Below are 115,343 nucleotides of genomic sequence, written 5' to 3' on the forward strand. Positions count from 1 at the left end.
ACGGTGTGCTCCTGGCCGGACGGGGGCAGGAAGAGCGACAGGCTCTGGTCGAAGCCGCCCGAGCGGAAGTCCGCGAGGGACTCACCGCCGAACGTGACCCGCAGGAACGAGTGGCCGAGGCGGCGCGTGCGGAGCACGTCGAGCGCGAAGAACCGGAAGTGCGCGACGGCCGGGACGTCGGACGCGGTGACGGTCATGCGGAGAGTCCCCCCTGGGATTCAGCCGGAAGGAAAGGCGGTCAGCTGACCTTCTTGGCGTTCTGGACGGCCTTCGCGAGCTCCTCGAGGATCGTGGCGCACTTGTCGTACGAGTAGATCGGCTCGGTGACGCGCGGGGTGATCTGGCCGGCCTTGACCGCCGGGAGCTCGGCCCAGGTGGCCTTCGCCTTCAGCTCCTCCGGCTGCAGGGTGCCGGTGCGGTTGTCGAGCAGGACGACGTCGGCCTTGTACTTGCCGGCGTTCTCCCAGCTGAGGCTCTCGAAGAAGCCGCCCTCGTCCAGCTTCTCCGGCGTGACGAACTCGACGCCGAGCTGCTTGAAGTACTTCAGGTCGGCCGAGGTGTCCGGGGTGGAGACGTAGAACAGGTCGGCGGAGCCGGAGCCGACGAGGACCTTGACGCCCGGGTTGGCCTTGGTGGCCGCGCGGACCTTCCCGGCGGCCGACTCGAAGCGGGCCTTGGCGTCGACGGTGTTCTTGGCGTTCATGTCGGCGCCGAGGGACTTGGCGAGCTCCGCGGTGCGCTCCAGCGCCTTGTCCAGGGTGGCGTCGCCGCCCACGGAGATGGCGGCGGCCGGGGCCAGCTGCGTGATCTTGTCCTTGGAGGCCTCGGGCACGTACCAGAGGGTGCCGTCCCAGGTGTTGGTGACGAGCAGGTCGGGCTGGAGGGCCGCGTACTTCTCGACGTTGAACTCGTCGTAGACGTTGCCGATGATCTCGACCTTGGAGATGTCCATCGAGCCGGCCTGGACGTCGGGCTTGCCGTCGGCGGTCTTGGTCGGGCCGAACACGCCCTTGACCGGGATGCCGTAGTCGTACAGCGCGGCGGCGGTGCCGGTGAAGGCGACGATGTTCTTCGGCTTCGCCTTGGTGCTGACGTCCTTGCCGAGGTCGTCCTTGAAGGTCCAGGGGCCCGACGCCGCGGCGCCCTTGTCCGCTCCGCCGTCGCCCTTCGCCGAATCGGTGCCGCCGCACGCGGCCAGTGCCGCGACGAGGCCGAGGGCGCCGCCGGCCGCGATGAATCCGCGACGGGTGAAGGAGGAGGTTCGGGACTTGGGCATGTCGATGTCCGATTTCGTGCGTGCCGGGCGGCCACTGAGCCGTTCGGAGGGAAGGTTAGCCTAACCTTGGCCGAAAACGGTAAGGGGGCCCTAAGTTTTCTTAGGACCCCCGGCACACGAGCGGACTGCGACTAGGCGGAGAAGCCCAGTTCACGGGCGATGAGCATGCGCTGGACCTCGCTGGTGCCCTCGCCGATCTCCAGGATCTTCGAATCCCGCCACATGCGCGCCACCGGGTACTCGTTCATGAACCCGTAGCCGCCGTGGATCTGGGTGGCCTCACGGGCGTTGTCCACGGCGACCGTGGAGGAGTACAGCTTCGCGATCGCCGCCTCCTTCTTGAACGACTCCCCGCGGACCAGCCGGGAAGCGGCGTCGCGCCATCCGATGCGGGCCATGTGCGCGCGCATCTCCATGTCGGCGAGCTTGAACTGGATGGCCTGGTTGTCGCCGATGGCCTTGCCGAAGGCGTGCCGCTCCTTCGCGTACTTCACCGACTCGTCCACACAGCCCTGGGCCAGGCCCGTCGCGAGCGCGGAGATGGCGATCCGGCCCTCGTCGAGGATCCGCAGGAACTGCGCGTAGCCGCGGCCTTCTTCGCCGACCAGGTTGGCGAGGGGGACCCGTACGCCGTCGAAGGACAGCTCGCGGGTGTCCGAGGAGTTCCAGCCCACCTTGGAGTACGGGGCGGCGACCGTGAAACCGGGCGTGCCGGACGGGACGATGATCGAGGAGATCTCCGGGCGGCCGTCCGCCTTGCGGCCCGTCACGGCCGTGACCGTGACCAGACCGGTGATGTCCGTACCGGAGTTGGTGATGAAGCACTTCGAGCCGTTGATGACCCACTCGTCGCCGTCGCGGACGGCGGTGGTGCGGGTGCCGCCGGCGTCGCTGCCGGCGCCCGGCTCGGTCAGACCGAAGGCGCCCAGGATCTCGCCGGAGCACATCTTCGGCAGCCACTCCCGCTTCTGCTCCTCGGTACCGAAGAGGTAGAGGGGCATGGCGCCCAGGGAGACCCCGGCCTCCAGGGTGATGGCGACCGAGGAGTCGACGCGGGCCAGCTCCTCCAGGGCGATGCCGAGGGCGAGGTAGTCGCCGCCCATGCCGCCGTACTCCTCCGGGAAGGGCAGGCCGAACAGGCCCATGCGGCCCATCTCGGCGACGATCTCGTACGGGAACTCGTGCCGCTCGTACAGGTCGCCGATCTTGGGCGCGACGACGTCGTGCGCGAACGCCTCGACGGTACGGCGGAGTTCCTCGTGCTCGGGGGTGAGCCGGTGGTCGAGGGACATGTCTTCGTTACTCCTTGTGGGAGAGGGCGCGGACGGTACGTGAGGGGCTGGGTCGCCCCAGCTGTTCGGCCATCCACACGCTCGTGGCGGTGAGGGCGGCCAGATCGACCCCGGTCTCGATGCCGAGGCCGTCGAGCATCCACACCAGGTCCTCGGTGGCGAGGTTGCCGGTGGCGCTCTTCGCGTACGGGCATCCGCCGAGGCCGCCTGCGGAGGCGTCGACGGTGGTCACGCCGTGCTGGAGCGCGGCGAGGGTGTTGGACAGGGCCTGGCCGTAGGTGTCGTGGAAGTGCACGCCGATCCGGTCGGTGCCGACGCCCGCCTCGCCCAGGCCGCTCAGCAGCTCCTGGACGTGGCCGGGGGTGGCGACGCCGATGGTGTCGCCGAGGCTCAGCTCGTCGCAGCCGAGGTCGAACAGGGCCTTGGCGACGCGGACCACCTGGTGGACCGGTACGGGGCCCTCCCAGGGGTCGCCGAAGCACATCGAGAGGTAGCCGCGGACGTGGGCCTTTTCCTGCTTGGCGCGGGCCACGACGGGCTCGAACATGGCGAGGGACTCGGCGACGGTGCGGTTGAGGTTGCGGGAGGCGAAGGTCTCGGTGGCCGAGCCGAAGACGGCGATGCGGGTGGCCCCGAGGGCGAGCGCGCGGTCCAGGCCGCGCTCGTTGGGCACGAGCACGGGCAGCGCCGCGTCGACGTCGGCGAGCAGCGGGAAGAGCTGCTCGGCGTCGGCGAGCTGCGGAACCCACTTCGGGTGGACGAAGCTGGTGGCCTCGATGGTGGTGAGGCCGGCGGCGGCCAGCCGGTGGATGAACTCGGCCTTGACGGAGGTGGGGACGGCCGTCTTCTCGTTCTGCAGCCCGTCGCGGGCGCCGACCTCGTGGATCCGGACCCGGGCCGGCAGGCCGGGGGCCGGGACGGTCATGGGCAGGCCGTTCATGCGGTCGCCTCCTCTTCCGTTTCCGGGGTGACGACGGCCAGGACCTGGTCCATGGCGACGGTCGCGCCGGGGGTGACGTCGAGTTCGGTGACGGTCCCGGCGTGCGGGGCGGAGATGACGTGCTCCATCTTCATCGCCTCGACGACCAGGAGGCTCTGGCCGGCGGCCACCTTGTCCCCGACGGCCACCTTGACGACGGTGACGGTGCCGGGCATGGGGGCGGCGAGGGTGTCGGCGCCTCCCCTCGAGGCCCCGCTCAGGGATGCGGCCACCGGGTCGTGGCTCTGGACGTGCCAGCTGTCCGCGTCGCGCCCGAGCCAGACCCCGTCCGGGGAGGCGGCGTAGGCGAAGCGGTGGGTGACGCCGTCGAGTTCGACCGTGACGTGGTCGGTGGTGCGGGCCACGATCCGGCCGCGGGCCGGTGCGCTGGGGCTCTGCCCCAGACCCCGCGCCTCAAACGCCGGCGAGGCTGAATTGGCGTCGGCGGGGTCGGAGATGAGCAGCTCGGAGTCCGCGCCAAGGGAGCGAGTGCGGACCGCCACCGGGTCCTGGCCGGGGAGACGGAAGTGGTGGACCGTCCATGCCGGCGTTCCGCCCAGGCGCCAGCCGTTGGGGGCGTCGAAGGGGTCGGCCCACCCTTCCAGCCCCACCGGCGTTTTGCGGGGGACCGACAGCAGTGCAGCGGTCGCGTACACCTCGTCCGGGACCCCCTCCGGGAGGAGAGACGGGAGGTCGCGCTCGACCAGGCCCGTGTCCAGGTCGCCCGAGACCACGTCCGGGTGGGCCAGCAGGCGACGCAGGAAACCGGCGTTGGTCTGGACGCCCAGGATCACCGTGTCCGCGAGGGCACTCCGCAGTACCCGCAGGGCCGCCGCGCGGTCGGGACCGTACGCGATGACCTTCGACAGCATCGGGTCGTACGTGGAGCCCACCGGGACGCCCGCCGTCAGGCCGGAGTCCGTGCGGACCGGACCGCCCGACGGCTCGGACAGGGCGAGGACCGTGCCACCGGAGGGCAGGAACCCCCGCGCCGGGTCCTCCGCGCAGACGCGGGCCTCGATCGCGTGGCCCGTCAGCCGGACCTCCGACTGGTCGAAGCCCAGCCGCTCGCCGGCCGCCACCCGGAGCTGGAGCTCCACCAGGTCCAGCCCGGTGATCAGCTCCGTCACCGGGTGCTCGACCTGGAGACGGGTGTTCATCTCCATGAAGTAGTACGAGGAGGGGTCCCTGCCGGGGACGATGAACTCCACCGTGCCCGCGCCGACGTACCCGCACGAGCGGGCCGCCTCCACCGCCGCCGCGCCCATCGCGGCGCGGGTCTTCTCGTCCAGCAGGACCGACGGCGCCTCCTCGATCACCTTCTGGTGGCGCCGCTGGAGCGAGCACTCGCGCTCGCCCAGGTGGACCACGTTCCCGTGGGAGTCGGCGAGGACCTGGATCTCGATGTGCCGGGGCCGGTCGATCCACCGCTCGACCAGGAGCGTGTCGTCGCCGAAGGAGGAGCGGGCCTCGCGGCGGGCCGCCGCGATCTCCTCGGCCAGTACGGCCGGGTCGCGCACCAGCCGCATGCCCTTGCCGCCGCCGCCCGCCGAGGGCTTGAGCAGGACCGGCATGCCGATCTCCTCGGCGGCCGCGACCAGTTCGGCGTCCGACAGTCCGCTTCCGGAGGAGCCGGGGACCACGGGCACGCCCGCCGCCTTCACCGTCTCCTTGGCCCGGATCTTGTCGCCCATCAGGGAGATGGCCGAGGCCGGGGGGCCGATGAAGGCGAGACCGGCTTCCGCGCACGCCGCCGCGAAGGCCGCGTTCTCCGCGAGGAAGCCGTAGCCCGGGTGGACCGCCTCGGCGCCCGTCCGCCGCGCGGCATCCAGCAGCCGCTCCACCGACAGGTAGCTCTCGGCGGCCGCCGCCGGGCCGATCCGGACGGCCGTGTCGGCCTCCCGTACGTGGCGGGCGTCGGCGTCCGCGTCGCTGAAGACGGCCACCGACCGCACGCCGAGCTGCCGCAGCGTACGGATGACCCGGACCGCGATCTCGCCCCGGTTGGCGACCAGAACAGTGCTGAACATCAGTGAGGTCCTCACGTCACATACGGAAGATGCCGAAGCCGCGATCGCCCAGCGGGGCGTTCGCGCACGCGGTCAGGGCCAGTCCCAGCACCTGCCGGGTCTCCATCGGGTCGATGACCCCGTCGTCCCACAGCCGGGCCGTGGCGTAGTAGGCGTTGCCCTGTTCCTCGTACTGCGCACGGACCGGGGCCTTGAAGGCCTCCTCGTCCTCGGCCGGCCACTCCTGGCCCGCGCCCTCGATCTGGTCCCGCTTGACCGTGGCCAGCACCGAGGCCGCCTGCTCCCCGCCCATCACGGAGATCTTGGCGTTGGGCCACATCCACAGGAACCGCGGCGAGTACGCCCGCCCGCACATCGAGTAGTTGCCGGCCCCGTACGAGCCGCCGACGACCACCGTCAGCTTCGGCACCCGGGTGCAGGCCACCGCCGTCACCATCTTGGCGCCGTGCTTGGCGATGCCGCCCGCCTCGTAGTCGCGGCCGACCATGAACCCGGAGATGTTCTGGAGGAACAGCAGCGGGATGCCGCGCTGGTCGCACAGCTCGATGAAGTGGGCGCCCTTCTGGGCGGATTCGGAGAACAGGATGCCGTTGTTGGCGACGATCCCGACCGGGTGCCCGTGGATCCGGGCGAAGCCGGTGACCAGGGTCTGCCCGAACTCCGCCTTGAACTCCTGGAAGCGGGAGCCGTCCACGATCCGCGCGATGATCTCGCGGGCGTCGTAGGGGGTGCGGGAGTCGACCGGGACCGCGCCGTACAGCCCGTGCGGGTCCACCTTGGGCTCCTCGGGAGCCTCCACCGACCAGGGCAGGGCCCCGCGCTCCGGCAGGGTCGCCACGATGTTCCGTACGATCCGCAGCGCGTGCGCGTCGTCCTCGGCGAGGTGGTCGGTGACGCCGGAGATCCGGGAGTGGACCTCGCCGCCGCCCAGCTCCTCCGCCGTGACCACCTCACCGGTGGCGGCCTTCACCAGCGGCGGGCCGCCGAGGAAGATCGTGCCCTGGCCGCGGACGATGACGGCCTCGTCGCTCATGGCGGGGACGTACGCGCCGCCCGCCGTGCAGGAGCCGAGGACGGCGGCGATCTGCGGGATGCCGGCCCCCGACATGCGCGCCTGGTTGTAGAAGATGCGGCCGAAGTGGTCCCGGTCCGGGAAGACCTCGTCCTGCATGGGCAGGAAGGCGCCGCCCGAGTCGACCAGGTAGAGGCAGGGGAGACGATTCTCCAGTGCCACCTCCTGGGCGCGCAGGTGCTTCTTGACGGTCATCGGGTAGTAGGTGCCGCCCTTGACGGTGGCGTCGTTCGCGACGATCACGCACTCGCGGCCGCTGACCCGGCCGATGCCCGCGATGACCCCGGCGGCGGGGGCCGCGCCCCCGTACATGCCCTCGGCGGCCAGCGGAGCCAGCTCCAGGAACGGGGACCCGGGGTCCAGGAGGGCGTCCACGCGGTCGCGTGGGAGGAGCTTCCCGCGGGCGGTGTGGCGGGCGCGGGCCTTCTCGCCGCCGCCGAGCCGGGCCGCGTCGAGCCGGGCCCGCAGGCCCTCGGTGAGCTCGCGGTGGGCGGCCTCGTTGGTCCGCCAGGCCTCGGACGCCGGGTCCGCGGCGCTCGTCAGCACTGGTGCCTGCTGCATCGGTCGAGCTCCCTTGCTCGGTGCACGCTGTTAATGAGCGTTAACGCATGTACCGCCTAGGTTAACGACCGCTAACGGCCCTGTCTAGAATGGTTTCCCATGAGCACCAGTGCCGCCGCCCCGACCCGTCGCGAGCAGATCCTCAGCGAGGCCGCCCGCCTCTTCGCCGCGCGTGGATTCCACGGCGTCGGGGTCGATGAGATAGGGGCTGCGGTCGGCATCAGCGGCCCCGGTCTCTACCGGCACTTCGCGGGCAAGGACGCCATGCTCGCCGAGCTGCTGGTCGGCATCAGCGAACGGCTGCTGACCGGCGGCCGGCGCCGGGTGGAGGAGGCGGGGGGCGACTCCGCGCTGGTCCTGTCCTCCCTCATCGACGGACACATCGACTTCGCGCTCGACGACCGGGCGCTGATCACCCTGCACGACCGGGAGCTCGACCGGCTGCGGGACACCGACCGCAAGCTCGTACGGCAGCTGCAGCGGCAGTACGTGGAGCTGTGGGTGGCCGTCGTACGGGAACTGCACGCGGAGGTGGGCGAGACGGAGGTGCGGGTCTGCGTGCACGCGGTCTTCGGCCTGCTGAACTCCACCCCGCACCTGGCGGCCCTGGGGCGGGAGGCTACGGAGTCACTGCTCCGGCGGCTCGCGCACGGGGCGTTCGGGGCGCTGTCGGTGTGAACCGGCGCGTCCGCCGGTCGGGATGGACGCGGCGTCTGTGCTTCGGCGGCGGCAGAATGGGCCCCATGCCGAAGCCGATAGAGACGCCCGTACCCAGCCGCGCAGAACTCATCGACCATCTGGTCCGCACGCGCATCGCGGGGCAGGTCGCCACCCCGCGCGAGAACAACCTCTCCCATTACCGCAAGCTCGCCAACGGCGACCGGCACTACTGGCTCGGCCTGGAGCTGGGCGACCGCTGGACGGACGAGCAGGACGTGCTCGCCGTGATGGCGGAGCGCTGTGGGGTCGTGGACGATCCGGCGTACCGCTACGGCCAGGACACCATCGACCCGGAGCTGACGGTGGCCGGCCTGGACCGGCTGGCTGCGCGGCTGCGGAAGGCCGCGCTGGACCGGCAGAGCGTGCTGCTCGCCACCGGGCACCCGGGCGGACTGCTGGACGTCCACCGGGCCACGGCCGCGGCCCTGCGGGCGGCGGGCTGCGAGATCGTGGTGATCCCGGCCGGTCTGACGGCCGACGAGGGCTCGGTGTGGCAGTTCGCCGACGTCGCCGTGCTGGAGCGCGGAGCGACGCTGTGGCACACGCATTCTCCGGAGCCGATGGCCGCGATCCTGGACGGGCTCACGGCGGCGAACCGCCCGCAGCCGGACCTGGTCGTCGCCGACCACGGCTGGGCGGGCTGCGCGGCCCAGCGCGGCCTGGACGCGGTGGGGTACGCGGACTGCAACGACCCGGCGCTCTTCCTCGGCGAGGCCGAGGGCACCCTCGAGGTGGCCGTCCCGCTGGACGACCACGTCCGCGACCCGCGCCACTACGACGCGATGGTGGCGTACCTGCTGGACGGCGCGGGCCTGCTGGACTCGTAGGCCCTGTCCGGGCGTTGTCAGTGGCGGCGGCTACGTTCGCCACCATGCCGAAGACATCCAACCCGCTGTCCGCGTTGGCCGACGACCCGCAAGGCCTGTCCCTGGGGCTGGAGTTGCCGCCAGGAACGCTCCTCGGGACCGCGCGCAGGCCGCTGCTCTGGGTTTCCGACGGGCCCGTCGGCGCCGGTGCGCTGGCCTCGTACCGGAGCCGCCCGGGCCTGGCCGCCGCGGGCCTCCAGGCGGTGCTCTTCCAGGAGCGGCGCGGCCTGGAGGAGTGGTGGCTGACCAAGGGCCTGCGGCCGGAGCGGATGTCCGACCCGGACGACCACCATGTCGAGCCGGTCCTGCGCGAGTTCTGGAACGCTGTCATCCCCGACCCCGAGGAGGAGGGTGAGGACGGTGAGGAGCTCATCGCCCCCTTCGGCCGGGACTGGCCGGGGCTCGCGGAATCGGGAGCCGTGGGGGCCGCGGGGGAGGACCCCGAGACGGCGGCCTGCGCCCTCGCGGACGAGCTGATCGGGACCGGCTTCCTGCCGAGCCCGCGGCTCGCGCTGGTCCCCGCGGGCCGGGGAGCCGACGTACCCACGGCGATGGGCTGGTGCGGACCGGCCAACCACGAGAACGACACCGCCCTCATCAGCACGGTCCTGCGCTCCTGGGAGGACCGCTTCGGCGCCCGGGTCGTCGCCCTCGGCTTCGACGAACTCCACGTGTCGGTGGCGGCCCCGCCCCGTACGCTCGCCCACGCGCTCCCGGTCGCCGCGGAGCACTTCGCCTTTTCGCCCGACAACATCTGGCAGGGCTCGGGCAGCGTCCGCGCCTACGCGGACGAGGCGGTCACCGGGAGCGGCCACTGGGGGTTCTGGTGGGACTGAGGGTCAGTCAGGGGCCGGTCACGCGCGCGGAACGCGTACGACACCCTCCTGGATGACGGTCACGGCCAGCCGGCCGTCCTGGGTCCAGATGCGGGCCTGGCCCAGGCCCCGGCCGGCGGCCGCCGACGGGGACTCCTGGTCGTACAGCAGCCACTCGTCCGCGCGGAACGGCCGGTGGAACCACATCGCGTGGTCCAGCGAGGCGCCGACCACGTCGCCGACCGCCCACCCGCCGCGCCCGTGCGCGAGCAGCACCGAGTCCAGCAGGGTCATGTCGGAGACGTACGTGGCCAGGCAGGTGTGCAGCAGGGCGTCGTCGCTCTCCAGCTTGCCGTCCGTGCGGAACCACACCTGCGTACGCGGCTCCACCGGCTCGCCGATGCTGCCCCAGGGCGGGGTCGTGGCGTACCGCAGGTCCACCGCGCCGCGCGCCTCGATCAGCCGCTCCACCGTGCCCGGGTCGCGGAAGATCTCCCGGTACGCGGGCAGCGACTCGGCCGCGGTCGGCAGCGTCTCCGGGTCGGGCGCGGAGGGCATGGCGGCCTGGTGGTCGAGGCCCTCCTCGTGCGTCTGGAAGGACGCGGAGAGGTGGAAGATCGGCTGCCCGTGCTGGACGGCGACCACCCGGCGCGTGGTGAACGAGCGCCCGTCGCGGATCCGGTCCACCGAGTAGACGATGGGCGCGCCCGGGTCCCCGGCGCGCAGGAAGTACGAGTGCAGCGAGTGCGCGGTGCGGTCACCGGGCACGGTGCGGCCGGCCGCGACCAGTGCCTGGGCCGCGACCTGACCGCCGAAAACGCGCGGTACCAGCGCCGAACGGCTGGTGCCGCGGAAGATGTTCTCCTCGATCTGCTCGAGGTCGAGCAGATCGAGGAGCGTTGTCAGTGCCTCGTTCATGGGGGAAGGCTAAGCGCCCGGCTTCCTTACAGGCCCATGGACTTGGCGATGATGGACTTCATGACCTCGCTGGTGCCGCCGTAGATGCGGTTCACGCGGTTGTCGGCGTACAGGCGGGCGATCGGGTACTCGTTCATGTAGCCGTAACCGCCGTGCAGCTGCAGGCACTTGTCGATGACGCGGTGCGCGACCTCGGTGTTGAACAGCTTCGCGGAGGCGGCCTCGGCGGCCGTCAGCTCACCGGCGTCCAGGGCCTCCAGCGCGCGGTCGGCGACGGCCTCGGCGGCGTCCACCTCGGCCTGGCAGGCGGCCAGCTCGAACTTGGTGTTCTGGAAGTGCGCGACGGGCTTGCCGAAGACGGTGCGCTCCTGCACGTACTGCTGGGCGAACCGGATGGCGGCCTTGGCCTGCGCGTAGGCGCCGAAGGCGATGCCCCAGCGCTCGGAGGGCAGGTTGGCGCCGAGGTAGTAGAAGCCCTTGTTCTCCTCGCCGAGCAGGTCCTCGACCGGGACCTTCACGTCGACGAACGCCAGCTCGGCGGTGTCGGAGGTGCGCAGGCCGAGCTTGTCCAGCTTGCGGCCGATGGAGTAGCCCTCGGACTTGGTGTCCACGGCGAACAGGGAGATGCCGAAGCGGCGGTCGTCCTCGCGCGGGGCGGAGGTGCGGGCGCAGACGATCACACGGTCGGCGTGGACGCCACCAGTGATGAAGGTCTTGGCGCCGTTGAGGACGTAGTGGGAGCCGTCCTCGGAGAGCTTGGCGGTGGTCTTCATGCCCGCGACGTCGGAGCCGGTGCCCGGCTCGGTCATCGCCAGGGCCCACATCTCCTCACCGCTGACGAACTTCGGGAGGTAGCGCTTCTTCTGCTCGTCGGTGGAGAGCATCTTGATGTAGGGGAGGGCGAGCAGCACGTGCACGCCGGAACCGCCGAAGTTGACGCCCGCGCGCGAGGTCTCCTCGTAGAGGACGGCCTCGAACTTGTGGGTGTCCAGGCCCGCGCCGCCGAACTCCTCGGGGACGTTGATGCCAAAGATGCCCAGCTCGCCGAGCTTGTAGTAGAACTCGCGCGGTGCCTGGCCGGCGGCGAACCACTCGTCGTAGACGGGGACGACCTCGGCCTCGATGAAGGCGCGGATGGTCTCGCGGAACGCCTCGTGGTCCTCGTTGAATACGGTACGGCGCATCGCCGGACTCCCTTCGTCGCGGCGGTCCGCCGCTTATGCCTAAGCGCTTGCTCAGAATAAGTTACCGGCGAGTTGTCCCGCCTGTCCAGAGTGAGGGGGGACACCTGTGCGACGCGACCGGGCGCGGTCAGCCCGCCGACGGGCCGAGGTGGTCGGCCAGCGCCTCGTGGGTGAGGTCCACTCCGGCCCGCAGGACGGTGTCGCGGCGGCCGGGATGGGCGGCCCGGTGTGCCTCCGTCAGCTCCCGGGCCCGGCGCAGTCCGGCTGCGCAGTCCTCGCCGCGCAGGGCGGTGTCCAGGGCGCGGGCCGTCGTCTCGATCAGCGGGGCCATGGCGCGCACCGCCTCGTCGGGCCCGGCCGGGGCGGCCCCCTCGCGTTCCGGTCCGGCGGACCGGGTCTCCACCTCCCGCGAGAGCACCAGCAGGGCCGGAGCCGTCCGCGCGGCCAGCCGCAGGCGGGGTCGGAGGGTGTCCGCCGCCCCGGCCGCAGGCCGCCGTGGCGGCAGGGGCACCGTGCGGCCCGTCCTGCGCTCCAGCGTGACGGACAGCTCGTGCGGCCGGTGCCACAGGGCGAAGGGGTCGGCGGGGGCGGGGCCCGCCCGCCCGCCGGCCGCCGTGGCGGCGATCAGCTCCAGGCGGGCGCGGAGTCCCGAGCGGTACGCCTCCAGGCCGCCGGCCGCCTCCCGGTACGGATCCGGGGGCCACAGCAGCGGGCCGAGGAACATCACGACGGCGATGCCGATCGCGCTCTCCTCCAGCCGGGCCAGCGGGTAACCCGGCGTCGGCGTGGCGTAGATCATCAGAGCGGTGATCAGGACCTGCTGGTTCGGGGAGCCCTCGTGGCGCAGCAGGTACATCCCGGCGCAGCCGCACACCAGGACGACCAGGAACGACGCGGAGCCCGTCGGCAGCCAGTGCAGGACGACCGCGCTCAGCAGCACGCCCGCGATCACGCCCAGCAGCCGCTGAAGGGCCATCCGGGGAGCCGAGAACAGGTCCTCGCGCAGGACCAGGACGGCGGGCAGGGCCGCGGCCACCGGAGCCGTGCTCGTACCGAGCCACACGCACACGTACCAGGGGAGGGCCGCGCACACCACCAGCCGCGCGGCCGGCGCCAGGCGCTCGCCGCGTACGCGGTTCCATGTCGATGCGGACATCCCGGACATGCGGCACATCGTAGGCGCGCGGCTCGCACGGGCGGCTGACCGCGCGAGCGGCGCCGGGCCCCGGTCAGCCGCCCGGCCGGGGTTACGGAGCGGAAGGGCCCGCCGGGGGCCGTTCCCAGCGCAGGGCGAACCACAGCTCCATCCGGGTGTCCGGGTCGTCCAGGTCCCGCTCCAGCAGGTCCGCGCAGCGGGCCACGCGCTGGCGGACGGTGTTGCGGTGCACCCCCAGGGCGGCGGCGGTCCGGTCCCAGCTGCCGTGGTGCGCCAGCCAGCCGCGCAGGGTGTCCCGCAGGGCCGGGTTCAGCGGGGCGAGCAGGGCCTCGGCGTGCGCGCGGGCCTCGGCCGGGTCCAGCAGGGTGCCCAGGCCGCCCTCGGTGTGGCGGGCCAGCGCGGTACGGGCCGCCTCCGCCCGGTGCAGGGCCCGCCGGGCCTGTGCCCCGGCGGTGCGCAGCTCCGCGGGCGCCGCCGGTGCGCTCACCCCGAGGCGCCAGCCGGGCTGCGGGCCGGGCTCCCGCTCGGCGAGCAGGCGTACGTCGTCCCCGTGCGGGTCCAGCAGTACGGTGCCCAGCGCCGCCGCCAGGGCCCGCGGGTCGCCGGAGCCCCTGGCGTGTACGACGTGCCAGGGCCCGGGGGCCAGGGCCGCCGCGGGGTCGCCGTCGAGGAGGAGCCGGGTGAGGGCGGCCGCCGCGTCCCCCTCGGGCCGGGGCGCGGTGAGCAGGGTCAGGAGCACGGCGGCGATGGCCGTGATGGCGTGGTCGCCGGGGTGCGGTCGGGGCGGGCGACGCCGAGGACGGGCCCGTCGCCGAGGGAGTACGCGGCCAGGTTCCAGCCCGCCGCGGAATCGGTCGCGGTGGCCGCGCCGCCGGGCGGACCGACGCGGGCCAGCAGGGCGGCCAGGGCCTCGGCGGTCTGCGCCGGCAGGGGCCGCCGCCGTCCGCCCGGCCGGGACCAGGACGACGTGGCCGCCCAGGCTCGCCGCCAGGCGGGACAGGACCGCCGGGACCGGATCCGGCCGGGCCGCCGCCGCGGCGAGACCCTGCTGCGCCTCGGCGACCCGGCGCAGCTCCCGCGTCCGGGCCTCCGCCATCAGCCGCCACACCGCGCGGGCGACGGCCGTGAACGGGGTGTGCGGCGGAACCTCCAGCAGCGGCAGCCCGTGCCGGGCGCAGGCCTCGGCCAGGGCCGGCGGCACCTCCTCGTGGACCGGGGCCACGCCGAAGCCGAGGGCGGCGGCCCCGGCCGCGACCAGCCGGGCCGCGTACCCGTCGGGGTCCCCGGCGGGCCCGGCCCCGGCGGTGAGCAGCAGCTCCCCGCCCAGCAGGTACGGCGACGGGTCCGCCATCTCCGAGGCGTGCACCCCGTACACCCGCGCCTCGCCGGGACCCCCGAGGAGCCGGAGCCCCAGCTCCCGGTCGGCGGTCAGCGCGGTCAGCGGGACCGGCGGGGTCAGCGGGGCCTCCATGGATACTCCGTACATGTCGGTGCCGAACAGTGGATGAAACGTACACTTCGCGGCCCCGAGGCGTCCGCTTACGCTCGAAGGACCGCACCGCAGGACCACCAGAAGGGCACCCCCCATGAGCACGCAGCCGCGCGGCCCCGTCGACTCCTCCCGCATCCCGCGCTACGCGGGCCCCGCGACCTTCGCCCGGCTGCCGCGCCTCGACGAGGTCGGCTCCGCCGACGTCGCCGTCGTCGGCGTGCCCTTCGACTCCGGTGTCTCCTACCGCCCCGGCGCCCGCTTCGGCGGCAACGCGATCCGCGAGGCCTCGCGCCTGCTGCGCCCGTACAACCCGGCCCAGGACGCCTCCCCCTTCGCCCTCGCGCAGGTCGCGGACGCCGGCGACATCGCCGTGAACCCCTTCAACATCAACGAGGCCGTCGAGACGGTCGAGGCCGCGGCCGACGAGCTGCTCGGTGCCGGCTCCCGTCTGATGACCCTCGGCGGCGACCACACCATCGCCCTCCCGCTGCTCCGTTCCGTCGCCAAGAAGCACGGCCCGGTCGCGCTGCTCCACTTCGACGCGCACCTGGACACCTGGGACACCTACTTCGGCGCCGAGTACACCCACGGCACCCCGTTCCGCCGCGCCGTCGAGGAGGGCATCCTCGACACCGAGGCGCTCTCGCACGTCGGTACGCGCGGCCCGCTGTACGGCAAGCAGGACCTGGACGACGACGCCAAGATGGGCTTCGGCATCGTCACCTCCGCCGACGTCTACCGGCGCGGCGCCGACGAGGTGGCCGACCAGCTGCGCCAGCGCATCGGAGACCGTCCGCTGTACATCTCGATCGACATCGACGTGCTGGACCCGGCCCACGCGCCCGGCACCGGCACCCCGGAGGCGGGCGGCATGACCTCCCGCGAGCTGCTGGAGATCATCCGCGGACTGTCCTCCTGCAACCTCGTTTCCGCCGACGTGGTGGAGGTGGCCCCGGCGTACGATCACGCGGAGATCACCTCGGTCGCGGCCTCGCACACCGCGTACGAGCTCACCACGATCATGAGCCGCCAGATCGCTGCGGCGAAGGCGAACCCGAAGGGCGAGTAAGCGCACGTGACGCACGACCACGACCTGGTACTCCGTCCCACCGAAGCCCAGACGGCGGCCGCACTCGCGCCACCGCCGGGGCGGACGGGCGGGGACCTGGTCGTGGAGACGCTGCGGGGCCTCGGCGCGACCACGGTCTTCGGTCTGCCGGGGCAGCACGCGCTGGGCCTCTTCGACGCGGTCGGCCGCTCCGACCTGCGCCTGGTCACCCTGCGCGTGGAGAACAACGCGGGCTTCGCGGCGGACGCGTACGGCCGGATCACCGGAGAGGCCGTCCCCCTCCTCCTGTCCACCGGCCCGGGGGCCCTGACGTCCCTGCCCGCCCTCGCCGAGGCGGCCGCCGCGTCCGCCCCGGTGCTCGCGCTCTCCTCCCAGGTCCCCTCGGCGGGCCTGGGCGGCGGGCGCCGCGGCCACCTGCACGAGCTGCGCGACCAGTCCGCCTCCTTCCGTGACGTGGTGAAGTCCGTCCACACCGCCCGCACCCCCTCCCAGATCCCCTCCGTCATCGCCGAGGCCTGGGAGTCGGCCCTCACGGTCCCGCCCGGCCCGGTCTGGGTGGAGATCCCCGAGGACGTGCTCCGCGCCGAGACGCTCATCCCGCAGGTCACGGGCATGGACGCGACCCCGCACGAACTGGCTCCGCGCCCGGAGCTCACGGCGCTGGCCGCGCACTGGCTGCAGAACGCCTCCCGCCCGGTGATCATCGCGGGCGGCGGCGTCATCCGCTCCGACGCGGCGGGCAAGCTCAAGCAGCTGGCGGAACGCCTGAACACCCCCGTGGTCACCACCTTCGGCGGCAAGGGCGCCTTCCCGTGGACCCACCCGCTATCCCTCCAGTCCTGGCTGGAGGACCGCCACATGACCGACTTCCTGGAGGACGCGGACGTCCTGCTGGTGGTCGGCTCCGGCCTGGGCGAACTGTCGTCGAACTACCACACGTTCTTCCCCACCGGCCGGGTCGTGCAGATCGAGGCGGACCTCGGGAAGCTGGAGTCCAACCACCCGGCCCTGGGCATCCACGCGGACGCCCGCCTCGCCCTCCAGGCCCTGCTGGAGACGGTGACCGAGCGGGCGGACCCGTACGCTCCGGACCGCGTGAAGATGGTCCTCTCGGATATCGCGGATCGCCTGTCCACCCAGGACGTGGCCCTGGAGCAGGAGCTCCTGACCTCGATCCGGGCCGCTCTCCCGCCGCGCTCCCCGTCCTTCTGGGACATGACGATCCTGTCCTACTGGGCGTGGTCGGCCTTCGACGCCAAGCACCCCAACACCATGCACTCGGCCCAGGGCGCGGGCGGCCTCGGCTACGCCTTCCCGGCGGCCCTCGGCGCGGCCGTCGCGGAGCCGGGCACCCCCGTCCTCGCGGTCTCCGGCGACGGCGGCGCGATGTACTCCATCGCGGAGCTGGCCACGGCGCGCCAGCACGACCTGGACGTCACCTGGCTGATCGTGGACGACGGCGGCTACGGCATCCTGCGCGAGTACATGACGGAATCCTTCGGCCGCGCAACGGGAACGGACCTGACCCGCCCCGACTTCGCAGCCCTGGCGGCCGCCTTCGGTATCCCGGCGACCACCACCACCCCGGAAACCCTGACGGCGGACCTCAAGAAGGCCCTCACCACCCCCGGCCCCTCGGTCGTGGTCCTCCCGGCCACCCTCAAGATGTTCGCGCCGACCCACCTCTGAGCGGGAACGCCCCGACGGGTGAAGCCCGCTCGCACGGCCCGGACCCCAGTGCGATTGTTGCGGCGGGATGAAATCCGCCGGTCGGGGCGTTGGCGCTTCCGGCAGGACAGGACGAAACGGGGAGGCACCACGTGAAGGCGGCTGGGGAGAAACAGGGCTGGGGCAGGCGGCTGGCCGCCTACACGTGGCGCTACAAGGTCAACGTGCTGCTCGCGCTCGGGTCCTCGCTGGCCGGCATGGCCGTCATGGCGCTCGTGCCGCTGGTCACCAAGGTGATCCTCGACGACGTCATCGGGGACCGGTCCAAGCCCATGGGGCCCTGGGCGGGCATGCTCATAGCCGCCGCCGTCCTCGTCTACGGGCTCACCTACATACGCAGGTACTACGGCGGGCGGCTCGCCCTCGACGTCCAGCACGACCTGCGCACCGACATGTACGGCACCATCGCCCGCCTCGACGGGCGGCGGCAGGACGAGCTGTCCACCGGACAGGTCGTCGGGCGGGCCACCAGCGACCTCCAGCTGATCCAGGGCCTGCTCTTCATGCTCCCGATGACCATCGGGAACTTCCTCCTGTTCGGGATATCCCTCGGGATCATGCTGGCGCTCTCGCCGCTGCTGACCCTCGTCGCGCTGCTGATGGCCCCCGCCCTCTGGTTCATCGCCAAGCGCAGCCGCAAGAAGCTCTTCCCCGCCACCTGGTACGCCCAGGGTCAGGCCGCCGCCGTCGCGACCGTCGTCGACGGCGCCGTGACCGGCGTCCGCGTCGTCAAGGGCTTCGGCCAGGAGGAGCAGGAGACCTCCAAGCTGCGCACCGCCGGACGGCGGCTGTTCGCCGGCCGGATGCGGACCATCCGGCTGAACTCGCGCTACACCCCCGCCCTCCAGGCCGTACCCGCCCTCGGCCAGGTCGCCATGCTGGCGCTCGGCGGCTGGATGGCCACCCGCGGCCAGGTCACCCTCGGCACCTTCGTCGCCTTCTCCACCTACCTCGCCCAGCTCGTCGGCCCCGTCCGCATGCTCGCCATGGTGCTCACCGTCGGCCAGCAGGCCCGCGCCGGCGTCGAGCGGGTCTTCGAGCTGATCGACACCGAGCCCGTCATCCAGGAGGGCACGCACGAGCTGCCCGCCGACGCGCCCGCCACCATCGACTTCGACGACGTCCGCTTCGGGTACGACCCCGAGCGGCCCGTCCTCGACGGGTTCTCGCTGGCCGTCGCCGAGGGGGAGACCGTCGCCGTCGTCGGGGCCTCCGGCAGCGGGAAGTCCACCGTCTCGCTGCTCCTGCCTCGCTTCTACGACGCCGACGGCGGATCCGTACGGGTCGGCGGGCACGACGTGCGCGAGCTGACCTACGGGTCCCTGCGCGGCGCCATCGGACTGGTGCCGGAGGATTCGTTCCTCTTCTCCGACACCATCCGCGCGAACATCGCGTACGGGCACCCCGAGGCCACCGAAGAGCAGATCGAGGCCGCCTCCCGCGCCGCCCAGGCGGACGGGTTCATCCGGGAGCTGCCCGCCGGGTACGACACCAAGGTCGGCGAGCAGGGGCTCACCCTCTCCGGCGGCCAGCGCCAGCGCGTCGCGCTCGCCCGGGCCATCCTCACCGACCCCCGGCTGCTCCTCCTCGACGACGCCACCTCCGCCGTGGACGCCCGCGTCGAGCACGAGATCCACGAGGCGCTGCGCTCCGTCATGGCCGGCCGGACCACCCTGCTGATCGCCCACCGCCGCTCCACGCTCGCGCTGGCCGACCGGATCGCCGTACTCGACCGCGGGCAGCTCTCCGACATCGGCACCCACGAGGAGCTGGAGCGCCGCTCCGCCCTCTACCGCAGGCTGCTGACCGACCCCGACGAGCTCGGCGCCGGCTCGCCGCGGACCCGCTCCGCCCTGCCGATGGCCGAGTTCGAGCGGGACATCGAGCGGGACATCGAGCTCGAAGCCGAGATCGACTCCGAGCCCGTCAACGCCAAGCGCCGGGTCTCGGGCGGGATCACCCCCGAGCTCTGGAGGCGGCAGGAGGAGTCCGAGAACGCCGCCGCTTCCGCGGCCGTCCCGGGCATGCCGGCCACCCCCGAGCTGCTCGAGCAGGTCGCCGCCCTGCCGCCCGCCGACGACCGGCCCGACGTGGACGAGACCCGCGCCGCGGCCGCCGAGGAGAGCTACGGCCTGCGCCGCCTGCTCCGCGGGTTCTGGGCGCCGCTCGCCATCAGCCTCGCCCTCGTCGCCCTCGACGCGGGCTCCGGGCTGCTCCTGCCGATCCTGATCCGGAACGGCATCGACCAGGGCGTGGAGAAGGCCGCCCTGGGCGCGGTCTGGGCCGCCGCCGCCCTCGCCTTCGCGGTCGTCATCGGGCAGTGGGCCGCGCAGTTCGCCGAGACCCGGATGACGGGCCGCACCGGCGAACGCGTGCTGTACTCGCTCCGCGTCAAGATATTCGCCCAGCTCCAGCGCCTCGGCCTCGACTACTACGAGCGCGAACTGACCGGCAAGATCATGACCCGGATGACCACCGACGTGGACGCCCTGTCCAGCTTCCTGCAGACCGGTCTCGTCACCGCCGTCGTCTCCGTCTTCACCTTCTTCGGCATCCTGGTCGCCCTGCTCGCCCTCGACGTCGAGCTCGCCCTGATCGTCTTCGCCACGCTGCCCGTGCTGGTGCTCGGCACGATCGTGTTCCGCCGCAAGTCGGTCGTCGCGTACGAGCTCGCCCGCGACCGGGTCAGCCTGGTCAACGCCGACCTCCAGGAGTCCGTCGCCGGGCTCCGCATCGTCCAGGCCTTCCGCCGCGAGGGCTCCGGCGCCCGCCGCTTCGCGGAGCGCAGCGACTCGTACCGCGAGGCCCGGGTCCGCGGCCAGTGGCTGATATCCGTCTACTTCCCGTTCGTGCAGCTGCTGTCCTCGGGCGCCGCGGCCGCCGTGCTGATCGTCGGCGCCGGCCGGGTCGAGGCCGGCACGCTCACCACCGGTGCGCTGGTCGCGTACCTGCTCTACATCGACCTGTTCTTCGCCCCCGTCCAGCAGCTGTCCCAGGTCTTCGACGGCTACCAGCAGGCCACCGTCTCCCTCGGCCGCATCCAGGGGCTGCTGCGCGAGCCCACCACCACCCCGCACGCCGAAGAGCCCCGCGCGCTGCCCGAACTGCGCGGCGAGATCGCCTTCGAGGACGTCCGCTTCGGCTACGGCACCGCCGAGGAGCGGGGGGAGAAGGCAGACGCACTGGCCGGAATCAGCCTGCGCATACCCGCCGGGCAGACCGTCGCCTTCGTCGGCGAGACCGGAGCGGGCAAGTCCACGCTGGTCAAGATGGTGGCCCGGTTCTACGACCCGACCTCCGGCCGGATCACCGCCGACGGGGCCGACCTGCGGGAGCTCGACCTGACGGCGTACCGCCACCGGCTCGGCGTCGTCCCCCAGGAGCCCTACCTCTTCCCCGGTACGGTCCGCGACGCCATCGCCTACGGGCGGCCCGACGCGGAGGACGCCGAGGTGGAGGCCGCCGCCCGCGCGGTCGGCGCCCACGACATGATCGCCACGCTCGACGGCGGCTACCTGCACACCGTCGCCGAGCGCGGACGCAACCTCTCCGCCGGGCAGCGCCAGCTGATCGCACTGGCCCGGGCCGAACTCGTCGACCCGGACGTGCTGCTGCTCGACGAGGCCACCGCCGCCCTGGACCTGGCCACCGAGGCCCAGGTCAACCAGGCCACCGACCGGCTCGCCGGCAAGCGCACCACCCTGGTGGTGGCGCACCGGCTGACCACGGCCGCCCGCGCCGACCGGGTCGTGGTCATGGACCGCGGCCGGGTCGTCGAGGACGGCACCCACGCCGAACTCCTGGCGCGCGGCGGCCGGTACGCCGAGCTGTGGCGCACCTTCGTCGGGGAGGACGAGCGCGCCGTCGCCTGACCGCCGAGCGGGTCAGAGTTCGCCGAAGAACAGGTTGCCCGGGGCGTCCTCGTCGGTGCCGGTGTAGTAGTCGCGTACGGCGTCGAGGAGTTCGTCCACGGTCAGGGTGCCGTCCCCGTTGGCGTCGATCCGCCGGAACAGCGCCTCGGCGTCGGCGGGGCTCAGTTCCGTGTCGAAGGCCTCCTGGGCCTTGTGGAACTCCTCCGGGCTGATCCGCCCGTCGCCGTCGGTGTCGACCACCGTGAGGATCGCCTGCATCATCGGCCGGAATGAGCGGTCGTACGCGGCACCGCCCTGCCCGTACAGGCGGGTCATGCCCGCCTTGTACTCCTCGGGCGTGACCTTGCCGTCCCGGTCGATGTCGAGCTCGGTGAACAGGTCCTGCCAGAAGTTGACGATCCCCTTCATCACCGCGTCCGCCTTGGGCGAGTCGGAGGGCTCGGCCAAGGCCGTCAGCAGCCGGGACCCGAGCGCGATGATGTCGGTCGCGTCGATCTCACCGCTCCCGTCCGCGTCGAGGCGGTTGAAGGAGCGCTCCAGCTTGCGGTCGAGCAGGTCGTTCGTCACGTGAGTGCCTTTCGCGGCTACGGATGGCGGGGCGTGTGTCACCCAGCGTAATTGCCCGCCTGATCGTGAACTCCTGTTCTCCCGCCGGGGGGTTGCGGATGCACCCTTACGAGCGATGGGCGGCCCGTCGCAACCTTCGGGGGGATCCAGGCGTCGTACGTGCGTACGCATGTTGTACGTGCGACCGATCGGGGGCAGGGTGTTGCAGGGGTCGAGGGGGTGGCGGGGGAGCGGCCGGTGGGCCGCGCCCCTCGGGGTGTTCGCGGCCGCGCTGTGGCTCTGCGTCGGCGGGCTGTTCGCGGCTTCGCCCGCGCAGGCGGCGCAGGCGGCGCAGGTTGCCCAGGTGGAGTCGGCCGAACAGGCCGCCACCGGCGGCTGCACGGGCCGGCTGGCCACGACGCTGCCGTTCGCGGCGGGTGAGGTGCGCGTGTACAAGAGCCGCACCCAGGTGTGTGCGCTCACCGTGGCCCGGGTCCCCGGCGAGCGGCGGAAGATGGCGGTGAGCGTCCAGGGCCGCGGCGGGGCGCCGATCCGCGATATAGGGCGATTCACCCGTTACGCCGGTCCCGTCACCGTGGGGGCGATCGGCCGCTGCGTGTATGTAAAAGGGAGCGTAGGGGCCGAATCGGCCGAATCCGGCTGGATCCTGTGCTGACGGACCGGCCCAACTAGGTCTGTTCAGCAGCGTGTTCGCCCCGCTAGGTTCACCGCGACCGAAGTGAACTCAAGGGGAGGGTGAATGCGCAAGACGCTCGGATGGCTGCTGTCGCTCGTGGTGCTCATCGGCACCATGGGCGCGGCCGGCTTCACGGCACAAGCGGCCACCGCCGCGGGGCCCGCGGCCGCCACGGACATCAAGGACCAGATCCTCGGCATTCCCGGCATGAGCCTGATAGAGGAGAAGCCGTACCCCGGCTACCGCTTCTTCGTACTGAACTACGAGCAGCCGGTCGACCACCGGAAGCCGTGGAAGGGCACCTTCAAGCAGCGTCTGACCCTGCTGCACAAGGACGTCTCGCGGCCGACGGTGTTCTTCACGTCCGGCTACAACGTCAACACCAGCCCGCGCCGCAGTGAGCCGACGACCATCGTCGACGGCAACCAGGTGTCCCTGGAGTATCGATTCTTCACGCCCTCCCGGCCCGACCCGGCCAACTGGGCGAACCTGGACATCTGGCAGGCCGCCAGCGACCAGCACCGCATCTTCGGCGCCCTGAAGAAGATCTACACCAAGAACTGGCTGGCCACGGGCGGCAGCAAGGGCGGTATGACGGCGACGTACTACGAGCGCTTCTACCCGCGCGACATGGACGGTGTCGTCGCCTACGTCGCGCCCAACGACGTCGTCAACAACGAGGACTCGGCCTACGACCGGTTCTTCAGCAAGGTCGGCACCAAGGAGTGCCGCGACAAGCTGAACGCGGTGCAGCGCGAGGCGCTCGTACGCCGCGAGCCGCTGGAGGCCAAGTACGCGGCCGCCGCCGCCGAGAACGGCTGGACCTTCACCACCGTCGGGAACCTCGACAAGGCCTACGAGGCCGTCGTCCTCGACTACGTGTGGGCCTTCTGGCAGTACAGCCTGCTCGCCGACTGCGCCTCCATCCCGGCCGCCGCCACCGCGAGCGACCAGGAGATCTGGGACACGGTCGACGCGATCTCGGGCTTCTCCGCCTACGCCGACCAGGGCGTGGAGACGTACACGCCGTACTACTACCAGGCGGGCACGCAGCTCGGTTCGCCCGACATCAAGCAGCCCCACCTGGGCAACCTGAGCCGCTACGGCTACCAGCCGCCGCGCAACTTCGTGCCCCGCGACATCCCCATGACCTTCCAGCCGGGAGTCATGAAGGACGTCGACAACTGGGTGCGCAACAACGCGGACCAGATGCTGTTCGTGTACGGGCAGAACGACCCGTGGGGCGCCGAGCCGTTCCACCTCGGCTACGGGGTGCGCGACAGCTACGTGATGATCGCGCCGGGCGCCAACCACGGGGCCAACGTCGCCAAGCTGCTCGACGGCGAGAAGGCCCTCGCGACCGCGAAGATCCTCCAGTGGGCCGGGGTGTCCCCGGCCGCCGCGATCGCCGACGAGGCGAAGGCGGCGCCGCTGGCCGCGCCGGACGCGCAGCTCGACCAGCGCGACCTGGAGCGCGAGCCGCAGCTGCGGCCGTAGCCCCGTTCCCCGTCGGGCCGCGGGCAGACGTCTAGTACGTCAGCCCGTGGCCCAGCGGGTAGCGGCCCGGCACCGGAACCGGAAGGCGGCCGGCCGGCCGTACCGCACCGGTGAGCACCCGGGCGGCCGCCCGCATCTCCACATCCGTCCAGGAGTACGTGGCCACCTCCGCCGCACAGGCCGGCAGCCGGGCCGCGTCGTACGGATTGCGGATCGCCACCGCGATGACCGGCACTCCGGTGGCCAGCAGGCTCGCCACCAGGGTGCGCTGCGGGTCCTCCCCCTCGGGCACGTTGTACGTGCACACCAGCACCGCCGCGTGACCGGGCGCGGCGGCCGCCGCGCGGGCGGGCGGCACGGCCGTGGCCCGGCAGCCCAGGGAGGTCAGCTCCCGCGCCAGGACGGCCGTCGGGGGCCCCGTGGTGCCGCTGGGGGAGAGCGGGTCCGCTCCGGTGACCAGCAGCCGGGGGGCGGCCGACGCGTCCAGCGGCAGCAGCCCGGCGGGATTGGCCAGCACCGTCGTCGTGCCGGCCGCGATCGCGTCGGCGGCCGCGAGGTGCTCCGGGATGCCGACGGTCGTGTCCACCTCCCCGGCCGAGGTGCCCGCGTCGTCGAACAGGCCCCGGCGCGCCTTCAGTTCCAGGATCCGCAGCACCGACTCGTCGATCCGCTCCTCCGCCAGCTCGCCGCTCTCCACGGCCGCCAGCACGCTGCGGTACGCGAGACCCAGGTCCGGCGGGTTCAGCAGCTGGTCGCAGCCCGCCAGCAGAGCCAGGACCGGCACCCGGTCGTCCCCGTACTTCTGGCGGACCCCGGCCATGTCGAGCGCGTCGGTGACCACCACCCCGCGGAAGCCCAGGCGTTCGCGCAGGATGCCGGTCACGATCGGCCGGGACAGGGTCGCCGGATCCCCGGAGGGATCGAGCGCGGGAAAGACGATGTGCGCCGTCATGATCGCGTCCACGCCCGCCTGCACCGCGGCCCTGAACGGCGGCTCGTCCAGCTCCTCCCAGACGGCGCGGCTGTGCCGCATCACCGGCAGCCCGACGTGGCTGTCCGTCTCGGTGTCCCCGTGCCCCGGGAAATGCTTCGCGGTGGCCGCGACACCGGCCTCCTGATAGCCGCTGACCTGGGCGGCGACCAGCTCCGCCACGGCGCCGGGGTCGGCGCCGAAGGACCGTACGCCGATCACCGGATTGGCCGGGTTCACGTTGACGTCCGCCACCGGCGCGTAGTCCTGCCGGATGCCCATGGCCGCCAGCTCCGCCCCCGCGATGCGCGCCGCGAGGCGGGCGTCGTCGGCGGAGCCGGTCGCGCCGTGCTGAGCGCCGAGCGCCATCGCCCCCGGGAGCAGGGTCGCGGGCTTGCCGACGCGGGCGACGGCGCCGTGCTCCTGGTCGGTGGAGAGGAGCAGCGGGATCCGGGGTCCGGAGTCGAGGGCGGCCTGCTGGAGGCCGGCCGAGAGCGCGGCGATCTGGTGCGGGGTACGGGTGTTGTGGGCCCAGGCGAAGTAGATGATCCCGCCGAGGTGGTAGCGGGAGACCAGCTCGGCCGCGGTGCGCACGCCGAACAGCTCCAGGTTCTTCTCGGCGTCCGCGGGGTCGGGTTCGGTCGCCGCATGCCCGTACGCGCGGGAGACGAACAGCTGCCCGATCTTCTCGGCGAGGCTCATCCGGTCCAGCAGGCGGCGCGCCGACCGGCCGGGGGCGCGGCCGGGGTTGCGCGCGTCGTCAGGGGCGCGATCGGCGCCCACGGTGGAGGAGGCGGCCCCGGCGCCCGCGACGGCGACCATGGCGGCCGCGGCGAGCAGGGTCCGGCGGGAGGCGTGGTTCGGCACGCGCCGGACCCTACTGCGGGGCTACGCCCCATGAGTGACGGACACTCGGAGTTCCCCCGGATGACCCGTTACGCGGTCCAGTGCTCCTGGAGGGTCCGCACGGCCTCGGTGATGGCGGGGCGGCGGGCGGCCCCCGTCCGCCACAGCGCGTACAGCCGGCGTACGGGGCCCGGCTCCAGGGGCACGGCCACCGCGCCCGGCGGCAGCGCGCCGGTGCCCAGCCGGGGGACCACGGCCACTCCGAGCCCGGCCGCGACCAGGGCGACGATGGTGTGGTTCTCCTCCGCCACGTGCGCGATGTCGGGCTCGAAGCCGGCGGTGCGCATGGTCCGCACCAGCCAGTCGTGGCAGACCCGCCCCGGCGGCTGGCACACCCAGCGCTCGCCGCCGAGGTCCGCCCGCCGGATGACGTCCCGCGTGGTGAACGGATGCCCGGCCGGCACCACCAGATCGCAGAGGTCGTCCCCGATCACCGCCTGTTCGACCCCCTCGGGGGCCGGCAGCGGGGCGATGTCCCAGTCGTGGGCCACCGCCAGATCGGTGACGCCCCGGGCCACCAGGTCCACCGAGAGGTGCGGGTCCACCTCCGTGAGGCGTACGTCGAGCGCCGGATGGCGGCGGGCCAGATCGGCCAGCACCCCCGGCAGCAGCCCGCGCGCCGCCGAGGCGAACGCGGCCACCGTCAGCAGCCCGCTGGGCTGCCCGCGCCGCTCCTCCAGGGTGGTCTCGGCGCGCTCCACGATCGCCAGCAACTCCTGGGCCGTGTCGGCCAGATGCCGGGCCTCCTCGGTGAGTGCGACCCCGCGCCCGCGCCGCTCGAGCAGGGTGGTGCGGGTCTCCCGCTCCAGCTTGGAGATCTGCTGCGAGACCGCGGAGGGGGTGTAGCCGAGGGCGGCGGCCGCCCCCGCGACCGAGCCGTGGACGGAGACGGCGTGCAGGGCGCGCAACCGGGCGAGATCGAGCATGTCTCCATCGTGGCACCCGGGCCGATCGTAAGCAACGCTTCATCCATCCCGGAAGAGATCCGCGCTGGTGCTACACGGTCAGGGCGCCGATGCTCGGATCATGCGTCCCGTACACACCGCACTCGCCGTGCTCGTCGCCGCCGTCTGGGGCTTCAACTTCGTCGTCATCGAGATCGGACTCGACCACTTCCCGCCGCTGCTGCTGTCCGCCCTGCGCTTCCTCGTCGCCGCCCTGCCCGCCGTGTTCTTCGTCGGGCGCCCCAAGGTCGGCTGGAAGTGGATCCTCGGAGTCGGCCTGGCCCTCGGCATCGCCAAGTTCGGCCTGCTGTTCACCGGCATGGCCGCCGGGATGCCGGCCGGGCTGTCCTCCCTCGTGCTCCAGATCCAGGCCGTCTTCACCGCCGTCCTCGCCGCGGTCGTCCTGCGCGAACGGCCCGGCCGGGTACGGGTGCTGGGGATGGGCGTGGCGCTCGCCGGGATCGCGGTGGCCGCCGTGGACGGCGGAACGTCCGGGCCGGTGCTCGGCTTCACCCTGGTCGTCGCGGCCGCCGCCTGCTGGGGCGTCTCCAACGTGCTGACCCGCAAGGCCTCCCCGCCGGACGCGCTGAACTTCATGGTGTGGGTGTGCACGGTGCCGGTGCTGCCGCTGTTCGCGCTCTCGCTGCTGCTGGAGGGCCCCGAGCGGGACCTGGCCGCGCTGCGCGCCCTGGACTGGTCCGGGGCGGCCGTCATCGGCTACGTGGCCTGGGTGTCCACCGTCTTCGGTTTCGGGGCCTGGGGCTACCTGCTGCGCCGCTACCCGGCCTCCTCGGTGGCGCCGTTCTCCCTGCTGGTCCCGGTCTTCGGGATGTCCTCGGCGGCCCTGGTCCTCGGGGAGTCCGTCTCGGGACTGCGCTGGCTGGCGGCCGTGCTCCTGGTCGGCGGCGTGGGCCTCACCTCGCTGGCACCCGCGCGCGCCTCGAACCGTACGGGGGTCGGTTCGGGCGTCAGCGCGGGGAGCCCTCCTGCAGTGGCAGTCGCCAGTCCTGCCCCGTCAGGCTCGCTCCGTACGAGCGGTGCGGCCGCTCCGCGATCAGGGTGAACCCGGCGCGCAGGTACAGCTCGCGGGCGTCGGTCAGTACGTCGTTGGTCCACAGCACCAGCTCGCGGTAGCCGACCGAGCGGGCGAAGCCGACGACCGTGTCGACCAGCAGGCTGCCGATGCCGCGGCCGCGGCCCTCCGGGTCGACCAGGAGCAGCCGCAGCCGGGCGGTGCCGGGCGCGCCGTCCTCCCGAACGCACATCACCGAGCCGACGGGCCGGCCGTCCAGCTCGGCGATCCACACGCGTTCCAGGTAGGGGTCGTGGTCCTGGGCGAAGTCCGCGACGATCCGGGCGACCAGGCCCTCGAAGTCGGAGTTCCAGCCGTACTCGGAGGCGTACAGCGCGCCGTGGCGCTGCACGATCCACCCCAGGTCTCCCGGTTCCGGGTCCCGCAGCCGCACGCTTTCAGCCATGCGCCAACTCTAGGCGCCCCGGGTGAGCGCGAGCCCTCGAACGGGCTACTTCTTGCCGCCGCCGAGGATGCTGCCGAGCAGGTCCCCGAGGCCGCCGCCCTCTGCCGGTGTGGCGCCAGGTGTTGCGCCGGGTGCGGCGCCGGGTGCGCCGCCCGCCGTCGGGGCGCCCGCGCCCTTGCCGGCGGCCGCGCGCTTGGCGAACACGGCCAGCAGCACCGGGATCAGCAGCTCGATCACCCGGCTGATGGTGGGAGCGGGGATGCCCGTCTTCTTCGAGACGGCGTTGGCCACGGGCTTGCTCACCTTGGCGAGCACCCCGGCCATCATCCCGCCGCCGAGCATGCCGCCGAGGCCGCCGCCGAGCGTCGCGACGCCCTGCAGCGGCGGCTCGGCCACCTCCGCGACGGCCTGGCGGACCTCGTCGTCGTCATTGGCGTCGGCCTTCTCCTGGAGGGTGCCGGTCATCGCGCTCACCGTCTGCTCGACGGTGTCGCGGGCGCCGTCGGTGTCGGTGTCGAGCAGTCCGGCGATCTCGGTCAGCTTTTCGTCGCCGAGCTCGTCGAGCACGTCTTTCTGGAATGAGGATTCGCTCATGCCCGAAACGCTACTTCTGTGCCGATTTACAGGCACCTCGGGTGGGGCGTTGGGTAACGGAAACATAAAACTCCGCATCCGGGTGCAACCCTCCGCCGTGATTGGGGGTCGTACGGTGCGTCGGGACTTCCGGGAGGGGATCTGGGGGGATCGGGAAGTCCGACGAGGGAGGGGTAACCGTGAGGGGGTCCGGCCGCGAGGCCGGACCCCCTTCTGGTATCCCCGGGCGTTGTCCACAGGCCTGACGCGCTGTCGGCGCCGGACGGTAGCTTCGGGTCATGGCAACGAACGGGGCGCAGGCGGCGCAGGTCGTGCAACTGGCGGTGGTCGAGGGGGTGCTCGAGCGCATCACCTACGCCAACGAGGACACCGGGTACACGGTCGCCCGCGTCGACACCGGCCGCGGCAGCGGCGACCTCCTCACCGTCGTCGGCTCCCTGCTGGGCGCCCAGCCCGGCGAATCCCTGCGCATGGAGGGCCGCTGGGGCTCCCACCCGCAGTACGGCAGGCAGTTCACGGTGGAGAACTACAAGACCGTGCTGCCCGCGACCATCCAGGGCATCCGCCGCTACCTCGGCTCCGGTCTGATCAAGGGCATCGGCCCGAAGATCGCCGACCGGATCGTGGAGCACTTCGGCACCGACACCCTCGACGTGATCGAGGACGAACCCAAGCGGCTGATCGAGGTCCCCGGACTCGGCCCCAAGCGGACCAAGCTGATCGGCGCCGCCTGGGAGGAGCAGAAGGCCATCAAGGAGGTCATGGTCTTCCTCCAGGGAGTCGGTGTCTCCACCTCCATCGCGGTGCGCATCTACAAGAAGTACGCCGACGCCTCCATCTCGGTGGTGAAGAACCAGCCCTACCGGCTGGCCGCCGACGTGTGGGGCATCGGCTTCCTCACCGCCGACCGCATCGCCCAGGCCGTCGGCATCCCGCACGACAGCCCGGAGCGGGTCAAGGCAGGGCTCCAGTACGCCCTGTCGCAGTCCACCGACCAGGGGCACTGCTTCCTCCCCGAGGAGCGGCTCATCGCCGACGGGGTCAAGCTGCTCCAGGTGGACACCGGGCTGGTCATCGACTGCCTGGCCGAGCTCGCCGCCGACCCGGAGGGCGTCGTACGGGAGCCCGTGCCCGATCCGCAGGGCGGCCCGGACCCGCTGACCGCCGTGTACCTGGTGCCCTTCCACCGCGCCGAGCTGTCGCTGGTCGGGCAGGTACGCCGGCTGCTGCAGGCCGAGGAGGACCGGATGCCGGGATTCCGGGACGTGGACTGGGACAAGGCGCTGGGCTGGCTCGCCGGGCGGACCGGGGCCACCCTCGCCCCCGAGCAGCGCGACGCCGTCCGGCTCGCGCTGACCCGCAAGGTCGCCGTGATGACCGGCGGGCCCGGCTGCGGGAAGTCCTTCACCGTGCGCTCCATCGTCGAGCTGGCCCGGGCCAAGAAGGCCAAGGTGGTGCTCGCCGCCCCCACCGGCCGGGCGGCGAAGCGGCTGGCCGAGCTCACCGGGGCCGAGGCCTCCACGGTGCACCGGCTGCTGGAACTCAAACCCGGCGGGGACGCCGCGTACGACCGGGAACGGCCGCTGGACGCGGACCTGGTCGTGGTCGACGAGGCCTCGATGCTGGACCTGCTGCTGGCCAACAAGCTGGTCAAAGCGGTGGCACCAGGTGCACACCTGCTGCTGGTAGGGGACGTGGACCAGCTGCCCTCGGTCGGCGCCGGGGAGGTGCTGCGCGACCTGCTGGCCGAGGGCGGGCCGGTGCCCGCGGTCCGGCTGACCCGGATCTTCCGGCAGGCCCAGCAGTCGGGCGTGGTCACCAACGCCCACCGGATCAACACCGGTGTGCCGCCGATCACCGATGGGCTGCCGGACTTCTTCCTCTTCCCCGAGGAGGACACCGAGGAGGCCGGGCGGCTCGCCGTGGACGTGGCGGCCCGGCGGATTCCGGCCAGGTTCGGTCTCGATCCGCGCCGGGACATCCAGGTGCTCGCGCCCATGCACCGCGGCCCGGCCGGCGCCGGAAACCTCAACGGCCTGCTCCAGCAGGCCATTACGCCCGCCCGGCCGGACCTGCCCGAGAAGCGGTTCGGCGGCCGGGTCTTCCGGGTGGGCGACAAGGTCACCCAGATCCGGAACAACTACGAGAAGGGCGCCAACGGCGTCTTCAACGGCACGGTCGGCGTGGTCACCGGCCTCGACCTGGACGAACAGCGCCTGACGGTACGGACGGAGGAGGACGAGGAGATCGGCTACGAGTTCTCGGAGCTCGACGAGCTGGCCCACGCCTACGCCGTCACCATCCACCGCTCCCAGGGGAGTGAATATCCCGCCGTGGTGATCCCGGTCACCACCGGCGCTTGGATGATGCTCCAGCGAAATCTTCTCTACACGGCGGTGACGAGGGCGAAGAAACTGGTCGTCCTCGTCGGGTCCCGCAAGGCCCTCGGCCAGGCGGTGCGTACCGTTTCCGCAGGCAGGAGGTACACGGCGGTGGCGCCCAGGCTGTCCGGCCGGATACCGGTGGGAAACATCACCTAGATGATCGATCATTTGGGGTTCCACCACCGGTGCGGAGGGGGCAGGATGAGCAGCTTGGCGGCACTCAGTGCCGTCAAAAGCACCAAAGGCCGACCCCGAGTGCACTCTCCTGCGCCAAATGGGGGAAGGTAGAGGCAGTCAGGGCACCTCGAAGAAGAGGCACTACGTCGGTGAGGGATGACGTGAGCGACAACTCTGTAGTACTCCGGTACGCGGACGGTGAATACACCTACCCGGTGGTCGAGAGCACCGTCGGTGACCAGGGCTTCGACATCTCGAAGCTGAGGGCCCAGACCGGGCTCGTCACTCTGGACAGCGGCTACGGCAACACCGCGGCCTACAAGTCCGCGATTACCTACCTCGACGGTGAGCAGGGCATCCTGCGTTACCGCGGTTACCCGATCGAGCAGCTGGCCGAGCGTTCGACCTTCATCGAGGTCGCGTACCTGCTGATCAACGGTGAGCTGCCGACCGTCGACCAGCTCGCGTCGTTCCGCAACGAGATCACCCAGCACACGCTGCTGCACGAGGACGTGAAGCGCTTCTACGACGGCTTCCCGCGCGACGCGCACCCGATGGCGATGCTGTCCTCCGTGGTCAGTGCGCTGTCGACGTTCTACCAGGACAGCCACAACCCGTTCGACGAGACGCAGCGCAACCTCTCGACGATCCGGCTGCTGGCCAAGCTCCCGACGATCGCGGCCTACGCGTACAAGAAGTCGGTCGGCCACCCGGTGGTCTACCCGCGCAACGACCTCGGCTACGTCGAGAACTTCCTGCGCATGACCTTCTCCGTGCCGGCCCAGGAGTACGACCTGGACCCGGTCGTGGTCTCGGCGCTCGACAAGCTGCTGATCCTGCACGCGGACCACGAGCAGAACTGCTCGACCTCCACCGTGCGTCTGGTCGGCTCCTCGCAGGCGAACATGTTCGCCTCGATCTCCGCCGGCATCTCGGCCCTGTGGGGTCCGCTGCACGGTGGCGCCAACCAGTCGGTTCTGGAGATGCTCGAGGGCATCAAGAACGACGGCGGCGACGTCGACGCCTTCATCCGCAAGGTGAAGAACAAGGAAGACGGCGTCCGCCTCATGGGCTTCGGGCACCGCGTCTACAAGAGCTTCGACCCCCGGGCGAAGATCATCAAGGCGGCGGCGCACGATGTCCTCTCGGCGCTCGGCAAGAGCGACGAGCTGCTCGACATCGCGCTCAAGCTGGAAGAGCACGCGCTGGCCGACGAGTACTTCGTGTCGCGCAACCTCTACCCGAACGTGGACTTCTACACCGGTCTGATCTACCGGGCGATGGGCTTCCCGACCGAGATGTTCACCGTGCTCTTCGCGATCGGCCGGCTCCCCGGCTGGATCGCCCAGTGGCACGAGATGATCAAGGAGCCGGGATCCCGCATCGGCCGCCCGCGCCAGATCTACACGGGCGAGGTCCTGCGCGACTTCGTGCCCGTCGAGTCCCGCTGACCCGAGGCTCGCGCACAGACATACGAAAAGCGCCCCGCCGTCGATCCCCCCACGGGTCGACGGTCGGGGCGCTTTCCTTTCCCCGGTACGGATTCCCCCCACGGGACCCGAGCCGGGGCGTCGGTGTCTGCCGGGACCCGTTCGGATCGGGAGGGCCGCTCAAAGCCTCCCGCGGGCACGTGTCCCGGCCGGCCGGTGCCCGTGGACGTCCCCCAAGACCTCCGTGGAACGTCCCCCAAGACGTTCCTGGCACCGCCCCATTAGACCCGTGCCGACCCCGGATGGTTACGTTGGCATCACTGTGATCTGCGTCTCCTGTGAAGGAGATGTGTGAGGGATGCGAAGGCGATCCACTACCGGAAGGACCTCAACCGGAGGCTGTTGGTCACCACGAAGACCGATGAGAAGGCCATGGCCGCCCCCGCGATCATCGGGTTGAGCAGGCCGGCGGCCGCCAGCGGCAGGGCCGCCACGTTGTAGCCGAAGGCCCAGAACAGGTTGCCCTTGATCGTGGCCAGGGTTCGGCGGGACAGCCGGATCGCGTCCGCCGCCACCCGCAGGTCTCCCCGTACGAGGGTCAGGTCGCCCGCCTCGATGGCGGCGTCCGTGCCGGTGCCCATGGCCAGGCCCAGGTCGGCCTGGGCGAGCGCGGCCGCGTCGTTGACCCCGTCGCCGACCATCGCGACCGTACGGCCCTCGGCCTGGAGGCGGCGTACGACGTCCACCTTGTCCTGCGGGAGCACCTCGGCGATCACCTCGTCGATGCCGACCTCGCGGGCCACCGTCTCGGCGACGGCCTTGTTGTCCCCGGTCAGCAGGACCGGCGTGAGGCCCAGGGCCCGCAGCCGGGCGACCGCCTCGGCGCTGCTCTCCTTGACCGCGTCGGCCACGGTCAGCACCCCGCGCGCGGCGCCGTCCCAGGCCACGAGGACAGCGGTGCTGCCCGCGGCCTCGGCGGCCGACTTGGCCCGCGCGAGGGAGGCCGGCAAGGCGATCGACCAGTCGGCCAGCAGCTGTTCGCGGCCCACCAGGACGGCGTGTCCGTCGACCACGCCCTGGACGCCGAGCCCGGCGAGGCTCTCGAAGCCCTCCGGAACCGGCAGCTCGCCCACCCGTCCGGCGGCCCCCGTGGCGATGGCCCGGGCGATCGGGTGCTCGGAGGCGTGCTCCAGGGAGCCCGCGAGGCGCAGGAGTTCCTTCTCGTCGACCCCTTCGGCGGGATGTACCCCGGCCAGGGTCATCCGGCCGGTGGTGACGGTCCCGGTCTTGTCCAGGACGACGGTGTCCACGCGACGGGTGGACTCCAGCACCTCGGGCCCCTTGATCAGGATGCCGAGCTGCGCGCCCCGGCCGGTGCCGACCATCAGCGCGGTCGGGGTGGCCAGGCCCAGGGCGCACGGGCAGGCGATGATCAGGACGGCCACCGCGGCGGTGAAGGCGGCGGTGGGGTTGTCGGTGATCAGCAGCCAGGTGACCCAGGTGCCGAGCGCGAGCAGCAGGACCACGGGCACGAAGACCGCGGAGATCCGGTCGGCGAGGCGCTGGACCTCGGCCTTGCCGTTCTGCGCGTCCTCGACCATCCGGGCCATCCGGGCGAGCTGGGTGTCGGAGCCGATCCGGGTGGCCTCGACGACCAGCCGGCCGGACGCGTTGACGGTGGCGCCGGTGACGGAGTCGCCGACGGAGACCTCGACCGGGACGGACTCGCCGGTGAGCATGGAGGCGTCCACGGCGGAGCTGCCCTCGACGACCGTGCCGTCGGTGGCGATCTTCTCGCCGGGGCGGACGACGAACCGGTCGCCGACCGCGAGCGCGCTCACCGGGATGCGGATCTCCCGGCCCTCGCGCAGCAGGGCGACGTCCTTGGCGCCCAGTTCCAGCAGGGCCTTGAGGGCCGCGCCCGCCTTGCGCTTCGAGCGGGCCTCCAGGTAGCGGCCGAGCAGGATGAAGCTGACGACGCCGGCCGCGACCTCCAGGTAGATGGCGGAGGAGCCGTCCGTACGGGAGATCATGAAGTCGAATCCGTGCCGCATGCCGGGCATGCCCGCGTGGCCGAAGAACAGGGCCCACAGGGACCAGGCGAAGGCGGCGAGGGTGCCCACCGAGACCAGGGTGTCCATGGTGGCGGCGCCGTGCCGGGCGTTCGTCCAGGCGGCCCGGTGGAAGGGGAGGGCGCCCCAGACGACGACGGGCGCGGCGAGGGTCAGCGAGAGCCACTGCCAGTTGTCGAACTGGAGGGCCGGGACCATGGCGAGCAGGACGACGGGGAGGGCGAGGCCGGCGGACACGAGCAGCCGCTGGCGCAGCGCGGCGAGCGCGGGGTCCCGTACGTCCGCCGCGGTTTCCTGGGCCTGCTCCGCTCGCGGAGCGTCGAGATCCGGTTCCGGCTCCGGCGGCGGGGGTTCCTCGGCGGTGTACCCGGTCCTCACGACGGTCGCGATGAGATCGGCGACCTGTACGTCACCCGCGTACGAGACCTTCGCCTTCTCGGTGGCGTAGTTCACCGTGGCGGTGACCCCGTCCATCCGGTTCAGCTTCTTCTCGATGCGGGCCGCGCAGGAGGCGCAGGTCATCCCGCCGATCGAGAGTTCGACCGCCGTTATGGGTCCGTCGTGCACTGTGCTGGTCATCTTCCGGCTCCAGGGGGAGGGCCGGGGCGTATGGAACCAGTATGAGCTGGCCGGCGCGCCCCGGCGGGTACTGCCGAAGGGGAGGCTCGGATCGGCTCAGATCCGGCCGGCGAACTCGTAGCCCGCCTCGTCCACGGCGGCGCGTACGTCCTCGTCGGCCAGCAGGGCGGCCGAGGTCACGGTGACCTCGCCGGTCGCGGCGACGGCCTTGACCGAGCGGACGCCCGGCAGGGCGGAGAGCTCGGTGGTCACCGCGCCCTCGCAGTGCCCGCAGGTCATGCCGGTCACGCGGTAGACGGTGGTGGTCTGGGTGTCCGTCTCGGCGGTCATGTCGTTCTCCTCTTCAAGGGCGTGTGCGGTCGCCGGAAGACGGCGAGTCACTCCACCGTCCTCCCGACACTTCGAGACTATACCCCTAGGGGGTATCAATGCGAGTGTCTGCGCCCGCTCTTTGGACATGCCTGCCCGTACGGGGGAGGGGAGGGCCGGTGTGCGGAAGGTCGGGCCGGGGAGCGGGTCAGGGGGAGTGGGGCGTGGTGACCATCGGCTCCAGGTAGCGCAGCAGGACGGTCTTCAGCTCCGCGATGTACGCGGCGCGTTCCGTGCCCTCGTGGGCCAGGATCAGGTCCAGCGAGGCCTTGAAGATGCCCAGGATCATGTTCGAGGTGTGGGCGAGCTCGGCGGGCGTGGCCTCCGGGCAGAAGGTGTGCAGGACGCCCTCGACCCGAGTGGTGAGTCCGGAGTGCAGCTCCTCGTGTTCCCGGGTCATGGCGCCGGGGATGCCGGAGCCGTGCATGAGCGCCCAGAAGGCCGGGTTCTCGCAGTTGAAGGCGATGACCGGGTCCAGTACGGCATCCAGCAGCTCGGGCAGGGGCCGCTGGAGGTTCTCGGGCAGGAAGGCCTGTCCGTGCATCTCGTGGGCGCGCTGGAGCAGCTGGCCGCCGAGCTCGACCGCGATGGCCTCCTTGTTCGGGAAGAACTGGTAGAGCGTGCCCGGCGACACCCCGGCCTCGCGGGCGATGGCGTTGGTGCTGGCCGCTGCGTAGCCGGTACGGCAGAACACCCCGGCGGCGGCGGCCAGGAGCTGGGAGACCCGTCGCTCACCACGTGCCTGGCGGCGGCGCGGCGCGGCGGTCTCGCCGCTTTGGGTTGTTTTGCCCGTGGGAGTCCCCGGCATATCCAATCCCTTGCTTCCCGTGGGTGATTGACAAACGCGAGTGATCGCTCGCATTCTGAGGAAACGCGAGCGACTGCTCGTGTTTGCCAAGTCTATTCGGCCTGGCAATCACGGTGAAGGGGACACCGAGTCATGTCCGAAGTCAAGAATCCGCCGTCGTCCGGGGAGAGCGGCAGGTGGACCCGGTTCGTCACGGCCCGGCCGCGGCTCTCGCTGCTGCTCGCCCTGGTGGTCACGGCACTGGCCGTGTTCGCGGGCGGCGGCGCCGCCGAACGGATGGGCAGCGGCGGCTGGGAGGACCCGGGCGCCCAGTCCACCTACGCCGCCAAGGCGCTGGAGCGCGAGTTCCCGGCCTCCCAGCCCAATCTGCTGCTGCTCGTCGACTCCGGCCCGGGGACCGCCGGGGTGGACGATCCCGCCGTAGCCGCCGAGGCGGAGCGGCTGACGGCGCAGCTCGCCGCCGAGCAGGGGGTCGTCGGCGTCGGCTCGTACTGGCGCACGCAGCTGCCCGCCCTGCGCTCCGAGGACGGCCGGCAGGCCCTCATCGCAGCCCGGGTCCTGGGCGACGAGAAGACCGCCACCGGGGTGCTGGACCGGATCGCCCCGCGCTTCCGGGGTGAGCACGGTCCGGTGCGGGTCTCCTTCGGCGGGCCGGTCGCGGTCCAGCGCGAGGTGACCGCCACCATCCAGGAGGACCTGCTGCGCGCCGAGGTGATCGCCCTGCCGGTCACCCTCGTCCTGCTCATCCTCGTCTTCGGCAGCGCCGTCGCCGCCCTGCTGCCCCTCGGCGTCGGCATCGTGGCCATCCTCGGCACCAATGCGGTGCTGCGCGGCCTCACCGAGTTCACCGACGTCTCCGTCTTCGCCCAGAACCTGACCACCGCGCTCGGACTCGGGCTCGCCATCGACTACGCCCTGTTCATCGTCCGCAGGTTCCGCGAGGAACTCGCCGCCGGACGGGACCCGGTGGCCGCCGTCGGGGCCACCCTGCGCACCGCCGGGCGCACCGTGCTGTTCTCGGCGCTGACCGTCGCGGTCTCGCTCTCGGCGATGCTGTTCTTCCCGATGTACTTCCTGCGCTCCTTCGCCTATGCCGGGGTGGCGGTGGTTCTGCTCGCCGCGGCGGCCGCGCTGATCCTGCTGCCCGCGGCCCTGGTGCTGCTCGGCGAGCGGGTCAACTCCCTGGACCTGCGGCGGCTGTGGCTGCGCGGGCGCCCGGCCGGCGCCCCGGCGGAACCGGGACGGGGCTGGGCACGAGTGGCTCTTCTGGTGATGCGCCGGGCCCCGGTGTTCGCGGTGGCCACGACGGCGGGGCTGCTGCTCCTCGGACTGCCCTTCTTCGGCGTGAAGTTCGGCACCGTGGACGACCGGCAACTGCCGAAGACCGCGGAGTCGCATGTGGTCCAGCAGCAGGTCCGGGACTCCTTCCCGGGCAGCCCCGGCGGAACGGTCACCGTCCTCACCGAGGATGCGGCCGGACCCGCCGAGCTCGCCGCCTACCGGGAACACCTGGCTCTCCTGCCCGGAGTGGTCCGGGTCGACGGGCCGGTGAGCGCCGCGAACGGGGAGCGGTACGCCTACTTCTCGGTGGCCACCGAAGGCGAGGCGGTGGGGCAGCAGGCCCAGGACCTGGTCGGCGAGGTGCGGAAGGTGGACGCGGACTTCCGGACCTCCGTGACCGGAGAGGCGGCGGTCCTCGTCGACGCCCAGAAGGCGATAGCCGAGAAGCTGCCCGTGGCGCTGGCTCTGGTGGTGCTCGCCACGCTGCTGCTGGTGTTCCTGCTCACCGGCAGCCTGCTCATACCGCTCCAGGCGATCCTGCTCAACGCTCTGAGCCTGACCGCGATGTTCGGGGCGGTGGTGTGGGTCTTCCAGGAGGGCAACCTCTCCGGACTGCTCTCCTTCACCTCCACCGGCGACATCGAGACCACCCTGCCGGTGCTGATGTTCTGCATCGCCTTCGGACTCTCCATGGACTACGGGGTGTTCCTCATATCCCGGATCAAGGAGGAGTACGACCGGACCGGGGACCACGAGGGGGCCGTGCGCACCGGCCTGGCCCGCACCGGCGGACTGATCACCGCAGCGGCCGTGATCCTGGCCGTGGTGATGGTGGCCATCGGCACCTCGCGGGTGACCAACACCAAGATGCTGGGGCTCGGGATCGCGCTGGCGGTGCTGATGGACGCCATGGTCGTACGCAGCCTCCTGGTCCCGGCGGTCATGAAGCTGACCGGGAAGGCAACCTGGTGGGCCCCGGGCCCGCTGCGCAGGCTCCACGAGAGGTTCGGACTGAGCGAAGGGGAGTCCCTGCCGCCGGTGGCGGAGCCGGATTCGGAGAAGGTGCCTGCCGGGGCGGCCCAGCCAGGGGGCTGAGGGGAAAGACCGCGGTGCGGTACGGGGCCCCGGGTGGCCCCGTACCGCAACCGCGGGCGGGTCAGTCCTCGCGGCGGCCCCGGTTGCCGGGGCGGCGGGCCACCCAGGTGCGGATCGTGTCGGCGTACCAATAGGGCTTTGCGCCCTCCACATGGTCGGGTGGGGGGAGCAGGCCGTGCTTCCGGTAGGAGCGCACGGTGTCGGGCTGGACCCGGATGTGAGCAGCGATCTCCTTGTACGACCACAGCTGTCGGTCGCTCATGACGCACCTCCTTGTCCACGCCGCGGGGACCGGCCGGGAGGCCGTCGGGGGAGCCGGCGCGTGGACACTGCCGATCACTCGGGTTGTGCCCGGGGAACGACGCGAGGTGAGGGCAGGGGAGGGGCTGTCGAACGCCTGTGACGGAAAACCCGCGTAATGCGGATATGCGTGACACAAAGGCGACCCCTGTGACAGATGCGGCACAGGGGTGCACAAGTGGCTTAGCGGCAGCAGGGTTTCAGCGGTAGAGGGCCGGCCGCTCGACCAGCTCCACCGGGGTCCGTACGCCGCTGCGCGCGGCCGCGAGGCCCGCCTCCGAGACGGCGGCGGCCGCGTAGCCGTCCCACGCATCCGGACCGGCCACCCCGCCCCGTGCGGCCGCGGCCACCCAGCGCCGCAGCTGCCGGTCGTAGGCGTCGGCGAAGCGCACCGTGAAGTCCTGGTCGATCTCGCCGCCCCACCGGCCCGCCGACTGCACCACCATCGCGTGACCGTCACCGATCCGGGCACTGCCGGACTCGCCGACCGCCTCGCACTGCACCTGGTAGCCGAAGCCGCAGTTGACGAAGATCTCCACGTCCACGACGGCCCCGCCCGAGGTCTCCAACAGCACCAGCCGGGGATCGCGCAGCCCCTCGGGAGCCGCCGAGGAAGGGGTGGGGGAGAACACGGACACCGCCGTGATCTCCTGCCCCAGCAGCCAGCGGGCCGCGTCCACCTCGTGCACCACGGAGTCGCTGATCAGCATGTCGCTGGTGAAGAAGGACGGCGAGGAGGCGTTGCGGTGCCGGCAGTGCAGGAAGAGCGGCCGCCCGATCCCGCCCGCGTCCAGCAGCTCCTTCAGCCGCTCGTACTCGGCGTCGTACCGGCGCATGAACCCCACCTGGACCAGCCGCCGCCCCAGGCGCTGCTCGGCCTCCAGGATGCGCAGCGCCCCCGCCGGGTCCGGGGTCAGCGGCTTCTCGCACAGCACGGGCAGCCCCCGTTCCAGGGCGAGCCCGATCGCCTCCTCGTGTGCGGGCCCCGGGGAGGCGATCAGTACGGCCTCCACCCCGGGCGCTGCTATCGCGGCCGCCGGGTCGGTGTGCGCACCGGCTCCGTCCAGGGCGCCGGCGACCTCCTTGACCCGGTCCCCGTCCGGGTCGGCCACCGCCACCACCCGGGCCCCGCCGACCGTCCGCCCGATCCGGCGGACGTGGTCGGCGCCCATCTTCCCCGTACCGATGACGGCGATGCCGAGCGTGCTCATGTCGTGTTCCTCCCGGGAAGTCAGCGGGCGCCGCAGGAGCGCAGGTAGGCGCGGGTGCGGCGGGCGATCGGCAGCGGCCGGTCGGGCTCGCAGGGGTACATGTCCTGTTCCACGATGGCGAACAGGTCCACTCCGAGCCGCTGGGCCGCCGCCAGCACCGGCTCCAGGGCCGGCACCCCCGACGGCGGTTCGCACATCACCCCGCGCCCCACGGCCGGACCGAAGGGCAGCTGCTCCGCGACCACTTCGGCGAGGATCCGCGGGTCCACCTGCTTGAGATGGAGGTAGCCGATCCGCTCGGAGAAGGTCTCGATGGCCTGGACGCTGTCGCCCCCGCAGTACGCGTAGTGACCGGTGTCCAGGCAGAGGGAGACGAGGCCGGGGTCGGTGGCGTCCAGGAACCGGGCCACGTTCGAAGGTGTGTCGATGTGCGTGTCGGCATGGGGGTGGACCACGATCCGCAGGCCGTACCGGTCCTGGACCTCCCGGCCCAGCCGCTCGGTCTGGGAGGCCAGTTCACGCCATTGCCCGGGGGTGAGGGTGCGGTCCTCCAGCACCTCGCCCGTCTTGTCGTCCCGCCAGAAGGAGGGGATGACCACGAGATGGGCCGCGCCCATGGCCTGGGTGAGGGCCGCGATCCGCGACACGTGCTCCCAGGTGTCCTCCCACACGGCGGGCCCGTGATGGAGTCCGGTGAAGACGGTGCCGGCCGAGACCCGCAGCCCGCGCTTGGCCGTTTCCTCGGCGAGTCGCGCGGGATCGGTGGGCAGGTAGCCGTAGGGGCCGAGCTCGATCCATTCGTACCCCGCGTCGGCGACCTCGTCGAGGAAACGCTCCCAGGGAGTCTGCGCGGGGTCGTCGGGAAACCAGACACCCCAGGAGTCCGGAGCCGAACCGACGCGGATACGGGTCAACGCGGGCGGGGAGGACGTCATAGCGGCCACCTTAGGGTGCGAGGCTCGAAGGGACGGTGAAGACGGTGGGACGAGTGGGAGGACTGACTGTGACCGGCGACAGGTTGGCGTTCGACCTGATCACGATGGGGCGGATCGGGGTGGATCTCTACCCGTTGACGACCGGCGTACCACTGGAGGAAGCGGACACCTTCGGCAAGTTCCTGGGTGGCTCCCCGGCGAACGTGGCCGTCGCGGCCGCCCGGCTGGGCAGGCGCGTGGCGATGATCACCCGCACCGGCGCGGACCCGTTCGGCGCGTACCTGCGCTCCGAGCTGCGGGGGTTCGGGGTGGACGACCGGTGGGTGGCCGAGGTCGCCGACCACCCCACGCCGATCACCTTCTGCGAGATCTTCCCGCCCGACCGCTTCCCGCTGTACTTCTACCGGCTGCCCAAGGCCCCCGATCTGGAGATCGCGGCGGAGGACCTGGATCTGGAGGCGGTACGGGAGGCCCGCGTGTTCTGGATGACGGGCACCGGCCTGAGCGAGGAGCCGAGCCGAGCGGCCACACTGGCCGCGCTGGAGGCCCGCGCGAAGTCCGGGACCACCGTCTTCGACCTGGACTGGCGGCCGACGCTGTGGCGAGAGAAGCCCGGCCCGTACTACGAGCGGGCGCTGGCCCTGGCGACGGTGGCCGTCGGCAACACCGAGGAGTGCGCGATCGCCACCGGCGAATCGGAGCCGTACGCGGCGGCGCGGGCACTGCTCGCCACCGGGGTGGAACTGGCGGTGGTCAAACGGGGCCCGGAGGGCGTGCTGGCGGTCCACCGCGACGGAACGGTGGCGGAGGTCCCGCCGGTTCCCGTCCAGGTGGTCAACGGCCTCGGGGCCGGGGACGCGTTCGGCGGTGCGCTGTGCCACGGGCTGCTCGCGGGGTGGGAGCCGGAGCGGGTGATGCGGTACGCGAACGCGGCCGGGGCGATCGTGGCTTCGCGGCTGGCGTGCTCGACGGCCATGCCGTTCTCTCACGAGGTGGAGGAGGTGCTAGGGCGTGCCGGTGGTGTCTGAGTGGGGGATGGCCTGGACGCGGCTGCGGGTGCTGGCGCTGGAGCCGGGGGAGGTGTACGCGCACGATTGCGGGGACGCCGAGTGGATCGTGCTCCCGCTCTCGGGCGCCTGCCAGGCCCGCTGCTGGGGCTCCGCCCCAGACCCCGCGCCTCAAACGCCGGCGGGGCTGGAATTGCCCTCCGGGCAAGCCAGCCCGCCGGACGGCCGGCGCCGGCCGTCCGGGGGCGGAGCCCCCGGCAGCGGACCGGAAGTCTTCGAACTGCGGGGGCGGACGGGGGTGTTCGACTCCGTCACCGACTTCGCTTACGTGCCGCGCGACAGCCATGTCGAGGTCACCTCCACAGACGGCGGCCGCTTCGCGCTCGTCGGCGCGCGCTGCGACACGGTGCTGGCGGCCCGGTACGGACCGGCCGAGGCCGTCCCCGTCGAGCTGCGCGGCGCCGGGCAGTGCTCCCGGCAGGTCAACAATTTCGCCGCCGCCGGCCCGGGTGGCTTCGACTGCGACCGGCTCATTGCAGTCGAGGTGCTCACCCCCGGCGGGAACTGGTCCTCGTACCCGCCCCACAAGCACGACGAGCACCACCCCGGCGAGGAGTCCCGGCTCGAGGAGATCTACTACTTCGAGATCGCCCCGCACGGGGACACCCCCGGGCTCGGATACCAGCGCGTCACCCCCTCCCCGGCCGGGAAGACCGATGTCCTCGCCGAGGTGCGGACCGGGGACGCCGTGCTCATCCCGGACGGCTGGCACGGGCCCTCCATCGCCGCCCCCGGGCACGACATGTACTACCTCAACGTGATGGCCGGTCCGGGCGCGATGAGGGAGTGGCTGATCCGCGACCACCCCGACCACGGCTGGATCCGTTCCACCTGGCCGGGGCAGGACATCGACCCCCGGCTGCCCTTTCCCAAGGCGGAGGCACCCCGATGAAACTCACCGTCGCGCAGGCCCTCGTCGCCTTCCTCGCCCGCCAGTACACCGAACGCGACGGCCGGCGGCACCGGCTGATCGCGGCCACCTGGGGGATCTTCGGGCACGGGAACGTGGCGGGCATCGGCCAGGCCCTCCTGGAGACCGGCCACGAGTCGATGCCCTTCCTCCAGGGACGCAACGAGCAGGCCATGGTGCACGCCGCCGTCGGGTACGCCCGCCAGAGCGGGCGGCTCTCCGCGCACGCCGTGACCACCTCCATCGGGCCCGGCGCCACCAACCTCGTCACCGGAGCCGCCCTCGCCACGATCAACCGGATCCCGGTGCTCCTGCTGCCCGGCGACACCTTCGCCACCCGGCCCGCCGACCCCGTACTCCAGCAGCTGGAGGTCCCGTACGCGGGGGACCTCTCCGTCAACGACGCCCTGCGGCCCGTCTCCCGCCACTTCGACCGGATCACCCGCCCCGAGGCCCTGATCCCGGCCGCCCTCCAGGCCATGCGGGTGCTCACCGACCCCGTCCAGACCGGGGCCGTCACCCTGGCGCTGCCGCAGGACGTGCAGGCGGAGGCGTACGACTGGCCCGAGGAGTTCTTCGCCGAGCGCGTGTGGGGCGTGCGCCGGCCCCGGCCCGACCGCGCCGAGCTGGCCGCGGCGGCCCAGGCCGTACGGTCGGCCGCGCGCCCGCTGATCGTCGCGGGCGGCGGGATCCGGCACAGCGCGGCCCAGGCGGCTCTGGCGGAGTTCGCCGTGGCCACCGGGATCCCGGTGGCCACGACCCAGGCGGGCAAGGGCGTGCTCCCGTACGACCACCCCGCCGAGGTCGGCGGGATCGGGCACACGGGGACGGCGACCGCCGACGGCCTGGCCCGGGAGGCAGACCTCGTCATCGCCGCCGGGACCCGGCTGACCGATTTCACCACCGCCTCCGCGACCCTCTTCCGGAACCCGACCGTCCGGTTCATTGGCCTCAACCTCGACCCGTACGACGCCCACAAGCTCGCCGCCCTGCCGCTGGTCGCCGACGCGCGCGAGGGGCTCGACGAGCTCCGGGCGGAGCTCGCCGGCCACCGGGTGGATCCCGCGTACGAGACGGCGTACGGGCAGGGGAAGGCGGACTGGGAGGCACGCGTCGACCGGGCCTTCGCCGCCCCCGACGAGGACCTCCCGCCCACCCAGGCCCAGGTCCTCGGGTTGCTGGACGCCCTGGTCGACGAGACGGACATCCTCATCAACGCGGCCGGCTCGCTCCCCGGCGACCTGCACAAGCTGTGGCGGGCCCGCTCGGCGGACCAGTACCACGTGGAGTACGGCTACTCCTGCATGGGCTACGAGATCCCGGCCGCGATCGGGGTCGCGCTCGCCGCGCCCGGCCGCCCGGTGTGGGCGCTGGTCGGCGACGGCACGTACCTGATGAACCCGACCGAGATCGTCACGGCCGTCCAGGAGGGCATCCCGGTCAGGATGGTCATCCTCGACAACCACGGCTACGCCTCCATCGGCGGCCTGTCGGGGGCGGTGGGCGGCGAGGGCTTCGGCACCGCGTACCGCTTCCGGGGGCCCGACGCCTCGTACGGCGGGGACCCCCTTCCGGTGGACCTCGCGGCGAACGCGGCCTCCCTCGGGATGGCCGTGATCCGCGCCCGTACCGTGCGTGACCTGCGCGAAGCCCTCGCAGAGGCCCGCTCGGCGGACCGTCCCACATGTGTCTACACACAGACCCGAACGCCCGACACTGTGTCGGGCCCACCCCCCGCACAGGCGTGGTGGGATGTTCCTGTGGCCGAGACCGCGACCCGCAAGGCGGCGGCCGCGGCCCGTGAAGAGTACGACCGGCAAGCCGCGCAGCGACGTCGCCATCTGTGAAGGAGCAAGGCAAATGAAGACCGTCAACCACTGGATCGGTGGCAAGACCGTCGAGGGCGCGTCGGGCAACTACGGCCCGGTCACCGACCCGGCCACCGGCGAGGTCACCACCCAGGTCGCGCTCGCCTCGGCCGAAGAGGTCGACGCGGCCGTGCAGGTCGCGAAGGAGGCCTTCCAGACCTGGGGCCAGTCCTCGCTGGCCGCCCGCACCAAGGTGCTGTTCGCCTACCGCGCCCTGCTGGACGCCAACCGCGACGCCATCGCCGAGCTGATCACCGCCGAGCACGGCAAGGTCCACTCGGACGCGCTGGGCGAGGTCGCGCGCGGCCTGGAGATCGTCGAGCTGGCCTGCGGGATCACCACGCAGCTCAAGGGCGAGCTGTCGACCTCGGTCTCCAACCGTGTCGACGTCTCCTCCATCCGCCAGCCGCTGGGCGTGGTCGCGGGCATCACCCCCTTCAACTTCCCGGCGATGGTGCCGATGTGGATGTTCCCGCTCGCCGTGGCCTGCGGAAACACCTTCATCCTCAAGCCCAGCGAGAAGGACCCCTCCGCCTCCAACAAGCTGGCCGAGCTGATGAGCGAGGCCGGTCTGCCGGCGGGCGTGCTCAACGTGGTGCACGGCGATAAGGTCGCGGTGGACGCCCTGCTGGCCCACCCCGACATCGCGGCCGTCTCCTTCGTGGGCTCGACCCCGATCGCCCGCCACATCCACACCACCGCCTCCGCCAACGGCAAGCGCGTCCAGGCGCTGGGCGGCGCCAAGAACCACATGCTGGTGCTCCCGGACGCCGACCTGGACGCGGCCGCCGACGCGGCCGTCTCCGCCGCCTACGGCTCGGCCGGTGAGCGCTGCATGGCGATCTCCGCCGTCGTGGCCGTCGGCTCCATCGCCGACACCCTCGTCGACAAGATCCGCGAGCGCGCCGAGAAGATCAAGATCGGCCCCGGCAACGACCCGACCTCCGAGATGGGCCCGCTGATCACGGCCGCCCACCGCGACAAGGTCGCCTCGTACGTGAAGGGCGCGGCCGACCAGGGCGCCGACGTGGTCCTGGACGGCACCGGCTACACGGTCGACGGGAACGAGAACGGCCACTGGATCGGCCTGTCCCTGCTCGACAACGTGAAGACCGACTCCGACGCCTACCGCGACGAGATCTTCGGCCCGGTGCTGTGCGTGCTGCGCACGGAGACCTACGAGGAGGGCGTGGCGCTCATCAACGCCTCGCCGTTCGGCAACGGCACCGCGATCTTCACCCGCGACGGCGGCGCGGCCCGCCGCTTCCAGCTGGAGATCGAGGCGGGCATGGTCGGCGTCAACGTCCCGATCCCGGTGCCGGTGGGCTACCACTCCTTCGGTGGCTGGAAGGACTCGCTCTTCGGCGACCACCACATCTACGGCAACGACGGCATCCACTTCTACACGCGCGGCAAGGTCGTCACGACCCGCTGGCCGGACCCCTCGGACGCCCCGGCGGGCGTGGACCTGGGCTTCCCCCGCAACCACTGACGCCTGCCCGTCGCCCCGGTACGCAGAACCCCCGGCCAACCCTCACCGGCCGGGGGTTCCTGCTGCCTTGGGGCCGGTCAGTGCGTGCGGGCCAGGTCCGGGGAGGTTTCCGGCTGTTCCCCGGCCGCGCGGCGGCGGCGCCGGAGCATCCAGAGGGCGATGGCCGCGCCCGCCAGTACCAGGGCCGCGCCCGCGGCGGGCCACGGTACGGCGGCGAAGTCGGTCGCGGACTCCGAGGCGAGCTCGGGGTAGGCCGCGGCGCCGGCCGCGACGGTGACCGTCACCCAGTCCGACTGGGGGGCGTCCGGCCAGGGTTCGGTCAGTTCGATGCGCTGGCCCGGCAGCAGCACCAGCCTCAGCTCGCGGGCCGGACGGTTCAGCACCTCGCGTCCGAACAGTCCCTCGGCGGTGACCGTCACCCTCGGTTCCACGACCACGTTGCCCCGGTTGACCAGCGCGTACGAGATCGTGGCGCGGGCGTCCCCGACCCACGGCAGCAGCGGCGCCGAGCGGCTGACCTTCACGTCCTCCACGCTCAGCCCGGCGGTCACCGGGCCCGGCACCCGGAAGTACAGCCGGGCGCCCACCGAGCGCTTCACCCCGACCTGGACCTTGCCCTCCTGCTGCACGCCCTCCACGGCGGTGTTCAGGGCCACGATCCCGCCGACGTGGTCGCCGGGCGTCGCGTCCGCCGGGACCTTCACGGTGAACGGGATGTCCTTGCGGCCCTTGGCCGGCACGGTCACCGTGGTCGCCGTCTCCGGCGGCAGCCCGATCCACGCGCCGACGTCCTTGGGCTCGGTCTCCACCGGCAGCAGGGCGAAGGCACCGCCCGCCGGGGTGTTCATCGCGTCGGTGGCGAAGACCTGGAACGTCAGTTCCTTGTCGGAGGAGTTCAGGATCGTCGCGCTGTCCTGGACGGTGGACCCGGCCGCGCCCTGGTGGAAGAAGTAGGCGCGGTCGGTCATCGCCGCACCCGCCGCGGGCGTGGGGAAGACCCCCCAGGTGCCGTTGTCCGCCGCCGTCGCGGTGGCGGCCGGGAGCAGGCCCGCGCCCAGCAGCAGCAGGCCGGCGAGCAGACCGTACAGAGAGGTGCGGGTGCGCATGGGCGGGTTCTCCAGCCGTCGCGGAAAGAGGGAAGGGGTGGTGCGGCGCCGGAGCGCCGCACCACCCTGGGACCGGTCGGACCGGGTCAGGCGATGGAGAAGGTGACCACCGACTGGTAGGTGTCGGCGAACATGAACGGCGGGAGCTGGATCATCCCCGCGCCGCCGACGGCGAACTCACCACCGGTCAGCTCATCCCCGCCGGCCGCCTGGGAAGCCACCTTCATCGGGGTTTCGGAGATCGCGCCGGGGGTGCCCGCGGTGCAGGTGCTCGGGCTGTCCGGGTTGGTCACGGTGCAGGACGGCTGGATGCCGATCTGCGCCTTCGCCATCGAGTGGCCGGTGGCCTGGTTCAGGAACGGCGTACGGGTCGCCGTCACGTCCCAGCCGAGCGAGCCGCCGCGGAAGTCCTGAACGGTCGCGGCGTTGAAGACGCCGACCACCGACTGGGACTTGCCGTTGATGGTCACCGCACCGAAGCTGACGGCCGGCTGGCCGTCCTTCGGGCCGAGGGCCAGCGGTCCGGGCAGGACCTCGACGTCGACCGGGTTCTTCACGCCCGCCTGCTCCTCCAGGAACACGAAGGCCTTGTACGGGGTGATCGAGCCGTCGATCTTGATCGTGTCGGCCTTCTTGGTGACCGTGATGTTGCAGGTGGCGGCGCCCGACGCGTCCGCCGTTCCCGCACCGGTGTCACCGGTCGCCGCGCCCGCGAGCAGGGCGGAGCAGGTGACGGGGCCGGCCGGGAAGTTGGCGCCGGTGGCGACGACGGCGGTGCCCGCCGGGCCGCTGTTGGGCGCCAGCTTGGTGGTGACCGGGTCCTTGGGCAGGGCTTCCACGGCGACCGAGCCGAGGGAGGCGCTGGGGCGCGGCGCCGGAGTGCAGGTGGTCGTGAAGATCGAACCGGAGAGGTCCGCGTCGGTCACCGCCAGGTCGAGGGCGACATTGACCGTGGTGCCCTCGGTGCCGTCGGGGATCTTGATGGTTCCGGAGAAGGCCTTGGGGTCGAGCGGCTGCCCGGCCACGACGCTGACCGTCTCGGGCGGACTGGTGACCACCTGGGTGGTCGCCCCGACCTTGAGGGTGATCTTGGAGGTGTTCACCGTCGTGACGGAGAAGCCCGGGACCAGCGGGCTCGCACCCGGGTCGATGGTGATCGGGACGACGTCGCCGGCCTTCGCGCCGTCGGGCAGGGTGATCGTGTAGTTCTGGTTGCCCGAACCGTCCGCCTGCGGGGCCGGGGCGTCACAGTTCTCGAAGACGGGGGTGGTTTTCGTCGCGGCCTGCGCGGAGCCGGCCAGGCCCACCACACCGCCCGTCAGGGCCAGGGAAAGGGCTCCTGCCCCGGCCAGCACTCTTCGTCTGAGCGTATTCGTACTCACTGGGTCGCGACTCCTTCGTCATGACGAACCCCTCCCCCCACCCGCTGTGTGGGGGAGGTCGAGCCGGTGCGGTGGCCGACATTGACGCGTCGCCGTGATGAGAAGTCAATGACTTGTTTTCGCCCGAAGCACACAGAAATTGATGTGCCATCAGGGCGGGTCTGATGACACGTCGGATACCGACTGGTCGGTGGGGCCCTCAGCGTTCGGTGGGGGTGTGGAGCAGGAGGTTCGGGGTGCCTGCCGGGAGTCCCGTGATCCGGTCGGGCACGGCGCTGCGCAGCAGTGCCCCGGCGACCTGCTGCGGGGTCTTCCCGGTGCCGTCGGCGCGGATCAGAGCCGCGACTCCGGCCACGTGGGGGGTGGCCATCGAGGTGCCGGAGGACCGGGCGGTGGCGGTGGTGGAGCCCTTCCAGGCCGAGACGACGGACACGCCGGGCGCCGAGAGGTCCACGCAGCGGCCGTGGCTGGAGAACCGCGCGTGCCGGTCTTCGGCGTCGGTAGCGCCGACCGTGACGGCCTGCGGGACGCGGGCCGGGGATCCGGCGCAGGCGTTCTTGCCGTCGTTGCCGGCGGCCACGACGAAGGTGATCCCGGAGGCGATGGCCCGGGCGACCGCCGCGTCGAGGGCGCGGCTGGGGGTGCCGCCCATGCTCATGTTGGCGACCGCCGGGGTGGCGGGGGACTTGGCGGCGTTCTTCACCATCCACTCGATGCCGCCGATCATGGCCGAAAGACGCCCGGAACCCTGGCAGTCGGCCACCTTCACCGAGACGAGCGAGACCCCCTTCGCCACCCCGTACGTCTCCCCGCCCACGGTCGCCGCGACGTGCGTGCCGTGGCCGTTGCAGTCGCCGGAGGTCTGGAGGAACAGCCCGTTGTAGCCGGCCCGGGCGCGGCCGCCGAACTCCCGGTGGCGGACGTTGATCCCGGTGTCCACGATGTAGACGGTGACGCCGACGGCCCTTCTCGGGTACGTGTACGAGCCGTCGAGCGGGAGCTCGCGCTGGTCGATCCGGTCCAGCGGCCAGGGGGCCTGGGGCTGCGTGTCGGTGGTGTGGAACTCCGCGTCCGGTTCCACCGAGGCCACCCGGGGGTCGGCGGCCAGGGCGGCGGCCCGGGTGGCGGTGGTGCGGACGGCGAAGCCGTTCAGGACGGTGTCGTAGACGGCCGAGACCTCGTCCCCGGCCTCCGCCGCCTCGGCGGCCAGGGCGCGGGCCGGAGCGCGGGAGGCGGTGTCCTTCAGGACGACGACGTACGGGGCGGTCCCGGCAGTGGCAGTGGCAGCGGCAGCGGCGGCGTCGAAGTGCGGCGGAGGCAGGACGGTGGCCGTGCCGGCCGTCGCGAGGAGGGCGGCGGCCGGGAGGAGGGCGGCGAATGCGGTCATGTGGCCGATGCTCGGCGAACGGTGGCGGGGGCGCGCGGAGGGTGCGCCGAGTGGGGGCACGACACGCCGCCGCGCGGGCTACGAGGTGGTGAGGGGCCAGCCGCGCATGGCGAAGACGCCCTCGTCGCGGGCTCCGGCGGCGGCATAGGTGGCGAGGGCCGCCTCGTTGTCCGAGTCGACCCCCACCCACATGCCGTAACAGCCACGGGCCTTGGCCTCGTCCGCGAGCGCGAGGGTCAGGGCGCGGCCGATCCCGCGGCGGCGGTACCCCTCGTCCACGGAGAGCTCGTACAGGCACATCTCGGTGCCCTTGTCGGGGTGGGTCATCTCGACGCCGGAGACCATCCCGGCGGGCACGCCGTCCACATAGGCGATGAGCAGGAGATGCCCCGGGGCGGCGAGGAAGCGCTCGGCCCACTCCTCGCGGGCGGGCCCGTCGAAGAGGGGCTCGGCGGCGGTGAGCTCGGCGGGGGTGAGGGCCCGGCGGATGTCCATGGCGGCCACGATAATGCGGGGATGACACATGGTGAGGAGAACTTCGCCGCGGCGTGGCGGCAGACGCCCGAGGCCGTGGGGGCGGTGCTCACCGAGCCCGAGACGACGGCCGCCGTCGAACGCGGCCGGCGGGTCTAGGCCTGCACGGCCAGGGCCGCCGCGTAGTCCGTGGGGGCCGGGAGGTCGCGGACGGTCCAGCCCGGGACGGGGGCCGGGGCCGGGGCCGAGCCCACGTACGGGTCTACCAAGCCGAGGGCGAGGCCCGTGCCGTCGGCCTTGAGGCAGGCCTCCTTGCGGCACCAGACGCGGGCCAGCGCGGTCCGCCGGTCCGCCTCGGGCAGGGCGTTCAGCTCGGCGATCTCCGCCGGGTGCAGCAGGGGCAGTACGTCGGCCAGTGCCTCCGTGCTCGGCGTCTCCTCCACGTCGATGCCGACCGGCACCCCGGCGAAGGCCAGGTAGGCCACGTCGCCGCTGTGCGAGAGGGAGAAGTGGATCGCGCCGCCGGCCGCGGCGGGCCGGCCGTGCGGGCCGCCGCAGCACGGGCACGTCTCCCGGACCAGGGTGACCTCGTGGGCAGCCAGACCCAGGTAGCCGCCGAGCAGCGCGCGCAGGCCCAGGTGCGAGGCGAGGTACCGGTGCCGGTCGGCGGGGTGCACGAGCCTTCCCGCCCGGTCCTGTTCGGTCGCGTCCAGTACCGCCGAGGCCTCGGCGACCGGGTGTCCGGCGACCGAGTCCAGCCGGGTGTCCAGGGACCACACGGCCACGGCCGCGCCCTTGGGGGGCGGGCCGATCAGCGGTGCGCCGTCGCCGAGCCGGTTCACGTAGTCGATCACCCGACCGAGGGTAGACGAGGCGGATGCGGCCGTGCGGCGCTGGCTATCCTCGTCCGCACCAGGACGTGGGACCACGGGGGGAGTACATCGTGCACAGCGCTGCCGTCACGGCGAACGGTGACCGGATCCGCTGGGTGGAGCTGCCGGGGGAGGAGCCGGCCCGGGTGTACGTGCACGGGCTCGGGGCGAGCTCGCCCGCCTACTTCGCGGCGAGCGCCGTGCATCCCCTGCTGGCCGGGCGCCGTTCACTGCTGGTCGACCTGCTGGGCCACGGGCACAGCGACCGGCCCGAGGAGTTCTCCTACACCCTCGAGGCGCATGCCGACGCGCTGGCGGCAGCCCTCACCGGGGCCGGGGCGGAGGGCGCCGAGCTGATCGCGCACAGCATGGGCGGAGCCGTCGCCATCGTGCTCGCCGACCGGCACCCCCACCTGGTCTCCCGGCTGGTGCTCGTCGACGCCAACCTGGATCCGCTGCCCCGCACCCCCGGTTCGGCCGGGAGCAGCGGGATCGCCGCCTACGGCGAGGAGGAGTTCCTGGCGGGCGGCTGGGCCGAGGTACGCGACCGGGTCGGCGCGCACTGGTGGGCCACCATGCGGCTGGCCGGCCGCACCGCCCTGTACCGCAGCGCCGTGCACCTGGCCGCGGGTACGACGCCCACCATGCGCGAGCTGCTGCTGGAACTGAAGGTTCCGCGCTGCTTCCTGCTGCCCGAGGCGGACGGCCCGCTCCCGGGCACCGACGCCCTGGAGGCGGCGGGGGTCTCCGTGGTGTCCCTCCCCGACTGCGGGCACAACATCATGCTCGACAACCCCGACGGCTTCGCCCGGGCCGTGTCGGCGGCCCTGACGCAGACCGGCGGCCGCGCGCAGTAACCATCCGGCGCCCGGGGGAGTTGGCCGGGGGCGACCTGCCCCGCCACACCCCCCGGCCCCGAGGAATGCCATGCGCCGTCGTGCCGCCCGCCGTATCGTCCCTGCTCTCGCGTCGGCGGCCGCGGCCGCCGTGCTCACCCTCGCGCCGGCCGCCGCGGCGGCCCCCGGGGTCCCGGCCGACAAGCCGCAGGTGCTGAGTCGTTGGACGCAAGCCGACGCCGCGAGCTACGGGGCGTGGGCCGAGGCGCGGGAGAAGCGGACCGAGTGGGCCGCGTACGGCTTCGACTGGTCGACCGACTACTGCACCGGCTCCCCGGACAACCCCTTGGGCTTCCCCTTCCGGATGGCCTGCGCACGCCACGACTTCGGCTACCGCAACCACCGTGCGGCAGGTCTGTTTCCAGCCGCCAAAGCCCGGCTGGACGAGGTCTTCCACGCGGACTTGAGGAGGGTCTGCGCACAGTACTCGGGCGTCCGCCGAGGCTCCTGCGACAGCACCGCGTGGACGTACTACCAGGCCGTCCGGATCCTGGGGATCTCCTAGCCCGGACGCTCCGACACCGCCCGCGCACCAAGGGACGCACGGGCTCGGCCCCGAGGAGCGCTCCCCGCGCGCCCCCTCCTCGCGTTCACATGTTCTCCGTTTCTCCTTCACCGTTCCGTGTGCTCCCCAGTCCTACGCCCCGTGGATTGTCATGCCCGCAGCCATGGGTGGGTGGCTGATTTCAGGCCACGCACGGTTGTGGGGAAGGGAGGCGGCCCGGATGTCTCGGCCACGTTTTCTGTTCGTGTCGTGGGTGGATGTCGTACGAGGCCGGGCGCCGGGGGGCGCTTCGGAGCAGCACGGCCCGGGCGCTGGTTCCCAGGCCGTGACCTGGCGTCTCGTCGGCGCCAACAACCACGAGCTCGGCCGCAGTCCGCACGTTCACCACAGCCTCGGCGCCTGTTGCGCCGCCGTCGAACGGCTGCGGGCGCGGGCCGAGCAGGTCACCGCCCTCGTGGTGATGTCCCCCGGCGCCGGGGTGGTGCCGGCACCGGAGCCTGGACCTGGCAGCTCACCCTCGACGAGCACTGCGTGGGCGTGGCGGTACGCACCTTCCGCCGTCAGCGCGAGTGCCGCCACAGCCTCCAGCTCTTCCTCTCCGCCGCCGCCGAGGCGCAGGTCGCCGCTGGGGTCACCTACACCCGGCGGCTGCGCGGCCTGCGCCTGCCCGGCGCCGGTGACGCGCCGGGACTGGCCGTACGCGGGGGAGGTCCGCTGTGAGCACCGCGACCACCTCCACGCCGACCCCGACGCCGACCGTCACGCCCGCCCCCTCGGACTCCACGTCCCCCACCCCCACGTCCACCACGAGCGGTGGCTCCGGAGTGGGCGTCTCCACCACGGTCACGGGCGGCGGTACGGGCACGAGCGCGGGTACGGCGGCGGGCACGAGCGCGGGCACGAGTGCGGGTACGGGCACGGGCTCGGGCGCCAAGGGCGGCCTCGCCGACACCGGCACCGACGCCACCACCCTCGCACTGATCGCCGCGGGCCTGGTCCTGACCGGCGGTACGGCCGTGTGGTGGGCCCGCCGCCGCGGCCTGCTGACCTTCGCGGGCAACTGAACACCGGAGAAGGACAGATGACAGTCACCTCCACCGTGCCGGTGGACGTGCGCCCCGGCCCCGCCGGAGTCCGGAAGGCTCCGGCGGGGCGGGTGGCGCCCCCCGCTCCGACCGCCGGGCCCGGCCTGTGGGCCACCGGAGCCGCCCTGGCCATCCTGGGCGCGCTCCTCCTCGGCTTCGTCGCCGAGGTCGGGCCGCTCGGCCACCTCCGCCACGAGCGGGACCGCCGGGTCGGGTACGCCGAGCTGCGCGACAAGCTCGCCAACGCCACCGCCCCGGTGGGCCCGACCGAGGCCGGCGCGCCCGTCGCGCTGCTCGCCATCCCGCAGATCGGCGTATGGGAGGTCGTGCGCGAGGCGACCACCGCCGGCGTGCTGGCGTCGGGCCCCGGACACCGCCGCGACACCGTGCTCCCGGGCCAGCCCGGGACCAGCATCCTGATGGGCCGACAGGCGGGCTACGGCGGCCCGTTCGGGCACATCGGCGACCTGGAGCGGGGCGAGACCTTCACCGTCACGACGGGGCAGGGGGAGCACGAGTACCGGGTGCTCGGCGTCCGGCGCGCCGGGGACCCGCAGCCCGCCAAGCCGACGGGGGACGCGGGCCTGCTGACCCTGATGACCGGGGACGGGACCCCGTACATGCCCCGCGGCGTGCTCCAGGTCGACGCCGAACTGCTCTCGCCCGCCCAGCAGTCGGGCGGCCGCACCCCCGGGCGGCTGGCCGCCGAGGAGGCGCCCATGGCGGGCCAGGCCTCGGCCTGGGTCCCGCTGATCCTCTGGGGCCAGGCCCTGCTGCTCGCGGCGGCGGCCCTGGCCTGGGCCCGGGTCCGCTGGGGCCGCGCGCACACCTGGCTGGTCGGGTTCCCCGTACTGGCCGCCCTCGCCCTCGCGGTGTCCGATCAGGCCGCCCTGCTCCTGCCCAACCTCCTGTGATCGAGGCCCCCATGACCGAGACGCTCACCCTGCCCCAGACCACCGCCGGCGGGGCCTCCTCCCTGGACGCCCGCTCGCTGTCCGCCTGGTTCGGGGGCCGAAAGGTCCTGAGCCGGGTCTCGCTGACGATGCCGGGCGGCCAGGTGACCGCCCTGATCGGCCCCTCGGGCTGCGGGAAGTCGACCTTCCTGCGCATCCTGAACCGGATGCACGAGCTGATCCCGGGCGCCGAACTGGCGGGCGAGGTCCTGCTGGACGGCGAGGACATCTACGCCCGCGGCCGCCGCCTGACGGACGCCCGCCGGCGCATCGGCATGGTCTTCCAGAAGCCGAACCCCTTCCCGGCGATGTCGGTCTACGACAACGTGACGGCGGGCCTGAAGCTCACGGGCATGCGCGTCGCGGGCTCGGAGAAGGACGACCTGGTGGAGGAGTGCCTCACGAAGGCGGGCCTGTGGAATGAGGTCCGCGACCGGCTCCGCCAGCCCGGCGGCGCCCTCTCGGGCGGCCAGCAGCAGCGCCTGTGCATCGCCCGCTCCCTGGCGGTCCGCCCCCGCATCCTCCTGATGGACGAACCCTGCTCGGCCCTGGACCCCACCTCGACCCGCCGCATCGAGGAGACCATCCGCGACCTGGCCGACGAGGTCACCATCGTGATCGTCACCCACAACATGCAGCAGGCGGCGCGCGTCTCCGACCAGTGCGCCTTCTTCCTCGCGGAACAGGGAACTCCTGGCCGGATCGTCGAGTACGGCCCCACCCCGGCCATGTTCTCCACGCCTTCCGACCCCCGCACGGCGGACTACGTGGAGGGCCGCTTCGCTGACGGCCCGGAGTGCGAAGCCCGTGGACCCGGCGTAGTAATGGAGATCCGCGTAGGAGATCGGAGCCCGGCATGGACGACTATCCGCTGCTCGAACTCTTCTGGACGATGCTGTGGCTGTTCGTGTGGGTGATGTGGTTCTTCCTGCTCTTCAAGGTGATCACGGACCTCTTCCGGGACCACGGCATGAACGGCTGGGCGAAGGCCGGATGGCTGATCCTGGTGCTCCTCCTGCCGTTCATCGGCGTCCTGATCTACCTCATCGTGCGCGGCCGCAGCATGGCCGAACGCGACCGGGAGCAGGCCAAGGAACAACAAGAGGCTTTCCAGCAGTACGTCCGCCAGACGGCGGCCCCGTCCGCGAGCCCGGCGGAAGAGCTGCACAAGCTCTCGGCCCTGAAGGACAAGGGCGACATCACCCAGGAGGAGTTCGACCGCGCGAAGCAGAAGCTCCTGACCTGAGCCCCAACGCGGCGGCCCGCAGCTGGCTTCGCAGCAACCCGCGCCGGCCGGACGGCCCCGGCCTCTCCCCAGGGGGGATCCGGGGCTTACGGCCGTTCTACACGGATCCCGCTATGGTCCCTCTGACCTGCACAAAAGCCCTCCCAGGGGGAGGGCTTGCGGTGGTGGAGAAAGAGTGCCCCCGGCAGGACTCGAACCTGCGGCCAAGTGCTTAGAAGGCACCTGCTCTATCCACTGAGCTACGGGGGCCGGAAGGTGGCCTTGGTGGGCCTGGAGCCCCCGGTGGGGGTGAGACTGCGGTCCGTGCCGGGTCAAGGATAGGGCTCCGGTTGCCTTGTCCCGGTTGCTTCACTCGCGTGCCACGATGTGGAGGTTCGGTGAAGCGGTCCCGATAATCGCAGGCAGGTGCGATTCTCGCATCGCTTTTGCGCCGCGGCGCCCTGGGTGTTGTGCACTCGTTATGCCTGCGCCCCACTCGTCCGTCGTGTCCAAGATGTCCCACTGGAGTCGCGGTCGGCGCGCAGAGGACGTATAAGCTTCAAAAATGGTCCTAAATTGGGCATTCTTCGCATGTGGTGACCTTGGATGTTCGGCCTCAGCTGCTCGATGCCCTGTCCGCCCTGCGCGACCGGGTCGCGTCCGTGCGTCTGCCGCTGCCCCTGCCCGGCGCTCCGCGCGCCCGCCAGACCAGAGCCGAGCTGCTCGCGCAGCTCGACGACTACCTCGTCCCCCGGCTGAAGGCGCCCGAGGCGCCGATGCTCGCCGTCGTCGGCGGGTCCACCGGGGCCGGTAAGTCCACCCTCGTCAACTCCCTCGTCGGACGACAGGTCAGCGAGGCCGGGGTGCTGCGCCCCACCACGCGCACACCGGTGCTCGTCTGCCATCCGGATGATCATCACTGGTTCGCCGGGATGCGGGTACTGCCCGACCTGATGCGGGTGTGGGTGCCGCACGGGGAGGAGGAACCCGCCCCCGCGGTCACCTCCCGGGGGTACGACCGGAGCCCCGGCCCCGGCCACGCCACCCGCGAGATGCGGATCGAGACCGTATCCACCCTGCCGCGCGGGCTCGCCATCCTCGACGCCCCCGACATCGACTCCCTGGTGGTCGACAACCGGACACTGGCCGCCGAACTCATCTGCGCCGCCGACGTCTGGGTGATGGTCACCACCGCCTCGCGGTACGCCGACGCCGTCCCCTGGCACCTCCTGCGCACCGCCAAGCAGTACAAGGCGACCCTCATCACCGTCCTCGACCGGGTACCGCACCAGGTGCTCGCCGAGGTCTCCCGCCAGTACGGGGCCCTGCTCACCCGGGCCGGGCTGGGCGACGTACCGCGCTTCACCGTGCCCGAACTCCCGGAGTCGGCAGGGGGCGGCGGGCTGCTCCCTGCCAGCGCCGTCGCGCCGCTGTACGCCTGGCTCGCCCACCACGCGCAGGATCCCGCCGCCCGCCAGTACGCCGTCGGGCGCACCGCGCTCGGCGCGCTGGACTCCCTCGGGCGCCGGATGCCCGAACTCGCCTCCGCCGTCGCCGCCCAGCACGCTGCCGCCGTACGGCTGACATCGGCCGTGGAGGACGCGTACAAGCGGGAGGGCAGGCGCGTCCGCAACCGCCTCGACCAGGGCGCCGTACTGGCCGGGGACGCGCTGACCCGGTGGCGCGGCTATCCGCTCGACACGAGCGCCGACGAACTCCTCGACTCGCTCGCCGAATCCCTCGCCGCGCTGCTCCAGTGCGCCGTCGCCGCCGCTGACGAGCGGATCGCCACCGCCTGGCGGCGCGAGCCGGCCGCCGGCGCGGTGCCCCTGCCCACGCCCGACAGGGAGGCGGGGGACCGCATCGGCATGGCCGTACGGCGCTGGCGGCGGGTGCTGGAGGAACTCGCGGAGGAGGAGGTCGCACGGCTCGACCGGCAGCCCTCGCCCGACCCCGACTGCGTCGCGGCCCTGCTCGTCGCCGCCCTCCTCGGCGGCAAACGGGCCCGGCCCGCCGGGGAGAAGCTCGCCGAACGGATCGGGGCCCAGGCCGCGCTGCGGCTGCGCGACCGGGGCGCGGAGCTGGTCGGCGACCACCTCGACCAGGTGCTGCGCGCCGAACGCGACCGCCGGCTCGCCCCGCTGGAGGCCCTCGAAGTGACCCCGGAACCGCAGGCCGAACTGATTGCCGCGCTGTCCCTACTGCAGAAGGAGAGGTGACGCGGTGACTTCCCTGGCCGACCGCACCGAGGACCGCTGGGACGACGGACTCATCGCGCGCTCGCGCCGGGCGAGGGCGGGTGCGGCCGACGGGCTCGGCGAGCACGGCGAGTGCGACGGGTGCGACGAGTGCGGCGAAGGCGACGAAGGCGACGAGGCGCTCGTGCGGGCGGTCTCCGGCGCCGGCAACGACGGCGGCAAGTCGGCCACACCCCCGCTCAGTCCCGAGGGGCAGGCCCTGCGCCTGCGCCTCGACGCACTGCGCCAGCTGGTCGGACTGTCCCGGACCAGGCTCGACGGCAAGACCCTCGCCGAGGCCGGCCGGGTACTGGACGAGGCGGCCGCGCGGCGCGGACTGTCACCGCAGCACACGGTCGTGGCGATCGCCGGAGCCACCGGAAGTGGCAAGTCCACCCTCTTCAATTCACTCGCGGGGGTGCAGATTTCCGAGACCGGGCTGCGCCGCCCGACCACCGCCGCCCCCATCGCCTGCAGCTGGTCCGACGGCGCGGCCGGACTGCTGGACCGGCTGGAGATCCCCGGACGGCTGCGCCGCCGGCCCCGCGAGACCTCGGAGGCCGAGGCCCTGCGCGGGATGGTCCTCGTCGACCTGCCCGACCTGGACTCGGCGGTCGGCGCGCACCGCGACCACGTGGACCGCGTACTGGCGCTCGTCGACGCCGTGGTGTGGGTGGTGGACCCGGAGAAGTACGCGGACGCGGTGCTGCACGAGCGGTACCTGCGGCCGCTGGCCGGGCACGCGGAGGTGACCTTCGTCGTGCTCAACCAGGTGGACCGGCTGCCCGGGGAGGCCGCCGACCTCGTCCTGGACGACCTGCGCCGGCTCCTCGACGAGGACGGCATCGCGCTCGGCGAGCACGAGGAACCCGGCGCCACCGTGCTGGGACTGTCCGCGCTGACCGGCGAGGGCGTCGGGGAACTCCGGGAGCTGCTCGGACAGTTCACCCAGGAGAGGGGCGCCGCCACCCGGCGGATCTCCGCCGACGTCGACCGCGCGGCCGTGCGCCTGCGGCCGCTGTACGTGGCCGACGGGCACTCCGGGCCGGAGATCGGCGAGGCGGCGCGCGCCGAGTTCGAGGACCGGCTGGCCGAGGCGGTCGGGGCGTATGCGGCCGGGGTCGCGGCCGAGCGGGCCTGGCGGCGCAATGCCGGAAAGGCCTGCGGGACGCCGTGGCTGCGCCTGTGGCGGTGGTACGAGGGCCGCCGCGCCCCGCGCACGCTGGCGGGTCTGGCCGCCCTCGCGGCGATCGGCGGCAGGGGCACGGCGGTCCCGGAGGCGCCGGTCGAGGAGGAGGTGACCGCGCGTCAGCGCGTGGAGCAGGCGGTACGGGCGGTCGCCGACGAGGCGGTCACGGGCCTGCCCGAACCATGGGCGCAGGCGGTACGGGAGACGGCGGTGCGCGGCGCCGAACGCCTCCCGGAGGCGCTGGACGAACTGGCGGTGACCCTCGGGGCGGCCGTCGCGGTGCCGAGCGTCAAGCCGCCGCGGCCCACGTGGTGGCCGGCGGCGGTGCTCGGGCAGGCGGCGATGACACTCCTCCAGATCTACGGCGGGCTGTGGCTGCTGGGCCAGATCATCGGGGTCCTGGAGCCGCAGCTGTTGCCGCCGGTACTGCTGATGGTGGCGGGCATCATCGGCGGGCCGCTGGTGGAGTGGGCCTGCTCGATCGCGGCGCGGGGACCGGCGCGCAGATACGGGCAGGACGCGGAGCGAAGGCTCCGGCAGGCGGCGGCCGGGTGCGGGCGGGGCCGGGTGCTGGAGCCGGTCGCGGCGGAGCTGCTGCGCTACCGGGAGGTGCGGGAGCAGTACGCCGCCGTCGCCGCAGGGGGGACGAAGTTGTCCACAACCCGTCAGTAATCCACAGGCCGGAGCGGGAACCGGCGGTCGGCCCCAGCATGGTGCGTACCTCGTGCGGATGGTCCGTACGGGTGCGAATCGCGGGGGAGGGCGGCCGGGATGAACGACACCCTGGTGACGCTGGTGGGATACGTGGCCACGCAGCTCGACTACAAGGAGACGCTGAACGGCCCGTCGGTGAGGTTCCGGTTCGCCGTGACGCCGCGGTACTTCGACCGGCGCAAGGAGGCCTGGACCGACGGGTCCACCAGCTTCTACACGGTGTGGGCGCGGCGCACGCTGGCGGTGAATCTGGCGGGTTCCGTGTCGGTGGGCGAACCGCTGGTGGTGCACGGCCGGCTGCGGGTGCGGGAAGACTCGCCCGACGCGGAGGGACACCGGTGGGTCGCGGCGGAGATCGACGCCACGGCCATCGGCCACGATCTGAACCGGGGAACGGCCGCGTTCCGCCGGGTCGTCAAGACCGATACGCCGCTGATGGCCACTCAGAAGGCGGCGGTGGTCTGAGTGTTCGAGGCGGATAGGATTCCCCGGTACTCACGGGCACCTGGGTCTTTGGCCCGAAGGGGAAGACTGTGTCGATTGCCGTTCCCGCATCCTCCGCTCCTGATTCCGCTCCTGCTTCCGTTCATCATTCAGTCCCGCATTCCGTTCCTTCGCCCGTGGCCGTACGGGGCTCCGCGCGCCGCCCGCTGGCCGTGGCCCTGCTGGCCGCGGCCCTCACCGCCGCGCCCGGCACCGCCCGGGCGGCCGCGGACTCCGACCCGGCGGTGTCCCGGGCCCCGGAGGGCGCGAGCGCCGTGCTGGACGGGTTGAAGACGTACGGCCAGGCGGTCCTGCACTCCGGTGACGGGTCGGTCCGGCACATCCCGGCCGGGCTCTACGAGATGCGGGTCGACGGCGGGGGGATGCTCCAGACGTACGGGGTCGGCGTCGAGGGCAGCGCGCAGCCCCAGTCCCGCTACACGGAGAGCGGCTGGAGCGGCAGCCCGCTGGCCGGGAAGCGGGAGGCGGGCCGGATCCGCTGGGTCCTGGAGCACTCCTACCCGCAGCTCAACGATCTGGCCGGCCTCGCCAAAGTGGCCGGGGCCGGTGCGCTGACCGCAGAGAGCGCTGCGGCGGGGACCCAGGTGGCGATCTGGCGGCTGGCGGACGGGGTGCAGGTCGAGGCCGCGGACCCGTCGGCGGAGAAGCTGGCCGACTATCTGCAGCGGGAGGCCGGGCAGCTGCCCGAGCCGCCGGCCTCGCTGGGGCTGGACCCGGGCGGTGTGTCCGGGGCGGTCGGCACCAGGCTCGGCCCGGTGACCGTGCGGACCGGGGCGCGGAGCGTGTCCGTAGTGCCGGACGCGGCGGCCGTCGCGATGGGGGTGCGCGTGGTGGATGCCGAGGGGCGGCCGCTGGACACCGCCGTCAACGGCACCAGGCTGTACTTCGAGGTGCCCGCGGGCACTCCCGACGGCGCGGCCTCGGTCACCGTCCAGGGTGCGACCAAGGTTCCCGTCGGGCGGGTCTTCACCAGCGGGGTGCCGGCCCAGGCGCAGATCGTGGCGGGCTCCAGCGAGTCGGCGGCCGCCGCCACGGCCACGGCGGTCTGGCCGGAGCCTCCGGCGGTCCAGCCGGCCACCGCGGACGCCGGGCAGCAGCCGGGCATCCAGCCCGCCGGGCAGAGCGGTCCGAACGGTCAGGCCGCCCTGACCGGCCAGACCACACCGGACTCCCCGGACGAGGAGCGGCTGGCCTCCAGCGGCAGCTCGGCGGCCACCCCGGTGATCGCCTCCCTGGCGGTGGGCCTGGTGGTCCTGGGCGGCCTGGTGGTCCTCCTGCTCCGCAAGCGACCCCTGGATGAAGAGGATCACTAGGGGGTGTCCGGGTCCGTGCCCGGGGTAGAGGCAGACCATGGCTGATCAGGAGCTGACCTGGCAGGGCGCGGTCGTGCGGTGGGACCGGCAGTTGTTCGACGTGGTGGCCCGGCGGCACTGGCCGGGGGCCGACCGGGTGCTGCCGAGGCTCGGGCGGGCCGCGAACCACGGGGTGCTGTGGGGCGGGGCCGCCGTCGCGCTCGCCGCCTTCGGATCGGCCCGGGCCCGCAAGGCCGCCGTGCGCGGGGTCGCCTCACTGGCGCTGGCCTCCGCGACCATCAACACCGTCGGCAAATGGTCCGTACGCCGCCCCAGGCCGCTGCTGGAGGGGGTGCCCGCCGTGCGGCAGCTGGCGACGCAGCCGCAGACCACCTCCTTCCCGTCCGGGCACTCGGCTTCGGCCTTCGCGTTCACCGCCGGGCTGGCGCTGGAGTCCCCGGGCTGGGGTGCCGCGCTGGCTCCGGTGGCCGCGTCCGTGGCCTTCTCCCGGGTGTACACCGGGGTCCACTACCCCTCCGACGTGCTCGCGGGTGCGGCGCTGGGCGTGGCCGCGGGCTTCGTCGTGGACCGGCTCGCGCGCGACGCCAAGGAGGCCAGGATCGTGCCGGGGGCCGAGCGGCGCGCCGAAGGCGCGCCCGCGCTGCCCGACGGGGCCGGGCTCACCGTGGTGGTCAACACCGCGTCGGGCACGGCCGCGGCCGTGCGCCTCGACGTGCTGCGCGCCCGGCTCCCCGAGGCCGAGGTGATCGAGTGCGGGGGCCCGGAGCTCGCCGCCGCACTGGACTCGGCGGCCTCCCGCGCCACCGTCCTCGGGGTCTGCGGCGGCGACGGCACCGTCAACGCGGCCGCCACCGCCGCCCTGCGCGCGGGGGTGCCGCTGGCCGTCTTCCCCGGCGGCACCCTCAACCACTTCGCGATGGACCTCGGCCTCGGCGGAATCGAGGACACCTGCCGCGCCCTGGCCGCCGGGCACGCCGTCCACATCGGCGTGGGCCGCTTCACCCCGGGACCGGAGGGCCGGTCCGGCCATTTCCTGAACACCTTCAGCATCGGCGCCTACCCGGAGCTGCTGGGCCACCGCCTGCGCTGGGCCCCGCGCATCGGCGGCGGCCCCGCCGCCCTGCTGGCGGCCTGGCGGGTGCTGCGCTCCCAGCGCCCCGTGCCGCTGCGGCTGGCCGGGCGGCCCCGGAAGGTCTGGCTGCTCTTCGCGGGCAACGGCACCTACCACGGGACCGGCCCCACCCCCGCCGCCGCGACGACCTCGGCGAGGGCCTGCTCGACGTACGCCTCGTCCACGGCGGCGGCCGCCCCGGCCCCGCCTGCTGGCCGCCGCCCTCGCCGGCCCCCTGACCCGCTCCCCGGTCCACGCGGCCACCCGGCTGCGCAGCCTGCGGATCGGCGACATCCCGCCGGGCACCCCGCTCGCGTACGACGGCGAGTACGCCCAGGCCCCGCCCGGCCTGGTCCTCGACGCGCTCCCCGACGCCCTCACCGTCTACCGGCCGGGGGCGTGACCGTCCGCCTGACGGGCAACCCGGACCGCGGCCGACCAGTGCCACGGCGAGTGCCGGCAGCGTGTTCCCCATGGAGCCCCCCGGCCGGTCGTTCCCGTCGTCTTCAGGGGCATCCTGCCTCGTGGGCCGCCGCCGCGGGGCGGCCCACGAGAAGTCGCCGCGGCGGGCGGTACGGGACCGTGCCGGCCAGGGGGCGCTGACCTACCCATTCGCCCGCAGGTATGGACGGCTGGCAAGATGGGGTGTATCTGCCCACCCATCGATCTGCCGGACGGTTTCTCTTGGCTGAGTTCATCTACACCATGCGCAAGACGCGCAAGGCGCACGGCGACAAGGTGATTCTTGATGACGTCACCCTGAACTTCCTGCCCGGCGCGAAGATCGGTGTGGTCGGCCCGAACGGTGCCGGTAAGTCCACCGTTCTGAAGATCATGGCGGGCCTGGAGCAGCCGTCCAACGGCGAGGCGTACCTCTCGCCCGGCTTCACCGTCGGCATCCTCATGCAGGAGCCCAAGCTCGACGAGTCGAAGACCGTCCTGGAGAACGTCCAGGACGGCGCCGCCGAGACCATGAAGAAGCTCCACCGCTTCAACGAGGTCGCCGAGCTGATGGCGACCGACTACTCGGACGCGCTCCTCGACGAGATGGGCAAGCTCCAGGAAGACCTGGACCACTCCAACGCCTGGGACCTCGACGCCCAGCTGGAGCAGGCCATGGACGCCCTGGGCTGCCCCCCCGGTGACTGGCCGGTCACCAACCTCTCCGGTGGCGAGAAGCGCCGCGTCGCGCTCTGCAAGCTGCTGATCGAGGCCCCGGACCTGCTCCTCCTCGACGAGCCCACCAACCACCTCGACGCCGAGTCGGTGAACTGGCTGGAGCAGCACCTCTCGAAGTACGCGGGCTGCGTCATCGCCGTCACCCACGACCGGTACTTCCTGAACAACGTCGCCGAGTGGATCCTCGAGCTCGACCGCGGCCGCGCCATCGCCTACGAGGGCAACTACTCCACGTACCTGGAGAAGAAGGCCACCCGTCTGAAGGTCGAGGGCCGCAAGGACGAGAAGCGCCAGAAGCGCCTCAAGGAAGAGCTGGAGTGGGTCCGCTCCAACGCCAAGGGGCGTCAGACCAAGTCCAAGGCCCGTCTCGCCCGCTACGAGGAGATGGCGGCCGAGGCGGACAAGATGCGCAAGCTCGACTTCGAGGAGATCCAGATCCCGCCGGGCCCGCGTCTGGGCTCGATCGTGGTCGAGGTCAACAACCTCTCGAAGGCGTTCGGCGACAAGGTCCTCATCGACGACCTGTCCTTCACGCTGCCGCGCAACGGCATCGTCGGAATCATCGGCCCGAACGGCGCCGGCAAGACCACGCTCTTCAAGATGATCCAGGGCCTGGAGGAGCCGGACTCCGGCTCCGTCAAGGTCGGCGACACCGTCAAGATCAGCTACGTCGACCAGTCCCGCGCCAACATCGACCCCAAGAAGACCCTCTGGGCGGTCGTGTCGGACGAGCTGGACTACATCAACGTGGGCCAGGTCGAGATGCCGTCCCGCGCGTACGTCAGCGCCTTCGGCTTCAAGGGCCCGGACCAGCAGAAGCCGGCCGGCGTCCTGTCCGGTGGTGAGCGCAACCGCCTCAACCTGGCGCTGACGCTCAAGGAGGGCGGCAACCTGCTGCTCCTCGACGAGCCCACCAACGACCTCGACGTCGAGACCCTGTCCTCGCTCGAGAACGCGCTGCTCGAGTTCCCCGGTGCGGCCGTGGTCATCTCCCACGACCGCTGGTTCCTCGACCGGGTCGCCACGCACATCCTGGCGTACGAGGGCGACTCCAAGTGGTACTGGTTCGAGGGCAACTTCGAGTCGTACGAGAAGAACAAGGTCGAGCGTCTCGGTGCGGACGCCACCCGCCCGCACCGTGCCACTTACAAGAAGCTCACCCGAGGCTGAGGCCCGCACCATGGCAAGACACCACTACCGGTGCCCCCTGCGCTGGTCGGACATGGACTCCTTCGGCCACGTGAACAACGTGGTCTTCCTCCGCTACCTGGAGGAGGCGAGGATCGACTTCATGTTCCGGCTGGCGCCGGGGGAGGGCAGCGAGTCCTTCACGGGCGGGTCCGTCGTGGCCCGTCACGAGATCGACTACAAGCTGCCCCTCGTGCACCGTCACGAGCCGGTGCTCATCGAGTCCTGGGTGACCCGGATAGGCGCCGCGTCCCTGACCATCGGCTACGAGGTCAAGGACGAGGCGACCGACGAGGCGCCCGAGAAGGTCTACGTGCGCGCCTCGACCGTGGTCGTGCCCTACAACCTCGCCGAGGGGCGGCCCCGCCGCATCACGGCCGAGGAGAGGTACTTCCTGGAGAAGTACCTCGACACGCCGGGCAAGCCGGCTGCCGGCTCGGAAGGACGCCTCGCGGCATGAACGAACGGCTGCACTTCGCCGACTCCGGGGAGGCGGCGGACCTCGCCGCCTTCCTGGGCCGGCTGGTGCACTACGACCGCGCCGCCGCCGTCCGCCTGCAGGGCGGAGGCGGCGCGCTCGCCGTCTTCGGCCGGCCGCCGTCCTTCGAGGTCCTGGCCATCCGTACGGTGCGGCTCGCCGCACCCCTCGCCACCCCGCTGGACCTGACGGTCTCCGCCGGAGAGTTCCTGGAAACGGTGGACGAGGCAGCGGCCGAGGCCACCGTGCCCGGGCCGGTCACCGGCCCGCCCTGGGCCGGGGTGCTCCCGCCCCGCGGGGGCTGGCGGCAACTGGCCGGGCTGCCCGCGCCCGAGGAGATGCGGGCGGCCGTGGCGGGCGCCGTCGCCGAGTTCCGCGCCCGCGACGAGGCCCTGCCCGCGCAGCACCGGACCCGCTCCGAGCGCGACCGCATCGGCCGTGAGATCTGGTCCCGCACGCTGGGCGACACCGAACTCCCGCTGCGCGCCGTGCACGCCGCGCAGTCCCTGGGCTTCCTGCGGCCGGTGCGGTCCACCGTGCCCGCCGCCACCCCCGCAGGCCCCGACCCGGTGGCCCTGCTCGCCGCCGGGAGCTGGCTGCGCCTGCGTACCCCGTACGGCTCCGTCGCCATGCGCCGCCCCGGCGGCGCCGTCGGCCTGGGCGCCCTCCAGGTCCGGCCGGTCTGAGCCGGCAGGTCCCCCGGAAGGTCGCCCGTGAGGTCTAGCCCGCCGTGTTGATCATCGACGCGGCGGCGTAGGTCAGGTACTTCCACAGCTGGGCCTCGTGCTCCGGGGCCAGCCCCAGCTCGTCCAGCGCGACCCGCATGTGGCGCAGCCAGGCGTCGTGCGCCGCCGCGTCCACCTGGAACGGGGCGTGCCGCATCCGCAGGCGCGGATGGCCCCGGTGCTCGCTGTAGGTGGTCGGGCCGCCCCAGTACTGGATCAGGAACAGCGTGAACCGCTCCTCGGCCGGGCCCAGGTCCTCCTCCGGGTACATCGGACGCAGCAGCGGGTCCTCCGCGACCCCCTGGTAGAAGCGCCGGACGAGACGGCGGAAGGTCTCCTCGCCGCCCACCTGCTCGTAAAAGGTCTGCTCCTGAAGCGTGCCCCGCGGAATCTCATTCACCCGACCATCGTCTCAGACGCCCGGACGGAGGACCGGGGCCCTAGGACCCCCGCATTCGCCCGCGACGGCCGCGCGCAGGACAGTGGAGGCATGGGCGCACACACCGCACGCACCACCGAGGTACGGGACCTGCGCGAGACCGCGCACGCCGCCCAGGTGCGGGAGCTGACCGCCGCCGGGGTACTGGAGGACCAGGCCTGGCGGGCGGCCTTCGCAGCCGTGCCCCGGCACGTCTTCGTCCCCTACTTCTGGACCGGCCGCGGAGCGGGCCACGAACGGCTCTGGGCGCAGGACCCCGATCCCGAGCAGCGGGCCCGCTGGCTGCGCGGGGTCTACGCCGACACCCCGCTCGCGACCCGGCTGCGCGACGGCCAGCTGGTCTCCTCCAGCAGCCAGCCCTCGCTGATGGCGAAGATGCTCCGGGCGCTGGAGGTGCGCGACGGCGACAACGTGCTGGAGATCGGCGCGGGCACCGGATACAACGCCGCCCTGCTCTGCCACCGGCTCGGCGACGACCTCGTCACCACCGTGGACCTCGACGAGGAGATCACCGAGTCCGCGCGGACACACCTGGCCGAGGTCGGCTACCACCCGGTTGTGGTCACCGGGGACGGGGCGCGCGGCTGCCCCTCCCGGGCCCCGTTCGACCGGATCCTGGTGACCTGCACGCTGCCGATGGTCCCGCACGCCTGGACGGCCCAGTGCCGGCCCGGGGCGCGGATCCTGGCCCCGCTGTCCACCGGGCTGATCGCCCTCACGGTCCGCGACGCCGACTTCGCCGAGGGCCGCTTCCTGCACACCCCGGCGTACTTCGTGCCGCTGCGCGGGGCCACGGCGGCGCCGCCGCGGGAGCCGGTCGCCGGGGTGCCGCACGGGCTCCCGTACGAGCTGGTGGAGAACGAGCGCTTCCAGTTCATGCTCGTGCTCACCGAGGGCGTCCTGCACCCCCGGGAGGCCCTGGACCTGTGGCGCGGCGAGGACCGGCCGTCCCGTGAGCGCTTCGGGGTCACCGTCAGCGCCGAGGGCCAGTGGGCGTGGCTCGACGACCCCCAGGGCCCGTACGTGTGGCCCCTGGGGGAAACGGGCGGCTGAACTGCGCGGCCGGACTAGCCCCGGCGGATGGTGATCGTGGTCCAGGCTCCGACGTGCACGCGGTCGCCGTCGGTGAGCGGGACCGGGACGTAGGGCTGGATCGGCTCCTCGCCGCCGTTGATGGTGGTGCCGTTGGTGGAGTTCTGGTCCACCACCGCCCAGCTGAGGTCGGGCTGCTGGACCAGGACCGCGTGCTGGTGGGAAACGCCCGGGTCCTCCGGGGGCACCGACAGGTCGATGTCGGGGGACTCGCCCGTGGAGGCGCGGCGGCGGCCGATGGTGATCTGGCCGCCGGCGAGCGGCAGGTGCTGCTCCGGGGAGTACGCGGGCAGGTTGAGCCCGGCCGCCTCGGGACCGCTGCGCTGCATCATCGCCATGAAGTACGAGCGGTCGGGGCCGATCGTCGCGGTCCAGGAGCCGCCCTGGGGCGGGAAGGACTGGTGCTGGGGAGGCTGGTGCTGCTGCTGGGGCGGCTGGTACTGCTGCGGGGGCTGGTGCTGGTATTCCTGCTGGTACTCCCGCTGAGGCGGCGGCGGGGGCTGCTGCTGGTACTGGGGCTGCGGCGGCGGCTCGTGCGCCGGAGGCGGCAGCAGCCAGTCGTCCTCGCGCTGGAGCGGCTCGGCCGGCCGGTTGACCCGGGAGGGTCGGGAGCCCTGGTACTCGAAGTGGTCCTGCGCGTACGCCACGGGCGGCGGAGGCGTGGACGGGGCCGCGGCGGCGGTCCCCTGGGCCCCGGTCTCCGGGGCGAGCGGGGCGTACGAAGTCGCCGAACGCGTCAGGAAGTTGTACCGGCACTCCTCGCAGAACGGGGCCATGGCCTCGCGCGGGGTCCGGCACTGCGGGCAGAGCTCGGCCTGGGCGGTCGGCTCACCGGCGGTCGGGGGGTAGCCGTAGCCGTAGGAAGGCGCCGCAGGGGGGCCTTCGGGGGCAGCCATGCGGTGGCCGCAGACCTCGCACCAGTCCTCGGAGGCGGACTGGTGCCCGTTCGGGCAGGTCGGCATGGCGGCGCTTCCCCTTTCTCCCTGCGTCATCGCGTCAGGTCTTCTTCACTCGGACGGTCTGCGTCGAACGCGTTTCGAGAGTCATCTCGTCCGCGTCGGCCACCTTCGCTTTCAGCCGCACAGTACCCGCAGCGGCATCCACGACATCCACCACCTTCGACAGGAGTCGTGCGGTGTCGGCATTTCCGGAGACATTCGCCAGCTGCACGGCGCGGCCGAGCTTGGCCGTGGCCCCGTCAACATCGCCCAGTTTGCGGGCTTCCAGGCCCTGCTGGATAGCCTGCGCCAGTTCCGCCTGCCCGGTGTAGTGGGCGACCTGCGGGTTGATGGCGGTGGAGGCGGCCAGATCGTCCGTCCACACCGCCCGCACCAGCCCCTGGGCGAGGACGGCGGCGGGCTCGCCCGCCGTTCCCGGCTGGACGAGCGTGGCGCGGGCCGCGAGCATCTCCTGGCCCACGCCCGCACTCGGGACGCGGACGCACACGTGGTACTCGCGGGACTCGTCGCCCCAGGAGCCGGTCGGGTAGTCGCCGGCGCGCGGCCCCGCCTCCGTGCGGCGGGCGGTCAGGTCCTGGACGGCGGGCGCGACCTGCTTGACGTACTGGATCTCCACCCCGACCGGGGTCCACAGGCGCAGTGCGACATCCGCGACCTCCTTGCCCATGACGTTCTCCATCATGCGGGTGAAGTCCCCGGCGAGGTGGGCCGGGTCGGCCACGATGTCGGCGGAGCCGAGCAGCGCGCTCGCGATGCCGGTGACCTCCTTGACCTCCCAGTCGGTGCCCACCCCCCGGGCGTCGCAGGTGAAGCGGCCCGCGCACGCGTCGAGGGTGGCGCGCAGCACGGCCGGGTCCTCGTGCTCGTTGCGGCCGTCGGTGAGCAGGATGCCGTGCCGTATGGCCGCGGTGGACTGGCGCAGCAGTCCGTCGGCGAGGCGCAGCCAGGTGCCGATGGCGGTGCCGCCGCCGGAGCTGAGCCCGCGCAGCGCCTCCTTGGCCTGGGCGCGGGTCACCGGGTCGGCGACCGCGAGCCGGCCCTGGCCCGGATACACCTCCTTGGCCACGTGCGTGCCGGCGATCACGGCGAAGGACGTGCCGTCGCGCAGGGTGTCGACGGCCGCGGCCGTCGCCTCTCGGGCGCCGCGCATCTTCTCCGGCGGGTACTCCATGGAGCCCGAGCAGTCGACCATGATCACGACGGCCGCCGTGCCCCGGTCGGCCGCCGCGCGGGTGGCGGTGGCACCACCGGTGGAGGTGACCGTGACGATGGCGTGGACGTCCCGCCCGCCCTGGGGGAGGAACTCGTTCTGGTACACCTCCACGCTGAAGCGCGGGGCGCTGGGCTTGGCGAAGTTCGCCATCGGTGAGGCTCCTAGGGGCTCGGACAGGCGAGTCGGGCGGGTCAGGCCCGGGGAGACGCTTCCGGTTCCGCTCCGGGTCCGGCGCCCGGTTCCGGTTCCGTTCCCGGCTCCGGTTCGGGCTGCGCGGCGAACGGCACGACGGCGACGGTGACGTTGTCGTGGCCGCCGCCGTCCAGGGCGTGCCCCACCAGGACCTGCGCACTGTGCAGGGGCCGGACGGCGGCGTCCGGGGGCAGCACCTGGGCCAGGTCCCGGGCGGCCTCCGCGTAGTTCCACAGGCCGTCGGTGCAGACGACGACCACGCCGGGGTGGTCCGGCTTGAAGACGGCGGTGTGCGGTTCGAGGTCGTAGGCGTCGGCCCCGAGCCAGCCGGTGATGGCGTGGGCCCGGACGTCGGCGTAGGCCTCGGCCTCGCCCATCAGGCCGGCCGCGACCATCTGGGCGGCCCAGGAGTCGTCCTCGGTGAGCCGGCGGGGCAGGGCGGCACGGTCGTCCGGGACCCAGTAGGCACGGCTGTCGCCCACCCAGCCGATGGTGAGCAGGCCGCCGCTGACGACGGCGCCGACCAGGGTGCAGGCGGGGGCGTTCTGTGCGCCGGGGGTCTCCGGTGCCAGCGCGTTGACCGCGGCGGCGGCGGCCAGGATCGCCTCGTGCATGGCCTCCTGGGGGTGGGCGCCGCGCGGAAGCGCGTCCAGCAGGGCCTCGTTGGCCGCGGCGGCCGCGGCGGCCGATGCCTCGTCGGGGCGGCTCGCGGAGGAGACGCCGTCGCAGACGATGGCCACGGTGGCGGCGGAGCCGTCGGGCAGCGCGGTGGCAGCGACGGCGAACGCGTCCTCGTTGCGGTGGTGGCGCAGCCCCCGGTCGCTGACGGCGGCCACGCTGCCGAGCTCCTCCTCGAGGTGGTCCCGCTCCCGGGGCTGGGCGTGCCCGCAGTGCTCGCAGTAGCCGTCGGTGTCGACGTACCCGGTCCGGCAGGCGACGCAGGTCTTCCCGCCGGTCCCCTGCGGGGCTTCGGCGGGGATGTCCTCGGGCGTGGTGCCGCCGTCCCCCGCGCCCCAGGGGTTCCCCTCGGGGGGAGTTCCCCCCGTACCGCCGGGCAGGTCGTACCGGGCTGACGGCCCGTCCGCCGCATGCGGCGAGATCCCGTACGGGGCTTCGCCCGCGTCCCAAGGGGTCTCCTCCGGGGGTGTCCCGGCGCCGCCAGGCACGTCGTACCGGGCTTCGGCCGGGGCGTCGACGAGCGTCGGCGCGGCCGTCGTGCTGCTGCCCCACCCGGGGGCGGTCCCGGCTGCGCCGTAGCCCCCGGAGGAGCCGCTCGGCGGTGCCGTCGGGAGGGGGATCGTCGGATGGTCCGGCTCCTGCCCGGGGTGTCCTCCCCCAGACTCCGCCCGGGGGGACCCCCAGGGCACGGGGGCTTCGCTCCCTGGTGCGGGCGGGGCCGGAGGACCGCCGGCCGGGGTGGCAGGGCTTACCGGAGCGGCAGCGGAGACGGCGTAGCCGCAGACGCCGCAGAAACGGTCACCCTCCTCAAGGGGTTCCGCGCAGCTGGGGCAGCCCGACGGCCGATGCATCGACATCACTCACACCCACGTCCGTGGACGGAAACGGTTTGCCCGCTCCACCAGTTCGATCCTCTCCTCGCCCCGCTGCGCCAGCCGTGCGAGCACGCGGTACGAGCGCTCCAGCCCGAAGCGCAGTCCCCGTTCGTCCAGTTGACTGCCGAGCAGCGAGGTGCTTCCGGGATCGGAACCCCGGCTACCCGACAGTACCCAGTCGAGGGCCGAGCCCAGAACTTCCGTTGTGAGCCGCTCGTGGCGTTCCGGATCCAGCCCGAACCGCCGCAGGGCCTCCACCTGCCCGGCGGCCGCCGCCAGGTCGGCCAGCAGCGGCTCCTGAGGGGACCGGTCGCGCAGACGTGCGCGTACGGCGGCCACCCGCGCGGCGGTGTAGTGGATGGAGGCCTCCGGTACGGACTCCAGCGTGAGCACGGCTCCGGCCCGGTCGCCGGCGGCCAGCTGGACCCGGGCCAGCCCGAACGCGGCGCTCACGAATCCGGGGTCGGTCATCCAGACGAGGCGGTAGTACTCGGCGGCGTTGTCCAGCTGCCCCAGGACCTCCGCGCACAGCCCCAGCGCCAGCTTCGGCGCGGGCTCGCCCGGGAAGGCGTCGTAGATCGCGTCGAAGGACAGGGCCGCGATCTCGTCCTCCCCGGAGGCCAGCGAGGCGATGCCGCGGGCCCACACCACCCGCCAGTCGTCCGGATGCCGTGCCTCCAGCTCCGTCAGGGTGCCGCCGGCCGCGGCCAGTTCGCCCAGCTCGAGGCGGGCCCGCAGCTCCCGCAGCCGCAGCTCGGCCGAATCGGCGGGCGCCGCGCCGAGGGCGCCCAGGAGGTCTCCGGGTGCGGAGGCCAGCAGACCGGCCAGGAAACCGGCGTTGGGGTCGGCCGGGTCCACCAGCGGTACGGGCAGCGCCAGCGCCGTGTCGCGCGCGTCGAGCCCGGCCGGTCCGGCGGCGGCCGGAGCCGCGGGCACCGCTGCCAAGGCGGCGGGCGGCCGTGCGGTGACGGGAGCCGGCGCGGACCGGGCCTGCCGTGGCGCGGGCACCGGAGCCGCCGCCACATGCGTGGCGGTGGTCCCGAGTCCGGCCACCGGCGCCCCGCCCGGCGGGGTGAAGGCCGGTATCGGGGCCGGGCCTCCCGGATGCCCGGCCACCGGATGTGCCGCGTGCAGGGCGACACCGCCCGGCGCGCCGGTCACGGCAGGGCCCGCCGGGGCGGCGGCCCCGGCGACGGCCGGGGTGGTGCGGCCGGGGCCGAACAGTCCGCCCCAGCGGGAGGCGATCGTGCGCGCGCCGAGCCGGGAGACCTCGGCCCCCGCCGTCTCGGCGAAGAGCCGGGTGTCCGGAACGCGCAGTTCCGGGCCGAAGAGGGTGGACAGCTGCGGCCGCGGCCGGCCCGTCTGGAGGGCGACGACCTCCCGCAGCACGCCCGTCAGCTGGTCCGCCATCTCCTGCGCGGAGGCGAACCGCCGCCCCGGGTCCGGATCGGTGGCCCGGACGAGCAGCCGGTAGAAGGACTCGTACCGCCCGAACACCTCGATGTGCTCCGGGTCCGGCAGCGAGTCCACGAACACATTGGTGTAGCCCTGGAAGTCGAAGGTCAGGACGGCCAGGGTGCGCGCCACCGTGTACAGGTCGGAGGCGACCGAGGGACCCAGCTCGGCGACCTCCGGGGCCTGGTAGCCCACCGTGCCGTAGATGGCCGACTCCTCGTCGTCCATCCGGCGGACCGCGCCCATGTCGATCAGCTTCAGCTGGTCCTGCTGCTGGATCGCGTTGTCGACCTTGAAGTCGCAGTACAGGAGGTTTCTGCTGTGCAGGTGACCGAGCGCCTCCAGTGCCTCGATGCCGTACGCGCAGGCCTGCTCCACCGGCAGCGGGTCACGCCGCCCGTCCGGCCGGCGCCGCTCGTTCGCGATCTCCTTCAGCGATTTGCCGCCCACGTACTCCATGACGATGTACCCGTCCAGCGAACCGGTCCGCTGGTCCAGGTGCTCCACGAAGTTGTAGATCCGCACGATGTTGGAGTGCTCGATCTCCGCGAGGAAGCGCCGCTCCGATATCGCGGCCGCCATCGCGTCCTCGTCCCCGGTGTCCAGCAGGCCCTTGAGCACCACCCACCGGTCCGACACCGCCCGGTCCACCGCCAGGTACACCCAGCCGAGCCCGCCGTGCGCGAGACAGCCGGCCACCTCGTACTGGCCGTGCACCACCTCGCCCGCGCGCAGCTTGGGCACGAAGGAGTACGGGTGCCCGCACTTGGTGCAGAACCCTTCCGTCCGGCCGGGCCGGTCACCGCGGGCGCGCCCCACCGGGGCCCCGCACTCGGCGCGCGAGCAGAACCGCTTGCGCTCCGGCACCTCCGGGTTCTCCAGGACCGCCGCCGAAGGATCCGGACGCGGCACTTCGGGTACGTTGACCAGCCCGGCGCCGAGCCGGCCGCGCCCCGAGGCCGAGGGCGCCGAGCCCGAACTGCGCACCGACACCGACCGGGTGGACGCGGGACCCGACAGCGCGCGCGAGAGCCGCCCCGACACGGAGCGGCGGGACGCCGACGAGCGCGCCGAAGAGGAGCGTGCCGAGGCCGAGGACCGCGCCGAACCGTGCGAACCCTGCGAGCCCATCGACCCCCGGGACCCGGCCGACCCGGCCGACCCGGCGGAGCCCAGGGCCGCGCCGCGCGCCGCGCTCGTCATCCCCGTCGGCGGCGACATCAGCTCCTCCGCACCGGCCGCGACCGCGCCTATCGGCGCGAGCCCGCAGGTGTCGCAGTAGACCTCGCCGCCGCCCATGTCCTCGTACGTCCCCGGGCAGCCGGGGCGAACGCACGCCGTTCCTATCAGGCTCATGCGCCCTCCTTTCCGGGAGTCCCCGTGCCCCGTACCGCATCGGCCGCGGCCTGCTGGTAGCGCAGGACGGCCTGTTCGGCGGCCCGCAGGTCGCAGGGCGCGCTCCACAGCATCCGCCGGGCCGTGTCGTACCGCTCGATCAGCAGCGGGTCCTCCGCCAGCCCGTGCCGGGCCACCTTCGCCTTGTACGCGTCGAGCCGCCCGCGGAGCTCGGCCCGCACCGCGAGAGGTGCCGTCACAGCCGTCAACGATTCACGGGCCCGTCGCAGTTCCTCCTCGGCCCGTTCCTCCAGGGATTCCAGCAGCGGGGAGAGCCGGTGCCAGCGGGACCGGCGGCGGTGCTCGGCCGCCGCCGCGAGCTGCTCCTGCAGCGCCGTCGGCGGGCCGCTCACCGCGGGAACCTCGGACGCGGCGATCTTCGCCAGTACCTCGCCGCGTGCCGTCCGCGCCTCCGCCAGGGTCCGGTCGGCCCGGGACAGCACGTCCCGCAGGCTGATCAGCCGCTGCTCGGCGTCCTGCCGGACGTCCAGCACGGCCTCGACCTCCCGGCGTACGTCCTCCAGAGCGAGCGCGGCCCGGTCGTAGCGCCCGGTGTCCGGGCGGCCGCCGCCGGGCGCGGAACTCCCCGACGCCGGCACCCAGAACGCCAGCGGGTCCGCGATCACCTCCGCCCGCAGCTCCGCCAGCTCGGCGGTGATGTCCTCCAGGTCGTCGCCCGAGGGGTGCTCGCCCGGGCGCACACCCACCGAGTGGGCCAGCGAGCGGGTGCGGTGCAGTTCGGCGGCGAGCAGGTCGATCCGCGCGGGCAGCGCCGACCACACCGCGTCGGCGGCGACCACCACGTCGAGGGAGCGCGCGTACAGCTCGTTCATCCGGGCCACCAGCTCGGCGAGCGAGAGCCGCTCCGCCAGCGCGGCGCCCTCCACGGCGGCGCCCGCGATCAGCACCCCGGGCCCGCGCAGCCGTTCGGTCAGCTCGACCAGGTCGTCGCGGTTCGGCCAGCGGCGCCGCTCGCGGACCTCCCGGGCGGCGGTCAGGGCCCCGCTGTAGGCGTCGAAGTACGTCCACAGCCGGGTGATGTCCGCGTCGGCGGCCGTCCACCGCTCCTTGGTGACACCGGTCAGCCCGGCGCCCTCCAGCAGCCGGCGCCCGGCGTGGTCCTGGAGGGCCAGCAGCGAGGTCTCGACGGCCTCGTGCTCCGCGCCCAGCCGGGCCAGGGCACGGTCGACACCGTCCCGGTCCATCACTGCCGACGACCACGACTCCAACGACTGTGCCTCCGCTTCCGTGTCCGGCTCCGTGCCCGCCACCGGCCTCAGCCGTCCCGGTACTTGGGTGCGGGCGGCGCGGTCACGCCGGGCAGTACGGGTTGCAGGTGCTTGAGGTACGACTTCATCCAAAGGCTCTCATTGCCGCCCGAACGGTACTCCTCCAGAACCTTGTTGACCCGGCGGACCAGGTCGGAGGCGTCCTTGTTCATCGCCACGCCGTAGAACTCGCGGGTGAACGGCGAGCCGACCAGCTGCACCGACGGGTCCTGCGCGGCCTGGCCGGCCGCGAGGGCGTTGTCCGTGACGATGCCGTCCACCTCGCCCAGCTGGAGGCGCACCAGGCAGTCCAGCTGGTTGGGAACGGTGACCGGTACGGACCCGTACGACTGGGCCTTCAGGGTGGTCTCGGCCGTGGAGCCGGAGGCGAAGCAGATCCGCTTGTCCTTCAGCGAGGTGTCGTACCCGGTGATCGGCGAGCCCCTGGGGGCCAGCACCTGCTGCCCGGCCTCGAAGTAGGCGGTCGAGAAGGCGACCTCCTCCAGCCGCTTGCAGTTGATGGTCATGGTCCGCACGACTATGTCGACGCGGCCCTCCTGGAGCGCCGGGACGCGCTGGCTGGTCGGGATGGCCCGGTAGATGACCGCGTTCGGATCGCCCAGGATGTCCTGGGCGATGGCCTTCACCAGGTCGATGTCGAAGCCGTCGAGCCCGCTGCCCTCCTTGGCCTGGTTGCGGTAGCCCCAGCGGAAGCTGTTCTGGTCCACGCCCGCGACGAGCTTGCCCGCCGCCTTGATCCGGGCGATCGTCGCGCCGTCCAGACCGGACGGGCGCAGGCTGGCCTCCGGATCCTGGCAGGTGTCGGCGGGTCCCCGCGGTGCGGCCGGGGCCACGGCCATCGACGCGGGCTCGCGGACCGGCGCCCGGCCCGCGGCCTCCGGAGTCGCCCGGGCCAGCGGCAGCAGCACGGTCGCGGCGGTCACGGCGCAGGCCACGGCCATCGCGCTCACCCCGCCCCAGCCGCGCAGCCGGCTCGTGAGCCGCCGCGGCCCGGACGGCGCGCCCGGGTGGTTCTCGCTGCCTTCGGAGGCCCGCATCGCTCGTATCCGCATCGCTCTCACCTGTACTCCGAAAGCCTGCGCCCGATGCCGAGCAGCGCCGCCGCCGCGCCGACGACGGCGAGGGCCGCCGTGCCGGTCAGCAGGCCGCCCAGCGCGCCGAGCCCGTCCCGGGCCGCCCGGGTGAACTCCCGCTGCTCGTGGGCCACCGCCTGCTCCAGGGAGGCGTCCACCGTGTCGAAGGCGGCCCCGCTGCTGTCCTTGTGGTCCTTGTCGCCGACGACCTGGGCCAGCGCGGCCTCGTAGTCCCCCTTCAAGTCCGCCTCCCGGGCCGCCGAGTGCCGCTGCTTCCACAGTTTCACGCCGTCCGCGGCGCGGGTCACGGGCTCCCGGCCGGCCTGGTCGTCGGCCAGCCGCAGTGCGGTCGCCAGTCCGGCGTCCAGCTCCTTCATGTTGGTCGTGAAGTCCACGTCGTACTTGTCGGACTTCGTGTCCGCGGCCAGGACGGCGCCGCGCGCGATCAGCGTCAGGTTCTCGCCCGCCCGCGCCTGGAGGGAGGCGATCTGCGCGTCGTTGAGCACCTTCAGCGACTCCTGGCCCTGCGCGCGGGCCTCGCTCAGCGAAGCCCGCGCCACCGTGTGCCCCACGGCCAGCCACAGCAGCACCACCACGGACGCGGCCGTCGCCGCCAGCAGTCCGTGGTTGAAGACCCTGTTCGTACGCCGGTAGTTGCGTCGCTGCGCCCACACCAGGGCGGCGAGTGCGACCAGGCCCGCGGCGAGCGAGGCCAGCGGCCAGGACCGGGAGTCGTCGTAGTCCGCGTAGAGCCGGCCCGTCTCCGCCTCGTACAGCCGCTGCGCGGCCGGCAGCAGCTGGGTGGTCATCTGCTCGTTGGCGTACCGGAGGTAGGCGCCGCCCAGCGGGAGGCCCTGCCGGTTGGCGGCCCGGGCCTGCTCGATCAGGCCGGTGTACCGCGGCAGCTGCTCGCTCAGCAGGGTGATCTGGGCGCGGGAGTCCTGGTTGCCGCCCGTGTTGGCGGCCGCGCTGACCAGCAGCCGGGAGGCGTTGGCGATGTCCTTCTCGTACCGCAGGCGGACCTCGCGCTCCTCCTTGGCACCGAGCAGGAAGCCGCTGGAGGAGGCCGTGTCGGCGTCCGCGAGGGAGCGGTAGATGCTCGCCGCGTCCGCGCTCAGCGGCTGGCTGCGGCCCACGACGTCCTCGGCGGCGGTGGTCCGGCCGGAGATCTCCCACAGCCCCACCGTGCCGAACACCAGGATCAGGGCGGCCAGTGCGGCGCCGATGATCCGCAGCCGGCCGGGCTCGGTCGTGGCCGCGCGGCGCAGCTGCTCCACGCCCTCGGCCCAGGCGGTTCTCCGCCCCGGCGGCGCACCGGGCGGCGTCGCCGGCGGCCCGGCGGGCGGCACGGCGCCGCCGCCCCCGGGCGCGGGCGCGCGTGATGTGATGGCCACCGTGACCTCCCCCTTGGTCCTTGCTCCGCAGCAGTATGGCCGTATCGACGGTCGGCCACACCACCCGGTGCCGGATCTCGGGTGATCCGCCCCAGGGGGCCGCCCCCACCGCCCCTTCACCGTCAATACGTCCGTATGACCGCCACGGTTCCAGACCGGCCGCCCCCCGGGGCCGGTTCACCCGAAATGGGCACGGAGTTTTCCGTGGGTGCCGTCGGGGGACCCGAGCGCGTCCAGCCCCAGCAGTCCGGCCCCCAGGACCGGAGGAGCCGTCACCACCGACACCCGGGCGTGCGGTGCCCGTACGGCGAGGCCCGCCGCGATCCGGTCGTTGAGCTGCGGATGCCGGGCGGCCAGCACGCTGCCGCCGAGCACCACGGGAGCCTCCTCGCCGAGCAGTTCCAGGCGGTCCAGCGCCACCGCCGCCATGGCCACGACCTCGTCCGCCTGCCGGTGCACCAGCGCGACGGCCACCGGGTCCCCGGCGGCCGCCACCGAGAACAGCAGCGGGGCCAGCTCGTGCCGCCGCTCGCCCGGGATCCGGCCCAGATGCAGCGACTCGATCAGCGCGTACATCGAGTCCTGTCCGAAGTGCGCCGGCAGCGCCCGGGCCAGCTCGGTCGGCTCGCCCCGCCCGTCCTCGGCCCGGGCCGCCCACCACAGGGCCTCCTCGGCCAGGCCGCCCCCGCCGCCCCAGTCGCCGGAGATCCGGCCGACCGCGGGGAAGCGCGCGGTCCGCCCGTCCGGGGTCATCCCGACGCAGTTGATGCCCGCCCCGCACACCACCGCGACGCCGCGCGGCCCGGCGCCCGCGGGCAGCCCGGCACGCAGCAGGGCGAAGGTGTCGTTGTACACCGCCGTGGAGCTGCCCCAGTTCCGGCTCCGGATCTCCAGCTCCAGCTCCCGCTCCTCCGCCGGGAAATCGGCGTTGGCCAGACAGGCCGACACGTGCTCGGCGCACGGCCCGTTGCCCGGGCGGGGGTCCAGCCCCGCGGCGGCCATCGCCTCCGCCAGCACGTCGACGGCCGCGGCCACCCCCGTACGGAACGGCTGGAAGCCCCCGGCCTGACCGGAGCTCAGCACCGAGCCGTCCGGGCCGAGGACCGCCACGTCCGTCTTGCTGTTCCCCGCGTCGATGGCCAGCACCGCCGCCGGCCGGGGCCGGGTCACGCCCATGCCAGGTGCTCCTTGTTGTGCGCGAGGAGCCGGTCCGTCAGCCCCTCGGCACGGTCGGTCTGGCCCACCAGCGGGTGGGCCAGCAGCGCCCGGAAGACGCGCTCGCGGCCGCCGCGCAGCGCCGCGTCCAGGGCGAGGTCCTCGTACGCCGTCACGTGTGAGATCAGCCCGGTGTACAGCGGGTCCAGCCGGGGCACGGCCAGCGGCACCGGGCCCGAGCCGTTGACACGTGCCTGTACCTCGACGACCGCGTCGTCCGGCAGGAAGGGCAGGGTGCCGTTGTTGAGGGTGTTGACCACCTGCACGGCCGGTGTGCCGCCGGCGCCGTCGCCCAGCAGCGAGGCCGCCAGGTCCACGGCCGCCTCCGAGTAGAAGGCCCCGCCCCGCTTGGCCAGCAGCGAGGGCTTCTCGTCCAGCGCGGGGTCCCCGTACAGGGCGAGCAGTTCCCGCTCCATCGCGGCGACCTCGGCCGCCCGGGAGGGCTTGGTCGCCAGCTCGCGCACGACCTCGTCGTGCGCGTAGAAGTACCGCAGGTAGTACGACGGTACGACGCCCAGCCGATCCAGTACCGCACGCGGCAGGCGCAGGTCCCCGGCGATGGCCTCCCCGTGCTCGGCCAGCAGCCGCGGCAGCAGGTCCTCGCCGCCCGGGCCGCCCCGGCGCACCCCCAGCTCCCAGGTGAGGTGGTTGAGCCCCACGTGGTCCAGGTGGATGTCGGCCGGTGCCAGGTCCAGCAGCGCCGCGAACTTGCGCTGGAAGCCGATCGCGACGTTGCACAGCCCGACGGCCTTGTGACCGGCCCGGAGCAGGGCCCTCGTGACGATGCCGACCGGGTTGGTGAAGTCGATGATCCAGGCGTCCGGGCTGGCCCGCCGGACCCGCTCGGCGATGTCGAGGACCACGGGGACGGTTCGCAGTGCCTTGGCGAGCCCGCCGGCGCCCGTGGTCTCCTGCCCGACGCAGCCGCACTCCAGCGGCCAGGTCTCGTCCTGGAGCCGGGCGGCCTGCCCGCCGATGCGCAGCTGGAGCAGGACGGCGTCGGCGCCCTCCACCCCGGCGTCGAGGTCGGAGGTGGTGGTGATCAGCCCCGGGTGCCCGTGCCGGGCGAAGATGCGCCGGGCCAGGCCCCCGATCAGCTCCAGCCGTTCGGTGGCGGGGTCGATCAGCACCAGCTCGCTGACGGGCAGGGTGTCGCGCAGCCGCGCGAAGCCGTCGATCAGCTCGGGGGTGTAGGTGGAACCGCCACCCACCACTGCGAGTTTCATGCCTAGCCTTTCACTCCGGTCAGGGTGACTCCCTCGACGAACGCCTTCTGGGCGAAGAAGAAGAGGACGATCACCGGTGCCATGACCATCACGGTCGCGGCCATGGTCAGGTTCCAGTTGGTGTGGTGCGCCCCCTTGAAGGACTCCAGTCCGTAACTGAGGGTCCAGGCGGCCGGGTTGTCGGAGGCGTAGATCTGCGGGCCGAAGTAGTCGTTCCACAGACAGAAGAACGAGAACAGCGCGACCGCGGCGATGCCCGGCTTCGCCATCGGGAGCACGACCCGCAGCAGCGCGCGCAGCTCGCCGCAGCCGTCGACGCGGGCCGCGTCCAGGTATTCGTCGGGGATGGTCAGCAGGAACTGCCGGAGCAGGAATATGGAGAAGGCGTCGCCGAAGGCCAGCGGGATGATCAGCGGCCACAGGGTGCCCGAGAGGTCCAGCTGCTTGGCCCAGAAGAGGTACATCGGGATGATCACGACCTGGGGCGGCAGCATCATCATGGCGATGACCAGCAGCATCGACACCCGCTGCCCGCGGAAGCGGAACTTGGCGAGCGCGTACGCCACCGGGATCGAGGACGCCACGGTCAGCAGCGTGCCCAGCCCGGCGTACAGCAGGGTGTTGCGCCACCAGGTCAGGAAGCCCGGGGTGTTCCACACCTTCGTGTAGTTCTCCCAGACCCAGGTGTCCGGCACCAGGTCGCGGGTGAGCGCCTGCTGATCGGTCATCAGCGAGGTCAGGAAGACGAAGACGAAGGGGAGTACGAAGAACAGGGCGGCGGCGATCGCGAGCGAGTGCACGGCGATCCACTGGAGTACGGCTCTGCGCCGGTGCGCGGGCGTCATCAGTGCCCACCTCCGATCAGGCCGCCGCGGCGGCGCATCAACAGGGCCGTGAAGGCCATGCAGAGGGCGAACAGGACGAGGGCGAGCACACAGGCGGTGCCGTAGTCGAAGCGCTGGAAGCCGACGTTGTAGACGATCTGCGGCAGGGTGAGGGTGGACTTGTCGGGGTAGCCGGGATCGAACTGCTGCCCGGAGCCGCCGATCACGCCGGCCGCCACCTTCCCCGCGACCAGCGGCTGGGTGTAGTACTGCATCGCCTGGATCACACCGGTCACGACGGCGAACAGGATGATCGGCGAGATGTTCGGCAGGGTGATGTGGCGGAACCGCTGCCAGGCCCCCGCGCCGTCCAGCTCGGCCGCCTCGTACTGCTCCTTCGGTACGTCGAGCAGCGCGGCCATGAAGATCACCATCAGGTCGCCGACGCCCCACACCGCGAGCATGGTCAGTGCGGGCTTGGCCCAGTCGGCGTCGGTGAACCAGCCGGGCTGCGGCAGGCCCGCCCCGTCCAGCAGGGTGTTGACCGGGCCGGTGCCGGGGTTCAGCAGGAACACGAACGCCAGCGTGGCGGCCACCGGCGGGGCCAGGTAGGGCAGGTAGAACAGGGTGCGGAAGATCCCGGTCCCCGTCTTGACCTTCGTGATGAGCATGCCGATCCCGAGTCCGAAGACGACCCGGCAGGCCACCATCACCACGACCAGCCACAGCGTGTTCCGCATCGCCGGCCAGAACAGCGGGTACTGCGTGAACACGTAGGTCCAGTTGTCCAGGCCGTTGAAGACGGGCGGCCGGAAGCCGTCGTACTTCGTGAAGGAGAAGTAGACGGTGGACAGGAGCGGGTAGGCGAAGAAGACGGCGAACCCGATCAGCCAGGGCGACATGAAGGCCGCCGTGCGAAGCGCCGCGCGGCGGCGCTTCGTGCGCAGGGTGTGTGTGGTCATCCGGGGCTACTTCGCCTTCGCGATGTCCGTGTCGATCTGCGTGTCCGTCGTGGCCAGGGCGCCGGGCAGGTCGCTGACCGCGCCCTTCTCGTGCTGGTAGGCCAGGTCGGTGAAGGTCAGCTGGTACGTACCCCCGTCCGCCTGCGGCGGGGTGGTGTTCGACTTCGGGTGCTTCGCGATGTCGATGAAGGTCTTGAAGTTCTCGTCCACCTCGAGCTTCGGCGAGGCGAGCGCCTCGATGGTGGAGGGCACGTTGTGGATGCCGTTGGCGAAGGCCACCACCGCCTCGGTGTCGGTGGTCATGTACTTCACCAGTTCCCACGCGGCGTTCTGCTTCTTGCTGCCCGCGGCGATGCCCATGATCGTGCCGGAGACGTAGCCCTTGCCGTAGTCGGCGGCCTGGTCGTCGGGGACGGGCAGCGGCGCGGTGCCTATCTCGAACGTCACGCCCGCTTCCCTGGCCATGCTCGACCGCCACTCGCCGTCCATCTGCATGGCGACCTGGCCCTTGTGGAAGGGGTGTTCGGCGCCCCACTCGTCACCGAAGGAGGCCCGGAACCTCTCCAGCTTCTCGTACCCGCCGAGCTTCCCGACCAGGTCCTTCTGCGCGGTCAGCATCTTCGCGAAGGCCGGGTCCTTGGCCAGGCCGGACTTGCCGTCGGGGGTGAAGTACGCCGGGCTCCACTGCGCCGCCAGCCGCATCGGGGTGGTCTCGTAGCCGTGGAAGGTGGGCATGATGCCGACCTGCTCGTACGAGTCGCCCTTGCTCTTGGTGAGCTTCTGCGCGACCTCGACGAACTCGCTCCAGGTCTTGGGCGGGGCGGTGATGCCCGCCGCCTTGAAGGCGTCCTTGTTGTAGACCAGGCCGTAGGCGTCGTTCAGCAGCGGCAGCGTGCACTGGTTGCCCTTGAACGAGGTGTAGTTCAGCAGCGACTGCGGGAAGACCTTCGCCTTGTCGACCTTCGACTTCTCCATGAACGGGTTCAGGTCGGCGAACGAGCCCGAGTTGCAGAACGTGCCCACGCTGTCGGTGGTGAAGGAGGACACCACGTCCGGAGCCTTGTCGCCGCCCGCCCGCAGCGACTGGTTGATCTTGTCGTCGGTCATGTTGCCGGTGACCTTGACCTTGATGTTCGGGTGCGCCGCCTCGAAGCGCTTGATGTTGTCCTCGATGGCCTTGACCTCGCTGGGCGCGGACCAGCCGTGCCAGAAGTTGATGGTGACGTCCTTGGTGGGGTCGTCACCCGCCGCGTTCTCGGCGGAGCCCGCACACGCGGTGGCGAGCAGGGATATGGCCGCGAGGGCGGCGGCTGTGGCGGCTGCGGTGTTCAGGCGGGAGGTTCTGGGCATGGCGATGTCACTCTCTGCGCGGGGGAACTTCCTCGGAGGGGTGCAGAAGGGGCGAACGGTGAACGGACGTGAGGGGTGGTGCGGTTCAGGTGCGGCTCGGAGAGGCGGTTCAGCGGGAGGTGTCGAACACCTCTTCGCGGGTGGTGGCCAGCGCGCTCTCCAGCGCGCCGCGCAGCACCGGCCGCTCCGGTACCCCGCCGGGGACCAGCCGGGGCCGGGACGGGGCCAGTTCGGCGAGCTCGGCCTCCAGCAGGCGGCGCAGCGGGTCGCCGCCGGCGACGATCGCGGCCCCGGAGAGCACCACGATCTCCGGGTCCAGCACGGCGACGAGCGAGGCGAGACCGGTGGCCAGCAGGGTGGCGTACGACTGGAGGAAGCGCAGGTTGGCCCCCTCGGGTGCGGCCGCGGCCCGGCCGAGCAGCGCGACGGCGGCGGCCACCTCCGCGCTGTGCGGCCCGCCGGGGGCCGGCAGTGGCGCGGCCTCGACGCCCAGTTCCGCGGCGAGCCCGGGCACCACCTGTACGCCGGCGAGCTCCTGGTAGCCGCCGGTGTTGGCGCGGGTGACCTGGCGGACCAGGGGGTGCCCCGGCACGGGCAGGAAGCCCACCTCGCCCGCGCCGCCGGTCCAGCCGCGGTGCAGTCGGCCGCCGAGCACCAGGGCGGCGCCCAGGCCCTCCTCGTTCCACAGCAGGACGAAGTCCTCGTGGCCGCGCGCCGCGCCGAGGCGCTGTTCGGCGACGGCGGCGAGGTTGACGTCGTTCTCGTACTCGACCGGCATCGGCAGGGCCGCCGCCAGCTCCTCGAGGAGGGTGGGGGAGTGCCAGCCGGGGAGGTGGCTGGCGTAGCGCAGCCGGCCGGTCTGCGGATCGAAGGCGCCGGGGGTGGCGATGACCACCCGGTGCAGGTCGGAGCGGTGCAGCCCGGCGGCCTTGACGGCTCCGCCGAGGGCTTCGGTCACCTGCTCGATGGCGTCCTTGTCCTCGGAGTACGGGACCTCGTGGGTGCCGATGACGGTGCCGGTGAGGTCGGCGACGGCCGCCAGCACTCGGCCCGGGGTGACATCGAGACCGCCGACGTACGCGGCCCGCGGGTTGACCTCGTAGAGCTGGGCGTTGGGGCCGGGGCGGCCGCCGTCGGTGCCGGTGGCCACGACGAGCCCGGCGGCCTCCAGGCGGGCCAGGAGCTGGGAGGCGGTGGGCTTGGACAGCCCGGTCAGGTGCCCGATCCGGGTCCGGGACAGCGGTCCGTGCGTCAGGAGCAGCTCGAGCGCGGCCCGGTCGTTCATGGCGCGCAGCAGGCTGGGTGTTCCGGGCGTGGCGGCGGGCATGATGCTGACTCTCTCTCCCTCACCGGCATTTCACCGGGGTGAACTGTTAGGTAAGTTTCCTATCGCCGTTTGAGCTGTGTCAATGCCGCCGCCCCGCAGGAATCTTCCTGCGGGGCGGCGGCACGGAGCGAGGGGTGGCTACTTGGTGATGCGCGGACCCCCCGGCGCGGCCGGCGGCGGGATCGGCGTGGTGGCCAGGGACTGCGGGGACGCCGGGTTGGACAGCGCGGACGGCGCGGCGACCGCGGCGGACGGATCCGCCGCCTCCTCTTCCTCGTCCCCGGCCGGCAGGCCGCCGATGATCCGGATGCCCGCCGCGTCGAAGGCCTCCTTGATCCGCCAGCGCAGCTCCCGCTCCACCGCGAACTGCTGGCCCGGCATCGTCTTCGCCGACACCTTCACCGTCATCGAGGCGAGCAGCACCTCGTCCAGGCCCAGCACCTCCACCGGACCCCACAGGCGCTCGTCCCAGGGGGACTCCTTCGCCAGGGTGTCGGCGACCTCCTTGACCACCTCGCGGATCCGGGACAGGCTCTCCGACGGCTTGACCTGGACGGCCACGCCCGCCGTGGCCCAGCCCTGGCTGAGGTTGCCGATCCGCTTGATCTCGCCGTTGCGCACGTACCAGATCTCGCCGTTGTCGCCGCGCAGCTTGGTCACCCGCAGGCCGACCTCTATGACCTCGCCCGAGGCCACCCCGGCGTCGATCTTGTCCCCGACGCCGTACTGGTCCTCCATGATCATGAACACGCCGGACAGGAAGTCCGTCACCAGGTTCCGGGCGCCGAAACCGATCGCGACACCGGCCACACCGGCACTCGCCAGCAGCGGCGCCAGGTCGATCTTCAGCGCGGCCAGGACCATCAGCGCGGCCGTGCCGAGGATCAGGAACGAGGCCACCGAACGGAGCACCGAGCCGATCGCCTCCGAACGCTGGCGGCGCCGCTCGGCGTTGACCAGCAGCCCGCCGAGCGCGGTGCCCTCGACCGCCTCGGCGCTGGTGTTCATGCGGTTTATCAGCTTGGTCAGCGCCTTGCGGACCACCGAACGCAGGGCCGCCGCGATCACGACGATCAGCAGGATGCGCAGGCCGATGCTCAGCCAGGTGGCCCAGTTCTCCTCGATGAAGCTCGCGGCCTCGTTGACGCTTTCGTGCGTCTCCTTGAGCGTCGTGGACGCGTCCGGGGTGTTGGATGCCAGGGGCAGCAGGGCGGCAGGCCAGGGCACGGCGGAAAACCTCCAGGTGTAGCGGTCTGCCCGCAGAAGGGATGGGCGGGCAGAACAACCACACTAACGGGGCATTACCTTCACCCCGACGCAGTGTTCGAGGGAGAGACCAGGCTCACCTGGGGATGACGTGGGTGTGGTTGAAAACACCTCGGACCCGTTACGGGCGCGTGGTGGCGCTTCGACCAGCCGTAAGGAGAGACTGGAGAGCAGATCGTCCCGGCGCGAGCCACGCGCCGCCGACGTACAAGGAGGCAGTCCGTGCCGCACGTCCTGGTCCTCAACGCGTCGTACGAGCCCCTCGGCGTCGTACCGCTCCGCCGCGCGCTCGTCCTCGTCCTGGAGAACAAAGCAGTCTCCCTGGAGGAATCCGGCGCCTATCTGCACAGCGCGACCAGAGTCGTCTCCGCGCCCAGCGTGGTCCGGCTCAAGCGCTTCGTGCGGGTCCCCTACCGGGGGCCCGTTCCGCTCACCCGGCGCGCCCTGTTCGCGCGGGACGGCGGCCGCTGCATGTACTGCGGTGCCGTCGCCACCAGCGTCGACCACGTCATCCCGCGCAGCCGGGGCGGTCAGCACGTGTGGGACAACGTCGTCGCCGCATGCCGCCGGTGCAACCACGTCAAGGCCGACCGGCACCTGGTCGACCTCGGCTGGCGCCTGCGCCACCAGCCGGCTCCGCCGTCCGGGCTGGCCTGGCGGATCATCGGGACGGGGCACCGGGATCCGCGGTGGATGCCGTACCTCCAGCCGTACGGGGCCGAGGATGCGCTGGAGCGCATCGGAGTCGCGGCCTCCTGACCCCGCGGAGCCCCGGCAGCGGGCCCGCAGGGTTACGGCGTGACCGCGTAGGCCTCGGCCGACCAGAGGGAGCAGCCGTACCGCGTGGCGCGGCGCTCGCACGTCACGCGGAGGAAGCGGGTGTCCGGGGCGTCCAGGCGGACGGTTTCGGGGCCGCCCTCGGAGGACGGGACGGTGGCGGCCGGGTGCCAGGTCGCCCCGTCGGGCGAGGTCTCCACCCGGTACGCCGAGGGGTACGCCTCCTGCCAGTGCAGCTCCAGGCGGCCGACCCGGGCCGGGGACGGGAGTTCCGCCTGCCACCAGGCGCCGTCCACCGGCGGTGAGGACCAGCGGGTGGCCGGGGAGCCGTCCAGGGCCGCCGAGGCCGGGAAGTCCGGCGTCTCGTTTGCCGACGAGCTCGCCCGCGCGCCCCGCAGCAGGTCCGAGCCGCCCGTACGGGGCACCGCCCGGACCGTCAGCGTGCGGGACTCCCCGTCGAAGACCACCGGCACCTGGTAGGTGCCCGGCGCGACGGCCGGACCGACCACGACCTCGAACGGGATCGACGCCCGCCCGCCGCGCGGGGCCACCGCGGTCGCCGGCAGGCGGACCTCGATGCCCTGCGGCGGCCGCGCCGACAGCGGCCCGCGGACCTCGCCGGGGCCCAGGGCGGCCAGCTCCGCCGAGACCCGCCGCGGGGCGCCGCCGACCTCGGCGTCCGCCCGGCCCCCGTCCGCCAGTTCGAAACGGGCCCGGGGGCCGTCCCCCAGCCACGGGACCACCCCGTGCACGGCCGGAGCCGCCCCGGCCCCGGCCCAGGACAGCCGCACCGCGTCGGCGCGCAGCCCCGCCGTGTCCACCTGGGTCCAGCCCGACGCCGCGGCCTCGCCGACCTTGCGCCAGCCCTCGCCCGGCACGTGGGCCTCCACCGCCGCGCCCCGGGCCCCTGCCGGCAGCGGTTCCGTCATCACCGTCACCGCGGCCACCGGGCGCTCCGCGTCCAGCCGTACCGTCCAGGCCTGCGCGTCCTTCGTCACCTCGCCCGTCGGACGGGCGGCCCCGGTCCAGGCGTCCGCCTCCTCCACCGCCTTCTTCAGGAAGGGGTCCATGACGGCCTGGTCCACCCGGGCCGAGCCCTCCTCGGCGAGCTCCTGCCGGGCGCGCGTCAGCGCCTGGGAGGCCTGCCAGGCGGCCGACCCGTCCCCGCGGGCCTGGGCCCGCAGTACGTCGACCGCCAGCTCGCCCGCCGCCCCGTAGCGCGACAGCCGCTCCAGCCACGGCCCCGCTTCGCCCGCCAGGGCCGGCAGCCGGCCGGGGGCCTCGCGCAGGACGGTGAACGCCTTGCGCAGCTCGGTCCCGGCCGCCGGGTCGCCCGCCGCGCGGGCCTTCCAGAACTGCTCGACCAGCGGCGCCAGGTACGCGGATTCCTCCTGCTTCAAACCCGACCCGGCGCTGTTCCCGGCCAGCGCCGCGACCGCCTCACGCGTGCGCGCGTCGGGGCCCGCCAGCTCGCGCACCGCCGCCGCCCAGGACTCCCCGGGCCGGTAGCCGCGCGGATTCCAGGCGAAGTCCGCCGCCGTGAACAGCGGGATGCGGGACAGGGTGCCCTGCGGCATGGCGTTGGCCAGCAGCGCGGCCGAGCCGCCCGCGACCGCCGGTTCGCGGCCCGCGTACGGTCCGAGGAAGATCCGGCCCGGGTCCCAGTCGTTCACCGGGTAGTTGTCCATGAGGACCATCGGGTGGCCCAGTGCCGAGCGCGCCCCGGCCAGCTCCTTGCCGGTGATCGTGCGCGGCACCACGCCCACGCCCGTCCAGGCCACCTCCACCCGTTCGTCCAACGCGGCCGCCAGGGCGGTCCGGTAGGCGGTGGCGCCGTCCTGGTAGAACTCCGTCGGCAGCAGCGACAGCGGGGCCGTCCCCGGATGCCGCGCCGCCAGGTGCGCCGCCAGTTCGCCCGCGACCTCGGCGTGCGCCTTCGCGGCCGCCTTCGGGCCCTTCCCGAACCGTTCCCGGTCCTCCTCGCAGCCCCACTCGGTGTAGCTGACGTCCTGGAACTGCACCTGGAAGGCGTGGAAGCCCAGCTCCCACATCGCGTCCAGCTTGCGCGCGAGCGCCGCCCGGTCGGCCGCCGAGGACAGGCACATCGACTGCCCGGGCGTCACCGCCCAGCCCAGGACGACCCGGTTGGCGCGGGCCCGTTCGGCCAGCGCGCGGAACTCCTCCTGCTGCTCCCGCGGATACTCCTGGCGCCAGGCCGTCGTCCGGTAGGGGTCGTCGCCGGGCGCGAGCAGCAGCCGGTTCTGCTTGGTGCGGCCCATGAAGTCCAGCTGCGCCAGCCGCTGTTCCCGCGTCCACGGCTGCCCGTAGAACGCCTCCGCGATCCCCCGTACGGGCGCGGCGGGCCAGTCCCGCACCAGCACGCCGGGCACCTTCGCCCCGCCCCCGGCGAGGACCGCGCGCAGCGTCTGCGCCGCGTGGAACAGCCCGTCATCCCCCACGCCGGCCAGCGCGACGGTGTCCCGGCCGCCGGGCCGCCCCACGGCCAGCCGGTAGCCCCCGTCCGGCAGGTCTCCGGCGTCGGCCGCGCCCAGAGCCCGCAGTGCCTCCAGCGCGTCCGGGCCCTGGAGCCGTACGACGGTGCCCCGTTCGGGCAGCGGCGCCCCGGGGGCCCGCTCGTGCAGGGTCCGTACGCCCGCTCCGCGCAGGGTGTCCCGTACCACCTGGACCGCGTACGGATCGGCGTCGGACGGGGCCACCAGAACGGCCTCCGCGCCCAACGGCACTTCGCGCGCCGGGTCGGCGGCCATCGACTGCGGCCGGGGCCACACGGCCGGGCCCTCGGCAGGCGTGCGCACGGCGACGGTCCGGGGGTCGAGCACGGGCCCGTCGGCGGCGCCGTACGACGGATCCGTGGCCGGATTGCCCGGTGCGGCCGGCGCGTAGGGCGCCGCGGCGGCCCCGCGAGGCGCGGCCGCCACGGCCCCGCCCAGCAGTGATCCGATCACCGCGATGGCGGCGGCCGTCGCCCGCTTCCTGCCCCTGAGCTGCACAGAGTCTCCTCGTCCCGAGACGTCCCCCGCTCGTACGAATGAGCCCGAGCCCACCACCCGTGCGGCTGGAGTGTCAATGCGAGCGGGCGATCTGACCGGTATACGCCAGGAATGCGATGCCTCCGAGTGGGTAGAGCTGCGGTGTTCTGCGGTGTTCCCAGGCGGTGTTCCACCCTTCTGCACCACGCTTCTGATTTCCCCTCATGCACGAAGGAGTGCCGTAGATGGACGACCTGGCCCGGCTCGCGGCCCTGCACGGCATCGCCACCGCCTACCAGCCCGCCGCGGACGTCACCGTCCAGGTCCCGGAGGCCACCGTCAAGGCCGTCCTCGGCCTGCTCGGGGTGGTCACCGCCGCGCCCGGGGACATCCGGGCGGAGGCCGACGGCGCCGAGCGGGAGGAGGCCGTACGGCTGCTGCCGCCGACCCTGGTGCACTGGCAGGGGGATCCCGCCCCGCCCGCCCTGGCCGGGCTGCCGGCCGGGACCCGGGTCCGGGTGGAGCTGGAGGACACCGGGGCCTGCGTGCCGTGGAGTCCCGCTCTGCCCCTCGGAGTTCACCGGGTGGCCGCCGAGGCGCCCGACGGGCGCACCGCCGAAGCCACCCTGATCGAGGCCCCGGACCGGGCCCCCGCCGCGCCCGGGCGGACCCACGGGCTGCTCGTCCAGCTCTACTCCCTGCTCTCCGAGCGCTCCTGGGGCATGGGCGACCTCGGCGACCTCGCCGGCCTCGCCCGCTGGGCCGGACGGACCCACGGCGCCGGGTTCATCCAGGTCAACCCGCTGCACGCGGCGGTGCCCGGCACCCCGACCGACCCGTCCCCCTACCGCCCCTCCTCCCGCCGCTTCCCGGACCCGGTGCACCTGCGGATCGAGGACGTCCCCGAGTACGCCGACTGCCCCGACCGCGAGGCCCTCGCCGAACTCGCCGCCCGGGGCGGGGAGCTGCGCCGCGAGGTCCTGGAGAAGGGCGCGCTGATCGACCGGGACGCCGTGTGGGCGCTCAAGCGGGCTGCCCTGGAGCTGCTGTACGCCGTCCCGCGCACGTCCGGAAGAGAGGCCGCCTACGCGGAGTTCCGTGCCGAACAGGGCCCGCCGCTGGACAAGCACGCCGCCTGGTGCGCGGCCGCGGCCGGGGAGGACCCCGATGAGCGGCTCGACTTCCACCGCTGGCTGGTCTGGCTGACCGACACTCAGCTCGCCGCCGCCCAGCAGGCCGCCCGCGGGGCCGGGATGGCCGTGGGCATCGTGCACGACCTCGCCGTCGGAGTGCACCCCGACGGCTCGGACGCCCGTACCGGCCCCTTCCACGCCCGCGGCATCTGCGTCGGGGCGCCGCCGGACGCCTTCAACGCACGCGGCCAGGACTGGGGCCTGCCCCCGTGGCGCCCGGACCGGCTGGCCGCCGCCGGATACGCCCCCTTCCGGGCCCTGCTGCGCGGGGTGTTCCGGTACGCCGGCGCCCTGCGGATCGACCACGTGATGGGCCTGTTCCGGCTCTGGTGGATCCCGGAGGGAAGCCCGCCCGCCGAGGGCACGTACGTCGGCTACGACGGCGAGGCCATGCTGGCGATCCTGGTGCTGGAGGCCCACCGCGCCGGCTCCCTGGTCATCGGCGAGGACCTTGGGACGGTGGAGCCGCGGGTCCGTGCGGCGCTCGCCCGGCGCGGGGTGCTCGGGACCTCGGTGCTGTGGTTCGAGCGGGACTGGGCGGGCGACGGGAGCCCGCTGGCCCCGGGGGCGTGGCGGGCCGACTGTCTGGCCACCGCCACCACCCACGATCTGCCGCCCACGGCCGCCAAGCTGGCCGGCGCCCATGTGGAACTGCGCGACCGGCTGGGCCTGCTGACCCGCCCGCTGGAACGGGAGCGGGAGCAGGACGCCGCCGACACCGCCGAGTGGCTGGCCGTACTGGACCGCCTCGGCCTGGACACCAAGGGCGAGGAGGCCGCCGTACGGGCCCTGTACGCCTTTCTGCTGCGCACCCCCGCGCGGCTGGTCGGCGTATGGCTGCCGGACGCGGTGGGGGACCGGCGGCCGCAGAACCTGCCGGGTACGTGGGACCAGTACCCCAACTGGCGGCTGCCGGTCGCCGATGCCGCGGGGCGGCCGCTGACGCTGGAGGAGCTGGTCGCCTCGCCCCGGGCGAACGCCCTGCTGAGCGCGGTGGGGGAGGGCGTGCGACCTCGTACGGCACCCCCGGGCGCGCGCCCCGTTTAGGTGTTCGCTACGTTTGCACCGTGGACAAGAAGAACGCTCTGCGCGCCGGCGCCGTCACGGCCGGAACGACGCTGATGATGCTGCTGATGACGTCTCCCGCCCTCGCGCTGACCCGCGACGACGGTGACGACCCGGGCCCGGGCCTGAGCATTGCCCAGACGCTCGGCCTCTTCGTGGCCCTGCCGATCGTGCTGTTCCTGGTCATCGCGGGCCTCGTGATGGTCCTCGACAAGTCCGACAGGCAGCAGAAGCAGGCCTGAGCCGGTCCGGCCCCGCGGGGTCGGGACCACAGGACTTCCCGGGCGCCGGGGGTCCGCACTGCCGATTCGTTTCGGCCGTGCGGCGACCCCCGGCGCCTTGTCGTGTCTCCGGGCGTGCTCAGACCCCGGCCAGCAGCTTGCGGAGCAGGCCGGTGAGGAGTTCGACCTCCTCCTCGTCCAGCCCGGTGAGCGCGGCGCGCTGTACTTCCAGACCGGCGCCGACGGCCTCGTCGATGAGCGCGAGGCCCCGCTCGGTGATCGTGACCTGGAGCCCGCGCCGGTCGTGGGGATCGGGCTTGCGGCAGAGCAGCCCGGCCTTCTCCAGCTTGTCCAGGCGCCCGGTCATGCCGCCCGTGGTGAGCATGAGCGTGGCCGACAGCTGGCGGGGCGAGAGCGTGTACGGAGCGCCGGAGCGGCGCAACGTGGCCACGACGTCGAACTCCCCGCGCGAGATGCCGAAGCGGGCGTAGGTCTGCTCCATCGCGTCGCCCATGCCCCTGGCGATCCGGTAGATGCGCCCGAAGACGGCCATGGGGGCCGTGTCCAGGTCGGGGCGCACGGCGTACCACTGGGCGGCGATCGCGTCGACGGCGTCCTTCTCGGACTGCTCGTCCCTCTCGTCCTTCATGGCTGGAGTATCCGGTTCCCTTCCGTCGTTCGCAAGAAAGTTGCTTGATGCTAAGTAGCTTAGTGGTAAGCTACTTACCAGCAACCGACTTGGGGGAGGCGTCGTGAACGCGGTCAGTGAGGCACGGGTGGAGGGGGAGCGATCCCTGCTCCTCGGCATCGGGATCAGCGCGGTCGGGATCGGCATGTACGTCCCGTTCTCGCTCGTCTTCTTCCACCACGTCACGGGCCTCTCCTTCACCCTGGTCGGCCTGGTCCTGACCGTCACCGGGGTGGCCGGACTGGTCTTCATGCCGCTGGCGGGCACGGCCGTCGACCGGTTCGGCGCCAAGAAGGTCAACCTCGTGCTCTACGGGATACGGGCGGTCGGCTTCGCCCTCTACCCCTTCGCGGGCTCCCTGCCCGCCTTCGCCGCGGTCGCCCTCGTCACCGCCCTCGCCGACCGGTCCTTCGGAGTCGTCCAGCAGTCCCTGATCGGGGAGGTCGCGCAGGGCTCCGCCCGTGACCGGCTCCAGGCCTCCACCCGGGCCCTGCAGAACGCCGGGATGGGCGCGGGCGCCCTGCTCGTCTCCGGGGTGCTGGGGCTGTGGGGGACCGGCGGGTTCACCTACACCGCCTGGGCCAACGCGCTGGCCTTCGCCCTCGCCGGACTGCTCGTCAGCCGGGTGCGCCCGGTCCGCGCCGCCGCGACGGGATCGGCCCGGCCGGCGCCCGCCGGCTACCGGACCGTCCTGCGGGACCGGCCCTTCCTCGGGCTCACCGCCGCCAACTTCCTCACCGCGCTGGGCTACGCGGCCCTCTCCGTGCTCTTCCCCCTCTACCTCTCCACCTGGCTGGCCGCCCCCGACTCCCTCACCGGAGCCGCCTTCACCGTCAACACCGCCCTCTGCGCGGGCGTCGGCGTCCTGATCGCGGGCCGGGTCCGCCGCTCCGGCGCCCGCCGCACCCGCTCCGCGGCCCTCGGCGCGCTGCTCTTCGCCGCCGCCTTCGTCGGGCAGATCGTGCTCGGCACCCTCCGCCCCGGGCAGACCGTCACCCTCGTCGCGCTGCTGGCCATCGTCGTCGTCTACACCCTCGGCGAACTGGTGCACAGCCCGTCCGGGGGCGCCCTGTCGGTCTCGGCCGCCCCCGAAGCCGTCCGTGGCCGCTACCTGGCCACCTACCAGCTCTCGTACTCGCTGGCCACGGCGCTGGCCCCCGCCCTGTTCACCGCCCTGCTCTCCGTCGACGGGCGCCTGCCCTGGGCCGTACTGACCGTCGCCGCGCTGGGCGCCGCCCTCGCGCTGCTCCGGCTGGAGCGGCACCTGCCCGCGGAGGCCGTGCACGCCGAGCCGCCGGCCGCGGCGCCGCGCACGCTCGCGCCGGCCGCCGCCTGAACGCCTCGCCTGAACGCCTCGCCTGAACGCCTCGCCCGGACCTCTCACCTGAACCCTGCCGCCTGATCCCCTCTTCCGAGGAGCCACCTGCCGTGAAGCGCATCGCCACCGTCGCCCTGACCGCCCTCGCCCCCGTTTCCTGGGGTTCGACCTACGCCGTGACCACCGAACTGCTCCCGCCCGACCGGCCCCTGTTCACCGCGGTCATGCGGGCCCTGCCCGCGGGGCTCCTGCTGACCGCCCTCGCCCGTACGCTGCCCAAGGGCGCATGGTGGTGGAAGTCCGCCGTCCTCGGCACCCTCAACATCGGCGCCTTCATGCCGCTGCTGTTCCTCTCCGCGTACCGGCTGCCCGGCGGTGTCGCGGCCGTACTCGGCGCCGCCGGACCCCTGTTCGTCGTGGGGCTCGCCGCCCTCCTCCTCGGGGAGCGGGCGAGCCTGCGCACCGTGCTCGCCGCCGTCGCGGGCGCGTTCGGCGTGAGCATGGTCGTCCTCACCGCCGAGGCCGAGCTCGACCTCATCGGCATCCTCGCCGGGGTGATCTCCTCCGCCTCCATGGGCGCGGGCACCGTCATGACCAAGCGCTGGGGCCGCCCCGAGGGGGTCGGCCCGCTGGCCATGGCCGGCTGGCAGCTCACCGTGGGCGGGCTGGTCATCATCCCCGTCGCCGCGCTCGTCGAGGGGGCGCCGCCCGCGCTCGACGGCAGGGCCCTCCTCGGCTACGGCTACATGATGCTGATCAACACCGGTATCGCGTACTGGCTCTGGTTCCGCGGGATCGGCCGGCTCAGCGCCACCTCTGTCACCCTGCTCGGCCCGCTCTCGCCGCTCACCGCCGCCGTCATCGGCTGGGCCGCCCTCGGACAGGCGCTGACCCCCGTACAGCTGGTGGGCATGGCGATCGCCTTCGGAGCCACCGTCGCAGGCCAGATCGTGGTCGCCCGTACCGCTCAACCGTTCAGTTCAACTGAACAGAACGATCGAAACATTTCGATGGACCTGAGCGATGAGAGGGTGCGACGGTAGTCCCCACGACAGACAGACAGACCCGACCCCAAGGGGGAGACACACAGTGGCCGTCATGGACCGCGTCCGTACCGCTTCGCACGGCAAGCCCACAGCCACGGGAAAGAAGGGGGCCGCCGGACTCGGCGTACTCCTCGCCCTGCTCGCGACGGTCGTCTGGTCCGGCAGCTTCGTCGCCACCCGGGACATGGCCGACAGCGTCCCGCCCGTCCAGGCCGTCTTCTGGCGCTGGATCATCGCCACCCTCGCGGTGGCCCCCTTCGCCGCCCGCCAGGCCTGGCAGCAGCGGGCCCTGATCCGGGCGCACCTCGGCTTCGTCGCCCTCGCCACGCTGTTCGGCGTCACCCTCTACAACACCCTCGTGCACCAGGCCGGACTGACCACATCCGCCTCCAACATGGGCATGATCATGGCCGCTTCGCCCGTCGTCATGGCGCTCTACGCCCGGCTCGGCGGTGAACGGCTCGGCGCCCGGCGCGCCTTCGGGCTGCTGCTGGCCGCCTTCGGGGTGCTGCTGCTCGTCGGCGACGGCTCCCTCGGCTTCGACTTCGGCGCCGGCGACCTGTGGATGTTCGGCGCGGCCCTGTCCTTCGCCAGCTACAGCGCCCTGCTCAAGCGCAAGCCCGCCGAACTGGGCGGCCTGGCCTTCCTGATCACCACCTTCGTGCTCGGCGCGCTGATGCTGGCCCCCGCCTACGCGATCTCCGTCTCCGTGCAGGGCGGCTTCGAGGTCACCGCCGGAACGGTCGGACCGCTGCTGTACGTCGGGGTGTTCTCCTCGGCCGTCGCCTTCTTCGCCTGGAACAAGGCGATCTCGGTCATCGGGGCGGCCCGCGCCGGAGTCGTCTACTACCTCCAGCCGGTGTGCGTGGCGGGCCTCGGCTTCCTGCTGCTGGGCGAGCAGACCGGCCCGACCCAACTGCTCTGCATGGCGCTGATCCTGGGCGGCGTGGCACTGGGAGCACGGCGGTAGGTTCGGCCCCATGACCGAGTGGGACATCAAGAAGCTGCGGATCCTGCGGACCCTCGCCGAACAGGGGACCGTGACCGCGACGGCCGAGGCGCTGCACATGACGCCCTCGGCCGTTTCGCAGCAGCTGACGAACCTCGCGCGGCAGCTGGGGGTGGCGCTGCTGGAGGCCCAGGGCCGCCGGGTCCGGCTCACCGGCGCGGCGCACCTCGTACTGCGGCACGCGGAGGCGGTGTTCGCGGAGCTGGAGCGGGCCGACGCGGAGCTGGCCGGGTATCTCGCCGGGGACGCGGGGGAGGTGCGGATCGGCGCCTTCTCCACCGCCGTGCCGGCGCTCGTGGTCCCGGCGGTGGCGGCGCTGCGGCGGTCCCACCCGGGGGTGGAGGTCCGGGTCCGGGAGACGGAGGCGGCGGAGTCGTACGAGCTCCTGTCGGCCGGCGGCGTGGACCTGGCGCTCTCACTGGCGGCCCATGCGCCGACCGCTCGCGATCCCCGGTTCACCCGGGTGACGCTGATGGAGGACCCGCTGGACGTGGCCCTCCCGCCGGGGCATCCGCTGGCGGCCGCGCCGGACCTGAGGCTGGCGGACCTGTCCGGAGACCCGTGGATCTACGGGGGCAGCGGCCCCTGGTCGGAGATCGCCGTGGGCGCGTGCGAGGCGGCGGGCTTCGTCCCGGAGCAGGCGCACTCGGCGTCCGGCTGGACCGCGATCCTGGCCATGGTGGAGGCCGGCATGGGCGTGGCCCTCGTACCCCGCATGGTGTCGAGCCGCGCCTCGGGTGTGGCGGTCCGGGTCCTCACCCACGACCGCCCGACGCGGCACGTCATCGCGGCGGTCCGCCGTGGCGCCGAGTCCGCGCCGGCGGTGTCCCACGCCCTGACGGCCCTTCGCGCCGCCGCTGCTGGGGCTCCGCCCCAGACCCCGCGCCTCAAACGCCGGCGGGGCTGAAATTGCCCCGCCGGCGACTGAGGCGGCCTAGACCCGAGCGGCAGCGGCAGCGGCGTCGGCCGCCTGGGCCCGCAGGGCGCGTTCGACGCCCGCGCGGGACTCCGAGACCAGCCGGCGCAGGGCCGCGTTCGGCTCGGCCGAGGCCAGCCAGGCGTCCGTCGCGGCCAGGGTCTCCGGGGAGACCGCGAGCGCCGGGTACAGGCCCAGCGCGATCTGCTGGGCGATCTCGTGGCTGCGGGTGTCCCAGACCTGCTTGACCGCCGCGAAGTACTTCTCGGTGTACGGGGCGAGCAGCTCGCGCTGGTCGGTCTGCACGAAGCCGGCGATCACCGCCTCCTGCACCGCGTTCGGCAGGTCATCGGCCTCCACCACCGAGGCCCACGCCCCGGCCTTGGCCTCCGCCGTCGGGCGCGCCGCCCGGCAGGTCGCAGCGTGGCGCTCGCCCGCCGCCGTGGAGTCCCGCTCCAGCTCGGCCGCGATGGCCGGCTCGCCGGAGACACCCGTCGCGACCAGGCGCTCCAGGAACGTCCAGCGCAGCTCCGTGTCGACGGCCAGGCCCTCGAGCACGGCCGCGCCGTCCAGCAGTGCCGACAGGTACGTCAGCTGACCCTCGGTACGGGCGGTGTCCGCGAACGTACGTGCCCACGCCAGCTGGTGGTCGCTGCCCGGCTCGGCCGCACGCAGGTGCTCCAGCGCGGCCTCGGTCCAGATCGCCAGGCCCTCCTCGCGCCACGCCGGGTCGGCGTACAGGTCGACGGCCAGCTTCGCCTGACGCTGCAGCGTCTGGACGACGCCGATGTCGGACTCCTTGCCGATGCCGGAGAGCACCAGCGCGAGGTAGTCACGGGTGGCCAGCTCGCCGTCCCGGGTCATGTCCCAGGCCGAGGCCCAGCACAGTGCGCGCGGCAGGGACTCGGTGAAGTCGCCCAGGTGCGCGGTCACGCATCCCAGCGAGACCTCGTCCAGGCGGACCTTCGCGTACGACAGGTCGTCGTCGTTCAGCAGCACGACGGCCGGGCGGGCGCGGCCCACCAGCTCCGGCACCGCCGTCAGCGCGCCGTCGATGTCCAGCTCGATCCGGTCGGTGCGCACGAGGCGGCCGTCCTGGAGCTCGTACAGGCCCACCGCGATGCGGTGCGGGCGCAGTACCGGCTCGCCCTTGGCGCCCGCCGGGAGCGCCGGGGCCTCCTGGCGGATCGCGAAGGCGGTGATCGCACCGTTCGCGTCCGTCTCGATCTCCGGGCGCAGGATGTTGATGCCCGCGGTCTCCAGCCACGCCTTCGACCAGGCGGTCAGGTCGCGGCCCGAGGTCTCCTCCAGGGCGCCCAGCAGGTCGGACAGGCGCGTGTTCCCGAACGCGTGCGCCTTGAAGTACGCCTGCACGCCCTTGAAGAAGGCGTCCATGCCGACGTAGGCCACGAGCTGCTTGAGCACCGAGGCGCCCTTGGCGTACGTGATCCCGTCGAAGTTGACCATGACGTCGTCGAGGTCACGGATGTCCGCCATGATCGGGTGCGTGGAGGGCAGCTGGTCCTGCCGGTACGCCCAGGTCTTCATGGAGTTGGCGAAGGTGGTCCACGCGTGCGGCCACTTCGAGCCCTCAGCGTAGGCCTGGCAGGCGATCGAGGTGTACGTGGCGAACGACTCGTTCAGCCACAGGTCGTTCCACCACTCCATGGTGACCAGGTCGCCGAACCACATGTGCGCGAGCTCGTGCAGGATCGTCTCGGCGCGCACCTCGTACGCCGCGTCCGTCACCTTCGAGCGGAAGACGTATTGGTCGCGGATGGTGACCGCGCCCGCGTTCTCCATGGCGCCGGCGTTGAACTCCGGGACGAAGAGCTGGTCGTACTTGGCGAAGGGGTAGTCGTAGGCGAACTTCTCCTGGAACCAGTCGAAGCCCTGCCGCGTGACGTCGAAGATCGCGTCCGCGTCGAGGAACTCGGCGAGCGAGGGCCGGCAGTAGATGCCGAGCGGCACGGACTGCCCGTCCGGGCCCTCGTAGGAGCTGTGCACCGAGTGGTACGGGCCGACGATCAGCGCGGTGATATACGAGGAGATGCGCGGGGTCGGCTCGAAGACCCACACGTTGTCCTTGACGTCCGCGGCCTCGGGCGTCACCGAGTTCGAGATGACCGTCCAGCCCTCGGGGGCCGTCACGGTGAACTGGAACGTGGCCTTCAGGTCGGGCTGCTCGAAGCTGGCGAAGACCCGCCGCGCGTCCGGCACCTCGAACTGGGTGTACAGGTAGGCCTGCTGGTCGACCGGGTCGACGAAGCGGTGCAGGCCCTCGCCGGTGTTGGTGTACGCGCAGTCCGCGACGACCCGGAGCTCGTTGGCCCCGGCCGCCAGGTGCTCCAGGGCGATGCGCGAGTCCCGGAAGACGGCGGCGACGTCCAGCGACTTGCCGTTCAGGACGACCTCGTGCACGGCCGGGGCGACCAGGTCGATGAAGGTCTCGGCCCCGGCCTCGGCCGACTGGAAGCGCACGGTGGTCACGGAGGGGTACGTACCGCCCTCCTGCGCGCCGCTGAGATCGAGTTCGATCTCGTAGGAGTCGACGGTCAGCAGCTTTGCCCGCTGCTGAGCCTCTTCACGGGTGAGATTCGTGCCTGGCACGCGGTCATCTCCTTCGATGGTTACGTTGGCCGCCATCCTTCCACGAGGGCCGGGTCACCGTGCCGGAGTAATCCACGGGCGAACGCGAGGTCGGAAACCTGCCAGACGGCGGCGGGCGGCGGCGCGACGCTGGTGGGCATGAGCATCAGGTACTGGGCGAGGCCCATCGAGGAGGCGGCGCTCAAAGAGCTCCGCGTACGTGACGACGCCGGGCGGGAACCCGTCCCGTACACCGACGACGAGGGCGGCGCGCCGCTGAGGTGCTGCCTGCGGCCGAGTGCGGCCGGTGAGCGGATCGTGCTCGTCTCGTACGCGCCGCTGCGCCGCTGGGCCGCCGCCACCGGGGCGGAGCCGGGTGCGTACGACGAGCAGGGGCCGGTCTTCGTCCATGCCGAGGACTGCGGCGGGCCCGCCGGTGGCGCGGAGTCGTACCCCTTCACCCGGCCGGGCCTGCAGCGCACCGCCCGCCGGTACAGCGCCCGCGGGCACATACTCGGCGGGCGGGTGCTCGACCTCGGCGATGACCCCGAAGCCGTGCTCGGGCAGGCCCTGGACGAGGCCTTCGGTGATCCGCAGGTCGCGCTCGTGCACGTCAGGGCCGCCGAGTTCGGCTGCTTCCAGTTCGAGGTGCGCAGGCCCTGACAGGGGAGAGGGGCGGCGCCGTGACGGCGCCGCCCCTCAGCCGTGCGAGCGGGATCAGCCGCGCAGCTCCTCGGCCACGAGCTCGGCGATCTGGACCGCGTTCAGGGCCGCGCCCTTGCGGAGGTTGTCGTTCGAGACGAAGAGCGAGAGGCCGTTCTCGACGGTCTCGTCGACGCGGATGCGGCCCACGTACGAGGCGTCCTTGCCGGCGGCCTGGAGCGGGGTCGGGATCTCGGACAGCTCGACGCCCGGGGCGTCCTTCAGCAGCTCGTACGCGCGCTCGACGCTGATCGGGCGGTCGAAGCGGGCGTTGACCTGGAGGGAGTGGCCGGAGAAGACCGGCACGCGCACGCAGGTGCCGGAGACCTTGAGCTCCGGGATCTCCAGGATCTTGCGGGACTCGTTGCGGAGCTTCTGCTCCTCGTCGGTCTCGAAGGAGCCGTCGTCCACGATCGAGCCGGCGAGCGGGACGACGTTGAAGGCGATGGGCCGCTTGTAGACCGCGGGCTCCGGGAACTCGACGGCCTCGCCGTCGTGGGCCAGCTCCGCGGCGCGCGCGGCCACGGCCTTGACCTGGCCGTCGAGCTCGGCGACGCCGGCCACACCGGAGCCGGAAACGGCCTGGTAGGTGGTGGCGATCAGCGCGTTCAGGCCCGCCTCGTCGTGCAGCACCCGCAGCACCGGCATCGCGGCCATGGTGGTGCAGTTCGGGTTCGCGATGATGCCCTTGGGGCGGTTCTTGATCGCGTGCGGGTTGACCTCGGAGACGACGAGGGGGACCGCGGGGTCCTTGCGCCAGGCGGAGGAGTTGTCGATCACGACGGCGCCCTGCGAGGCGACCTTCTCGGCGAGGGCCTTGGAGGTGGCGCCGCCCGCGGAGAACAGCACGATGTCCAGGCCCGAGTAGTCGGCCGTGGAGGCGTCCTCGATGGTGATCTCCCGGCCCTCCCACACCAGGGTCGAGCCGGCCGAACGGGCCGAGGCGAACAGCCGCAGCTCGTCCACCGGGAACTTCCGCTCGGCGAGGATGCCGCGCATGACTCCGCCGACCTGTCCGGTGGCTCCGACGATTCCGACCCTCACGGTGACTCCTTCTGGTACCTACGACGCGGGCGCGCGTGAGGCCATCATGCGTTCGACCCCACGAGCCTTGTCCAATCCATTGTCCGAGGAACGGACGGTGTCCTGAATGTGAACCCCCGTGACGAGTGTGTGGCGGGCCTGTTGCGGCACCCATCAAACACCGTTTTGGCAGGTCACAGCCGGTTAGCTTCCGTTCTGTCGGGTCCGGAATCCGGATCCGGTGTCCGCTGACCGAAGCATCTACCTGACCCGGGGAGAACCACCGTGGGCGCCATCCGCCACCGCCGGTCCATACCGGCCCTCGCCGCCCTCGCGGCCGCCGCCGTCGCCGCACCCGTCCTGCTCGCCGCCACTCCGGCGCAGGCCCACCCGCGCGAGGGCAGGCTCGCCAAGGAGCTGGTGGAGGAGGTCACCGCCCGCGGCGCCTACCGCCACCTGGCGAAGTTCCAGCAGATCGCCGACGCCAACGGCGGCAACCGCGCCGCCGGCACGCCCGGTCACGCGGCCTCCGCCGCCTATGTGCACGACACCCTGAAGAAGGCCGGGTACCAGGTCTCGTACCAGGACTTCGACATCTACCAGGCGCACACGAAGACGGAGAAGACCACGGTGCTGGGTACGGAGGGCCGCGAGCTGGCCACCGCCGCCTTCACCTTCACCCCGTCCACCCCCGCGGGCGGCCTGAGCGCGCCGCTCGCCCTCGCACGGGTCGACGAGACCCCCGGCTGCACCGCGGACGACTACCCGGCCGGGGCCTTCACGGGCAAGATCGCCCTGGTCAAGCGCGGGGCCTGCACCTTCGTGGAGAAGCAGAAGGCCGCCGCGGCAGCCGGTGCGCTCGGCGTCATCGTCTACAACCACAGCGGCACCACGCCGGTGCGCGGCGGGTTCTCCTCGCCCGCCGAGGGGGTCATCCCGAGCGCGGGCATCACGCTCGCCGACGGCGAGGCGCTGACCGCGGCCGTCGGCCGGGGCGAGGTGCGGGTGCGCCTGGACCTGGACCAGGAGCACGTGAAGAAGACCACCCGCAATGTGATCGCCGAGACCCGCGGGGGCCGCGCAGACCGCGTCGTCACGGTCGGCGCCCACCTGGACTCGGTCGCCGAGGGCCCGGGCATCAACGACAACGGCTCTGGCTCGGCCGGTCTGCTGGAGGTCGCCCTCCGGCTGGCCGACGAGGGCGCCAACAACAAGGGCAAGGGCAAGCAGCCCGCCAACAAGGTCCGCTTCGCCTGGTGGTCGGCGGAGGAACTGGGCCTGCTCGGCTCGGAGCACTACGTGGCGCAGCTGTCCGAGAAGCAGAAGAAGGACATCGCGCTCTACCTCAACTTCGACATGATCGCCTCGCCGAACCCGGCGCAGTTCGTCTACGACGGCGACGACTCCGACAAGACCGGAGCGGGCGCGGGCCCGGCCGGTTCGGCGCAGATCGAGGCGCTGATCAACGGCTTCCTCGACAAGAAGGGCAAGCCGCACGAGGGCAGCGACTTCGACGGCCGTTCCGACTACGGCCCGTTCATCGCGAACGGGATCCCGGCGGGCGGCACCTTCACCGGCGCCGAGGGCATCAAGACCGCCGAGCAGGCCGCGCGGTACGGCGGCACGGCCGGGGCCCCGTACGACCCGAATTACCACGGGGCGGGCGACGACCTGAAGAACCTGGACCTCAGGGTCTTCGACACCAACCTGGACGTCATCGCCCACGCGGTGGGCACGTACGCCCAGGACCTGAGCTCGCTGAAGGGCTGAGGCAGCGCGAAGGGGCCGGTGCTCGAATCGAGCACCGGCCCCTTCTTCATGCGGTCACACCGTCACGCGGGTCACGCGGGTCACGCGGGTCACGTGCGTTACGGGAGGACCTTCTCGATCTGCACGCTGCCGGTGCCGGCGGCGGTACCGCGGGCGTTGAGCAGCCGGACCTGGCCGAAGAACTGACGGCCCTCGGGGGCCGCGCTGCTGACCAGGACGTTCGCCGAGACCTGCGCGGTGGCGCCGTTGGCGAGGTTCACCGCGGTGGTCTCGTCGACCTGGACGGAGCCCAGGGCGGTCGAGAAGTACACGTCGCGGTAGTCGTACGCGGTGGAGCCGGACGGGATCGCGTAGCCGAACACCTGGATGGTGTAGGTGCCCGCGGCCGGGTTGACCAGGCTCACGGCCTCCTCGGAGTCGCCGTCGGCGGAGGAGCCGACCTTGACGCCGTCCTTGAAGACGTCCAGGTCGAGGTCGGCGGCGGTGTCGGACACCTTGCCGATCGCGATGTCGAGGCGGGAGACGCCCTCGCCGATCGTGACCTCGGTGGTCTGGGTCTCACCGGCGGCGATGGTCGGCTTGGCGACCTTCGCGGAGCCGAGCGGGCCGCCCTGGAGCTTGCCGCCGGAGATGGCCGCGGCGTCGTTCTTGACGGACCACTGGACCGGGGCGGGGGTGCCCTGCTTCACCTCGGGCAGGACCTTGACCGCGGGGTCGAAGGCCGCGCCGAGCACGGAGACGTCCAGCTTGAACGGGTTGTCGAGCAGCGGCGACGTACGGCGCGACTCGACCTCGATCTCCCAGACGCCCGGCTGCGGGTCGGCGTACGAGCGCAGGTCGGGGCGGCAGGTGTTCGCCGGGTTGTCGTAGTTCGGGTAGCACTGGGTCGTGGCGCTGTCCTCGACGCCCACACCGTACGGGTGGATGGAGATGAAGCGCGTCTGGCTGCCCGCCGCGAGACCGCCGAGGGCGACCTCGAGGGTCTTGGCGCCCGCCGGGACGGTCACGAAGTACGACTTGTGGCTGTTGCGCTGCACGGAGGAGGTGTCCGACAGCGTGAACGACGGCTTCGCCAGCGGAGTGGCGGCGACGACCGTGGTCAGGATCTGCTTGTCGATGCCCTCGGTGGTCTCGTCGTCCAGCTGCAGGATGCCGCTGTGGACGCCGCCCGACTTGGCGTTGGCCTCGACCTTGATGGTGACGGGCTTGTTCAGCGGCAGGGTGACGTAGTCGTAGCCGCCGATGACCTTGAAGGTGCCGTCGTTGTTGCGCCAGCTCAGGTTGTGCCGGGTGCCGTACTTGACGCCCGTGGTGCGGGTGACGACGACGTTGTAGACCTTCTTCTGGCCGACCTTGAGGCCGCCCTCGCGGTCGTAGAGGCCGGTGCCGAAGCCCGGGGTCTTCAGGAACTGGTCGATCGCGGTGTCGACCGGCGCCTGGACGGTGAACTCGTTGGCCTTCGCGTCGCGCTGGATGGACTCCCACGCGTCGACGACGTTGATCAGGCCGGAGCCCTGGGCGTGCGCCGGGACGTCGTCGATCTTCTTCGCGGTGCTGGTGAGCGCCACGCGCAGGCCCGCCGGGGTCAGCTTGATGTTCTGCTGCTTGGCGGCCGAGATCAGCAGGGCGCTGGCGCCCGCCGCCTGCGGCGAGGACATCGAGGTGCCCTGGAGCATGCCGTAACCGGCCGGGAGGTTGTAGCCGGCCTCCTTCACCGGGGCGCCGGGCAGCCAGGTCTGGATGGTGTTGATGGATGCGCCGGGGGCGGTGATGGTCGGCGTGAACCCGCCGTCCTCACGCGGACCGCGCGAGGAGAAGGGGAACATGTTGTACTTCTTGGCCACGCCGGAGCCGTAGTTGGCGGCCCAGGTCTCCTTGGAGACCGCGGCACCCACGGAGATGACCTTGTCCGCGAGACCGGGGTCGCCGATGGTGTTGACGCCGGGACCCTCGTTGCCCGCCGAGATGACGAGCTGGACACCGTAGGTGTCGATGAGGTTCTTGTAGAGCTCGGAGCGCGCGTTGTTGCCGTCGTTCAGCGCCGGGAGGCCACCGATCGACATGTTGACGATGTCGACGCCGCGGTTCACGACGAGGTCGATCATGCCCTCGGTCAGCGCGATGTTGGTGCAGCCGCCGGACCAGGAGCAGGCGCGCGAGGAGACGAGCTTCGCGCCGGGCGCCTCGCCGTTCATCTTGCCGCCGAAGAGGCTGTTGGCGGCGGTGATGCCGGCGACGTGCGTGCCGTGCTCGGACTCGATGATGCCGATGTTGACGAAGTCGGCCTTCTTGCCGACCCAGTCACCACCCAGCGGGTCCATCGGGACGTCCTTGCGGATCTCGATCACGAACGGGATGCGCTCGGCGACGTCGGTCGCCGGGTTGTCCGTGCCGAAGTAGCCGATCTGGTAGCCGTCCTTGTACGGCTTCATCGGCTCGTTGTTCGTGAAGTCGTTGTCCTGGTCGGTGTCGACGCGGACGGTGCCGGCGGCGACGTCGTAGAGCATGCCGAACCGGTCGGTGGTGTCCCCGTCCCGGTTGACGTCGCCCTTCGCGTCACCGTTGGCGGTGATCGACTCGCTGAAACGGCTCCACTGGAAGCTGCCCTCGGGGGCCTTCCAGCTCGCCCCGCCCGCGGTGAAGCTGCCGCCGGCGGCGGTGACCGGGGTGATCTGGGCGCGCCAGGTGGCGTCGCCGTCGGTGATCGGGTCGGTCGCCGTCACCCAGTCGACGATCTTGCGCTCGCCGGTGGTGGTCTTCTGCAGGGCCGGGTGGCCGAGGTCGACGCCCGAGTCCATGATGCCGATGGTCACGCCACGGCCGTCGGCCTGCGGGTTCTTCGCGACGAAGTCCACCGCGCCGGTCTCGAAGGACGGGTTGTACGGGTTCTTCGCCGGGGTGTTCTTGTCCGGCGCCGCGTACGTCTCGGCCGCGGTCTTCTTGGCCGCACCCGACTCGCTGTGGGCGTCGGGGCGCGGGTCCGGCAGCTGGATCTCGTGCCGCAGGTCGATGCCGTGCACCGAGGACAGCTTGGCGGCCGCCTTCAGCGCGGCCTCCGCCTTGCCGGTGGGGAGGGTGGCGCGTACGTAGCCGAGCTTGTCGTACGTCCGGCCCACCGAGGCGCCCTGGACGGCGTCGAGCTGGTCGGCCACCTGCTTGGTCTCGCCGGGGGCGGTCGCGACCATGACGGTGACGGTCGCGTCACCCTTGGTCTTGGCCGCCTGGAGCAGCTCTGCGTCGGCCGAACCGAGCTTCTGGTCGGCGGACTTCACGGCCGCCTTGGCACCCGGGTTGTCGGTGCCGGTGGCCGCGAAGACGGGTACGGAGCCGGTGGCCGCGAGCGCGGCGACCAGGCCGGCCGCTGCCGCGACGCGCGCGGCGCGCCGTCTGGCCCCGGGTATGGAGCTGGGGGATTCGAGGGTCATCTGCATCCCTGGTCAGTGGAAGAAATGGTCCGGAATTCGGTGCCGGATGACCGGTCAGCTTTGCGCAAGAGCAAGGTCTTTGGGGAGAGTTGTTATTGACCGAGACCTGCCATGGCGGACTCTCGCCAGTGCGGAGCATGCGCCAGTGCGGCCGTACCGGGACAGACCGGGACGAGCCAAAGGGCTGGAGAGTAGATTTGTAGACTCTCCGACGGCGCGTCAGGAGTGAGGCAGGGCTCGCCGCCGGATCAGGTGTGACAACTTTCGAGGTTTCAGCGCTCGCGCGTGCGCGCGTAATGACGAGAGGCCTTCGCCCGGTTTCCGCAGGCGGCCATCGAGCACCAGCGCCGGGTGCCGTTGCGCGAGACGTCGTGGAAGTGCAGGACGCAGGTCTCGGAGGCGCACTTGCGGATCCGGTCGGGCGCGGAGTCCAGCAGTTCCAGATAGTTCCGGGCGGCCGTCCAGGCCGGACCCCAGGTCCGGTCGTCGAACTCGGTCCGCTCGCCCGTGCCTTCGGCGGTCAGCGTGGGCCGGATCCGGCCGTGCTCCAGCACCGCGTCGACCAGGGCCCGCGCGCTCTCGTCGGCCGGGTCGGCCACCGCGCGTGCCAGGGCCTCGCGGGCGGTCAGCAGGTGGACGAGGGTCGGGGCGTCCGCGCGGAAGCGGCCGGCCAGGCCGGTGCTCTCCAGCCAGACCGCGAGCCCCCCGATCCGGGTCAGCCCGGCGGCTCCCGCGAAGAGGTCGAGCGGTTCGCCGTCGCCGATCCAGCGGGTGTTCAGCAGGTCGAGCGCGACCGGCTCCCCGGTCAGGGGTCGTGGGTCCGCCGCCGCCGTCATGTCCCCGAACCCTTCCCGCCGCCTTGCCGCTAACCCCTCAAGAGTACGTGACCGGTTGACGCCGTTCCGTCTAACCCTTAATCTCGATGTAGAAGGTTAGAAAGAATCCTCTGGGGAAGGTACTGCCATGACGACCGTCATCAGCAAGCTCCGCACCGGCCACGTGGGCCTGAACGTCACCGATCTGGACCGGTCGCTCGCCTTCTACCGGGACGCCCTCGGATTCCAGGTGCTGGGCGAGGGCAAGGAGGAAGGACGCCGCTTCGCCTTCCTCGGCCAGGACGGCGAGCTGGTCCTCACCCTGTGGCAGCAGGCCGACGGCGCCTTCGCCCCGGCCTCGGCCGGACTGCACCACCTGGCGCTCTCGGCCGGCGCCATCGAGGAGGTACGGGCGTACGAGGAGCGGCTGCGGTCGCTGGGCGTGGAGTTCGCGTACGAGGGAGTCGTCGCCCACGGCGAGGGCGCGGCCTCCGGCGGCATCTTCTTCCACGACCCCGACGGCACCCGCCTGGAGATCTCCGTACCGACCGGCGCAGAGGGTGCTTCCGCCCCCACCGCGGGGGCGCCGACCTGCGGATTCTTCTAATGAGCACGGGCGCGTACCACTGGGGTCCGCTGGCCGTGCAGGAACGGGTCGGAGTACGGGACCTGGCCGAGCACGTCGGCCGCTCGATCGGCACCGGCATCCGGGACGTCGCCGCGGCCTTCCTGGGCCTCCAGCCCCACCTGGTCGTCGGGGCCGCCGACGGCGCGGGGCGGATGTGGGCCTCGCTGCTCACCGGGGCGCCCGGATTCGTACGGGCCACCAGGCCGGACCGGATCACGGTCGCCGGCGGACTACCGGCGGGCGACCCGCTCGCCGAGGCGCTGGCCACCGCGGGCACCCGGGTCGGCACCATCGCGCTCGACCCGCGCACCCGGCGCCGGATGAGGCTGAACGGAACCCTCGAGGTGACCGGGCACGGGTTCGCCGTGCGGGCGGAGCAGGTGTTCGCCAACTGTCCGAAGTACCTGCAGCAGCGGCGGCCGCTGGACCTGGCCGCCGAGGGAGCCGGTGTCGTGCGGCGCGGGGACGCGCTCACCCCCGGCCAGGAGCGGGCCGTCCGCGCCGCCGACACCTTCTTCGTCGCCACCACGGCGGAGGCGGACGGGGCCGACGCCAGCCACCGGGGCGGGCTCCCGGGCTTCGTGGAGGTGTCCTCGCCCGGGGAGCTGAGCTGGCCGGACTACGCGGGCAACGGCATGTTCCTCACCCTGGGGAACCTGACGGCCGATCCGCGGGCCGGACTGCTCTTCCCCGACTGGGAGAGCGGGGCGCTGCTCCAGCTCAGCGGCCGGGCGGAAACCGAGTTCGGGGCCGACGGGGAGCGGCGCGTCCGCTTCCATGTGGAGTCGGTGGTGGAGAGTCTGCATCCGGGGCGGCTGCGGTGGAGCGCCCCGGAGTACTCGCCTCACCTGGGGAGCACCACCAGATAGGAGGCGGGTTCGCGGTCGCCGGACGCCGCCAGGGCGGTCCTGATGACCGCGGCCTGCTGTTCGGGCCAGTCGCGGAGCTTGCGCGGGGTGATGTGGATGACGGTCACCCCGAGCCGCTCCAGGGTCTCCCGCTTGCGGACGCACTCGGACCACTGCTCGTCCTCGCCCTGGCGCGGGGCGCGGGTGTCGATCTCCAGGGCGACGGAGTGCTCGGGCCAGAACGCGTCGACCCCGCCGAGGTGGGGGCCGCCGGGCAGGCGCAGGTCCACGTTCCAGACGGGCTCGGGGAGGTCGTGGCCCCGTACGAGGTGGTAGAGCCGGTCCTCGGCCAAGGCGCGGCCCTCGGCGAGCAGTGACTCGACGGCGTCGACCACGTGCGGGCGGTTCAGCAGCCGGGCCACCGTCAGCTCCCGTACGACGGCGGCAGGTTCGCAGTGCCCGGCGCGGACCGCCTCGCTGAGCAGGCGGCGTACGGTGCCGGCGTCGGAGAGCTGGGCGACGGCGTCGGCCACGGCCCGCGCGACGGGCGCCACCGGCAGGCCGGTCACCTCCTGGGAACGCGGCGGGGTGTGCGAGCGGACGATGCGGACGTCGCCGGTGGAGCGCAGCCGCCGGGTGCCGGGCACCAGTACGTCGATGTGGGAGAGGACCAGCAGCGCGGGCGCGGAGCTGAACCGGTACAGGGCGAGCGCCGCCAGCCCGGTGATCATGGCCTCGCCGCTGCCGCGGCGGCCCGCGTACAGCAGCGCGGCGTGCAGCCGCTCCTCGCTGGTCGCGGGCCCCGAGTGGAGCAGGAACACCCCGGGCAGGATCTGCTGCCAGGGCCGCTCGGCGGCGTCGGAGGCGGTGATGCCGTGCTCACGCAGCTGGGCCAGGGTCAGCACGCGGGGGCGGGTGCCGGTGAGGTGGGCGAGGGGGAGGGGTGCGTTGTGGTTCATGACGCGGTGATTCCCTCAGGCCATGGCCTCGCTAACCCCTGTTACACGCTCGTCGGCAAATCGGGACAAGCCGGGGCTAAAGTACGGGCGTTCGACTGCCGATGGGGTGCGCCGCTGAACAGGCTCGGCGGGGCTGGATTGCCTGGAGGGCAATTCCAGCCCCGCCGGCGTTTGAGGCGCGGGGTCTGGGGCGGAGCCCCAGCAGCGGCGCCGCGGGCTAGTTGCCCGCCGCCTCGTCGCAGCGCTGCGCGCGCAGGGCCCGGGCCAGGTCGTCGCGGGACTCGAGCACCAGGCGGCGCAGCGCCGGAGCCGCATCCACATGGGCGGAGAGCCAGGCGTCCGTCGCCGAGACGGTGGACTCCGAGTCCTGGAGCGACGGGTACAGCCCCTTCACCACATCCATGCCGATCTGGATCGACCGGTCCGCCCACACCCGCTCGATCACCTCGAAGTAGCGCTCCGAGCAGGCCGCCAGCAGACCCCGCTGCGAAGGCTGCTGCATACCGGCGATCGTCGCCTCCACCAACGCGTTCGACAGCGCGTCCGACTCGACCACCGCCGCCCACGCCTGGTCCTTCACCGCCGCCGACGGCCGCGCCGCCAGGCACCGCACCTGGTGCCGCTTGCCCGACGCCGTGTCGTCCCGCGCCAGTTCGGCGCTGAGCACGCCCTCGTCCACGGCCCCGTGCGCGGCCAGCGGCAGCAGGAAGTCCCAGCGCAGCTCCTGGTCCACGTCCAGCCCGTCGACCCGGGCGGACCCCTCCAGCAGTCCCAGCAGCAGCTGGAAGTCGCCCTCCGTCGCCGCGCTCGCCGCGAAGAAGCGGGCCCAGGTCAGCTGGTGCTCCGACCCCGGCTCCGCCAGCCGCAGTTCGTGCAGCGCACCCGCCGCCAGCTCCCGGCCGCCCTGCTCGCGCCAGTCCGGCGCCGCGTAGTGGGTGATCGCGGTCAGCGCCTGCGCGTGCAGCATCTGCAGCACGCCGACGTCCGTCTCCCGCCCCGCGTGCGCCAGTACCAGCGAGATGAAGTCGCGAGCGGGCATCAGCCCGTCCCGCGTCAGGTTCCACAGCGCCGACCAGCTCAGCGCCCGCGCGAGCGGGTCCGTCAGGTCGCCCAGGTGCGCCCGCAGCGTGGCCAGCGAACCCTCGTCGAAGCGGATCTTGCAGTAGGTGAGGTCCTCGTCGTTGACCAGGACCAGGTCCGGCCGCTCCCGGCCCGCCAGCTCCGTGACCACGGTCCGCGCGCCCGACACGTCCGTCCCGGCCCGCGCGTAGCGGACCAGGGTGCCGTCGGACTCCAGCCGGTACAGGCCGACCGCGACCCGGTGCGGCCGCAGCTCCTCGCCCTCCTGCAGCACCGCCAGCTCGGTCACCCGCCCGCCCGCGTCGTAGGTCACCACCGGCGTCAGCACGTTCACCCCCGCCGTCTGCAGCCAGGCCCGCGACCACTCGGCCATGTCCCGCCCGGAGACCTCCGCCAGCACCGACAGCAGGTCGTCCAGCGTGGTGTTCCCGTACGCGTTCGCCTTGAAGTAGCGCCGCGCGCCCTCCAGGAACGCGTCCCGCCCCACGTAGGCGACCAGCTGCTTGAGCACCGCCGCGCCCTTGGCGTAGGTGATCCCGTCGAAGTTCAGCTTCGCGTCCTCCAGGTCACGGATGTCGGCCGTGATCGGGTGCGTGGACGGCAGCTGGTCGGCGCGGTAGGCCCACGCCTTGCGGCTGTTGGCGAAGGTGACCCACGCCTGGTCGAAGCGGGTGGCCTCGACCAGCCCGAAGGAGCCCATGAAGTCCGCGAAGGACTCCTTCAGCCACAGGTCGTCCCACCACTTCATGGTGACCAGGTCGCCGAACCACATGTGCGCCAGCTCGTGGAGGATCACGTTCGCGCGCCGCTCGTACGAGGCCTGCGTGACCTTGCCGCGGAAGATGTACTCCTCCCGGAAGGTCACCATCCCCGGGTTCTCCATGGCGCCCAGGTTGTACTCCGGCACGAAGGCCTGGTCGTACTTCCCGAAGGGGTACGGGTAGTCGAAGATCTCGTGGAAGAGGTCGAAGCCCTGCTTGGTGACCAGGAAGACGTCGTCCGCGTCGAAGTGCTTCGCCAGCCCCTTGCGGCACATCGCGCCGAGCGGGATCGTCAGGTCCCCGCGCGTGTAGGAGTCCGTCACGTAGTGGTAGGGGCCCGCCACCACACAGGTGATGTACGTCGAGATCGGCGCGGTCTCGGCGAACCGCCAGACGCCGCCCTCCCGCGACTCCTCCGCGCCGTTGCTCCACACCTGCCAGCCCTCGGGCGCGGACACCTCGAAGCGGTAGGGCGCCTTCAGGTCCGGCTGCTCGAAGTTCGCGTACACCCGCCGGGCGTCCGCCGGCTCGTACTGGGTGTAGAGGTAGACCTCGCCGTCCTCCGGGTCCACGAAGCGGTGCAGGCCCTCGCCGGTGCGGCTGTACGCGCAGTTCGCGTCCACCACCAGGACGTTCTCGGCGGCCAGGCCGGCCAGGGCGATCCGTGCCCCGTCGAAGACGGCGGCCACGTCCAGCGCGCGCCCGTTGAGGGTCACGGAGTTCACGGAGGGGGCGATCAGGTCCGCGAAGGTGTCGGTGGCGGAGGCCGCGGCCCGGAAGCGGATCGTCGTCACCGAGCGGAAGGTCCGGGGGCCCTCGGCCGGTTCGGCCTCGTCCACCGCGGACCTGACGTCGAGGACCACCTCGTACCCGTCGACGGACAGCAGTTCGGCCCTCTCGCGGGCCTCGTCGCGGGACAGATTCTCTCCGGGCACATGCACTCCTTCGTGCGTGGTCGCGTTCTTCGATCGAATCCTCCCATGGAGGGAATGCGTGCGAACGCGTGCTGGTTGGGGAGGGGGACACCACGAACGACGCCGTGAGCAATGCGAGGAGAGACATGACCGACACCCAGGTGCGCGAGAAGACTCCGGTCGACTTCTGGTTCGACCCGCTCTGCCCCTGGGCCTGGATGACGTCCCGCTGGATGCTGGAGGTCGAGAAGGTCCGCGACGTCGAGGTCCGCTGGCACGTGATGAGCCTGGCCGTGCTGAACGAGAACAAGCTCGACGAGCTGCCCGAGCGCTACCGCGAGCTGCTCGGCCCCAAGGGCTGGGCGCCGGTGCGCGTAGTCGTCGCGGCGCAGCAGAAGTTCGGTGACGAGATCACCGGCAAGCTCTACACCGAGCTCGGCACCCGCATCCACAACGAGGACAAGGGTGCGACCCGCGAAGTGATCGCCGAGGCGCTCGCCGCGCTCGAGCTGCCGGCCGAGCTGCTCGCGTACGCCGACTCCGACGAGTACGACGAGGTGCTGCGCGCCTCCCACAACGACGGCATCGACCGGGTCGGCCAGGAGGTCGGCACCCCGGTGATCTCGGTGCCCGGCGCCGACGGCGAGGACGTGGCGTTCTTCGGCCCGGTCGTCACCCCGGCCCCGCGCGGCGAGGCCGCGGCCCGCCTGTGGGACGGCACCCTGCTCGTCGCCTCCACCCCCGGCTTCTACGAGATCAAGCGCACCCGCACCAAGGGCCCGTCCTTCGAGTAGTCCCTGCCGGTGCACACAGAAGACCCCCGTGAGTCATGTCCTCACGGGGGTCTTCTCCTGTCCACCCCCGCCCGGTGAAGGCTGAGAAGACGATCACGAGGCTGGGGGCACCTCCCAGCGGTAGCCGGGGGAGGGCTGGTGGGGCTGATCAGCCCCTGTTCGCGGGGATCAGCAGCGGGGTGTTCGCCTTGGCGTCGGCGTAGCGCTTCGCCACGTCCTGCCAGTTGACGACGTTCCACATCGCCTCGATGAAGTCCACCTTCTGGTTCTTGTACTGCAGGTAGAAGGCGTGCTCCCAGGCGTCGAAGACCAGGATCGGCACGGAAGCCTGGCCCACGTTGCCCTGGTGGTCGTAGATCTGCTCGACGATCAGGCGGCCGCTGACGGGCTCGTACGCGAGCACCCCCCAGCCGGAGCCCTGGGTC

Annotated in this window: 91 protein-coding genes, 1 tRNA gene and 3 pseudogenes (2 of these 95 only partly in view); 44 read left to right on the top strand and 51 right to left on the bottom strand. The window is 72.7% G+C overall.

Annotated features, from left to right (window positions below):
• The 6 genes from OHA89_RS23850 to OHA89_RS23875 form a co-directional block, all read right to left on the bottom strand.
• Positions 1–197: the 5' end (the start) of a siderophore-interacting protein gene (locus OHA89_RS23850; protein ID WP_266609636.1), read on the bottom strand. The gene continues 703 nt to the left of window position 1, outside the view; only the first 197 of its 900 coding nucleotides appear in the window; the start codon lies at positions 195–197; its stop codon lies beyond the left edge, outside the window.
• A 41-nt stretch (positions 198–238) separates the two neighbouring features.
• Positions 239–1,276 carry an ABC transporter substrate-binding protein gene (locus OHA89_RS23855; RefSeq protein ID WP_266609637.1) on the bottom strand — a complete coding sequence of 346 codons (1,038 nt, stop codon included), beginning with the start codon at positions 1,274–1,276 and terminating at the stop codon, positions 239–241.
• A gap of 131 nt (positions 1,277–1,407) precedes the next feature.
• Positions 1,408–2,568, bottom strand: coding sequence for an acyl-CoA dehydrogenase family protein (locus OHA89_RS23860; protein WP_215147393.1), 1,161 nt, complete (start codon positions 2,566–2,568; stop codon positions 1,408–1,410).
• Positions 2,569–2,575: 7 nt separating this feature from the next.
• Positions 2,576–3,508, bottom strand: coding sequence for a hydroxymethylglutaryl-CoA lyase (locus tag OHA89_RS23865; RefSeq protein WP_266609639.1), 933 nt, complete (start codon positions 3,506–3,508; stop codon positions 2,576–2,578).
• Positions 3,505–5,577, bottom strand: coding sequence for a biotin carboxylase N-terminal domain-containing protein (locus tag OHA89_RS23870; protein ID WP_406367048.1), 2,073 nt, complete (start codon positions 5,575–5,577; stop codon positions 3,505–3,507). Before OHA89_RS23870 ends, OHA89_RS23865 begins: the two co-directional genes overlap by 4 nt.
• Positions 5,578–5,593: 16 nt before the next feature.
• Positions 5,594–7,210: a carboxyl transferase domain-containing protein gene (locus OHA89_RS23875; RefSeq protein ID WP_266609641.1), complete on the bottom strand. Its 1,617-nt coding sequence runs from the start codon at positions 7,208–7,210 to the stop codon at positions 5,594–5,596.
• 99 nt (positions 7,211–7,309) lie between these two features.
• On the opposite strand from OHA89_RS23875, the gene OHA89_RS23880 reads away from it, so the two are divergent.
• Genes OHA89_RS23880 through OHA89_RS23890 form a run of 3 tightly spaced genes read left to right on the top strand, consistent with a single transcriptional unit; the run spans position 7,310 to position 9,632 of the window.
• Entirely contained in the window at positions 7,310–7,888 is a 579-nt protein-coding gene (locus OHA89_RS23880) for a TetR/AcrR family transcriptional regulator (RefSeq protein ID WP_257556243.1), read from the top strand.
• A 56-nt stretch (positions 7,889–7,944) separates the two neighbouring features.
• A complete protein-coding gene (locus OHA89_RS23885; RefSeq protein ID WP_257556244.1) occupies positions 7,945–8,757 on the top strand; it encodes a phosphatase in 813 nt (270 codons plus the stop codon).
• A gap of 44 nt (positions 8,758–8,801) precedes the next feature.
• Entirely contained in the window at positions 8,802–9,632 is an 831-nt protein-coding gene (locus tag OHA89_RS23890) for a DUF4253 domain-containing protein (protein ID WP_266609642.1), read from the top strand.
• 18 nt (positions 9,633–9,650) lie between these two features.
• Here the strand turns inward: OHA89_RS23890 and OHA89_RS23895 are convergent, their stop codons facing one another.
• From OHA89_RS23895 to OHA89_RS23910, 4 genes are all read right to left on the bottom strand, one after another.
• A complete protein-coding gene (locus OHA89_RS23895; protein WP_215147380.1) occupies positions 9,651–10,529 on the bottom strand; it encodes an acyl-CoA thioesterase II in 879 nt (292 codons plus the stop codon).
• Between the two features lie 26 nt (positions 10,530–10,555).
• Positions 10,556–11,713, bottom strand: a complete 1,158-nt coding sequence (locus OHA89_RS23900) for an acyl-CoA dehydrogenase family protein (RefSeq protein ID WP_215147378.1) — start codon at positions 11,711–11,713, stop codon at positions 10,556–10,558.
• Positions 11,714–11,840: 127 nt separating this feature from the next.
• Positions 11,841–12,878: an FUSC family protein gene (locus OHA89_RS23905; RefSeq protein ID WP_406367051.1), complete on the bottom strand. Its 1,038-nt coding sequence runs from the start codon at positions 12,876–12,878 to the stop codon at positions 11,841–11,843.
• 82 nt (positions 12,879–12,960) lie between these two features.
• Positions 12,961–14,340 (bottom strand): helix-turn-helix domain-containing protein, encoded by a 1,380-nt coding sequence (locus OHA89_RS23910; protein WP_406367053.1) that lies wholly within the window; start codon positions 14,338–14,340, stop codon positions 12,961–12,963.
• A gap of 115 nt (positions 14,341–14,455) precedes the next feature.
• Here OHA89_RS23910 and speB point away from each other — a divergent pair, with 115 nt between their 5' ends.
• The 3 genes from speB (at position 14,456) to OHA89_RS23925 (ending at position 21,030) form a co-directional block, all read left to right on the top strand.
• Positions 14,456–15,430, top strand: a complete 975-nt coding sequence (speB, locus tag OHA89_RS23915) for an agmatinase (RefSeq protein WP_215141255.1) — start codon at positions 14,456–14,458, stop codon at positions 15,428–15,430.
• Between the two features lie 6 nt (positions 15,431–15,436).
• Entirely contained in the window at positions 15,437–17,119 is a 1,683-nt protein-coding gene (locus tag OHA89_RS23920; RefSeq protein ID WP_266609645.1) for a thiamine pyrophosphate-binding protein, read from the top strand.
• A gap of 131 nt (positions 17,120–17,250) precedes the next feature.
• On the top strand, positions 17,251–21,030 hold the full coding sequence (locus tag OHA89_RS23925) for an ABC transporter ATP-binding protein (RefSeq protein ID WP_406367055.1): 3,780 nt from the start codon (positions 17,251–17,253) through the stop codon (positions 21,028–21,030).
• A 12-nt stretch (positions 21,031–21,042) separates the two neighbouring features.
• Here OHA89_RS23925 and OHA89_RS23930 read toward each other — a convergent pair whose 3' ends face one another.
• Positions 21,043–21,597 (bottom strand): EF-hand domain-containing protein, encoded by a 555-nt coding sequence (locus tag OHA89_RS23930; protein ID WP_406367057.1) that lies wholly within the window; start codon positions 21,595–21,597, stop codon positions 21,043–21,045.
• A gap of 256 nt (positions 21,598–21,853) precedes the next feature.
• Here OHA89_RS23930 and OHA89_RS23935 point away from each other — a divergent pair, with 256 nt between their 5' ends.
• Both OHA89_RS23935 and OHA89_RS23940 read left to right on the top strand, forming a co-directional pair.
• On the top strand, positions 21,854–22,252 hold the full coding sequence (locus OHA89_RS23935) for a hypothetical protein (protein WP_266609648.1): 399 nt from the start codon (positions 21,854–21,856) through the stop codon (positions 22,250–22,252).
• An 84-nt stretch (positions 22,253–22,336) separates the two neighbouring features.
• A complete protein-coding gene (locus tag OHA89_RS23940; RefSeq protein ID WP_266609649.1) occupies positions 22,337–23,770 on the top strand; it encodes a S28 family serine protease in 1,434 nt (477 codons plus the stop codon).
• 31 nt (positions 23,771–23,801) lie between these two features.
• Here OHA89_RS23940 and OHA89_RS23945 read toward each other — a convergent pair whose 3' ends face one another.
• Positions 23,802–25,562, bottom strand: coding sequence for a glycoside hydrolase family 3 protein (locus OHA89_RS23945; RefSeq protein ID WP_406368574.1), 1,761 nt, complete (start codon positions 25,560–25,562; stop codon positions 23,802–23,804).
• Positions 25,563–25,675: 113 nt separating this feature from the next.
• Positions 25,676–26,572 (bottom strand): LysR family transcriptional regulator, encoded by an 897-nt coding sequence (locus OHA89_RS23950; RefSeq protein WP_215141267.1) that lies wholly within the window; start codon positions 26,570–26,572, stop codon positions 25,676–25,678.
• A gap of 100 nt (positions 26,573–26,672) precedes the next feature.
• Here OHA89_RS23950 and OHA89_RS23955 point away from each other — a divergent pair, with 100 nt between their 5' ends.
• Positions 26,673–27,653 (top strand): EamA family transporter, encoded by a 981-nt coding sequence (locus OHA89_RS23955; RefSeq protein WP_266609650.1) that lies wholly within the window; start codon positions 26,673–26,675, stop codon positions 27,651–27,653.
• Here OHA89_RS23955 and OHA89_RS23960 read toward each other — a convergent pair.
• Both OHA89_RS23960 and OHA89_RS23965 read right to left on the bottom strand, forming a co-directional pair.
• A pseudogene (locus tag OHA89_RS23960) lies at positions 27,559–28,062 on the bottom strand (GNAT family N-acetyltransferase); the annotation flags it as partial. The gene OHA89_RS23955 and the pseudogene OHA89_RS23960 overlap by 95 nt on opposite strands.
• Positions 28,063–28,113: 51 nt before the next feature.
• On the bottom strand, positions 28,114–28,662 hold the full coding sequence (locus tag OHA89_RS23965) for a DUF937 domain-containing protein (protein WP_406367059.1): 549 nt from the start codon (positions 28,660–28,662) through the stop codon (positions 28,114–28,116).
• Positions 28,663–28,940: 278 nt separating this feature from the next.
• Here OHA89_RS23965 and OHA89_RS23970 point away from each other — a divergent pair, with 278 nt between their 5' ends.
• Both OHA89_RS23970 and OHA89_RS23975 read left to right on the top strand, forming a co-directional pair.
• Positions 28,941–31,202: an ATP-dependent RecD-like DNA helicase gene (locus OHA89_RS23970; protein WP_257556258.1), complete on the top strand. Its 2,262-nt coding sequence runs from the start codon at positions 28,941–28,943 to the stop codon at positions 31,200–31,202.
• A 182-nt stretch (positions 31,203–31,384) separates the two neighbouring features.
• Positions 31,385–32,674, top strand: a complete 1,290-nt coding sequence (locus OHA89_RS23975; protein ID WP_215141277.1) for a citrate synthase — start codon at positions 31,385–31,387, stop codon at positions 32,672–32,674.
• 353 nt (positions 32,675–33,027) lie between these two features.
• Here OHA89_RS23975 and OHA89_RS23980 read toward each other — a convergent pair whose 3' ends face one another.
• The 3 genes from OHA89_RS23980 to OHA89_RS23990 form a co-directional block, all read right to left on the bottom strand.
• Positions 33,028–35,304: a heavy metal translocating P-type ATPase gene (locus OHA89_RS23980; RefSeq protein ID WP_406367060.1), complete on the bottom strand. Its 2,277-nt coding sequence runs from the start codon at positions 35,302–35,304 to the stop codon at positions 33,028–33,030.
• A gap of 96 nt (positions 35,305–35,400) precedes the next feature.
• Positions 35,401–35,634: a heavy-metal-associated domain-containing protein gene (locus OHA89_RS23985; protein ID WP_406367061.1), complete on the bottom strand. Its 234-nt coding sequence runs from the start codon at positions 35,632–35,634 to the stop codon at positions 35,401–35,403.
• 187 nt (positions 35,635–35,821) lie between these two features.
• On the bottom strand, positions 35,822–36,481 hold the full coding sequence (locus OHA89_RS23990) for a TetR/AcrR family transcriptional regulator (protein WP_266609653.1): 660 nt from the start codon (positions 36,479–36,481) through the stop codon (positions 35,822–35,824).
• Positions 36,482–36,613: 132 nt separating this feature from the next.
• Between OHA89_RS23990 and OHA89_RS23995 the strand changes: the two genes are divergently transcribed.
• Positions 36,614–38,857, top strand: a complete 2,244-nt coding sequence (locus tag OHA89_RS23995) for an MMPL family transporter (RefSeq protein ID WP_406367063.1) — start codon at positions 36,614–36,616, stop codon at positions 38,855–38,857.
• Between the two features lie 61 nt (positions 38,858–38,918).
• Here the strand turns inward: OHA89_RS23995 and OHA89_RS24000 are convergent, their stop codons facing one another.
• From OHA89_RS24000 to OHA89_RS24010, 3 genes are all read right to left on the bottom strand, one after another.
• The gene (locus OHA89_RS24000) at positions 38,919–39,119 is read right to left on the bottom strand and encodes an AlpA family transcriptional regulator (protein ID WP_257556262.1); all 201 of its coding nucleotides are present in this window, start codon (positions 39,117–39,119) and stop codon (positions 38,919–38,921) included.
• A 238-nt stretch (positions 39,120–39,357) separates the two neighbouring features.
• Complete coding sequence (locus tag OHA89_RS24005) at positions 39,358–40,368, bottom strand: Gfo/Idh/MocA family protein (protein WP_406367065.1); 1,011 nt, start codon at positions 40,366–40,368, stop codon at positions 39,358–39,360.
• Positions 40,369–40,388: 20 nt separating this feature from the next.
• Positions 40,389–41,303 (bottom strand): sugar phosphate isomerase/epimerase, encoded by a 915-nt coding sequence (locus OHA89_RS24010; RefSeq protein ID WP_257556265.1) that lies wholly within the window; start codon positions 41,301–41,303, stop codon positions 40,389–40,391.
• A gap of 68 nt (positions 41,304–41,371) precedes the next feature.
• On the opposite strand from OHA89_RS24010, the gene iolC reads away from it, so the two are divergent.
• From iolC to OHA89_RS24030, 4 genes are read left to right on the top strand one after another with little or no spacing between them, the layout of a single operon-like run.
• Positions 41,372–42,331, top strand: coding sequence for a 5-dehydro-2-deoxygluconokinase (gene iolC / locus OHA89_RS24015; protein ID WP_266609656.1), 960 nt, complete (start codon positions 41,372–41,374; stop codon positions 42,329–42,331).
• A complete protein-coding gene (gene iolB, locus OHA89_RS24020; RefSeq protein WP_406367067.1) occupies positions 42,315–43,262 on the top strand; it encodes a 5-deoxy-glucuronate isomerase in 948 nt (315 codons plus the stop codon). The genes iolC and iolB overlap by 17 nt, the downstream gene beginning before the upstream one ends.
• Positions 43,259–45,127 (top strand): 3D-(3,5/4)-trihydroxycyclohexane-1,2-dione acylhydrolase (decyclizing), encoded by a 1,869-nt coding sequence (gene iolD, locus OHA89_RS24025; protein WP_266609657.1) that lies wholly within the window; start codon positions 43,259–43,261, stop codon positions 45,125–45,127. The genes iolB and iolD overlap by 4 nt, the downstream gene beginning before the upstream one ends.
• A 13-nt stretch (positions 45,128–45,140) precedes the next feature.
• Complete coding sequence (locus tag OHA89_RS24030) at positions 45,141–46,640, top strand: CoA-acylating methylmalonate-semialdehyde dehydrogenase (protein WP_215141295.1); 1,500 nt, start codon at positions 45,141–45,143, stop codon at positions 46,638–46,640.
• Between the two features lie 77 nt (positions 46,641–46,717).
• Here OHA89_RS24030 and OHA89_RS24035 read toward each other — a convergent pair whose 3' ends face one another.
• The 5 genes from OHA89_RS24035 to OHA89_RS24055 form a co-directional block, all read right to left on the bottom strand.
• Positions 46,718–47,746 carry a WxL protein peptidoglycan domain-containing protein gene (locus OHA89_RS24035; RefSeq protein WP_406367069.1) on the bottom strand — a complete coding sequence of 343 codons (1,029 nt, stop codon included), beginning with the start codon at positions 47,744–47,746 and terminating at the stop codon, positions 46,718–46,720.
• An 86-nt stretch (positions 47,747–47,832) separates the two neighbouring features.
• Positions 47,833–49,128 (bottom strand): hypothetical protein, encoded by a 1,296-nt coding sequence (locus tag OHA89_RS24040; protein ID WP_215141299.1) that lies wholly within the window; start codon positions 49,126–49,128, stop codon positions 47,833–47,835.
• A gap of 199 nt (positions 49,129–49,327) precedes the next feature.
• Positions 49,328–50,515 carry a S8 family peptidase gene (locus OHA89_RS24045; protein ID WP_406367070.1) on the bottom strand — a complete coding sequence of 396 codons (1,188 nt, stop codon included), beginning with the start codon at positions 50,513–50,515 and terminating at the stop codon, positions 49,328–49,330.
• Positions 50,516–50,593: 78 nt separating this feature from the next.
• Complete coding sequence (locus tag OHA89_RS24050) at positions 50,594–51,010, bottom strand: GNAT family N-acetyltransferase (RefSeq protein ID WP_257556269.1); 417 nt, start codon at positions 51,008–51,010, stop codon at positions 50,594–50,596.
• 134 nt (positions 51,011–51,144) lie between these two features.
• Complete coding sequence (locus OHA89_RS24055) at positions 51,145–51,843, bottom strand: 4'-phosphopantetheinyl transferase superfamily protein (RefSeq protein ID WP_266609660.1); 699 nt, start codon at positions 51,841–51,843, stop codon at positions 51,145–51,147.
• An 89-nt stretch (positions 51,844–51,932) separates the two neighbouring features.
• Here OHA89_RS24055 and OHA89_RS24060 point away from each other — a divergent pair, with 89 nt between their 5' ends.
• From OHA89_RS24060 to OHA89_RS24090, 7 genes and pseudogenes are all read left to right on the top strand, one after another.
• A complete protein-coding gene (locus OHA89_RS24060) occupies positions 51,933–52,718 on the top strand; it encodes an alpha/beta fold hydrolase (RefSeq protein WP_266609661.1) in 786 nt (261 codons plus the stop codon).
• Positions 52,719–52,788: 70 nt separating this feature from the next.
• Complete coding sequence (locus tag OHA89_RS24065; protein WP_215141308.1) at positions 52,789–53,262, top strand: phospholipase; 474 nt, start codon at positions 52,789–52,791, stop codon at positions 53,260–53,262.
• Positions 53,263–53,799: 537 nt separating this feature from the next.
• The gene (locus OHA89_RS24070) at positions 53,800–53,982 is read left to right on the top strand and encodes a hypothetical protein (RefSeq protein ID WP_406367073.1); all 183 of its coding nucleotides are present in this window, start codon (positions 53,800–53,802) and stop codon (positions 53,980–53,982) included.
• Complete coding sequence (locus OHA89_RS24075) at positions 53,979–54,326, top strand: LPXTG cell wall anchor domain-containing protein (protein ID WP_406367075.1); 348 nt, start codon at positions 53,979–53,981, stop codon at positions 54,324–54,326. Before OHA89_RS24070 ends, OHA89_RS24075 begins: the two co-directional genes overlap by 4 nt.
• Before the next feature lie 17 nt (positions 54,327–54,343).
• Positions 54,344–55,261 carry a sortase gene (locus OHA89_RS24080; protein ID WP_266609664.1) on the top strand — a complete coding sequence of 306 codons (918 nt, stop codon included), beginning with the start codon at positions 54,344–54,346 and terminating at the stop codon, positions 55,259–55,261.
• An 11-nt stretch (positions 55,262–55,272) separates the two neighbouring features.
• Positions 55,273–56,082, top strand: a pseudogene (locus tag OHA89_RS24085) (phosphate ABC transporter ATP-binding protein); the annotation flags it as partial.
• Positions 56,083–56,156: 74 nt separating this feature from the next.
• On the top strand, positions 56,157–56,546 hold the full coding sequence (locus OHA89_RS24090; protein ID WP_257556277.1) for an SHOCT domain-containing protein: 390 nt from the start codon (positions 56,157–56,159) through the stop codon (positions 56,544–56,546).
• 176 nt (positions 56,547–56,722) lie between these two features.
• Here the strand turns inward: OHA89_RS24090 and OHA89_RS24095 are convergent.
• Positions 56,723–56,795: transfer RNA gene (locus OHA89_RS24095), tRNA-Arg, on the bottom strand.
• A gap of 332 nt (positions 56,796–57,127) precedes the next feature.
• Here OHA89_RS24095 and OHA89_RS24100 point away from each other — a divergent pair.
• From OHA89_RS24100 to OHA89_RS24135, 8 genes and pseudogenes are all read left to right on the top strand, one after another.
• The gene (locus OHA89_RS24100; RefSeq protein ID WP_215141318.1) at positions 57,128–58,744 is read left to right on the top strand and encodes a dynamin family protein; all 1,617 of its coding nucleotides are present in this window, start codon (positions 57,128–57,130) and stop codon (positions 58,742–58,744) included.
• A 4-nt stretch (positions 58,745–58,748) separates the two neighbouring features.
• Positions 58,749–60,623 carry a GTPase gene (locus tag OHA89_RS24105; protein ID WP_406367078.1) on the top strand — a complete coding sequence of 625 codons (1,875 nt, stop codon included), beginning with the start codon at positions 58,749–58,751 and terminating at the stop codon, positions 60,621–60,623.
• A 99-nt stretch (positions 60,624–60,722) separates the two neighbouring features.
• Complete coding sequence (locus OHA89_RS24110; protein ID WP_406367080.1) at positions 60,723–61,130, top strand: single-stranded DNA-binding protein; 408 nt, start codon at positions 60,723–60,725, stop codon at positions 61,128–61,130.
• 155 nt (positions 61,131–61,285) lie between these two features.
• Positions 61,286–62,482, top strand: coding sequence for a TQXA domain-containing protein (locus OHA89_RS24115; protein ID WP_406367081.1), 1,197 nt, complete (start codon positions 61,286–61,288; stop codon positions 62,480–62,482).
• 37 nt (positions 62,483–62,519) lie between these two features.
• Positions 62,520–63,996, top strand: a pseudogene (locus OHA89_RS24120) (bifunctional phosphatase PAP2/diacylglycerol kinase family protein).
• Positions 63,997–64,277: 281 nt separating this feature from the next.
• Positions 64,278–65,942, top strand: a complete 1,665-nt coding sequence (ettA, locus tag OHA89_RS24125) for an energy-dependent translational throttle protein EttA (protein WP_215141328.1) — start codon at positions 64,278–64,280, stop codon at positions 65,940–65,942.
• A 10-nt stretch (positions 65,943–65,952) separates the two neighbouring features.
• The gene (locus OHA89_RS24130) at positions 65,953–66,420 is read left to right on the top strand and encodes a thioesterase family protein (RefSeq protein ID WP_266609684.1); all 468 of its coding nucleotides are present in this window, start codon (positions 65,953–65,955) and stop codon (positions 66,418–66,420) included.
• Complete coding sequence (locus OHA89_RS24135) at positions 66,417–67,124, top strand: hypothetical protein (protein WP_266609685.1); 708 nt, start codon at positions 66,417–66,419, stop codon at positions 67,122–67,124. Before OHA89_RS24130 ends, OHA89_RS24135 begins: the two co-directional genes overlap by 4 nt.
• 34 nt (positions 67,125–67,158) lie before the next feature.
• Here the strand turns inward: OHA89_RS24135 and OHA89_RS24140 are convergent, their stop codons facing one another.
• Positions 67,159–67,563, bottom strand: a complete 405-nt coding sequence (locus OHA89_RS24140) for a globin (protein WP_215141334.1) — start codon at positions 67,561–67,563, stop codon at positions 67,159–67,161.
• 90 nt (positions 67,564–67,653) lie between these two features.
• Between OHA89_RS24140 and OHA89_RS24145 the strand changes: the two genes are divergently transcribed.
• Positions 67,654–68,655 (top strand): methyltransferase domain-containing protein, encoded by a 1,002-nt coding sequence (locus OHA89_RS24145; protein ID WP_257556283.1) that lies wholly within the window; start codon positions 67,654–67,656, stop codon positions 68,653–68,655.
• 14 nt (positions 68,656–68,669) lie between these two features.
• Here OHA89_RS24145 and OHA89_RS24150 read toward each other — a convergent pair whose 3' ends face one another.
• The 14 genes from OHA89_RS24150 to OHA89_RS24215 all read right to left on the bottom strand — a co-directional run bounded on the left by OHA89_RS24150 (position 68,670) and on the right by OHA89_RS24215 (position 87,348).
• Positions 68,670–69,656, bottom strand: coding sequence for an FHA domain-containing protein (locus OHA89_RS24150; protein WP_266612400.1), 987 nt, complete (start codon positions 69,654–69,656; stop codon positions 68,670–68,672).
• 34 nt (positions 69,657–69,690) lie between these two features.
• Positions 69,691–71,016, bottom strand: a complete 1,326-nt coding sequence (locus tag OHA89_RS24155) for a VWA domain-containing protein (protein WP_266609686.1) — start codon at positions 71,014–71,016, stop codon at positions 69,691–69,693.
• Positions 71,017–71,057: 41 nt separating this feature from the next.
• The gene (locus OHA89_RS24160) at positions 71,058–72,425 is read right to left on the bottom strand and encodes a PP2C family protein-serine/threonine phosphatase (RefSeq protein ID WP_406367084.1); all 1,368 of its coding nucleotides are present in this window, start codon (positions 72,423–72,425) and stop codon (positions 71,058–71,060) included.
• Between the two features lie 171 nt (positions 72,426–72,596).
• Positions 72,597–75,413 carry a tetratricopeptide repeat protein gene (locus OHA89_RS24165; RefSeq protein WP_406368576.1) on the bottom strand — a complete coding sequence of 939 codons (2,817 nt, stop codon included), beginning with the start codon at positions 75,411–75,413 and terminating at the stop codon, positions 72,597–72,599.
• A 5-nt stretch (positions 75,414–75,418) separates the two neighbouring features.
• Positions 75,419–76,666, bottom strand: coding sequence for a hypothetical protein (locus tag OHA89_RS24170; protein WP_406367085.1), 1,248 nt, complete (start codon positions 76,664–76,666; stop codon positions 75,419–75,421).
• Positions 76,667–76,737: 71 nt separating this feature from the next.
• A complete protein-coding gene (locus OHA89_RS24175) occupies positions 76,738–77,802 on the bottom strand; it encodes a glutamate ABC transporter substrate-binding protein (RefSeq protein ID WP_406367086.1) in 1,065 nt (354 codons plus the stop codon).
• A 5-nt stretch (positions 77,803–77,807) separates the two neighbouring features.
• Positions 77,808–79,217 carry a hypothetical protein gene (locus tag OHA89_RS24180; protein ID WP_406367087.1) on the bottom strand — a complete coding sequence of 470 codons (1,410 nt, stop codon included), beginning with the start codon at positions 79,215–79,217 and terminating at the stop codon, positions 77,808–77,810.
• Positions 79,218–79,394: 177 nt separating this feature from the next.
• Positions 79,395–80,393 carry an N-acetylglucosamine kinase gene (locus tag OHA89_RS24185; protein ID WP_266609689.1) on the bottom strand — a complete coding sequence of 333 codons (999 nt, stop codon included), beginning with the start codon at positions 80,391–80,393 and terminating at the stop codon, positions 79,395–79,397.
• On the bottom strand, positions 80,384–81,658 hold the full coding sequence (locus OHA89_RS24190; RefSeq protein ID WP_406367088.1) for a 6-phospho-beta-glucosidase: 1,275 nt from the start codon (positions 81,656–81,658) through the stop codon (positions 80,384–80,386). Before OHA89_RS24190 ends, OHA89_RS24185 begins: the two co-directional genes overlap by 10 nt.
• Positions 81,659–81,660: 2 nt before the next feature.
• Complete coding sequence (locus tag OHA89_RS24195) at positions 81,661–82,503, bottom strand: carbohydrate ABC transporter permease (RefSeq protein ID WP_266609691.1); 843 nt, start codon at positions 82,501–82,503, stop codon at positions 81,661–81,663.
• Positions 82,503–83,444, bottom strand: a complete 942-nt coding sequence (locus OHA89_RS24200; RefSeq protein WP_266609692.1) for a carbohydrate ABC transporter permease — start codon at positions 83,442–83,444, stop codon at positions 82,503–82,505. Before OHA89_RS24200 ends, OHA89_RS24195 begins: the two co-directional genes overlap by 1 nt.
• 6 nt (positions 83,445–83,450) lie before the next feature.
• Positions 83,451–84,794 (bottom strand): ABC transporter substrate-binding protein, encoded by a 1,344-nt coding sequence (locus OHA89_RS24205; protein WP_406367089.1) that lies wholly within the window; start codon positions 84,792–84,794, stop codon positions 83,451–83,453.
• A gap of 109 nt (positions 84,795–84,903) precedes the next feature.
• The gene (locus OHA89_RS24210; protein ID WP_406367091.1) at positions 84,904–86,121 is read right to left on the bottom strand and encodes an ROK family transcriptional regulator; all 1,218 of its coding nucleotides are present in this window, start codon (positions 86,119–86,121) and stop codon (positions 84,904–84,906) included.
• 138 nt (positions 86,122–86,259) lie between these two features.
• On the bottom strand, positions 86,260–87,348 hold the full coding sequence (locus OHA89_RS24215; RefSeq protein WP_266609695.1) for a mechanosensitive ion channel family protein: 1,089 nt from the start codon (positions 87,346–87,348) through the stop codon (positions 86,260–86,262).
• A gap of 261 nt (positions 87,349–87,609) precedes the next feature.
• On the opposite strand from OHA89_RS24215, the gene OHA89_RS24220 reads away from it, so the two are divergent.
• A complete protein-coding gene (locus OHA89_RS24220; protein ID WP_215139986.1) occupies positions 87,610–88,146 on the top strand; it encodes an HNH endonuclease in 537 nt (178 codons plus the stop codon).
• A gap of 32 nt (positions 88,147–88,178) precedes the next feature.
• Here the strand turns inward: OHA89_RS24220 and OHA89_RS24225 are convergent, their stop codons facing one another.
• Positions 88,179–91,175: a beta-N-acetylglucosaminidase domain-containing protein gene (locus OHA89_RS24225; RefSeq protein ID WP_406367092.1), complete on the bottom strand. Its 2,997-nt coding sequence runs from the start codon at positions 91,173–91,175 to the stop codon at positions 88,179–88,181.
• A gap of 224 nt (positions 91,176–91,399) precedes the next feature.
• On the opposite strand from OHA89_RS24225, the gene OHA89_RS24230 reads away from it, so the two are divergent.
• Positions 91,400–93,394 (top strand): 4-alpha-glucanotransferase, encoded by a 1,995-nt coding sequence (locus OHA89_RS24230; RefSeq protein ID WP_406367093.1) that lies wholly within the window; start codon positions 91,400–91,402, stop codon positions 93,392–93,394.
• A 20-nt stretch (positions 93,395–93,414) separates the two neighbouring features.
• Positions 93,415–93,654 carry a hypothetical protein gene (locus tag OHA89_RS24235; RefSeq protein WP_257556297.1) on the top strand — a complete coding sequence of 80 codons (240 nt, stop codon included), beginning with the start codon at positions 93,415–93,417 and terminating at the stop codon, positions 93,652–93,654.
• 118 nt (positions 93,655–93,772) lie between these two features.
• On the opposite strand, the gene OHA89_RS24240 is transcribed toward OHA89_RS24235, so the two are convergent.
• A complete protein-coding gene (locus OHA89_RS24240) occupies positions 93,773–94,282 on the bottom strand; it encodes a MarR family winged helix-turn-helix transcriptional regulator (protein ID WP_266609698.1) in 510 nt (169 codons plus the stop codon).
• A gap of 103 nt (positions 94,283–94,385) precedes the next feature.
• Here OHA89_RS24240 and OHA89_RS24245 point away from each other — a divergent pair, with 103 nt between their 5' ends.
• From OHA89_RS24245 to OHA89_RS24260, 4 genes are all read left to right on the top strand, one after another.
• The gene (locus tag OHA89_RS24245) at positions 94,386–95,657 is read left to right on the top strand and encodes an MFS transporter (RefSeq protein WP_215139995.1); all 1,272 of its coding nucleotides are present in this window, start codon (positions 94,386–94,388) and stop codon (positions 95,655–95,657) included.
• Between the two features lie 92 nt (positions 95,658–95,749).
• Entirely contained in the window at positions 95,750–96,682 is a 933-nt protein-coding gene (locus OHA89_RS24250) for an EamA family transporter (RefSeq protein WP_266609699.1), read from the top strand.
• Between the two features lie 55 nt (positions 96,683–96,737).
• Positions 96,738–97,655, top strand: a complete 918-nt coding sequence (locus OHA89_RS24255; RefSeq protein ID WP_406367094.1) for a DMT family transporter — start codon at positions 96,738–96,740, stop codon at positions 97,653–97,655.
• 10 nt (positions 97,656–97,665) lie between these two features.
• A complete protein-coding gene (locus tag OHA89_RS24260; protein WP_406367095.1) occupies positions 97,666–98,601 on the top strand; it encodes a LysR family transcriptional regulator in 936 nt (311 codons plus the stop codon).
• 27 nt (positions 98,602–98,628) lie between these two features.
• Here the strand turns inward: OHA89_RS24260 and pepN (OHA89_RS24265) are convergent, their stop codons facing one another.
• Positions 98,629–101,220 (bottom strand): aminopeptidase N, encoded by a 2,592-nt coding sequence (gene pepN / locus OHA89_RS24265; RefSeq protein ID WP_406367096.1) that lies wholly within the window; start codon positions 101,218–101,220, stop codon positions 98,629–98,631.
• 138 nt (positions 101,221–101,358) lie between these two features.
• On the opposite strand from pepN (OHA89_RS24265), the gene OHA89_RS24270 reads away from it, so the two are divergent.
• Positions 101,359–101,862 carry a DUF1203 domain-containing protein gene (locus OHA89_RS24270; RefSeq protein WP_257556303.1) on the top strand — a complete coding sequence of 168 codons (504 nt, stop codon included), beginning with the start codon at positions 101,359–101,361 and terminating at the stop codon, positions 101,860–101,862.
• Between the two features lie 54 nt (positions 101,863–101,916).
• Here OHA89_RS24270 and OHA89_RS24275 read toward each other — a convergent pair whose 3' ends face one another.
• Positions 101,917–102,945 carry an aspartate-semialdehyde dehydrogenase gene (locus tag OHA89_RS24275; RefSeq protein WP_215140006.1) on the bottom strand — a complete coding sequence of 343 codons (1,029 nt, stop codon included), beginning with the start codon at positions 102,943–102,945 and terminating at the stop codon, positions 101,917–101,919.
• A gap of 273 nt (positions 102,946–103,218) precedes the next feature.
• On the opposite strand from OHA89_RS24275, the gene OHA89_RS24280 reads away from it, so the two are divergent.
• Complete coding sequence (locus OHA89_RS24280) at positions 103,219–104,694, top strand: M28 family metallopeptidase (RefSeq protein WP_406368578.1); 1,476 nt, start codon at positions 103,219–103,221, stop codon at positions 104,692–104,694.
• A gap of 98 nt (positions 104,695–104,792) precedes the next feature.
• Here OHA89_RS24280 and OHA89_RS24285 read toward each other — a convergent pair whose 3' ends face one another.
• Together OHA89_RS24285 and OHA89_RS24290 are read right to left on the bottom strand one after the other, a co-directional pair.
• Complete coding sequence (locus OHA89_RS24285; protein ID WP_406367097.1) at positions 104,793–108,119, bottom strand: S8 family serine peptidase; 3,327 nt, start codon at positions 108,117–108,119, stop codon at positions 104,793–104,795.
• Positions 108,120–108,391: 272 nt separating this feature from the next.
• Positions 108,392–108,955, bottom strand: coding sequence for a CGNR zinc finger domain-containing protein (locus OHA89_RS24290; RefSeq protein ID WP_266609706.1), 564 nt, complete (start codon positions 108,953–108,955; stop codon positions 108,392–108,394).
• Positions 108,956–109,082: 127 nt separating this feature from the next.
• On the opposite strand from OHA89_RS24290, the gene OHA89_RS24295 reads away from it, so the two are divergent.
• Together OHA89_RS24295 and OHA89_RS24300 are read left to right on the top strand one after the other, a co-directional pair.
• Positions 109,083–109,541, top strand: coding sequence for a VOC family protein (locus OHA89_RS24295; protein ID WP_257556310.1), 459 nt, complete (start codon positions 109,083–109,085; stop codon positions 109,539–109,541).
• Positions 109,541–110,431, top strand: coding sequence for a pyridoxamine 5'-phosphate oxidase family protein (locus tag OHA89_RS24300; protein WP_406367098.1), 891 nt, complete (start codon positions 109,541–109,543; stop codon positions 110,429–110,431). Before OHA89_RS24295 ends, OHA89_RS24300 begins: the two co-directional genes overlap by 1 nt.
• Here the strand turns inward: OHA89_RS24300 and OHA89_RS24305 are convergent.
• Together OHA89_RS24305 and pepN (OHA89_RS24310) are read right to left on the bottom strand one after the other, a co-directional pair.
• Positions 110,407–111,369: a hypothetical protein gene (locus OHA89_RS24305; protein WP_266609708.1), complete on the bottom strand. Its 963-nt coding sequence runs from the start codon at positions 111,367–111,369 to the stop codon at positions 110,407–110,409. The genes OHA89_RS24300 and OHA89_RS24305 overlap by 25 nt on opposite strands.
• A 217-nt stretch (positions 111,370–111,586) precedes the next feature.
• Positions 111,587–114,145, bottom strand: a complete 2,559-nt coding sequence (gene pepN, locus OHA89_RS24310; protein ID WP_406367099.1) for an aminopeptidase N — start codon at positions 114,143–114,145, stop codon at positions 111,587–111,589.
• A 125-nt stretch (positions 114,146–114,270) separates the two neighbouring features.
• Here pepN (OHA89_RS24310) and OHA89_RS24315 point away from each other — a divergent pair, with 125 nt between their 5' ends.
• The gene (locus OHA89_RS24315) at positions 114,271–114,918 is read left to right on the top strand and encodes a DsbA family protein (RefSeq protein ID WP_215140015.1); all 648 of its coding nucleotides are present in this window, start codon (positions 114,271–114,273) and stop codon (positions 114,916–114,918) included.
• 148 nt (positions 114,919–115,066) lie between these two features.
• Here OHA89_RS24315 and OHA89_RS24320 read toward each other — a convergent pair whose 3' ends face one another.
• Positions 115,067–115,343, bottom strand: the final stretch of a protein-coding gene (locus tag OHA89_RS24320; RefSeq protein ID WP_266609710.1) for a superoxide dismutase. Its footprint extends 383 nt past the window's final position; only the last 277 of its 660 coding nucleotides appear in the window; its start codon lies off the right edge, out of view; it ends in the stop codon at positions 115,067–115,069.

The organism is Streptomyces sp. NBC_01546 (assembly GCF_045208355.1).
Taxonomy (GTDB): domain Bacteria; phylum Actinomycetota; class Actinomycetes; order Streptomycetales; family Streptomycetaceae; genus Streptomyces.

What these genes read in the sequence shown, in the direction of transcription:
- OHA89_RS24295 (WP_257556310.1), top strand. Translation starts at nt 109,083, where the DNA reads ATGACGACCGTCATCAGCAAGCTCCGCACCGGCCACGTGGGCCTGAAC.
- OHA89_RS24240 (WP_266609698.1), bottom strand. Translation starts at nt 94,282, where the DNA reads ATGAAGGACGAGAGGGACGAGCAGTCCGAGAAGGACGCCGTCGACGCG.
- OHA89_RS23985 (WP_406367061.1), bottom strand. Translation starts at nt 35,634, where the DNA reads ATGACCGCCGAGACGGACACCCAGACCACCACCGTCTACCGCGTGACC.
- OHA89_RS23955 (WP_266609650.1), top strand. Translation starts at nt 26,673, where the DNA reads ATGCGTCCCGTACACACCGCACTCGCCGTGCTCGTCGCCGCCGTCTGG.
- OHA89_RS23995 (WP_406367063.1), top strand. Translation starts at nt 36,614, where the DNA reads ATGTCCGAAGTCAAGAATCCGCCGTCGTCCGGGGAGAGCGGCAGGTGG.
- OHA89_RS24185 (WP_266609689.1), bottom strand. Translation starts at nt 80,393, where the DNA reads ATGGGCGTGACCCGGCCCCGGCCGGCGGCGGTGCTGGCCATCGACGCG.
- OHA89_RS24080 (WP_266609664.1), top strand. Translation starts at nt 54,344, where the DNA reads ATGACAGTCACCTCCACCGTGCCGGTGGACGTGCGCCCCGGCCCCGCC.
- OHA89_RS24130 (WP_266609684.1), top strand. Translation starts at nt 65,953, where the DNA reads ATGGCAAGACACCACTACCGGTGCCCCCTGCGCTGGTCGGACATGGAC.
- OHA89_RS23965 (WP_406367059.1), bottom strand. Translation starts at nt 28,662, where the DNA reads ATGAGCGAATCCTCATTCCAGAAAGACGTGCTCGACGAGCTCGGCGAC.
- OHA89_RS23855 (WP_266609637.1), bottom strand. Translation starts at nt 1,276, where the DNA reads ATGCCCAAGTCCCGAACCTCCTCCTTCACCCGTCGCGGATTCATCGCG.
- OHA89_RS24090 (WP_257556277.1), top strand. Translation starts at nt 56,157, where the DNA reads ATGGACGACTATCCGCTGCTCGAACTCTTCTGGACGATGCTGTGGCTG.
- OHA89_RS24150 (WP_266612400.1), bottom strand. Translation starts at nt 69,656, where the DNA reads ATGCCGACCTGCCCGAACGGGCACCAGTCCGCCTCCGAGGACTGGTGC.
- OHA89_RS23910 (WP_406367053.1), bottom strand. Translation starts at nt 14,340, where the DNA reads ATGGAGGCCCCGCTGACCCCGCCGGTCCCGCTGACCGCGCTGACCGCC.
- OHA89_RS24300 (WP_406367098.1), top strand. Translation starts at nt 109,541, where the DNA reads ATGAGCACGGGCGCGTACCACTGGGGTCCGCTGGCCGTGCAGGAACGG.
- OHA89_RS24290 (WP_266609706.1), bottom strand. Translation starts at nt 108,955, where the DNA reads ATGACGGCGGCGGCGGACCCACGACCCCTGACCGGGGAGCCGGTCGCG.
- OHA89_RS24210 (WP_406367091.1), bottom strand. Translation starts at nt 86,121, where the DNA reads ATGCCCGCCGCCACGCCCGGAACACCCAGCCTGCTGCGCGCCATGAAC.
- OHA89_RS24035 (WP_406367069.1), bottom strand. Translation starts at nt 47,746, where the DNA reads ATGCGCACCCGCACCTCTCTGTACGGTCTGCTCGCCGGCCTGCTGCTG.
- OHA89_RS24050 (WP_257556269.1), bottom strand. Translation starts at nt 51,010, where the DNA reads ATGGACATCCGCCGGGCCCTCACCCCCGCCGAGCTCACCGCCGCCGAG.
- OHA89_RS23880 (WP_257556243.1), top strand. Translation starts at nt 7,310, where the DNA reads ATGAGCACCAGTGCCGCCGCCCCGACCCGTCGCGAGCAGATCCTCAGC.
- OHA89_RS24010 (WP_257556265.1), bottom strand. Translation starts at nt 41,303, where the DNA reads ATGACGTCCTCCCCGCCCGCGTTGACCCGTATCCGCGTCGGTTCGGCT.
- OHA89_RS24195 (WP_266609691.1), bottom strand. Translation starts at nt 82,503, where the DNA reads ATGACGCCCGCGCACCGGCGCAGAGCCGTACTCCAGTGGATCGCCGTG.
- OHA89_RS23990 (WP_266609653.1), bottom strand. Translation starts at nt 36,481, where the DNA reads ATGCCGGGGACTCCCACGGGCAAAACAACCCAAAGCGGCGAGACCGCC.
- OHA89_RS23945 (WP_406368574.1), bottom strand. Translation starts at nt 25,562, where the DNA reads ATGGTCGCCGTCGCGGGCGCCGGGGCCGCCTCCTCCACCGTGGGCGCC.
- OHA89_RS23940 (WP_266609649.1), top strand. Translation starts at nt 22,337, where the DNA reads ATGCGCAAGACGCTCGGATGGCTGCTGTCGCTCGTGGTGCTCATCGGC.
- OHA89_RS23895 (WP_215147380.1), bottom strand. Translation starts at nt 10,529, where the DNA reads ATGAACGAGGCACTGACAACGCTCCTCGATCTGCTCGACCTCGAGCAG.
- OHA89_RS24285 (WP_406367097.1), bottom strand. Translation starts at nt 108,119, where the DNA reads ATGACCCTCGAATCCCCCAGCTCCATACCCGGGGCCAGACGGCGCGCC.
- iolD (WP_266609657.1), top strand. Translation starts at nt 43,259, where the DNA reads ATGAAACTCACCGTCGCGCAGGCCCTCGTCGCCTTCCTCGCCCGCCAG.
- OHA89_RS24005 (WP_406367065.1), bottom strand. Translation starts at nt 40,368, where the DNA reads ATGAGCACGCTCGGCATCGCCGTCATCGGTACGGGGAAGATGGGCGCC.
- OHA89_RS24305 (WP_266609708.1), bottom strand. Translation starts at nt 111,369, where the DNA reads ATGAACCACAACGCACCCCTCCCCCTCGCCCACCTCACCGGCACCCGC.
- OHA89_RS24045 (WP_406367070.1), bottom strand. Translation starts at nt 50,515, where the DNA reads ATGACCGCATTCGCCGCCCTCCTCCCGGCCGCCGCCCTCCTCGCGACG.
- OHA89_RS24135 (WP_266609685.1), top strand. Translation starts at nt 66,417, where the DNA reads ATGAACGAACGGCTGCACTTCGCCGACTCCGGGGAGGCGGCGGACCTC.
- OHA89_RS24065 (WP_215141308.1), top strand. Translation starts at nt 52,789, where the DNA reads ATGCGCCGTCGTGCCGCCCGCCGTATCGTCCCTGCTCTCGCGTCGGCG.
- OHA89_RS24230 (WP_406367093.1), top strand. Translation starts at nt 91,400, where the DNA reads ATGGACGACCTGGCCCGGCTCGCGGCCCTGCACGGCATCGCCACCGCC.
- OHA89_RS23980 (WP_406367060.1), bottom strand. Translation starts at nt 35,304, where the DNA reads ATGACCAGCACAGTGCACGACGGACCCATAACGGCGGTCGAACTCTCG.
- OHA89_RS23900 (WP_215147378.1), bottom strand. Translation starts at nt 11,713, where the DNA reads ATGCGCCGTACCGTATTCAACGAGGACCACGAGGCGTTCCGCGAGACC.
- OHA89_RS23875 (WP_266609641.1), bottom strand. Translation starts at nt 7,210, where the DNA reads ATGCAGCAGGCACCAGTGCTGACGAGCGCCGCGGACCCGGCGTCCGAG.
- OHA89_RS24030 (WP_215141295.1), top strand. Translation starts at nt 45,141, where the DNA reads ATGAAGACCGTCAACCACTGGATCGGTGGCAAGACCGTCGAGGGCGCG.
- OHA89_RS24270 (WP_257556303.1), top strand. Translation starts at nt 101,359, where the DNA reads ATGAGCATCAGGTACTGGGCGAGGCCCATCGAGGAGGCGGCGCTCAAA.
- OHA89_RS23860 (WP_215147393.1), bottom strand. Translation starts at nt 2,568, where the DNA reads ATGTCCCTCGACCACCGGCTCACCCCCGAGCACGAGGAACTCCGCCGT.
- OHA89_RS23970 (WP_257556258.1), top strand. Translation starts at nt 28,941, where the DNA reads ATGGCAACGAACGGGGCGCAGGCGGCGCAGGTCGTGCAACTGGCGGTG.
- OHA89_RS24155 (WP_266609686.1), bottom strand. Translation starts at nt 71,016, where the DNA reads ATGGCGAACTTCGCCAAGCCCAGCGCCCCGCGCTTCAGCGTGGAGGTG.
- OHA89_RS23950 (WP_215141267.1), bottom strand. Translation starts at nt 26,572, where the DNA reads ATGCTCGATCTCGCCCGGTTGCGCGCCCTGCACGCCGTCTCCGTCCAC.
- OHA89_RS24205 (WP_406367089.1), bottom strand. Translation starts at nt 84,794, where the DNA reads ATGCCCAGAACCTCCCGCCTGAACACCGCAGCCGCCACAGCCGCCGCC.
- OHA89_RS24255 (WP_406367094.1), top strand. Translation starts at nt 96,738, where the DNA reads ATGGACCGCGTCCGTACCGCTTCGCACGGCAAGCCCACAGCCACGGGA.
- OHA89_RS23865 (WP_266609639.1), bottom strand. Translation starts at nt 3,508, where the DNA reads ATGAACGGCCTGCCCATGACCGTCCCGGCCCCCGGCCTGCCGGCCCGG.
- OHA89_RS24000 (WP_257556262.1), bottom strand. Translation starts at nt 39,119, where the DNA reads ATGAGCGACCGACAGCTGTGGTCGTACAAGGAGATCGCTGCTCACATC.
- OHA89_RS23870 (WP_406367048.1), bottom strand. Translation starts at nt 5,577, where the DNA reads ATGTTCAGCACTGTTCTGGTCGCCAACCGGGGCGAGATCGCGGTCCGG.
- OHA89_RS23885 (WP_257556244.1), top strand. Translation starts at nt 7,945, where the DNA reads ATGGGCCCCATGCCGAAGCCGATAGAGACGCCCGTACCCAGCCGCGCA.
- OHA89_RS24170 (WP_406367085.1), bottom strand. Translation starts at nt 76,666, where the DNA reads ATGGACCGGGACGGTGTCGACCGTGCCCTGGCCCGGCTGGGCGCGGAG.
- OHA89_RS24145 (WP_257556283.1), top strand. Translation starts at nt 67,654, where the DNA reads ATGGGCGCACACACCGCACGCACCACCGAGGTACGGGACCTGCGCGAG.
- OHA89_RS24200 (WP_266609692.1), bottom strand. Translation starts at nt 83,444, where the DNA reads ATGACCACACACACCCTGCGCACGAAGCGCCGCCGCGCGGCGCTTCGC.
- OHA89_RS24175 (WP_406367086.1), bottom strand. Translation starts at nt 77,802, where the DNA reads ATGCGGATACGAGCGATGCGGGCCTCCGAAGGCAGCGAGAACCACCCG.
- speB (WP_215141255.1), top strand. Translation starts at nt 14,456, where the DNA reads ATGAGCACGCAGCCGCGCGGCCCCGTCGACTCCTCCCGCATCCCGCGC.
- OHA89_RS24190 (WP_406367088.1), bottom strand. Translation starts at nt 81,658, where the DNA reads ATGAAACTCGCAGTGGTGGGTGGCGGTTCCACCTACACCCCCGAGCTG.
- OHA89_RS24315 (WP_215140015.1), top strand. Translation starts at nt 114,271, where the DNA reads ATGACCGACACCCAGGTGCGCGAGAAGACTCCGGTCGACTTCTGGTTC.
- OHA89_RS23905 (WP_406367051.1), bottom strand. Translation starts at nt 12,878, where the DNA reads ATGTCCGGGATGTCCGCATCGACATGGAACCGCGTACGCGGCGAGCGC.
- OHA89_RS24110 (WP_406367080.1), top strand. Translation starts at nt 60,723, where the DNA reads ATGAACGACACCCTGGTGACGCTGGTGGGATACGTGGCCACGCAGCTC.
- OHA89_RS24260 (WP_406367095.1), top strand. Translation starts at nt 97,666, where the DNA reads ATGACCGAGTGGGACATCAAGAAGCTGCGGATCCTGCGGACCCTCGCC.
- OHA89_RS23890 (WP_266609642.1), top strand. Translation starts at nt 8,802, where the DNA reads ATGCCGAAGACATCCAACCCGCTGTCCGCGTTGGCCGACGACCCGCAA.